The following is a 110,000-nucleotide window of genomic DNA, read 5'->3' as shown; positions in this document are numbered from 1 at the left end:
CCCAAGTCATCACTAAGTGGGAAAGCATGTGGGATTTCCAAAACAACCAGGAGGTTGGCTTAGAAGCAGCCATCCTTTAAAGAAAGCGTAACAGCTCACTGGTCTAAATAAGAGATCCTGCGGCGAAGATGTAACGGGGCTAAAGTGATGCACCGAAGCTTAGGGTTCAGTCTTATGACTGAGCGGTAGCGGAGCGTTCCGTAGGCCGTTGAAGCGGAAGGGTAACCGACCGTGGAGGTATCGGAAGTGCGAATGCAGACATGAGTAGCGATTAAGAGGGTGAGATGCCCTCTCGCCGAAATTCCAAGGGTTCCTGCTTAAAGCTAATCTGAGCAGGGTAAGCCGGCCCCTAAGACGAGCCCGAAGGGGGTAGTCGATGGGAACCACGTTAATATTCGTGGGCCTGGTGGTGTGTGACGGATGCCGTAAATTGTTCGGGCTTATTGGATTGCTCCGGGCAGTGAAGGGGTCCCAGGAAATAGCCCCACCGTATAGACCGTACCCTAAACCGACACAGGTGGAATGGTAGAGTATACCAAGGCGTTTGAGAGAAGTATCCTGAAGGAACTCGGCAAATTGCCTCCGTACCTTCGGAAGAAGGAGGCCCCATCTTAAGGCAACTTTTGATGGGGGGCACAGGCCAGGGGGTAGCGACTGTTTAGCAAAAACACAGGGCTCTGCTAAGTCGGCTTCAAGACGACGTATAGGGCCTGACGCCTGCCCGGTGCCTGAAGGTTAAGAGGAGGAGTGCAAGCTCTGAATTGAAGCCCAGGTAAACGGCGGCCGTAACTATAACGGTCCTAAGGTAGCGAAATTCCTTGTCGGGTAAGTTCCGACCTGCACGAATGGCGTAACGACTTCCCCACTGTCTCCAGGATATGCTCAGCGAAATTGAATTCTCCGTGAAGATGCGGAGTACCCGCGGTTAGACGGAAAGACCCCGTGCACCTTTACTGCAGCTTCAGAGTGGCATTAGGAAAGAACTGTGTAGCATAGGTGGGAGGCTTTGAAGCATTGACGCCAGTTGATGTGGAGCCATAGGTGAAATACCACCCTGTTGTTTTCTGATGTCTAACCTCGCACCGTTATCCGGTGCAGGGACCCTCTGTGGCGGGTAGTTTGACTGGGGCGGTCGCCTCCTAAAGAGTAACGGAGGCGCGCGATGGTGGGCTCAGGACGGTTGGAAACCGTCTGTTAGAGTGCAATGGCATAAGCCCGCCTGACTGCGAGACTGACAAGTCGAGCAGAGACGAAAGTCGGTCATAGTGATCCGGTGGTCCCTCGTGGAAGGGCCATCGCTCAACGGATAAAAGGTACGCCGGGGATAACAGGCTGATGATTCCCAAGAGCTCATATCGACGGAATCGTTTGGCACCTCGATGTCGGCTCATCACATCCTGGGGCTGGAGCAGGTCCCAAGGGTTTGGCTGTTCGCCAATTAAAGTGGTACGTGAGCTGGGTTCAGAACGTCGCGAGACAGTTTGGTCCCTATCTGCCGTGGGCGTCGAAATTTGAGAGGAGTTGACCCTAGTACGAGAGGACCGGGTTGAACATACCTCTGGTGTACCTGTCGTCACGCCAGTGGCGCAGCAGGGTAGCTATGTATGGACGGGATAACCGCTGAAAGCATCTAAGCGGGAAGCCTCCCTCAAGATAAGATTTCATCGAGCCGTCGTAGACCACGACGTTGATAGGCTGGATGTGGAAGTGCGGTAACGCATGGAGCTAACCAGTCCTAATTGCTCTGTTCGCGCTTAAGAGTCCCACCATCAACGACAATGCTGGAAACAGCTAGGACGCTGATGGCGTGGTTTTAAGCCAGCCCAGATATACGAACATACAAACACACAAAATTGTGCACGGTATCGATTAAAAACCCGCAGTTATGCGCCTGCTTCATTGCTTGGTGACCATAGCGTCTGTGACCCACCCGATCCCATCCCGAACTCGGCCGTGAAACCAGTCTGCGCCGATGGTACTATTGCTCAAGCACTGGAAGAGTAGGGCGTCGCCAGGCATTGAAGCACGCGCATAGCAACGGATCAAAAACCCATCACAATGTTACAAAACAGGGCGGCCCGCAAAGCCGCCCTTTTTGCATGTCAGGGCCACAAAAGCCCAGTGTCGCGGGATGGAGCAGCCCGGTAGCTCGTCAGGCTCATAACCTGAAGGTCGTAGGTTCAAATCCTACTCCCGCAACCATATACCAAAAGACCAAACCGTCTCGGAGCATTCCGCGGCGGCTTTTTCGTGTCCGCGCCCTACCAAAACAGCGGAAGCGACTTCGGCCCAACCACTCCGCCAGGCCAGTAGCTGATCACCGCATCCGACCGAACCGCAAAGTCCGGCAACCGTCGCAGCCACTCCTGCAACGCCACCTTCACCTCCAGACGCGCCAAATGCGCGCCGATGCAGCTATGCACCCCGCCGGCAAAAGCCAGGATCGGCTTGCGTGGCCGGTTGAAATCCACGCGCGTCGGATCCGGGAAGACATCAGGGTCATAATTGCAGGCGGGCAGGATGCTGTTGAACTTGTCGCCCTTCTTCATCTGCACCCCGCGCATTTCCAGATCTTGGGTCAGGGTCCGGCCGGAAAAGGTGACGGAAAAGACCCGCAGCAGTTCCTCCACCTGGGCATTGATCTGGTCGGGATGGGCGATGATCTCGCGCCGCCGATCGGGATTTTGCGCCAGCCACAGCCAGATATTGTTGAGCGTCGCGAACACCGTGTCGAGCCCGGCGATGAACAGGAAGAAGGTGAAGCCGAAAATCTCCCGCTCGCTCAGCGGCTCGCCGCCGGGCCGCGCCTGGATGATCGTGCTGATGACGCCATCATCGGGCCTGGCCGTCTTCTCGACGATCACCTGCGCCAGATAGGCTTCGATCCCGCGCATGGCGAGGCCGGCGGTCATGCGATCCTGCGAATGGAGCAGGTCGACCGCCCAGCCAACGAAGGTGTCGCGCATCTCCTGCGGCAGGCCCATCAGGTCGAGGAAGATCGACACCGGCAGCGGTCGGCCGAAGGCGGTGGTGAATTCCACTTCGCCCGCATCGATGAAGCCATCGATCAGCTCGTTGGAAAGGCGGCGCATATAGGATTCGAGCCGCAGCACGCTTTGCGGCGAGAAGGTCGAATCGAGGATCGCGCGATATTTGCGATGATGCGGCGGATCGATCTCCAGCGGGATGAAATGGAAATAATTATTGGGATCGCGCGGGAAGGGCGTGGCCCCGGCGGTGGTGAAATATTCCGGATGGCGCAGCGCGAAGAAGGCATCCTCATGCTTGATCGTACACCAGCTGTTCCCGATCAACGGATTGACGCTGTAGAAGATCGGCGGATGCGTTTCGTGCAGTTTCGCCATGAAGGCGTGGGGCGCGGCGAGAAATTCGGGACCGGTGGTGAGGCCGATCTCGCGCACTAGTTCGGGCGGGACATGGGCGGGAATGTCCATCACCGGCGTCGCTTGGGTGGTTGCCATGATCGGGCTCCTCAATATTGCGCAGCGGGCAGGTGGACGACCAGCCCGTCGAGCGCATCGCTGGCGATGATCTGGCAGCCAAGGCGGCTGCTCGGGCGGCGTTCGCTGGCGGTGCATTCGAGCATGTCCAGCTCGGTCTGCGCAGGCGCGGGCAGACGGTCGGCCCAATCCTCCTCGACATAGCAATGGCAGGTCGCGCAGGCGAGGCCGCCGCCGCATTCGCCGACCATGCCGTCGAGCCCCTCGTTGAGCGCCGCGCGCATCAGATTCTCGCCCGTCGGCACATTGAACCGCCCCGGGTTTGCCGGAGGCTCCAACTCCTGAGAAGGTGGAGCCTGTATGAGCAAGACAACGAACAAGTTTGCGCCGGAAGTCCGCGAGCGCGCGGTGCGTATGGTGATCGATCACGAACGTGATTACCCCTCTCGCTGGGCAGCGGTGGTTTCGATTGCGGAGAAGATCGGCTGCGTTCCGCAGACGCTGCATGAGTGGGTGAAGAAGGCTGAGGTCGACAGCGGCAAGCGCGCGGGCGTCCCGACCGAGGTAGCCGACAAGATGAAGGCACTGGAGCGCGAGGTCCGCGAGCTGCGACAGGCCAATGAGATCCTGCGCAAGGCATCGGCATATTTTGCCCAGGCGGAGCTCGACCGCCCGTTCCGGCGATGATCGCCTTCATCGACGATCACCGCGATGCCTATGGGGTCGAGCCGATCTGCCGTGTCCTGCCGATCGCCCCATCCACTTACCACGAGCGCGTCGCAAAGCGGCAGGATCCGACACGCCTGTCGGCGCGGGCGCAGCGGGACGTCGCCCTGAAGCCCGAGGTCGCGCGCGTATTCGCCGAGAACTTCGCGGTCTACGGCGTGCGCAAGGTCTGGCGGCAGATGATGCGGGAAGGCTTTCCGGTCGCCCGCTGCACAGTCGCGCGGTTGATGCGGGAGATGGGCTTGGCAGGGGTGATCCGGGGCAAGCCGGTGCGCACAACTATCAGTGACAAGGCGGCGCCATGCCCTCTCGATCACGTCAACCGCAAGTTCTACGCGCCAGCGCCGAACATGCTGTGGGTGTCGGACTTCACCTACGTCGCGACCTGGGCGGGGTTCGTCTACGTTGCCTTCGTCATCGATACCTATGCTCGGCGGATTGTAGGTTGGCGGGCCAGCAGAACGGCCCATGCCAGCTTCGTGCTCGATGCTCTGGAACAGGCGCTTCACGATCGTCGGCCGGCCCATCGGGGCGGCCTCATCCATCATAGCGATCGCGGGTCGCAATACGTCTCCATCAAGTACACCGAGCGTCTCGCCGAAGCCGGGATAGAACCCTCAGTCGGCAGCGTCGGCGATAGCTATGACAACGCTTTGGCCGAGACGATCAATGGCCTTTACAAGGCTGAGGTGATCCACAGGCGTGGACCATGGCGCAGCTTCGAAGCAGTCGAATATGCCACGCTCGAATGGGTCGACTGGTTCAACCATCGTCGGCTGCTGGAGTCCATCGGCAACATCCCTCCTGCCGAAGCCGAAGAACAATATTATGCTGCCGCGGCCAACATCGATATGGCAGCGTGACTCACAACCCAATGCCTCCGGCAGACCCGGTGCGGTTCACATCGATCCGATGCTCCGCACCGCTGGCCTCGACAAAGAGGACCGTCGCCATCGCACTCTCCCATATATCTTCGTGATGAGAACATTGTTCTCAATGCTGGCACTATAGTCGCGGGCTGCTAGATGGAAAGCGATTATTGCAGAGAGGATCGCCGAACATGTACCGGGCGCAGCAGACCGACGACGCGATCACGGAACTGGACGATCGCAACCAGCAGATCGTCGCCGCCGCCTATGATCTGCTCGACGAGGAAGGGCTGGAGGGGCTGACGATCCGTGCCGTATTGCAGCGCACCGGGCTCGCCCGTCGGGCGCTGTACGATCGCTTTGCGGGCAAGGATGATCTGGTCCTGGCGGTGTTTGCCCATACGCTCCGCCGCGCAGCGGAACAGTTCGGCGAACAGGTGCGCGACCTGCCGGACCCGCTGGCGCGCTTGCATCATATCGTGACGGCCATCGTCATCGGTCGCGCAGCCATTGATGGCGATTGGCAAGGCGGCCAGCGCCGGAGCGCGGCGCTCAGCCGCGAGCATCTGCGCCTGGCGGAGGCGCGTCCGGTCGAACTGCAAAAGGCGGTAAGCCCGCTCATCGACCTGATTGCCACGATCCTGTCCGACGGCATGGCCGAGGGGCAGGTCCGCGCAGGACCGCCGTCGTGGATGGCGCTGCTTGTCTATAATCTGGTCTCGACCACCGTCCACAGCCAGTTGCTTGCCGAGGAGGCCGCCATTCCCGACCGCCAGCGCCGATCCGAACTGGCGGTCGAGATATGGGAATTTTGCCGCCGGGCGATCGCGGCCTAGCGCGCCAGCTTCAGCCGATCGCGGAAGAAGGCGGTCATGACGTCGAAGGCCTCGCGCGATTCCGGCAGGGCAGGATCGTAGAAAAAGGCGTGCCCCAGCCCATCCCACATATGCAGATCGGCATCGACCCCGGCCTTCACCAGTTCGCGATGGGTGTTGACGGTCGCGCTCATCTCGAAGGCGCGGGTGCCGGTGATCAGCAGCGTGGGCGGAAATAGTTTCAGCGTTGTGGGCGACAGAGCCGGCGACACCAGCGGATCGCTGCGGTCGATACCCTTGAAATAGGCGCGGACATCGTCGCGCGGCGGCAGCGCCTGGAAGGGCCGGGCGAAGCTCTGGCTGTCGCCGCCCCAGCGCGCGTCGCCCGAGGCGCAGAAGATGCCGATTGCGCCGGGCAGCGGCAGTTTCTCATGGATGAACCAGGCGATCGCCTCGGCCGTCAGCAGCCCGCCGGCCGAACAGCCGAAAATGCCGATATCCTGCGGTTGGTAGCTCTTGAGCAGTTCGCGATAGACTTTGGTCACATCCTCGGTCGCGGCCGGCCAGATGGTTTCGGGTGCCTGGCGATAGGTGATGGAGAGGATCTCCACCCCGGCCAGCCCCGCGAGCGGGATCGATTCCATCATGCCGGTGCCGCCGGCCACGCCCATGATGAAGCCGCCGCCCGGCAGGTTGAGCAATATCTTCATGCGGTTGCCCGCGGCCACACCGGCCGCCGGGGTCGCACGCACGGCCGCTATGCCGGCAATCTGTTCCTCGCGCGTCGTCACCTTGTACATTGCCTTGAGCACATCGATACGCGGCGCGACCAGTTGCGGCATGAGCTGGCGCAGCGCGCCGGCCTGCCCGGCGGCGACCGCGCGCATCATCGGCTCTTCCGGGTCGGTGGGCGTGCGCGGCAGCGCCTTCTTCGCCGCCTCGCTCAGATAGATGGAGGGGGGTAGGCGAAAGCCGGGGACATGGACCGTGCCATCCGGCTCGATCGCGCCGGAAGCCGCCTGGCTATCGGACTGTGGCGTCTGGGCCGCTGCCGTCCCGGCCAGGGCCAGCAGGACAAAGGGCAAGGCGAATCGCATCGTCATGAATATCGCTCCTCTCTATCTTATATTATGGTATATAACATATCGCCTTGAGCCGGCACGGCAAGGGGGCTAGATCGGCAGGGTGACGATCGATCCTGACAGCGCCTTCACCGACCCGCTCGACGCGATGCTGGGTTTCCATCTGCGCCGCACCGCGGCGGCGGTCACCGGCGCGCTGGGCGAGGCGCTGGCGCCGCTCGGCCTCAATCCGGGCGAAGCGACCTTGCTGCGGCTGATCGGTGCCAATCCAGGGTGCAGCCAGAGCGACATTGCCCGCGCACTGCGCGCCCAGCCGGCCAATCTGGTGCCGCTCATCAACAAGCTGGCGCTGTCTGGCCTGTTGGAGAAGGGCGCGGGCAAAGGGCGCGCGATCCCGCTGACGCTGACGGCGGAGGGGCAGGCGCTGCACGGCCAGGTCTGCGCGGCGTTCGACGCGCATGAGGCGCGGATCGGTCGCGCGATTCCGGTCGAACAGCGCCGCGACGTCATCGCCCTGCTGCGCCAGATCTGCCTCGACGCCTGTTGCGGCCCGGACTAGCCGGCCTCCGCCTCCACCCATAGCGGGTGCCGGACCATCGCGCGGGCGAACAGATCCGATTCCAGATGCCCGGTCAGCCAGCCGCGCAACGCGGCCCAGGGCTGCGCCGCAAACCAGTCCGGCTCGACCGCCGCAAATTGCCGCACGAAGGGAAAGATCGCCATGTCGGCCAATGTCCGCCGCGCGCCGCAAAGCTGGGCCTGATCGCGTAACCGCGCCTCCAATGCCTCCAGCAAACAGGCCGCCTCGGTCCGATGCGCGATCGGGTCGCTGCCATGGCGCTCGGCATATTTGTAGCGATCGAGATGCCGTTTGAACGGCCCGTCATTGGTCGCGATCAGCGCCGCGTCATCACCCGCCAGCCACGCCTCTGGGTCATGCTGCCCCAGCGCCCAGCGCATGATCTCCAGACTCTCGTCGATCACCCGTCCGTCGGGCAGGACCAGCACCGGCACCGTCCCCTTGGGCGAGGCGGCCAGCATCGCCGCCGGTTTGGCGCGCAGCAGGATTTCGCGATGCGCCACCGCCTGTCCGCTCATCAGCAGCGCCAGCCGCGCGCGCATCGCATAGGGACAGCGGCGGAAGGAATAGAGGATCGGAGCATCGGCCATGGCCCGCCCTAATCGAGCGGCCGGCCAAAGAGTAGCCTTACTCCGCCTCGACCCATGTCGTCGTCAGCGCGCGCGGCGAGAGATATTTGGTCGATGTCCAGCCGCCATCCACGACGATCGTCTGGCCGTTGATGAAGGCGGCGCCGGGCGAACAGAGGAAAGCGATGGTGCTTGCCACATCCTCCACCTCGCCCAGCCGCGGGAAGGGAGTGGTCTCCACATTCACCCGCTTGAACATCTCGTCCTCGAACCGGTGGCGCACCATGTCGGTCATGGTGACGCCGGGCGCGACGCAATTGGCGCGGATGCCCTGCGGGCCGTAATCGCAGGCGATATGCTTGGTCAGCGCGTCCAGCCCGCCCTTGGCCGCCGAATAGGCGCCGCCGCGCCGCCCGCCGATCACCGCATAGGTGGAGGTGACGTTCACGATGCCACAGCCCTCGCCCATATGGACGATCGCCTCGCGTGCCAGGCGGAAGGGCGCGCGCAGCATCAGGTCCAGGAACCCGTCCAGCGTGGCGTCGTCGGTTTCGTGCAGCGGCTTGGGGCTGCCTGCGCCGGCATTGTTGACCAGGAAATCGATGCGGCCGAAGCGATCGAGCGCCAGTTGCACGATCTGGGCCGGCGCATCATCCTGAGTCACGTCGATCGACAGGGTGGCGACCCGCGCCGGATCGCCGATTTCGCTCTCCAGCGTCGCCAGCTTGGCCGGATCGCGACCGACGCCGACGATCGCCATGCCGGCATCATGCAGCATCTTCGCCGTGCAGAGCCCGATGCCGCTGCCCGCCCCGGTGATGATCGCTACCTGCATCTATCCTGTCCTCTACTCTGTCCTGCCCCCGCTCTTATCCGCTTCGCCGGGCATCGGCGAACCGCCGTGGCGATGCCTCGCCGCCCCGGCTTGAACGCGCGCGCATGCCGGGTCACCCCTTCGCCATCATCTGCATAATCCAGCGAAAGGCCCGCTCATGTCCGAACTGCGCTACGACGATCGCGTCATCGTCATCACCGGTGCCGGGCGGGGGCTTGGCCGCGCCTATGCGGAGCTGCTGGGCGCACGCGGTGCCAGGGTCGTGGTCAATGATCCGGGCAGCGCCGTGCGCGGCGAGGGGATCGATGCCGGCCCGGCGGCCGAAGTGGTGGCCGCGATCCAGGCGCAGGGCGGCGACGCCATCGTCTCGACCGACAGCGTCGCCACGCCGGAGGGCGGCCGGGCCATCATAGAGGCGGCGCTCGACCATTATGGCCGGATCGACGGGCTGATCCACAATGCCGGCAATGTCCGCTACGGCTCGATGCAGGCGCTCAGCCAGGAAGATTTCGATGCCGTGCTGGACGTTCATCTGCGCGGCGCCTTCCATGTCGCGCGCGCTGCCTTCCCGCATATGTGCAAGGCGCGCTATGGCCGCATCATCCTCACCAGCTCGATCGGCGGCCTCTATGGCAATCGCGATTGCGTCAATTATGGCATGTCCAAATCGGGCATGATCGGCCTCAACAATGTGCTGGCGCTGGAGGGGGAGGCCGAAGGGGTCAAATCCAACATCATCGTGCCCGGTGCCGTCACCCGCATGGCCGAGGGGCTGGATATCTCCCAATATCCGCCGATGGGGCCGGAACTGGTCTCGCCGGTCGTCGCCTGGCTGGCGCATGAAAGCTGCTCGGTCACCGGCGAGATGCTGGTGTCGATCGCCGGCCGCGTCGCCCGCGCCTTCATCGCCGAAAGCAAGGGCGTCTATCAGCCCAGCTGGACGCCGGAGGATGTCGGCGCCCGGATCGACGCGATCATGGACAGCCAGGACCCGCTGGTCTTCGGGCTGGAGGGCCATGTCGACCATATCCGCTACAGCTTCGGCCGCGCCGTAGCGGGGGAATAAAGGCCGCGTTCCGGTTGTATCCGGCCGGTCGAACGCGGCCGATCGAATCCCGGCGGTCGATGCGCTATGGATCGGACATCCCCGTGCGGAGTCGGAACCCATGAAGGCGGAACGGATCGACGAGGCCAGCCTGCGCCAGCTGGTCGAAAGCTTCTATGCCCGCGTCCGCGCGGACGACCGGCTTGGTCCGATCTTCAACGACGCCGTGGACGACTGGCCGGCGCATATCGACCGGCTGGTCGATTTCTGGTCGTCGGTGATGCTGTCGTCGGGCCGTTACAAGGGACAGCCTGTCCCGGTGCATATGGCGCATATCGACCGGATCACGCCCGACCTGTTCGACCATTGGCTGGATCTCTGGTCACAGACGACCGATGCCGTCATGGGTCCGGCGGCGGCCGCCGCCTTGCAGGACAAGGCACAGCGGATCGCGGAAAGCCTGCAACTCGCGCTGTTCTTCCGGTTGGGGCCGCCGCCGGCCGCGGGGGCATGAAGGGCGCGCCGATACGCGCCCCTGTCCGCCTTATTCGATCGTCACGCCGACCACGCGCCAGGCCCCATTTTCGCGATCCAGCGTCACCGTCTCGATCGCCTGTGCCTGGTTGGCGTAGCTGGCGCGGAACTTCACCACTTCATAACCATGGGGCGGGGCGGGCAGTTCCTCCTGGCTCAGCAGGCTGCGCGACTGGAGGGCGCCGAACCGGCCGCGCATCGTCTGCGACACCTCCGTCCAGACCTGCACCGTGTTGAGTTTCTGGAAAGCGCTGCCGGTGCCACGATAGCTTTCGGCCCATTTGTCCTGGTCGATCAGCGCCAGCCATTGGCGCGCGGCGTCGACGACTTCGACATTGCGAGCTTGAGCGGCGGCCGGCGCCGATTGCGGTGTGGGGGCGGCATCGGGCAGGGCGGCGAGCGCCAGCAGGCCAAGGACAAAAGTCATGAGAAGCACTCCAGGAAGGATCGGGCGCCGGCGATCGGCCGGCCCCACGCCGACGACCGGCGCCTCGTCCTGATCCGCTTCGACCGGGGCTGCGTCTGCCCCCAATAGCCTGTCCCCCAGAAAATCGGGGGTCGATGCCTCGGGCGCGCCTTCGGCTTCCAGCAACAGCCGGGCGGCCTCGCGGCTGCTCGACACCGCCATCTTGCGCCGGGCATCGCGCAGCCGTTCGTTGATGGTATGAACCGACAGGTCCAGGCTGCGCGCGATCGATTTCGCGTCATGGCCCCGGACCATCAGGCGCAGCGTTTGCTTTTCCTTCTCGGTCAGCGCCCAAAGGCCATCTGTCATCCCGCTGGTCATGGCACCAGATGTACGAAGCCCCCGGTGCGCCAGCTACCCCAAAAAATTCGTATCTTCGGCGGGGCCGGTCAGTCCGACAGGCTACGCAGATAGGCGATCAGGTCGGCGCGCGCGAGCGGGTCGGGGATACCGCTGAACTGCATCTTGGTGCCGGGCACGAAGCGCTGCGGATTGGCGATCCAGGCGTCGAGCGCCTTGTCGTCCCAATCGCCGCCCTTGGCGCGCAACGCGGCGGTATAGCCGAACCGGGCGCTATGTTGGCCGATCGGCTGACCGTAAATGCCGTGCAGATTGGGTCCGCCCGTATCGGGGCCGCCGGCGCTGCTGGTGTGGCAGGCGGCGCAGGTGCCGAACAGGCGGGCGCCGGCCTTGGCATCGGCCACCGTCATCAGCTTTTCCAGCGTCGGATTGGGGCCGGCCGCCTTCAACCGCTCGGCGCGGCGATCGTCGGCACAGCCGATCAGGCTCAGGGTCAGCAACAGGGCGGCGGAGGCGGGACGCAACATGGCGCGCCCATGCCCGATCGGCGGGCGCGCGGCCAGCGGACCAATTGTCCTACGACGTTGCCGGTGCGGCCTCTTCCACCAGCCGGGCGCGGATCTGCTGCTTCAGCACCTTGCCGGCGTCATTCTTGGGCAGCGCGTCCCACAGCGCCACCGCCTCGGGATATTTGAAGCGGGCGATGCCATGGCCCGCCAGATGCGCGGCCAGCGCAGCGACGTCGGGCGTGGCGCCGGGCCGCGGCACGATCACCGCCACCGCCCGCTCGCCGGTGCGCGCGTCGGGGACGCCGACGATCGCGATCTCGGCAATGGCGTCATGGCCCACCAGCAGATCTTCGATCTCCTTGGGCGCGATATTCTCGCCATTGCGGATGATCAGATCCTTGATCCGGCCGGTCACCACCAGATGGTCGCCATCGATCCAGGCGCCCTGGTCGCCGCTGCGATAATAGCCGTCCGGATCGAAGCTCGCGGCCTCATCCGCCTTGTGGATATAGCCGACCATCATCTGCGGCCCGCGCGCGCGAATCTCGCCATCCGGCGCGATGCGGACGGTGGCGATGCCGGGCCGGCCGTCGGTCTCGGCGGCATGGGCGACATCGGCCCGGTCGATCACGCCGACGGTGGTCACCGGCAGTTCGGTCGATCCATAGACGCGGCTGACCACCGCTTGCTCGAAATAGCCGGCCGCTTCGCGGATCAGCGCCGGCGGCACCGCCGCCCCGCCGCAGATGAACAGTTTGAGGGCGGGCAGTCGCGTATCCGCCGCGCGCGCCGCCGCCAGCAGATGCTGCAGGAAGGGGGTGGCTCCGGCCATATGGGTGCAATCGGCATCGGCCATGATTCGCACCGCATCGTCCGGGTTCCACTGTTCCATCAGGATCGCCGTCGCGCCCAGCAGCAGCGGCGTCTCGAACGCATAGATCGACCCGCCAATATGGCTGATCGGCGACGGCACCAGGAAGCGGTCGCCCGGTTCGACCAGCCAGTGCCGGCCAATCTGGCGGATCAGCGCATTGATCGAATTATGGCTGTGCATCACCCCCTTGGGCCGGCCGGTGGTGCCGCTGGTGTACATCACCATGCGCACCTCGTCGGCATCCAGCGCGGGCAGCGGCCGGCCGGTGGTCGGGGCCGAAGTCAACAGGGCGTCATAGGCGCAAACTTTGCCTTCTTCCGCCCGGACGATGACGATCTCCGGCGGGTTTTCCATCTCCGCCGCCACCCGTTCCAGCATCGCGCCATAATCATGGCCGCGAAAGCGTTCCGGCACGAAGATCATCCGGCTGTCCACATCCGCCAGGATGAAGCGCAGGTCATGGTCGCGCAGCGACGGCAGGATCGGATTGGCGACCATGCCGGCCAGGGTCGCGCCCATATAGATGACCGCCGCCTCCTGCCAGTTGGGCAGCATGAAGGATATGACGCTGCCGACCGGGAAGCGCACCAGCAGCGCCTGCGCCAGCCGTTGCGCCTGATCGTGCAGGCCGGCGGCGGTCAGGCAATGATCGCCGTCGATCAGCAGGATGCGATCGGGCGTGTCGCGGGCGGCGTTCACCAGCGCATCGGCGGCGGTGTCCGATCGCCACCAGCCATCGGCATACGCCTGCGCTGCCTGATCGGCGTCCCAGCGTATGTCCCATCCTGCGGCGGTGATCCGCCGTCTTGCTCCTGTCCCGGCCATGCTCGCTCCGCTGTCGATGGACGAGCCATGCGAAAGAAGCGCCGACCGGGCAAGCGCGGCGCTGATCCACCGTCCCCGCGATCAAATCGGCTGGCCGGTTCCGACCCTTCCGATCCTCCTTTATGGCCGACCCGATCCGTTTCGAGAGGGCAGCATGCGCATAGTCGACAATTTCATCGGGGGGCAGCATCGCGCATCGGCGTCGACGCGCCTGGGCGACATCTTCAACCCCGCCACTGGCCAGGTGCAGGCGCAGGTCCGCCTGTCGGCGCCCAGCGAACTGGATGAAGCCGTCGCCAATGCCCAGGCCGCCCAACCCGCCTGGGCGGCGATGAACCCGCAGCGCCGCGCCCGCGTGATGTTCAATCTCAAGGCGCTGATCGAACAGCATATGGACGAGCTGGCCGAATTGCTGTCGGTCGAGCATGGCAAGGTCCATTCCGATGCCAAGGGCGATATCCAGCGCGGCCTGGACGTGGTCGAATTTGCTTGTGGCATCCCGCATCTGCTCAAGGGTGAATATACCGAAGGCGCGGGTCCGGGCATCGACGTCTATTCGCTGCGTCAGCCGATCGGCATCGCGGCCGGCATTACCCCGTTCAACTTCCCGGCGATGATCCCGATGTGGATGTTCGCGCCGGCGATCGCCTGCGGCAATGCCTTCATTCTGAAGCCCAGCGAGCGCAATCCCTCTGTCCCGGTCCGCCTTGCCGAACTGGCGATGGAGGCGGGCTTGCCGGCCGGCATCCTGAACGTCGTCCATGGTGACAAGCAGGTGGTGGACGCGATCCTCGATCATCCCGCGATCAAGGCGGTCAGCTTCGTCGGCTCGTCCGACATCGCCCAATATGTCTATGGCCGTGGCGCTTCGAACGGCAAGCGGATGCAGTGCATGGGCGGCGCCAAGAATCACGGCATCGTCATGCCCGACGCCGATCTGGATCAGGCGGTCGCCGACATTCTCGGCGCGGCCTATGGTTCGGCGGGTGAGCGCTGCATGGCGCTGCCGGTAGTGGTGCCGGTGGGCGAGCAGACCGCCGTGGCGCTGCGTGCCAAGCTGGAGGCGGGTATCGCCGGGCTGCGCGTCGGCGTGCCGAGCGATCCCGATGCCCATTATGGCCCGGTGGTGAGCGCCGCGCACAAGGCGCGGATCGAGAATTATATCCAGATGGCGGTCGATGAAGGTTCCGAGCTGGTGATCGACGGTCGCGGCTTCGCGCTGCAGGGCTATGAGGATGGCTTCTTCCTTGCCCCGACCCTGCTCGACCGCGTGACGCCGCAGATGAAGAGCTATCAGGAGGAGATTTTCGGTCCCGTCCTGCAGATGGTCCGCGCCGAGACGTTCGAGGAAGCGATCGGCTATCCGACCAGGCATCAATATGGCAACGGCGTCGCGCTCTTCACCCGCAATGGCGATTTCGCGCGCCGCTTCTGCGCCAATGTCGAGGTCGGCATGGTCGGGATCAACGTGCCGATCCCGGTGCCGGTCAGCTATCACAGTTTCGGCGGCTGGAAGCGCTCGGGCTTTGGCGACATGAACCAATATGGCATGGACGGCGTGCGTTTCTACACACGGATCAAAACCGTGACCCAGCGCTGGCCGAGCGGCGGCGCGGTGCTGGATCAGAGCTTCGTCATCCCGACCATGGGCTGACGCTTCTCCTGAGTAGGAGAAGGCAAGGGCGGGCCGGGCAACCGGACCCGCCCTTGGTCCTTTTGCCGCGTGGTGAAACGCGCGCCGGCCGCTATAGGTTAGGGATCGACCACAGGAGAGAGGCGATCCATGACCCCAAAGGGCGACCAGGCATTATATCAGCGGATACGGCGTTCGGCGCAGGAGGCGGCGGCGCTGATCCCGTCGGGTGCGAAGATCTGCATGGCTTTGGGTACCGGTCAGCCGCCCGCCCTGCTCGCCGCCCTTGCCGAACGCGCCCAGTCCGCTTCTGTCGCTGATCTGCGTATCTATTATATGCTCTGCACCGGGATCGCCGGGGCCAACGTATTCGACTTTGCGCTGCGCGACCGGATCACGCCGATGAGCCTGTTCCATGGCGGCGTCGAACGGATGCTGGATCGCCAGCATGGCGACGCGCATCTGCCGATGGTCGATTTCCTGCCCTGCCATTTCAGCCAGGTGCCGCGCGCCATGGTCGAGCATGTCGGCGTCGACACGCTGATTGCGACGGTCGCGCCGATGGATGCGGACGGCAATTTCAGCCTGGGAACCGATGTCGACTATGCACTGGCGGTGGCGCGCAAGCCGGGCACCCGGATCATCCTGGAGGTGAATGCGCATATGCCCTATGTGCGGGGCGATTGCATGATCCCCCTGACGGCGGTGACGGCGCTGGTCGAGCATGATGTCGCGCTGCCGACCCTGCCGGCCATCACCCGCACGGCGGTTGACGATGCGATCGGCGCGACCGTCGCTGGCCTGATCCGCGATGGCGATTGCCTGCAGATGGGGATTGGCGCGCTGCCGGAGGCGGTGTGCGCGGGTCTCGCCAACCATCGGCATCTGGGCATCCATACCGAGATGATGACCACGGGCCTCGCCGGGCTGATGCAGTCGGGTGTGGTCGACAATAGCCGCAAGCAGATCCATGCCGGCAAGGCGATCTACACCTTCGCGCTTGGCGACCAGGCGCTGTATGATTTCCTGCACGATAATCCGGCGGTCGAGGCACATCCGGTGGATTATGTGAACAACCCGTTCCTGATCGCGCGCAACGACAATATGGTGTCGGTGAACGCGACACTGCAGGTCGATTTCCACGGCGCGTGCAATTCCGAATTCGTCAACGGGCGACAGTTCAGCGGCACCGGCGGACAGGTGGATTTCGTGCGCGGCGCCTATGCTTCGCGTGGTGGACGATCGATCATTGCCTGCCATTCCACCGCCGCCAAGGGCACGATTTCCCGCATCACCCCGCGTCTGGACGGGCCGGTGACGACGCCGCGCATGGACACGCATCTGATCGTCACCGAATATGGCCTGGCCGACCTGAAGGGCAAGTCGGTGGGGCAGCGGGCCAAGGCCTTGATCGCCATCGCCCATCCCGATTTTCGCGAACAACTGGAGCGCGCCGCGTTCGAGGCAGGATTGTTCGCCAACTGATCAGCGCGGACGGATTGTCAGCCATTGCGAGACGGTGCCGATGGCGCCGTCCCGATCATGCAGGATGCTGTGGGTAAGGCCGATGCCGTCGGCGCCGAAGGAAACGGTGACATCGCAACCCAGCCATTCGCCGACCGGCGCGCGGAAGATATGGGCAGTGAGGTCAAGATTGGGAAAGGCGGCGTCGGCGGTCGATACCAGAGGCGCCAGGCCATTGGCGGTATCGACCAGCCCCATGACGCGGGCGAGCGGCGATACCGCCTCATCCTCGATCAGCGCATGGGGCGTGCGGATCCAGCCAACGGCGCGGCCCGGCGCGATAGGCTGGCGGCGGGCGTCGATGCTGGCGATGAAGCCGCCGGGCCATTCGCCGGTGCCATCCCATGGCGCCATGGTTTCCGGGCCGGGAATGGAATCAAAGCCGCCGCTGGCGATCGCGCTGGTATCATAGGCCTGGGCCAGCCAGGCGCGCAGCAGGATCGCCGGCCGGCCGCCATGGCTGAGCCGCGCTTCGACCAGTTCGATGGTGCGGCCGGGGCGGATGACGGCGACGTCGATCTCGACCGTATCGAGCGGGATGGTGCCCAGGATATCATAGGACAGGCGCCCCAGTTGCAGCGGATCGGGCCGGCGCGCCTTGGCGTCCACCTCGATCGCATGGGCCAGCAGGCCGATCGCGGGGGCGACATGCTGTTCCGTCACGTTCCAGGCGCCGCCGACCAGTTCCGTCGGGGTGAAATGGCGGGCATCAAGCCGCCGGAAATAGGCCATGGGATCCTCTTCATTGCCGTCTGGGCGGGCCGGAGTTCCCCTATCAGCAGGAACCGGCCGCCCGCAAGCTGACGGCGATGATGACAGTCCGGCGTCGGTCGGATGACGATCGCCGCCTTCAAAATTTAACCCCACTGCCGCGCGAACGACACGAGCATGACTCATGCGCCCGCTAGGGAGGAGGCAGGGGAATGAGGGATGGCGAAGCCTTTGCGTGCCATATTGGTCGCGAGCCTGGCGGTGTTGGCCGCCACGGGATCGCAGGGCGAAAGTCGGCGGAGCGATACTGCCGGGCTGGCGGCGACCGCGCCACAGCCGGATAGGCCGCTGTCGGTGATGACCTATAATGTGATGGGCCTGCCCTGGCCGATCGCCCTTGGCCGGGACGAGGCACTGGGCCGCATCGCCGATCGGCTGGCGGCGCTGCGCCGGGCCGGGCGCCAGCCGCATATCGTCCTGCTGCAGGAAGCCTTTTCGCCGCAGGCCGCACAACTGGCGCGCCGTGCGGGCTATGCCCATGCCGCGATCGGCCCGGACAGCGGGTTGCGTACGGCGATTGTGGCGGGACCGGATGACCGTGCCTATGTGCAGGCGGCGCGATGGGACCGGGGCGAGACAGCACCCAAGCAGTTGAACAGCGGTCTGCTGATCCTGTCCGATTATCCGATCACCGGCATCGACCGCATGGCCTTTCCCGATTTCGCCTGCGCCGGCTTCGATTGCCTGGCGAACAAGGGCGTGCTGATCGCTCATCTGGCGGTGCCGGGCTTCGACCGACCGGTCAGCATCGTCAACACCCATCTCAATGCGCGCAAGGCGGCGGGCGTGGCGATCGCCCGGTCGCAGCGGGCATTCGATCGGCAGTCCGGGCTGCTGGCGGATTTCGTGCGTGCCCATGTACCGGCCGGACACCCGATGATCCTGGGCGGTGACCTCAATATCGGCGGCGATCGCAACCGCATCCAGGCCTTCTTCGCCCATTGGGCGCGGGCCGGCATGGGTTTTGTCGCGGTGCATCTGGGCGGCGCACGTCGGGCTCTGGCGGACAGCCTGCCAGCCGATGCCGGCATGCACCGGGATCTCGAACAGGCAAGCGCGCGCGGAAAGGACTGGCTGTTCGCGCGCGACCATAGTGGCCGGCCGATGCGGGCCATCCACGCGGCTGTGCCCTTTGGTACGGAAGTGGAGGGCGCGCCGCTGTCCGACCATTTCGGCTATATGATCGCCTATGAACCGGAACGTCGCGCCGGGCCCGCTCTCCAATTGGCGCAGGTGGCGTCATGGCGATGATCCGCTGGATGGTGGTGCTGCTGGCAGCCCTGGTGTTCGCAATCCCGGCATCGGCGCAGACGATTACCCCCGATCATGGCGGCTTTGTGCTGAAACGGCCCTTACGCTTTTCCCTGCTGCCCGCGCCGCTGGACGGTACAGCGAAGCCGGCGCGCATCTATGCGATCGAACTGGCGCCATCGCCGGCCGAGCCGGCAGCGATCGGCATCGCCGTCCAGCGCAAGCGCAACCGGATGGTGGCGCTGCCGGCTCGTCGGATCGGCGCGGTGCCGCTGCCCGCCGACCTGTCCGGCGATGCCCAGCCGCGCAGCAGCTTGATGCTGGTCGACGCCCATGGCAGCCTGCCGCTGGCGGACGGCTTGCAGGCCGAACTGAGCTGGCAGGGTGCCAAGCTCAACAATCGCGGGGCCAATGTGACCGCGCTCTATGGCAGCGACGCAATCAAGAGCCGCGACCTGTTCTTGCCGACGGGGCGGCTGGCCTATGACGCCGCGCCCGGCGTCACCCTGCGCGCGGACTATCGCGAAACGATAGAGGCCTATGCCGGGGTCGGCCTGTCGGGTGCGCTGGGGCTGACGCGGGAGGCGTTCCGGACATTGCAGGGCGGTTTGCGGCCGGAACGCGACAGCCGCATGCGGCTGGGCAGCGACTGGATGGTGGCCCCGGACCTGACATTGGCGGTCGATGCCTTTGACGGCGAGGTCGAGGACCGGCTGGCCTTTGTCGAGGACAGCTATCTGCCGGTCAATCGCGGGTCGGCGCATGTGCGGGGGCTGGCGATGCGGGCGGAGCATCGGCTGACGCCCGCGCTCAGCCTGTCGGCGCGCTACCACATGGCGCAACTGCGCCAGGACCGGGGTGGCCGCGTGCTGGAGCAGCAGCTGATGCTGGAAGGACTGTGGGCACAGGGGCCATGGCGATGCCGGGTTGCTGCGGCGCAGAGCAGCGCGCCGGCGCTGATGCAGGATGATGGCGGCCTGCGGTTGGAGGCCGGAGTCGATTATGCGTTGGCCGGGCGTCGACCGATGCGGGTCGGCCTGCACCTCACCGACCCCGACCAACTGGCGAGCAGCCGGCTCCTCCGCGCCGATGCCTCCGGCGCGGCGCGGCCGGAGGATCAGGCGCAGGCACTGATGCTGACCGCCGCCCTCGCCTGGTAAGGCAAAGGGCGGCGGCAGAGTATCTCATTAAAGCATCTCAGTTCAGGGCATAGGCGATCAGTTCATCGCCCACCGGCGTCTGCATGAAATGATGACCGCCGGCCATGATGACCAGATATTGCTTGCCATTCTGGCTGTAGGTCATCGGCGTCGCCTGACCACCGGCGGGCAGCACGTCCTGCCACAAAGTCTTGCCGGTCTTGAGGTCGATCGCGCGGATCAGATTGTCGGTCGCCGCGGCGACGAAGATCAGGCCGCCGGCCGTCACCACCGACCCGCCATTATTGGGCGTGCCGATCGTCAACGGCAGCATCGAGGGGATGCCGAACGGCCCGTTGGTGCGCGCGGTGCCGAAGGGACGATCCCAGATGGTCTTGCCGGTGGCGATATCGATCGCGCGGATGCCGCCATAGGGGGGCTGCTTGCAGAGCAGGCCGGTGAAGGGCAGGCGCCAGCCGGCATTGACGTCGATCGCATAGGGAGTGTGCGCCTGCGGATCGCCCGCGCCCTCCGCCCCGCCAATCTCGCCACGCGCCTGGTCGCGCGGTGCCCAGCCCTTCTTGTTGGCTTCCTTGCGGGGCACCAGCCGGACATAGTTGGGCATATCGTTATAATTGGCGACGATCACCCCGCGCGCCGGATCGACGGCGATGCCACCCCAGTCGGTGCCGCCATTATAGCCGGGATATTCGATCGAGCGCTTGTCGGCTTCGGGCGGAGTGAAGAAGCCCTTGTAGCTCGCCCGGCGGAACTGGATGCGGCAGATCATCTGGTCGATCGGCGACATGCCCCACATGTCCTTTTCGGTGAGGTCGGGCTTGCGCAGCGTATGGTAGAGCGAGATGCGCTGGGTCGCGGCGCGCTGCTGCGGCTCCACGCCGATCTGTGGTGCCTTGATATCACCGATCGGGGTCAGCGGCCGGCCGGTGCGGCGGTCGAGCACATAGATGTCACCCTGCTTGCTGGGCAGCAGCATCGCCGGCACCGGACCCCGCGCCGTCGGGAAATCGATCAGGGTCGCCTGGGCGCCGAAATCATAGTCCCACACATCCTTGCGCACCGCCTGGAAATTCCAGCGCGGCTTGCCGGTCATCACGTCGATCGCGACCAGCGAGGTGGCGTAGCGATTTTCCTCCAGCCGGCGCAGGCTGCTGTAATAATCGGCGGCGCTGTTGCCCATCGGCAGATAGATGAGGCCAAGCTGCTCGTCGCCCGAGGCGATCGTCCACATGTTCGGCGTGCCGCGGGCATAGGTCTGGCCGGCGGGCGGCGGACCGCTGCGTTCCGGGTGCATCATGTCCCAGGCCCAGCGCATTTTGCCGGTGACCGCGTCATAGGCCTGGATCACGCCGGACGGCGCCCAGCGATCCTGCCCGTCCAGCACCTGATGGCCGGTGACGATGACGCCGCGCACGATGGTTGGCGGCGAGGTGATGGAGACATAGCCCGGAGGGACTTGGCCCATGCCGTCGGTGATGCGGACCTGGCCATTGCTGCCAAAGTCGCGGCACTGCTGGCCGGTGCGGGCGTCAAGCGCCATGATCCGTGCGTCGAGCGTGCCCAGGATGATGCGCTGGGCGCAGGGCGTGTCGGCCGCAGCGCCGGGCACGGCATAATAGCTGACCCCGCGGCAAGCGGCGGTATAGGGAATGGCCTCGTCCGACACCTTGGGATCGAAGCGCCATTTCTGCTTGCCGGTGGCAGGATCGAGCGCGATCACCATGCTCTTGGGCGTGCAGACATAGAGGGTGTCGCCGATCTTGAGCGGCGTGTTTTCCGCGCCATAGGTGTTGCGGATCTGGGCCGAGGCCGGCAGGTCGCCGGTGTGGATCAGCCAGGCGCGCTTGAGGTTACCCACATTGGCCGGGGTGATCTGGGCGAGCGGCGAGTAGCGCCGGGCGCTGTTGGTGCCACCATAGGCCGGCCAGTCGGCGCCGGTGGTGCCGATCGAGGGATCGGCCATGGCATAGCGGGCGTCGGGCAGACCCTGCAGCACCGGCGGGATGAAGTTGCTAGCGATGCTCCAGAAAAAGCCGATCGCGACAGCGAAAGTGACAGCCACCCCGACCCATGCACGGCGCCAGCGACCGGCGCTGCGGTCGAGCGTCGGCCAAACCAGTTGCAGCGCGATCAGGAGGACCAGCGGGGCGACGACGCGCGGCACCAGCGCCCAGGGATCAAGGCCCACTTCCCAATAGGCCCAGAGCAAAGTGACAGCGAAGATGACAATGTAGAGCCAGCCGCCTGCCTTGCGCCCGCGCGCCAGCAGCACGCCCGCGACGATCAGGGCGATGCCGGTGACCAGATAATAAGGCGAGCCGCCCGAGATCAGCAGCCAGGCGCCGCCGCCGGTCAGCACCAGCCCGATAAGGCCGAAGACGATGCCCAATATCAGGGCGGCGATCGATCGGCGGGGCGGTGCGTTTGTCATGATCGGATACTCCCTGGGCAGGAGGCACGGGCAGGTGCCGGTTTACAAAGGAGAAACCGACCAGCTTCGTTCCAGACATGAACAAAATTTCATCTTCGTGGCGTGATTGTAGCGCGCATGCAATGCTAATGCGTTTGACTCGCATTCTGGACATGCCTAACGCGCGGCGCAGATAGAGAGCCATCGGGGAAATCAAAATGCGTCTGTCCTTGCGCCACCTCCTGTTGAGCAGCAGCTTTGCCCTTGTCGTGATGCCGCATGCCGCCCACGCGGCAGAAGCGGACAATGCCGCAGAGGACGCGTCGCGGATCGTCGTGACCGCGGCCAACCAGCCGTCCAGTTCCGCCACCGCCCTGTCGCTGTCGGTGCGCGAGACGCCGCAGTCGGTGACGATCATCAATCGCGAACGGATCGAGGATTTCGCGATCACCAACGTCAACGACCTGCTCGACCAGACGATCGGCATCAATGTCGAGCGCGTCGAGACGGACCGCACCTATTTCAACTCGCGCGGTTTCGACGTGTCCAATTTCCAGGTCGATGGCGTCGGCCTGCCGCTCGCCTGGGGCATCCAGTTCGGCGATCTCGACACCGCGCTGTTCGAGAATGTCGAGGCGGTGCGCGGCGCCAATGCGATCATGACCGGCATCGGCAACCCGTCGGCGACGATCAACTATGTCCGCAAGCGGCCGCTCGACGAATTCCAGGCCAAGGGCACAGCCCAGGTCGGTTCGCGCGACCTGTGGCGGGTCGAGGGCGACGTCAATGTCCCGGTGACCGATACGGTATCGGCGCGCTTCATCTATGCCCATGAGGATCGCGACACGCATCTGGACTATAACCATATCAATCGCGACGTTTTTGGCGCGATTGTCGCCTGGCAGGTGACGCCCGATCTCAAGGCGACGGTCGGTTATACCCGCCAGGAAAATGACGCCGACGGCGTGTTGTGGGGGGCGATGCCGCTGGTCTTCACCGACGGCACGCGGATCGACTATGCCCGCTCTGCCACCACCTCGGCCGACTGGACCTATTGGAACACGAAGGACCAGAATAGCTTTGGCGAACTGGTCTATACGATGGGCCAATGGACGCTAAGCGGGATGTTCACCTACAAGCGCTTCCAGGAGAATGCGAAGCTGCTCTATGCCTATGGCTATCCCGACAAGGAAACCGGCGAGGGCGTCTATGGCATGGCGGGCATCTACCCGTCCGACTATAAGCAATATCTGGGCGATTTCAGCGCCACCGGCCCGTTCAGCCTGTTCGGCCGCGAGCACAAGCTGGTGCTGGGCCTCTCCTACGCCAAGTCGAACGCCAAGGAGTGGGAGAATTTCGCCGAGGACAGCGCGCTGGTCTATCCGTCGGTCTATGACTGGGGCAGCGCGCAGGTGACCGAGCCGGATTATCCGGGCGAATATCTGGCCGCCAAATATAGCGACGAGCTGACACGCCTCTATGGCGCGGCGCATCTCAACTTCACCGACCAGCTGAAGGGCGTGGTCGGCGCCAGCGCGATGTGGATCAAGTCGTCGGGCTATTCCTATGGCACCGACCAGGCGCGCGACGACCACAAGATCAGCCCCTATCTCGGCCTGCTCTATGACGTGACGCCCAATGTCACTCTCTATGCCAGCTATACCGACATCTATAATCCGCAGGCGGAGGTCGACGCCAATAATCGCAAGCTGGACCCGGCCAAGGGCACCAGCATCGAGGGCGGCATCAAGAGCAGCTGGTTTGGCGATCGCCTCTATGCCACCGCCACCGTGTTCCGCGCCAAGCAGAAGGGGCTGGCCGATTATGCCGGCACCTTTGGCGAGGATGGACCGGGCAAGGCCGGCGGCAGCTATTATGCCGGCGTCGATACCACCTCGACCGGCTTCGAGCTGGAAGTGGCGGGCAAGATCACCGACCAGTGGACGCTGAGCGGCGGCTATACCCAATATGATATCGAGGATGACGAGGGCAACGACACCCGCACCTGGCTGCCGACCAAGTCGTTGAAACTGGCCACCACCTATCAGGTGCCGCAGCTCAACGACCTGAAGCTGGGCGCGCAGATGCGCTGGCAGAACGCGATCAAGACGACGCTGACCGATGTCTATGATGGCGATGTTTACATGGGCGATGTGGTCGTTAAGCAGAAGAGCTATGCCGTGCTCGACCTGATGGCGGGTATCCGGGTGGTCGATCATCTGCGGGCGAGCGTGAACGTGAAGAATGTCACCAACACCAAATATCTGGGCAGCCTGATGTGGGGCCAGGCCTTCTACGCGGCGCCGCGCACGGCGGTGTTCACGCTGAGCGTCGACTATTGAGCAAGGCAGCCATTCTTCGCGCCCGTAGCGGCTGGCGTTATCGCGGCAATGTCGCGCTGCGCACGCTCGCGGGCACGGTGGGCGCCTATGCGGTTGCAGCGCTGGCGGCGATGCTGCTGGCCCGCACCCTGCCGATGGGCCGGCTGGAGGCGGTGACGGTGGCGACCATGTTATCCTATCTGTTCGCGCCAGCGGTCAGCGTCTGGGCCTTTCTGGCGCGCGGACCCTGGGTCGCTCTGGGCGGCGTGATAGTTCTTTCCGCACTGCTGGCCGGACTGGTCTGGACCAGCGGAGGCTTTGCATGAGTGGGGCATCGGCGATGGTGCGGGATGGCGTGCGGCAGGCGATGGCCTGGCTGCACGGCTGGACCGGGCTGCTGCTGGGCTATGTGCTGTTTGTCATGTGCCTGGCCGGGACGCTCAGCGTCTTCAAGCCGGAGATCGGCCGCTGGATGCGACCCGAGGTGACGGCGCAAGCGGACAGCAAGAGCGCGATCGTCGCGGCGACCGGCTGGCTGTCGAAACATGCGCCCGGTTCCACCGGCTGGTATCTGACCGCGCCTGACGGCCGGGCCAATACAGTCGAGGCATCCTATGACCAGGGCAGCGACTATCTGTATCGCGCGCTCGATCCGGTGACCGGTGCGCCGGTTGCGCGCGAGACGCTGGGCGGCGAATTCTTCTACCGCCTCCATTTCGAGCTGGAGATTCCCTATCCCTGGGGCCGGCTGCTCGCCTCGCTGGCGGCGATGGTCATGCTGGTGGCGCTGGTCACCGGCATCATCGCGCACAAGCGCATCTTCAAGGACTTCTTCACCTTCCGCCCGGCCAAGGGCCAGCGGTCCTGGCTCGACGGGCATAATGCGACCGGCGTGCTGGCCATGCCCTTCCACCTGATGATCACCTTCACCGGGCTGCTGACGCTGGCGTCGCTCAACATGCCCTGGCCGATCAGTGCCGGCTATGGTGACAAGGTGATGGAGATGTACGAGGCGCTGGCACCGGGTTCGGTGACCCGTCCGGCGGCCGGAAAGCCCGCGTCGCTGGCCCCGATCGCACCGATGCTGACGGCGGCCGAGCGCGCATTTGGCGGCGGCCATGTCGGCCGCGTCTATGTGTTCAATCCCGGTGATGCGGCATCGGTCGTCACCGTCTATCAGTCCGATGCCGACACGATCGGCTATATGCGGGGGCAGGCGAGTTTTGACGGGACCACGGGCCGGCTGCTCAAAAGCTGGGTCGAGCGGCGGCCGGCGATGCGGACCTATCAGGTCATCTATGGGCTACACATGGCGCGCTTCGCGCCGATGGCGACGCGCTGGCTCTATGTGCTGGGCGGGGCGATGCTGACACTGGCGATCTCGACCGGCATGGTGCTGTGGATCGCCAAGCGACGCGAGCGCCAGCCGCTCTCGATCGGCAATCGCATCCTCGAACGGCTGAATGTCGGCGTGATCATCGGCGTGCCGCTGGGCGCGGTGGCCTATTTCATCGCCAATCGCCTGTTGCCGATCGGCATGGCGGGGCGACCCGAAGCGGAAGTGTCCGTGGCCTTGTGGACGGCGGCGGCGGCCGTGCTGGCCGGGCTGACGCTGCGTCCGGCCATCGGCTGGCCGCTGATGATGGGCCTGCTCGCCTTTGCCTGCGTGCTGGCGGCGGTGCTTGGGCCGGTCTGGTCGACCGAACCGGTCCTTCTGGCCGGCAATCTTCTGTTCCTGGCCATGGCGGCCGCGCTGGCGCTGATCGTGCGTCGGCAGGTGCGGCGGCGCAATGCGCCGACTCCGGCGCGTCGACGGATGCGGGAGCAGCCGGCATGATCGTCGCGGGGCTGCTCTATATCGGTTTCTTCGCATTGGCGGCGGCGATGACGCGGCATGGACCGGCGCTGCTCGGCCCCTGGCAGCGCCATGGGCTGGCCCGGCATCTGCCGCTGCTCGGCTGGAGCGCGATTGCCCTGTCGCTGCTCGGCGCGATCCTGGCCGGTGCGGACGGGATCGGCGTCGTCACCTGGTGCGGGCTGCTGCCGCTGATGGCGGGGGCGGTGCTGCTGGCGCTGACCTATGGCCCCCGGCTGGCGCGTGGGGGACTGCTGGTGGCGCTGGCGCTGATGGTCGTCGGCGCGGTTTAGGCCGCCTTCATCTCGATACTGGCGATCAGCCCGCCATCGGGTGCATTGCGCAGCGCGACGATCGCGCCGAAACTGAGGCCCAGCGACCGCGCGATGGTGAGGCCGATGCCGGTGCCGTGCCGGCCGCCCGGCTGGCTGCTGGCGCCGCGGGTGAAGGGTTCGAACATCTGGTCCAGATCCTGCGGCGGGATGCCGGGACCATGGTCGCGTATCTCGATCGTTACATGGCCGGGCGTGCGCAGGCAGCTGATCTCGGCGCATCCGCCATATTTTACGGCATTGTCGACCAGATTGCTCATGCAGCGGGTCAGCGCATTGGGCTTGACCCGGACCGACGCGCCGCAGCCGGCGGCGAACTGGACGGGCGCGCCCAGTTCCTGCGCATCCTCGGCCATGCTGGCGAGCAGGGAGTCGAGATCGATCACCGACCATTCCTCATGCGTCTCGGTGCTGGCGGCAAGGTCCAGCCCTTCGCGCACCAGCCTCTGCATCGCCTCATGATCCTGCAGCAGGCGGGCGCGCAGTTCCTCATTCTCGACCAGTTCCAGCCGCAGCCGCAGCCGGGTGAGCGGGGTCTGGAGATCATGGCTGATCGCCGCCAGCAACTGGGTCCGTTCGGTGAAGCCGGCGCGGACGCGGCGCTGCATCAGGTTGAAGGTGGAGAGGGCGGCGCGCACCTCCTCCGGCCCGCGCTCGGGAATCTCCTCCGGGTCGCGGGAGACGGAAAAGGCCTCGGCGGCCTGGGACAGGCGGCGCAGCGGCTTGGCGGCGATCCGGCCGATCAGGATCGAGAGGCCGGCGGCCGAGAGCAGGATGACGACCAGATAGGCCGGGCTGAACAGCGAACTGGGCGGCCGGGCGAGGCGCGGGAAGGTAAGCGCCATGCCGCGGCGCTGGCCGGTCGCGTCGGTCATGCGCACGATCCAGCAATCGGGTCGGGGCGCATCGATCAGGCCGGCAGCCCGGCTGCGCCCGGCATCCTTGTCCGGGAAACAGAGGCCGAAGGGCACCTGTCCCGCCTCCGGCTGGGCGCGGGGGCCGAAACGCCGGGCGAGCGCGGCTTCGAGATCGGGATCGGGCTCGTTGATCGAGATGCCGTCAGGGGCGATGGAAGCGCCGACAATGCCGTGATTTTCCAGCATCTGCTGGACCCGCACCGGATCGCGGCGCAGCCGGTCGGCGACGTCGAAGGCGCTGGCCAGCACGCGCTGGCGGCGGACCCGTTCGAAATCATGGCGGCGGCCCTGTTCCGACACGGCGAGCGCCAGGATGGCCGAGAGCGAGATGCCGACGGTCAGCAGCACGAAGATATGCCCCGCCATCGAGCGGAAGAAATCCCGCACGCGCTGCACCGGCTGGCCGATCATTCGTAGCGCACCGGGCTGGCGAGGACATAGCCTTCGCCACGGACGGTCAGGATCAGGTCGGCGCCGCCGGTGGCGCCGGCCAGCTTCTGTCGCAGGCGGCTGACCTGCAGGTCGATGGTGCGGTCGAAGGCAGCGGTGGCGCGCCGTTCGGGCAGCAACGTCTCGCGCGCGAGCACGACATTGGGCTCCTCGATGAAGCGGGAGAGCAGGCGGAATTCGGCCGAGGACAGCATCACCAGCCGGTCGTCCGGGGCGATCAGCCGGCGTTGCAGCAGATCGAGCCGCCAGGGACCGAAGACGGCATAGCGGGACTGGTCGGCGGGTGCCGGCGCCTCGACGCGGGGGCGGCGCAGCAGGTTGCGGATACGCACCAGCAGTTCGCGCGGCTCGAACGGCTTGGTCAGATAATCGTCGGCGCCCAGTTCCAGCCCCAGCACCCGGTCGATCGCGCTGCCGCGCGCCGTCACCATGATGATCTGGATGCCCGATCCTTCGGCGCGCAGTTCGCGACACAGCGACAGGCCGTCGCCATCGGGCAGGTTGAGGTCGAGCACGATCAGGTCGACCGGCTGGTCGCGCAGTGCCTGGCGCAGTTCGGCGAGGTTGGATGCAGAGAGCAGGTCGTAATTTTCCTGCCGCAACTGATCGACGATCAGACCGCGGATATCGGCATCATCGTCGACGACGATGACGCTGTTGCGGCGGGGATCGGACAGGTCAGCCATGTTGCGCTTCTAGCGGCGGATATTGCAAAAGTCTGTGCCTCTACCGGGGATGATACAGGGCGATACAAAGCGATACGCGTCCGGATGTCACGCGACATGATGATGCGTCAGGATATCAACTTGGTCTAGCAGGATACCGCCCAAATCGCGATCAGGCGATCGTCGGCGCTGCCTGCCGGCGGTAACGATGTGAAGCCATGCCCATTTTCGCAGAGCTCCGGAGCCTCCGGGTCGCACCGATCGCACTATGCATCCTGATCACCGCTTGCGGACAGGAAAAGGCGCCAAAGAAAGGGCCTGTGGAAGTGGGCGTGGTGACGCTGGCGGCACAGAATGTGACCGTCTCGTCCGAATTGCCGGCGCGCACCGTGTCGACCATGCAGTCGGAAGTCCGGCCACAGATCACCGGCGTGATCCAGAAAAGGCTGTTCACCGAAGGATCGATGGTGACGGCCGGCCAGCCGCTCTACCAGATTGACGAACGGCTCTATCGCGCGTCGCGCGACGAGGCGCAGGCGGCGCTGGTGAGCGCGCAGGCGACGGCGGTGGCAGCGCAGGCCAAGGCGCAGCGCTATCGCGGCCTTGGCGATACCGAGGCGGTGAGCGCGCAGGACCGCGACGATGTGATCGCGACGGCGCGCCAGGCAGCGGCCGCCGTGGGCCAGGCGCGCGCCTCGCTCGACACCGCCAATGTGAACCTGACCTTCACCCAGGTGCGCGCACCGATCAGCGGCCGGATCGGCCGGACCCTCTTCACCCCCGGCGCGCTGGTGACCGCCAGCCAGACCGATCCGCTGACGACGATCCAGCAGCTTGACCCCATCTATGTCGACGTCACCCAGTCGAGCAGCCAGTTGCTGCAGCTGCGGCGATCGCTGGCGGCCGGCAAGACGCTGCCGGCCAGCGCGACGATCCGGCTGAAGCTGGACGATGGCAGCGAATATCCGCTGGAAGGGCGGATCGAATTTGCCGAGCCGATCGTCGATGTCGACAGCGGCACGGTGACGCTGCGCGCGCGCTTCCCCAATCCTGACGGCATGCTGCTGCCCGGCATGTTCGTGCGCGTCGTCGCGCCCCAGTCGGTCGTGCCCGGCGCGATCCTGGCGCCGCAGCAGGGCATTGCCCGCGATGCCAAGGGCAATGCGACCGCGCTGGTCGTGACCAAGGACAACAAGGTCGAGCGCCGCACCGTCACCGCCGCGCAGGCGATCGGCGACAAATGGCTGATCACCGCAGGCCTGAAGGCCGGCGACCGGCTGATCGTCGAGGGCACCGACAAGGTCCAGCCCGACGACAAGGTAAAGCCCGTCGCCGTCGCGGCGAAGAAGTAGGAGAGGCCCGGTGCTGAGCCGCTTTTTCATCGACCGGCCGATCTTTGCCTGGGTCATCGCCATCGGCATCATGCTGGCGGGCCTGGGCGGCATGCTGTCGCTGCCAGTCGCCCAGTATCCCGACATCGCGCCGCCAGGCGTCGGCATCAGCGCCACCTATCCGGGCGCGTCGGCCGAAACGGTCGAGACCAGTGTCACCCAGGTCATCGAACAGCAGCTGACCGGCATCGACGGCCTCATGTATTTCTCCTCCTCGTCGACATCGACGGGGCAGTCGCGCATCACCGTCACCTTCCAGAAGGGCACCGATCCCGACACCGCGCAGGTGCAGGTGCAGAACCGGGTGCAGCAGGCGCTGAGCCGCCTGCCCAGCGCCGTGCAGCAGCAGGGCCTGTCGGTCACCAAGCAGCAGACCGACTTCCTGATGCTGGTGGGTCTCTATGACGAGACCGACAATGCCACCCAGGCGGACATTGCCGACTATCTGGTCAATAATTTCCAGGATTCGATCGCCCGTATCGACGGCATCGGCGCGACCCAGATCTTCGGGTCGCAATATGCGATGCGCATCTGGCTGGACCCCTATAAGCTGGCCGCGGTCAAGCTGATGCCGTCGGACGTCGAAACCGCGATCAAGGCGCAGAATATCGAAGTGTCGGCCGGCCAGATCGGTGCCGATCCGGCACCGGCCAACCAGCAGATCAACGCCACCGTCACGGCGCGTGCGCGCCTGGAAACGCCGGACCAGTTCCGCAACATCGTGGTGAAGACGCAGAGCGACGGGTCGGTCGTCCACCTGTCCGACGTGGCCCGCGTCGAGCTGGGCAATGAAAGCTATACCACCAGTGCGCGCCTCAACGGCCATCCGGCATCGGGCATGGCGTTGCAGCTGGCGCCGGGCGCCGACGCGCTCAAGACCGCCGAACTGGTGAAGGCGCGCGTCGCCGAACTGGGCGGCAACCTGCCGCACGGCTACAAGATCGTCTATCCGCGCGACACCACGCCCTTCATCAAGCTGTCGGTCGAGGAAGTCGTGCAGACGCTGATCGAGGCGGTCGTGCTGGTCGTCATCGTGATGTTCGTCTTCCTGCAGAGCTGGCGCGCGACGCTGGTGCCCGCGATCGCGGTGCCGGTCGTGCTGCTCGGCACGTTCGGCGTCCTTGCCCTGTTCGGCTATTCGATCAACACGCTGACCCTGTTCGGCATGGTGCTGTCGATCGGCCTGCTGGTCGATGACGCGATCGTCGTGGTGGAAAATGTCGAGCGCATCATGGAGGAAGAGGGGCTGTCGCCCCGCGATGCCACGATCAAGTCGATGATGGAGATCGGCAGTGCGCTGGTCGGCATCGCGCTGGTGCTGTCGGCGGTGCTGCTGCCCATGGCCTTCTTCGGCGGATCGACCGGCGTCATCTATCGCCAATTCTCGATCACGATCGTGTCGTCGATGCTGTTGTCGGTCGTGGTCGCATTGATCCTGTCACCGGCCCTGTGCGCCACCATCCTGAAGCCGATCGACAAGGCGCATCGCGAGAAGGGCTGGTTCGGCAAGTTCAACCGCTGGTTCGAGCGGCTGACCAATGGCTATGTCCGCCGCACCCAGGGCGTGATCGGCAAGCGCGGCATCTTCTGGGGCCTTTATGTGGTGGTGCTGGGTATATTGGTCGTGCTGTTCATGCGCCTGCCCACCAGCTTCCTGCCGGTCGAGGATCAGGGCCAGGTGATGGTGCAGGTCACGCTGCCGTCCGGCGCCAAGTCGAGCCGCACCAATGCGGCGATCGACCAGGTGCAGAGCTATTTCCTGAATGACGAGAAGGATAATGTCGCCTTCGCCTTCATCATGACCGGCTTCAGTTTCCAGGGGCAGGGCGAGAATGTCGGCCAGGGCTTCATCAACCTGGCGCCATGGGACGATCGCAAGGGCAAGACGAACGAGGCCGGCACGATCGCCAACCGGGCGACCAAGCAGCTGGGCGCGATCCGCGATGCCAAGGTGCTGGCGATGACGCCTCCGGCGATCCGCGGCCTGGGCCAATCCAACGGCTTCACCTTCGAGCTGCTGAACAGCGGCGGCCTCAGCCGCGAGCGCTTCCTGGAGCTGCGCAACCAGCTGATCGCGTCTGCCCAGCAGGATCCGGTGCTGGCCGGGGTGCGTGCGGCCTCGCTGGAGGACACGCCGCAGCTCAAGATCGACATCGATACCGAGAAGCTGACCGTGCTGGGCCTGACCCAGGCCAATGTCGACGATGTGCTCAGCTCCGCCTGGGGCAGCACCTATGTCAACGACTTCGTCGATCGCGGCCGGGTGAAGCGCGTCTATATGCAGGCCGACGCCCCCTATCGCGCGTTGCCGAGCGATCTCGACAACTGGATGGTGCGGTCGAGCACGACCGGCGAGATGGTGCCCTTCTCCGCCTTTGCCACCAGCCATTGGGTGATGGGGCCGAGCAGCGTGCAGCGCTTCAACGGCCTGTCCTCCTTCGAGATCCAGGGCCAGTCGGCGCCGGGCGCCAGCTCGGGCGATGCGATGGACCGGATGGTGGCGCTGCAGAAGCAGCTGCCGGCCGGCACCAGCTATGCCTGGAGCGGCCTCAGCTATCAGGAGCAATTGTCCGGTGGGCAGGCGCCCCTGCTTTATGGTCTGTCGGTGCTGGTGGTCTTCCTCTGCCTCGCGGCCCTTTATGAAAGCTGGTCGATCCCGCTGTCGGTGCTGCTGGTCATTCCGCTCGGCCTGATCGGTGCGGTGCTGGCGGTGACGCTGCGCGGGCTCGAGAATAATATCTTCTTCCAGGTCGGCCTGCTGACCACCATGGGTCTGGCGGCGAAGAATGCGATCCTGATCGTCGAGTTTGCCGAACTGGCGCATCGCAATGGCCGCAATGCGCTGGAAGCGGCGCTGGAGGCGGCGCGGCTGCGCTTCCGTCCGATCCTGATGACCAGCCTGGCCTTCATCGCGGGCGTCATTCCGCTCGCCATCGCAACCGGCGCGGGCGCGCAGAGCCGCGTCGCGATCGGCACGGCGGTGGTCGGCGGCATGGTGACGGCGACGGTGCTGGCGATCTTCTACGTCCCGCTCTTCTTCGTCTCGATCGCCCGGCTGTTCGGCATGGACAAGAAGAAGCCGGGTGGCGAGCCGCCGGCCCAGGAACCGCCCGTGGACGGAGTGCCCGCATGACCCGCGCTGCATGGATGATGATGCCGCTGTCGGCGCTGGTGCTGGCCGGGTGCGACATGGCGCCCAAATATGTCCGGCCGCAAACGCCGGTGGCGCCGGCCTTCCCCACGGGTGAGGCCTATGCCCCGGTCAGTGCCGATCCTGCGGGCCTGCCCTGGACCGCGCTGATCGGTGACGCGCGGCTCAAGACCGTGATCGAGCGGGCGCTGGCCAATAATCGCGACCTGCGCGTGGCGCTGGCCAATGTCCAGTCGGCGCGGGCGCAGTACAAGGTCGAGCGGGCGGCGCAGGTGCCGACGATCACCGGCGATGCGGCAGCGAGATTCAGTCGCCAGAATGACAATCGGCAGAACAGCTATAGCGCCGATGTCGGCTTCAGCGCGTTCGAGATCGACCTGTTCGGCCGGGTCAAGAATCTGACCCGGTCGGCGCTGGAATCCTATCTGGCGACGCAGGAAGGCATGCGGTCGACCCGCATCACCCTGATTGCCGAGACGGCGAACGCCTATGCGACGATGGCGGCGGACCAGGAATTGCTGGCGCTGTCGCGCCAGACGCTGGCGAGCGCCGAGCGCAGCCTGAAACTGACGCAGACGCTCAACACATCGGGCCTCGCCGGCAAGCTGGACGTGCATCAGGCCGAAACCACGGTGGAGCAGGCGCGCTCCGACATCGAGGCGAATGTCACCCAGGTCGCGCAGGACCGCAACGCGCTGGAACTGCTGGTCGGCGCGCCAGTCGAGGATGCGTTGCTGCCGCAATCGCTCGACAGCCTGTTGCAGTCGACCGCGAAGGTGCCTGCCGGCCTCTTGTCCGACGTGCTGTTGCAGCGACCCGACGTACTGCAGGCGGAACATCAACTGAAAGCCGCCAATGCCGATATCGGCGCGGCGCGGGCGGCGATGTTCCCCAAGATCAGCCTGACCACGGCGATCGGCGTGGCCAGCTCGGCCCTATCCTCGCTGTTCAGCGATGGCGGCTTTGCCTGGTCGGCGGCACCATCGGCCAGCATGCCGATCTTCGGCGGGGCGGCGCGCGGCAATCTGGACTATAGCAAGGCGCAGCGCGACCTCTATGTCGCGCAATATGAGAAGGCGATCCAGACCGCCTTCCAGGAAGTGTCGGACGGGCTGGCGCGGGCCGGCACGATCGACCGGCAGCAGGCGGCGCAGCAGGCGCTGGTGACGGCGAACCAGCGCTATTATGCGCTGGCGGACCAGCGCTATCGGGCGGGCATCGACACCTTCCTCAATTCGCTGACCAGCCAGCGTTCGCTCTACAGCGCCCAGCAGTCGGCGATCGCGACTGAGCTGGCGGCGGTGCAGAATCGCATCCTGCTCTACCGGGTGATCGGCGCCGACCAATAGGCGCCGATCCGCCCTCTTCTCCCGCTTTTCCATGCCCGCGAATCCTGTTATTCTGCGCGCATAAAGAAGAAGGAGAGGGCCATGGCATTTCTGGCTCGGTGTCTGGACTGGCTGTGCGGTATCTGTGCATCCGCCGCGCAGGATGAGTGCGTCATCAACCAGCTGATCTCCAGCGTGACGCGATCCCGACATACGCCCTGATCTCTTCGCAGCCGCAACATAGTTCTTCACCTGCGCGCGCCGCCGTGTAGACTGGCGCTGCGGCATGATGCGCCGCAGGCTTGGGACATGGGGTGGCGCAAATGGCTCCCGACAGTCGTGATGCAGGCGATCGGCCCTGGTGGAAGGGCGCGGTCCTCTATCAAATCTATCCCCGCAGCTTTCAGGATTCGAACGGCGATGGCATTGGCGACCTGCCGGGCATCACCGCGCGGCTGGAGCATGTCGCCCGGCTGGGCGTGGACGCGATCTGGATTTCGCCCTTCTTCCCCTCGCCGATGCGCGATTTCGGCTATGACATCGCTGATTATTGCGGGGTGGACCCGATCTTCGGCACGCTCGCCGATTTCGACGCGCTGGTGGCGCGCGCGCATGAACTCGGGATCAAGGTCACGATCGACCAGGTCTATGCCCATAGTTCCGACCTCCATCCCTGGTTCGCGCAGAGCCGGCAGGACCGGGACAATGACAAGGCGGACTGGTTCGTCTGGGCCGACCCCAGGGCGGACGGCACCCCGCCCAACAACTGGCAGTCGGTGTTCGGCGGCCCGGCCTGGACCTGGGACGCGCGGCGGCGGCAATATTATATGCACCAGTTCCTGACCAGCCAGCCGCAGCTCAACGTCCATAATGTCGCGGTGCAGGATGCGCTGCTGGGCGCGATGCAATTCTGGCTGGACCGCGGCGTCGACGGCTTTCGCCTCGATGCGCTCAACCATGCGATGCACGACCCGGAATTGCGCGACAATCCACCCGCGCCCGAGGGGGAAGGGCCGCGCACCCGGCCGTTCGACTATCAGATTCGCCGCTACAGCCAGTCGCATCCCGGCGTGGTCGATTTCGTCGCGCGCATCCGCGACCTCACCGATCGCTATGGCGCGGTCTTCACCGTGGCGGAGGTAGGCGGCGACCTCGCCGAGCAGGAGATGAAGGCCTATACGGCGGGCGAGGATCACCTCAACAGCGCCTATGGTTTCAACTTCCTCTATGCTCCGGCGCTGACGCCGGGCCTGATCGCCGATACGCTGGCGCGCTGGCCGGATGAGCCGGGCATGGGCTGGCCCAGTTGGGCGTTCGAGAATCATGATGCGCCGCGCGCCTTGTCGCGCTGGTGTGCGCCGGAGGATCAGCCCGCCTTCGCCCGGCTCAAGATGCTGCTGCTGATGGCACTGCGCGGCAATGTCATCCTCTATCAGGGCGAGGAACTGGGCATCACCCAGGTCGATATCCCGTTCGAGAAATTGCAGGACCCCGAGGCGATCGCCAACTGGCCGCTGACCCTGTCGCGCGACGGCGCACGCACGCCGCTGCCCTGGTCGGTCGATGCGGCGGAGGCCGGCTTCACCGATGGCGAGCCCTGGCTGCCATTGGGCGCAGAGAATGTCGCGCGAGCGGTGGCGGCGCAGGATGGCGATTCGGCTTCGCTGCTGCACTTCACCCGCGCGATGATCGCGCTGCGCAAGGCCAATCCGGCGATGCGCCATGGGCGCCTGGATATCATGCGCGCCGACGACCAGTGCCTGGCCTTCCGCCGGGTGGCAGAGGATCAGGCGCTGACCTGCATCTTCAACCTGTCGCCGACCCTCGCGCCCTGGCCGCAGGAAGTGGAAGGGCGCGGCGCGATCATCGCGGCGATCGGCGATGCGGCGTCGGGGATGGCATTGCCGCCCTATGCGGCGCTGCTGCTGGCGCAGGATTAGGTCAGCCTACCGGCGCGAGTTTCGGCGTGACGAGGCCGGCGAGGCGGCGTTGGATAATCGCGGTGGCGTCCTCGACGATGCGGGTGATGAGATCCTGACAGGTCGGGATGTCGTGGATCAGGCCCTGAATTTGCCCGGCCCAGATCAGCCCCGCGTCGAGATCGCCGGTTTCGAGTGCGACCCGGCCCTTGGCGCCCGACACCAGCGGCTGGATGTCGGGGAAGACCGATCCTTCGCGCAGCGAGATTTCGACCACCTCGTCCGACACGCTGTTCTTGGCGACGCGACCCGTATTCTTGAATTTGCGGAAGATGAGGTTGGTGCCGCGCTCGTCATTGTCGACCAGGAACTGCTTCACATTCTGGTGGATCGGCGCTTCGACCGTGGCGCAGAAGCGGGTGCCCATGTTAATGCCTTCCGCGCCCAGCGCCAGCGCGGCGGCGAGGCCGCGGCCGTCGCCAAAGCCGCCGCTGGCGATCATCGGGATGCTGAGCTTGTCGGCCGCCGCCGGGATCAGGATGAGGCCGGGAATATCGTCCTCGCCGGGATGGCCGGCGCATTCGAAGCCGTCGATCGAGATGGCGTCGACGCCCATCCGCTCGGCCGAGAGGGCATGGCGGACGGCGGTGCATTTATGGACGACGATGATGCCATGCGCCTTGAAATCATCGACATGTTCCTGCGGCTTGTGGCCGGCGGTCTCGACGATCTTGACGCCGCTGTCGATGATTGCCTGGCGATATTCCGCATAGGGCGGCGGATTGACCGAGGGCAGGATGGTGAGGTTCACGCCGAAGGGCTTGTCGGTCATCGTGCGGCAGCGGTCGATCTCGCGACGCAGATCGTCGGGCGTCGGCTGGGTGAGGGCGGTGAGGATGCCCAGGCCCCCGGCATTGGAGACGGCGGCGGCCAGTTCGGCGCGGCCGACCCACATCATGCCGCCCTGCACGATCGGATGCTCGATGCCGCACAATTCGGTGAAACGCGTCTTCAAAGCCATCACAGTGCCTCCACGATCGTCACATTGGCGATGCCGCCGCCTTCGCACATGGTCTGCAGGCCATAGCGCTTGCCCCGTGCCTTGAGCGCATGGACGAGCGTGCTCATCAGCTTGGTGCCCGATGCGCCGAGCGGATGGCCGAGCGCGATCGCGCCACCATGGACGTTGAGTTTGGCCGGATCGGCACCGATCGCCTTGAGCCAGGCCATGGGGATGGAGGCGAAGGCCTCGTTCACCTCGAACAGGTCGATATCGTCGAGTTTGAGGCCCGAGCGTTCGAACGCCTTGCGGGTCGCGGGGATCGGCTCCTCCAGCATGATGACCGGATCGCCCGCCGTGACGGTCAGGTTGACGATGCGGGCGAGCGGGGTGAGGCCGAAGCGCTTGATCGCCGCTTCGCTCGCCACCAGCACGCCCGATGCGCCGTCGGTCATCTGGCTGGCATTGGCGGCGGTGATGGTGCCGCCTTCCTCCAGCGTCTTGACGCTGGCCATCGCCTCCATCGTGCCGCCGCGGCGCACGCCGTCGTCGGTGTCGAAAATCCCGTCGGGCGTCAGGACGGGAACGATCTCCGCCTTGAAGGCGCCGCTGTCGATCGCGGCCGCCGCCTTGGCATGGCTGGCCAGCGCATAGGCGTCCATATCCTCGCGGGTGAAGCCATATTTGTTGGCGATCGCCTGTGCGCCATGGAACTGGCTGAATTCGGCGACGCCATAGCGTTTCTGGATGCTTTTGGGCCAGGGGCCATCGCCCAGGCCGGCGGCGGCATGGAGCTGGAAGTTGGAGCCCATCGGCACGCGGGTCATGCTTTCGGCGCCCGCCGCAATTACCAGATCCTGGGTGCCGGACATGATCGCCTGCGCCGCGAAATGCAGCGCCTGCTGCGAGGAGCCGCATTGCCGGTCGATCGTCACGGCCGGCACGCTGTCGGGCAGCTTGGAGGCGAGGACGAGGTTTCGGCCGAAGGCGAAGCTTTGTTCGCCCGCCTGGCTGACGCAGCCGACGATCACATCCTCGATGGCGGCGGGATCGATGCCGGTGCGGTCGACCAGCGCGTTGAGAATGGTGGCGCCCAGATCGGCGGGATGAACGTCGATCAGCCCGCCCTTGCGGGCGCGGCCGCCGGCGGTGCGGACGGCATCGACAATATAGGCCTCGGCCATGGGTCAGGCTCCTCTGAAATTGGGGGGACGCTTGGCGAGCAGGGCGGCAAGCCCTTCCTGCGCCTCACCGGCGCCGGCGATCGCCATCGATCGGAGTTCGCGGTCGAGCTGGGTCTCGAAGCCGGTGTCGAAACTGTCGTGCAGCAGGGGGCGGGCGGCGCCATAGGCCGCCGTCGGCGCATCGGCGAGGCGGGTGGCGAGCGCCAGCCCCTCGGCCTCCAGCGCGTCGTCGTCGACCAGTCGGGTGACGAGGCCGATCGCTTCGGCCTCCTCGCTTTTGATGCGGCGGTTGGTGAGGATGATCTCCTGCGCGCGGCGCAGGCCAACGAGGCGCGGCAGTAGCCAGCTGAGCCCGCCATCGGCGGTCAGGCCGATCGCGCCATAGGCGGCGGTATAATGGGCCGAGCGGGCGGACAGCACGACATCGCCCAATATGGCGAGACTGAAGCCGGCGCCCGCCGCCGGACCGTTGACCAAAGTCACCAGCGGCTTGGCCATGCGGGCGAGGCGGGTGACGGCGGCGTGGAAGGTGGCGATGAGTTCGGTGAGGACGGTGGGCAGTTGCGCGCCCGCGCCGCCCATCAACGCGACATCGCCGCCGGCGCAGAACAGCTTGCCACTGCCGGTGAGGAGGACGCAGCGGACCGCCGCATCGCCCTCGCACCGGATCGCGGCGTCGAGCAGCGCACGGGCGAGCGGCAGGTCGATCGCATTGCCGACCGCCGGGCGATCCAGCGTGATCCGGGCGATGCCGTCGGCGATCGCCAGCGTCACGCCGCTGCCCGACCCGCTCATCAGCGCGGCGCCATGCGGATGGCGCCGTCGAGGCGGATCACCTCGCCATTCAGCATCGGGTTGCGGACGATCGATTCGACCAGCTGGGCATATTCGGCCGGCTTGCCGAGGCGGCTGGGATGGGGCACCTGCGCGCCCAGCGCATCCTGCACATGCTGGGGGAAGGCCTCCAGCATCGGCGTCAGGAAGATGCCCGGTGCAATCGTCATGACGCGGATCTTGTGCTGGGCGAGATCACGGGCGATCGGCAGGGTCATGCCGACCACGCCGCCCTTCGACGCGGAATAGGCGGCCTGGCCGATCTGGCCGTCATAGGCCGCGACAGAGGCGGTGTTGACGATGACGCCCCGCTCGCCATCAATCTCCTCGGCCGCTGCCGCGCGGGCCGCGAATTTGGAGATCATGTTGAAGGTGCCGATCAGGTTGACGGTCACCGTCTTGGCGAAGCTGTCGAGCGGGTGGGGCAGATTTTCCTTGCCCACCGTCTTCACGGCCGGGGCGATGCCGGCGCAATTGACCAGGATGCGGGCCGTGCCATGGGCGGCTTCGGCCGCGTCGAGCCCGGCGGTGACGCTGGCATCGTCGGCGACATTGACGCCAACATAAAGCCCGCCGATTTCGGCCGCGACTGCCTTGCCGGCTTCCTCATTGAGGTCGAAGATTGCGACCTTGGCACCCTGCGCCGCGAGCATGGTGGCGGTGGCGCGGCCGAGGCCGGAGGCGCCACCGGTGACGATGGCGGCCAGTCCCTTGATATCCATTATCTGTCCTCTCCCGGCAGAATTATACGAGTTCGACGGCCATGGCGGTGGCTTCGCCGCCGCCGATGCAGAGGCTGGCGACGCCGCGCTTGAGGCCGCGGGTTTCCAGCGCGCCGAGCAGGGTGGCGACGATGCGCGCGCCCGATGCGCCGATCGGATGGCCGAGCGCGGTGGCGCCGCCATTGACGTTGAGCTTGTCGGCCGGAATGCCCAGTTCCTTGGCGGCGATCATCGCGACCACGGCAAAGGCTTCGTTTACCTCGAACAGGTCGACATCCTCGACCGACCAGCCGGCCTTGGCCAGCAGCTTGCGCATCGCAGGCACCGGCGCGGTGGTGAACTTGGCGGGCTCATGGGCATGGGCGGCGGTGGCGACGACCTTCGCCACGATCTTCAGGCCCTGCTTTTCCGCGACGCTCTGGCGGGTCATCACCAGCGCGGCGGCGCCATCCGAAATGGATGAGGCATTGGCGGCGGTGATGGTGCCATCCTTGACGAAGGCAGGCTTGAGGCCGGGAATCTTTTCCGGCCGGGCCTTGCCGGGCTGTTCGTCGGTGTCGATGACGGTGTCGCCGCCCCGGCCCGATACGGTGACCGGCGTGATCTCGCGGACGAAGGCGCCGCTGCCGATCGCCGCATTGGCGCGGTCGAGCGAGCGGATGGCATAATCATCCTGATCGGTGCGGGTGAACTGATAGTCGCGCACGGCCTCTTCGGCGAAGACGCCCATCGCCTTGCCGGGTTCATAGGCATCCTCCAGCCCGTCCATCATCATCGTGTCGATGATGCGGTCATGGCCGATGCGGGCGCCGCCGCGATGCTTGGGCAGGGCATAGGGGGCGTTGGTCATGCTCTCCATGCCACCGGCGATGACGATGTCGGCCGCGCCCGATGCCAGCGCCTCATGCGCCATGATCGCCGCCTGCATGCCCGATCCGCACATCTTGTTGACGGTCGTCGCCTCGGTATTGAGGCCAAGGCCCGCGCCCAGCGCCGCCTGGCGCGCGGGCGCCTGGCCCAGGCCGGCGGGCAGCACGCAGCCCATATAGATGCGATCGATGGCGTCCGTAGCGACGCCGGCGCGCTCGACCGCGGCCTTGACCGCCGTCGCGCCAAGGTCCGTGGCCTTGACGGCCGAGAGCGCGCCCTGGAACCCGCCCATGGGGGTGCGGGCATAGCTCGCAATGACTACCGGATCGTCCTGCATCGAAATACTCCTTCAAAGGCTGCGCGCAATGACCATGCGCTGGATGTCCGACGTGCCCTCGTAAATCTGGCACACGCGGACATCGCGGTAGATTTTCGCGATTCCGAATTCTTCAAGATAGCCATAGCCACCCAGCGTCTGCATCGCGCCGGATACCACCGCCTCGGCGGCTTCCGACGCGAACAGCTTGGCCATCGACGCCTGGGTCAGGGCCGGCTGGCCGCTGTCCTTCATCGCGGCGGCGGACAGGACGAGCTGGCGCGCGGCCTCCAGCCGGGTGGCGAGGTCGGCGAGGCGGAAGCCGACCGCCTGATGCTCGATGATCGCCTTGCCAAAACTCTTGCGGTCCTTGGCATAGGCGACGGCAATCTCCAGCGCGGCCTGCGCCATGCCGACGCACTGGGCGGCGATGCCGATGCGGCCGGTCTCCAGATTGGCCAAAGCGATGCGATAGCCCTGGCCCGGCTGGCCGATCAGCAGGTCATCTTCGACGAACATATCCTCGAACCGCAGCGCGCAGGTGTCCGACGCGCCCTGGCCCATCTTGTGTTCGACCTTGTCGACCGCATAGCCGGGGCGGTCGGTTGGCACGATGAAGGCGGACAGGCCCTTCTTGCCGGCGTCGGGATCGGTGACGGCGATGATCATCACCAGCCCGCCAATCTTGCCGGAGGTGATGAACTGCTTGGCACCGGTGATGCGCCAGCCGCCATCGACCTTGACCGCGCGGGTGCGCACGGCCGATGCGTCGGAGCCGGCGTCGCTTTCGGTGAGGGCGAAGGCGCCGATGGTGCGGCCGCCGATCAGATCGGGCAGGAAGCGGGCCTTCTGCGCCTCGCTGCCATCCTTGAGCAGGCCGGAGACGAGGATCGAATTCTGGATCGAGACGATGGTGGAGAGCGCGCCGTCGGCGGCGGCCAGTTCCATCAGTGCGAGGGCATAGGAAACCGAATCCGCCTCCGCGCCGCCATAGGCTTCGGGCGCGGTCATGCCCCAGAGGCCAAGGCCCGCCATCTCCTCGAACAGCGAACGGGGATAGCCGCCCTCCGCCTCGAACCGGGCCGAATGCGGGCGGATCGTCGCCTGGGCGAAATCCCGGACGGTGTCGCGAATCGCGCTCTGGATTTCGGTCAGCATAAACCCTTGCGTCTCTCCTATACTCATGAGTAGGTTGCGCCTGTTGCGATTTCTTGTCAACAGGCGGCATGGAGGAACAGCGAGTGTCGGCGAAAAGCGCAGTGGCGATCCCGTCTCCCTTCCGCACGCGGGAGGAGAAGGCGCGCGAGCGGGAGGAAAAGCGCGAGGCGGTGCTGCGCGCGGCGGTGCGCATGTTCAACGCGCGCGGTTTCCATGCGACCTCGCTGGACGATGTCGCCGCTAGCCTGGGGATCAGCAAGCCGACCATCTATCATTATCTGGGCAACAAGGAGCAGGTGCTGATCGAATGCGTCACCCGCGGCCTGGAAATGCTGCGCGCGGCAGCCGATGAGGCGCGCGCGGGGGAAGGCAATGGCCTGGCCCGGCTCGGCTATTTCCTGCGCCGCTATGGTGCGGTGATCATGGATGATTTTGGCGCCTGCGTGGTGCGGACGGGCGACGAATGCCTGTCGGCCGAGGGCGCGATCCTGTTCCGGTCGCGCAAGCGCGACATCGACCTGGCCATGCGCGGGCTGATCGCCGACGCGGTGGCGGACGGGTCGATCGCTCCGGTCGACGTGAAGCTGGCGGCCTTCACCCTGGCCGGCGCGCTTAACTGGTCGGCGCGCTGGCGCGACCCCGCTGGCGCGATGAGCGCCGAGGCGATCGCGGCGGCGCAGGTCGACCTGCTGATCGCGGGGCTCGCCCCGCGCGGCTGAGGCTGCCCGCTTCTCTCCTGTCCGAATTGGTCAAGCGACGCGCCATGGCGCACGCCTATGACCGGCCCATGGACAGACAGCCCGCCATGACGGGCGGGAAGGAGAGGGCCGGATGGAGAATGGTGCCACGCCATTGCAGGCGATGCTGGACCGGGAGGCGATCCGCGATTGCCTCGCGCGGCTGGCGCGGGGTGAGGACCGGCGCGACGCCGACCTGATCCGGGCCTGTTGCTGGCCCGACGGCAGCACCGACTATGGCGTGTTCGCCGGCGATTTCGATGCCTATCTTGCCTGGGTGGTGCCCGGCGCCGACGCGATCCTCTGCACCCAGCATCTGCTGGGACAGGGCGTCATCGACCTGGCGGGCGACACGGCGCGGGTCGAGACGCAGGTCCAATCCTATCATCGCATCGACATGGGCGAGGCGCAGCGCGACGTCATGATCGGCGGCCGCTATCTCGACCTTTTCGAACGGCGCGAGGGCCAGTGGCGGATCGCGCGGCGGACCATGCTCTATGATTGGGTGCAGGATATCGGCGTCTCAGCCGACTGGAGCCAGGGCGTCATGGGCATGGCGTTCAGCGCGCCGCATTTCACCGGCCGCGCGAACGGCGATCACAGCGTGCGCTTCTTTGCGCGCGAAACCGACTGAGGGAGAGGATCATGAAACCGCTGGACGGCAAGGTCGCGATCGTCACCGGCGCGAGCCGGGGCATCGGCAAGGGCATGGCGCTGGCGCTCGCCGAGCAGGGGGCGACCGTCTATGTCACCGGGCGCACGGTCAATGCGGGCGACCATGAACTGCCGGGCACGGTCGGCGAGACGGCGGCGCAGTGCGATGCGCGCGGCGGCCGGGGCATTGCGGTGCAGGTCGACCATGGCGACGACGCGCAGGTGGCGGCCCTGTTCGACCAGGTCCGGCGCGAGCAGGGGCGGCTCGACCTGCTGGTCAACAACGCCTTTGCGATCCCCGAGGATCTGACCGTACCGGGCAGCTTCTGGGAAAAGCCGCTGTCCAACTGGGACATGGTCGATGTCGGCGTCCGTTCCAACTTCGTCGCTGCGCGCCATGCCGCGCAGATGATGGTGCCGCAGGGATCGGGGCTGATCGTGGCGATATCGGGCTATGTCGGCGTGACCTATACCTATGGCGTGGTGTTCGGCACTGCCAAGTCGGCGGTCGACCGCATGGCGCGCGACATGGCGATCGAGTTGCAGCCCCATGGCGTCGCCTCGCTCTCGCTATGGCAGGGGCTGACCATGACCGAGCGGGCACAGCGCAACATTGCCGCCAATCCGGCGATGAAGGCGCTGACCGTCACCAATCCGCTGGTCGGCTGCTCGCCCGAATTTCCCGGCCGGGTGATCGCCGCGTTGTTGGCCGATCCGGCGATCATGGCGCGATCGGGTGGCACCTTCATCACCGCGGAGCTGGCGCAGGCTTATGGCATCACCGATGTCGACGGGAAGACCATCCCGTCGCTGCGGGCCGAGCGCGGCGCACCGATCTGGCAACCGATCGCCCCGCGGACGGAGGCATAGGATGGCCGCGGATCGCCAGGCGCGGATCGATGCGCTGCTCGACCGGCAGGATATTGTCGACTGCCTGACCCGGTTCAGCCGGGGCATGGACCGGTTCGACCGCAACCTGTTCCTGTCGGCCTTTCATGATGATGCCACGGTCGCGGCGGGCAGCTTCGTCGGCGCGCCCGATGCGCTTTATGCCTGGGCCAGTGCCCTGCACGAGGGCGGGCAGGTGGCGACCCATCATAATCTGCTCAACATGACGATCGATATCGACGGCGACAGCGCCCATGCCGAAACCTATTATCTGTTCGTCGGCCGCAACCGGGACGAGAGCAACTGGATCGCCGGGGGCCGCTATCTCGACCGGCTGGAACGGCGCGATGGCCAGTGGAAGATTGTGCTGCGCACCAACATGATCGAATGGTCCGGGCTGGTGCCGACGCTGCCGCTCCCCTTTGGCGACATAGCGGACCTGCATGCCAATGGCGCGCCGGCACGGGACGCGAGCGATCCTTCCTATCAGCGGCCGCTGGCCAACCGGCGGGCGCTGCATATTCCCCAATAGCGCGCATCGCGGGGTCGATCCTTGGGCGGGGACATTCTGTCCACGTTGACGCCGCCTGCCGCGCATCCCACCTTCGCATCGAAATGGGGCCATGCTGCGTTGGACGCAGCGACGGGCGCGCCCCGTGCCCGCTGCCCTACCTCCTGCCGAAGAAGGTGATCCGATGACCATAGCCCTTGCCGACCCCAGCCTGCTGCGCGAACAATGCTATGTCGACGGCCAGTGGATCGGCACCGCCAGCATCGACGTGACCGATCCCGCGACGGACGAGCGGCTGGCCGGCATTCCCGCGATCGACGAGGCGGGGACGCGCGCGGCGATCGAGGCGGCCGAGGCGGCACTGCCAGAGTGGAAGGCGAAGACGGCGGGCGAGCGGTCGCGCATATTGCGCCGCTGGTTCGAGCTGCTGATCGAACATCAGGATGACCTGGCCATGATCCTGACCCGCGAGCAGGGCAAGGCGCTGACCGAGGCCAAGGGCGAGATCGCCTATGCCGCCAGCTTCATCGAATGGTTCGGCGAAGAGGCCAAGCGCATCTATGGCGAGATCATTCCCAGCCATCGCGCCGACAGCCGCATCGTCGTCATCAAACAGCCGGTCGGTGTGGTTGCGGCAATCACGCCGTGGAATTTCCCCGCCGCGATGATCACGCGCAAGGCGGCGCCGGCGCTGGCGGCAGGCTGCACCATGGTCTTGAAGCCCGCGACCCAGACGCCGCTGACCGCGCTGGCGCTGGCCGTGCTGGCCGAGCGCGCGGGCGTGCCCAAGGGCGTGTTCAACGTCGTCACCGGATCGTCGCGGGTGATCGGCGCGGAACTCACCGGCAACCCGCTGGTGCGCAAGCTGAGCTTCACCGGATCGACCGAGGTCGGCAAGACGCTGATGGCGCAATGCGCGCCGACGATGAAGAAGCTGTCGATGGAACTGGGCGGCAATGCGCCCTTCATCGTCTTTGCCGACGCCGATCTGGATGCTGCGGTCGAAGGCGCGATCGCGTCCAAATATCGGAACAGCGGCCAGACCTGCGTCTGCGTCAACCGCATCCTGGTGCAGCGTGACGTCGCGCCGGCCTTTGCCGAGAAGCTGAAGGCGGCCGTCGCGAAGCTCAAGGTCGGGCCGGGCACGCAAGCCGGCGTGACCCAGGGGCCGCTGATCGACGAGAAGGCGGTCGAGAAGGTCGAGGAACATGTCGCCGACGCGCTGGCCAAGGGCGGCACGCTGGTGAGTGGCGGGCATCGCCACAAGCTGGGCCACAGTTTCTTCGAGCCGACCATCATCAGCGGCTGCACGCCGGAGATGAAGCTGGCCGACGAGGAAACGTTCGGGCCGCTCGCCGCGCTGTTCCTGTTCGACACGGAAGAGGAAGCGGTCGCGCTGGCCAACGCCACCGAGGTCGGCCTGTCGGGCTATTTCTACACCCGTGACCTGTCGCGCGCCTGGCGCGTGGGCGAGGCGCTGGAGGTCGGCATGGTCGGCATCAATACCGGCCTGATTTCGACCGAGGTCGCGCCGTTTGGCGGCATCAAGGAATCGGGCATGGGCCGCGAAGGATCGCGCCATGGCATCGAGGACTATGTCGAGATCAAATATCTGTGCATGTCCGGGATCTGACGCAGACTATCGAAAGGGGATGATGATGGCGGGAGTGGTGGCGGTAACCGGTGCGGCCGGTGCGCTGGGCCGGGCGGCGGTGCAGGTGCTGCGCGCGGCCGGCTGGACGGTGGCGGGTATCGACCTGGGCGATGTGCCGGCCGATGGCGTCGACCTGGCGCTGGGCGGCATTGACCTGTCCGACGAGCAGGCGGTGGCCGGCGCGGCGGCGAAGATCGGCGAAGCGCTGGGCGGCCTCGACGGGCTGGTCAATATCGCCGGCGGCTTCAGCTGGGAGACGGTGGAGGATGGCTCGGTCGCCACCTGGGACCGGCTCTATGGCATGAATGTCCGCACCACGCTGATCGCGACTCGCGCCTTGTTGCCGCTGTTGCGCGATGGCGGCGGGGCGATCGTCAATATCGGCGCTGCGGCGTCGGGGAAGGCGGCGGCCGGCATGGGCGCCTATGCCGCGTCCAAGGCGGGCGTCGCGCGCCTGACCGAGGCGCTGGCCGAAGAACTGAAGGATGCGGGCGTGCGGGTGAATGCGGTGTTGCCCAGCATCATCGACACGCCGGCCAACCGCGCCGACATGCCCGACGCGGATGCCAGCCGCTGGGTCTCGCCCGAGGCGCTGGGCGGGGTGATCGCCTTCCTGCTGTCGCCCGCCGCCGCGCCGATCACCGGCGCGCTGATTCCGGTCACCGGCCGGGTCTGATCGCGATCGACCGGTTGCCGTTGCAAGGCGCGCAACCGGTCGATGGCGTTTCGTGCAACTGGCCTTGGCGCCTTTGCATTTGCGAAAAAAGCCGGGGAGGACCAGATGAACCTCGATGCTGCGACGCAGCAATATTCTTGTCCGAGGTTCTTATGTTTTCGCTCATCTCGCTCTATTTCGCCTATCGCCGGGACGTCGTCACCGCCGAGCGTTATATCGCCGCGCTGACCCCCGCTACCGAGCCGGTTTCGGCCGACGTCGTGACCTTCCCGGTCGCCAAGGAAGAAAAGCTGGCCCGCGCCGCCTGATCGGCGCGCCAGCTGACGACTGACTACCTCTCCCGCTGACTGCCCATTTTCGGGGCAGCGCCGCGGCCAGAAGGCCGCCAAGGGATCGCCACAGCGCTAACAGCGCCGGCCCGCCGCTCCGCCATTGCAAGTCAACATATGTGTTGATTAACAAAATGGCGAGAACAGCGATCCCCAGGAGAGGTCATGACCTGCAAGCCGACGCAGACGCCTGCGGCTGACACATTCGATATCCCGACCCTGCGCGAGAAATATCGCGCCGAGCGCGACAAGCGGATGCGCGCCGACCGGGAAGGCCAATATCAGCCGACCACCGACGATACGACGCACAGCTATGACGTCGACCCGCATATGCCGGTCGTCGCCCGTGACCCGATCGTCGAGGAACTGGATGTCGTGGTGCTGGGCGCGGGCTTTGCTGGCCTGCTCGCCGGCTATCACCTGACCAAACAGGGCGTCACCAATTTCCGCAACATCGACCATGGCGGCGATTTCGGCGGCGTCTGGTACTGGAATCGCTATCCCGGCATCCAGTGCGATAATGACGCCTATTGCTATCTGCCGCTGCTGGAAGAAACCGGCTTCATGCCGTCGAAGAAATTCGCCGACGGCGCGGAGATCCAGGCCTATTGCCGCCAGATCGCCGAAAGCTTCGGTTTCGCTGACAAGGCGCTGTTCCACACCCTCATCACCTCGCTGAAATGGGACGAGACGATCCAGCGCTGGCGCGTCGGCACCAGCCGGGGCGACGAACTGCTGGCTCGCTTCGTGGTGATGGGCTGCGGCGTGCTCAACATGCCCAAGCTGCCCGGCATCGCCGGCATCAACAGCTTCAAGGGCAAGATCTTCCACACCGCCCGCTGGGACTATGATTATAGCGGCGGCAGCTACGCCAATCCGGTGCTCGACAAACTGGCCGACAAGCGCGTCGCCATCATCGGCACCGGCGCGACCGCGATCCAGGCGGTGCCCTATCTCGGCCGCTACGCCAAGCAGCTCTATGTCATCCAGCGCACGCCATCGACCGTGGACGAGCGGCCCAATCCGGCGACGGATGCCGACTGGGCGGCATCGCTCCAGCCCGGTTGGCAGGCCGATCGCCAGGCCAATTTCCACCGCGCCGCAATGGAGTCCTTTGCGCCGGGCGAGCCGGATCTGATCTGCGACATCTGGACCGAGATCGCCCGCAACCTGTCGGCCGAACTGGAAGCCGAGGGCTGGCCGGAAATGTCGATCGAGCAGTTCATGGCCAAGCGCGAGGTGGTCGATTATCGCGTGATGGAGCGGCTGCGCGCCCGCGTCGACGAGATGGTCGAGGACAAGGCGACGGCCGAGGCCTTGAAGCCCTGGTATCGCTTCCTGTGCAAGCGGCCGCTGTCGAGCAACGAGTTTTACCCGACCTTCAACCGGCCCAATGTCACGCTGATCGACGTTGCCGACAGCAAGGGGCTGGAGAAGATCACCGAGAAGGGCTTCGTGTCGGGCGGCGTCGAATATGAGGTCGACTGCATCATCTTCGCCAGCGGTTTCGAGGTGACGAGCGAGCTGAAGCGCCGCTGGGGCATCGATGCGGTGGAGGGGCGCGATGGCCTGTCCATCTACGATCATTGGGCCAATGGCCCGCGTACCCTGCACGGCACCATGACCCATGGTTTCCCCAACCAGTTCTTCATCGGCTATATCCAGGGCGGCCTCAACGCCAGCGTGACCGAACAGTTCGGCCGCCAGGCGGAGCATATCGCCCATATCATCCATGCGGTGATGGATAAGGGCGCCAAGGTGGTCGAGACCACCCTGCAGGGGCAGGAGGATTATGTCCGCCATTTCGAGGAAATGGAAATCGACATGACCGCCTTCCAGCAGGAATGCACCCCCAGCTATTTCACCAATGAGGGCCAGGTGAAGGCGCCCTGGGCGCTGTTCCGCAGCTATGGTCCGGGCTGGGGCGCATTCCAGAAACTGGTGCAGGACTGGCGCGCGAAGGGCGATCTCGACGGCATGGAATTGCGGTCCTGAGCCATGGGCCGGATCGCCCCGGGGATGGTTCGTAGCGGTCGCTGCTCTTCCCTTGGGGCGCTCCCGCCAGTTGCGATAGGCAGGTTGAAAATATTGTCCTTGCGGACCCGGCGAGCGGACTCGCGGGCCGTACCCATCGGGCAACGCGGACGTTGCAGGAGGATGCCATGAGCAAGATCGACAATATCGATGTGGAGGCGCTGGCCAAGCCGCTGACCTACCCGACCGAGGCATTCCTGTCGAAGGACTATGCCCTGGCGGAGAAGGAGAAGCTGTGGCCCCATGTCTGGCAGATGGCGGCGCGGGTCGAGGAACTGCCCGATGTCGGCGACTGGATGACCTACGACATTTGCGATGAGTCGATCATCATCGTGCGGACCGCGCCCGACACGTTGCGCGCCTTCTTCAATGTCTGCCCGCATCGCGGCCGCCAACTGGTCGACGTGCCCAAGGACGTGCATTCGGTGCGCGGCAAGAACCGGCGCAGCTTCGTCTGCGGCTTCCATGGCTGGACCTTCGATACCGAGGGCAACAACACCTATATTCTCGACCCGCAGGACTGGCAGGGCGCGCTCAATGCCGAATGCACCCGCCTGTCGGATGTTAAGATCGACATATGGGGCGGCTGGATCTGGATCCATATGGACCTCAATGCCGAGCCGCTGATCGATTTCCTGGGCGATGCCGGCCGCATCCTGTCCCACTTCGAAATGGACAAGATGCGCTACAAATGGCGCAAATGGGTGGTCTATCCGGCCAATTGGAAGACCGCGCTGGAGGCTTTCATGGAGCCTTATCATGTCGCGGGCACCCATACCCAATTGCTCGATTATGGCGATTATTACGCATATAGTGCGGCCTATGGCCTGCATGGGGTGAGCGGTTTCGACCAGCGCGACCCGGCCTTCCAGATGAGCCAGAGCAGCAGCGTCACCCGCGCGGGCAAGGGCGACGATCCGCGCCGCTCCACCTATGAGCTGATCCGCGAAAATTACGAGACGCTGAACTATGCGGCCTCGACCGAGACTTTGGTCAATGCGGCGAGCCGGCTGGTCGACGAACTGCCCGAGGGCACGGCGGCCGGCGACGTCATCGCCCATTGGCTGAAATCCGCCAAGGCGGACGATGCCGCGCGCGGCGTCATCTGGCCGGAAATCCCGCCCGAGGTGATGGCCGAGGCGGGGCTTGCCTGGCACGTCTTTCCCAACATGTCGGTGCTGCAGGGGATCACTTTCGCGCTCTGCTACCGCACCCGTCCCTATGGCGACGATCCCGACATGTGCATCTTTGAATCCTACGCGATCGAGCGCTTTCCCGAAGGCGAAGTGCCGGCGACCGAGTGGGAAGAGACGGAGGCCACGGCCGAGGGCTGGGGCGCCGTCCTCGCCCAGGATTTCTCGAACATGGAATGGGTGCAGAAGGGCATGAAGTCGCGTGGCTTCCGCGGGCCGCTGCCCAACCCCCACCAGGAACGCAAGATCACCAATTTCCACCGCAACCTAGCCACGTACATGGGTACGGGCGCACCGAGGTTACTCAAATGAGCTATGACGATCCCAAGCCCGCCGTCAACGTGAACGCCACCGACAAGAAGGGCACGCCGGTCTACAAGCGGATGCTGGACCTGTTCGAGGCCGAAGGCATCAACACGCTGTTCGGCATTCCCGATCCCAATTTCGTCCACATGTTCCTGGAGGCCGAACGGCGCGGCTGGACCGTGGTTGCGCCCCATCATGAGGCCGCTGCCGGCTTCATGGCCGAGGCCGCGTCGCGCATCACCGGCAAGCCCGCCGTCGCCATCGGCACGCTGGGGCCGGGCATCGCCAATATGGCGCCCGCCATCCAGTGTGCGCTGGTCGAAAATTCGCCGGTCATCTTCCTGTCGGGCCAGCGCGCCCGCGTCACCGAACAGCGCGTCCGTCGCGGCCGCATCCAGTTCGTGAAGCAGATGCCGCTGTTCGAGAATAGCGTCAAATATGCCGCCTCGATCGAATATGCCGACCAGACCGACGAAGTCGTGCGCGAGGGCATTCGCAAGGCGATGGGCGGCACCCCCGGCCCGGTCTATATCGAATATCCCAGCCACATCATCCTGGAGGAGCTGGACCTGCCCGCGCCGCTGGCGCCGGACCGCTATCGCCTGGTCAATCAGGGCGCCGACATCGACCGGGTCAAGGAAGCGGCCGACCTGATCCGCGCGGCCAAGAACCCGATCCTGCTGGTCGGCCATGCCGTCCACACCTCGCGCTCGGGCGCGGCGGTGAAGCAGCTGGCGGACCTGATGAACTGCCCGGTGATCCAGACCTCGGGCGGCACCAGCTATATCAAGGGGCTGGAAGACCGCACTTTCCAGTACGTCTTCTCCAAGGCGTCGATCGAGGCGGTCACGGAATCGGATCTGGTGCTGGCGCTGGGCACTGAACTGGGCGAGCCGGTTCATTTCGGTAAGTGGCGCTACTGGATGAAGAATGAAGCGATCCGCAAATGGATCTATGTCGAGCAGGATCCCGCCGCGATCGGCGTCAACCGCCCGATCGACGTGCCGCTGGTCGGCGACCTGCGCGGCGTCGTGCCGCAACTGGTCGAGGCGCTGAAGGACACGCCGCGCCCGCCTGCGCCGATGCTGGAAGCCTTCATGCGCGACGGCCAGGCCGAACTGGACGAGCTGGCGGCGGAATCGCGCACCAAGAGCGATGGCACCGGCGACCTGCCGATCCATCCCGCCCGTCTGGCGGTGGAGGCGACCGAGGCCTTCCCCAAGGACGGCATCCTGATCCGCGACGGCGGCGCTGGCGTGATCTTCCAGTGGACCTATTCGCAGTGCAAGCCGAACGACGTCATCTGGAACCAGAATTTCGGCCATATCGGCACCGGCATTCCCTATGCCACCGGCGCGATGCTGGCGGACAAGGCGGCCACCGGCGTCAGCCGTCCGGGCCTGTTGCTGACCTCCGACAGCAGCTTCATGTTCCATATCGCCGAACTGGAAGTGGCGGTGCGCACCAAGCTGCCGCTGGTCTGCGTCGTCGGCGTGGATAATCAGTGGGGCCTGGAAGTGGGCGTCTACAAGCGCACCTTCGGCCAAGGCACGGAAGAAACCGGCACCCATTGGAGCAAGGAAGTCCGCTTCGACAAGATCGGTGAGGGCTTTGGCTGCCACGGCGAATATGTGACCCGCGCGGAGGACATCAAGCCGGCGATCGCGCGCGCCTATGCCAGCGGCAAGCCGGGCGTCGTCCATGTCGTGATCGATCCCAAGGCCAATTCGGAAGAAATGCCGAAATATGCCGAATTCCGCACCTGGTACGCCGAAGGCACCCAGTAAAACGCCCTTCCTCCCCGGATAAGGGGAGGGGGACCGCCGCAGGCGGTGGAGGGGTGTCATCCCGGCGGACACCCCCCTCCGTCTGGCCTTTGGTCAGCCACCTCCCCTTCAAGGGGAGGATTTTGGAGAGGATGGGACATCGACATGCGCGACTATCGGAACTTCTATATCGACGGCCAGTGGGTCGCCCCGGTCGAACCGAAGACCGCGGATGTCATCAACCCCGCGACCGAGGCGGTGGCCGGCACCATTTCGCTCGGGGGTGTAGCCGACGTGAACAAGGCGGTCGCCGCCGCGCGCAAGGCCTTTGCCGGTTGGTCGCAGACCACGCGCGAACAGCGGCTCGACCTGCTGCTCGCCATTCAGGCCGAATATGCGCGGCGCCAGGCCGAGCTGGGCGATGCGATTATCGAGGAAATGGGGGCGCCGTCCTCGCTCGCCCATGGCTTCCATGTCGGGCTGGGCGCGGGGCATCTGCAGACCGCGATCGAGGTGCTGCGCGAGTTCAAGTTCGACGAGCCGCATGGCGCGACCATGATCGCGCGCGAGCCGATCGGCGTCTGCGCGCTCATCACGCCGTGGAATTGGCCGATGAACCAGACCTGCGTCAAGATTTTCCCGGCACTGGCGACCGGCTGCACCATGATTCTCAAGCCGCCACAACTCGCCCCCTTCTCGGCTCAGATCCTGGCCGAAATTCTCGACACGGCGGGCGTGCCGGCGGGCGTGTTCAACATGGTTCAGGGCAGCGGCAGTGTGATCGGCACGGCGCTCTCCACCCATGAGGATGTCGACATGGTGTCCTTCACCGGGTCGGAACCGGTCGGCGTGCAGATTCAGAAGGATGCTGCGACCACGATCAAGCGGGTCGGGCTGGAACTGGGCGGCAAGAGCGCCTTCATCGTCTTGGATGATGACGCGCTGGCCGCCAATGTCGCGGGCGCGACCGGCGGCATGATGGGCAATTCGGGCCAGACCTGCAGCGCGGGATCGCGCCTGCTGGTGCCGGCATCGCGCATGGATGAGGTGATCGCGGCGGCCAAGGGCGCAGCGGACGCGGTGACGGTCGGTGATCCGACCGGCAATGTCGCCATGGGCCCGGTCGTGTCGAAGAGCCAGTACAACATCATTCAGGACTATATTCAGAAAGGCCTGGAGGAGGGCGCGACCCTGATCGCCGGTGGCGCGGGGCGCCCGGACTGGATCGACAAGGGCTGGTTCGTGAAACCGACGGTGTTCGTCGGCACCAACGACATGGTGATCGCGCGCGAGGAGATATTCGGCCCGGTGCTGGTGATCATCGGCTATGACGATATCGACCATGCGGTCGAGATCGCCAATGACAGCAATTTCGGCCTTGCCGGCTATGTCAGCGGCACGGATGTGGACCAGTGCCGTGCCGTCGCCCGGCGGATGCGCACCGGCTGGATCAGCATCAATGGCGGCTTCGATTTCCACGCCCCCTTTGGCGGCTACAAGCGCAGCGGCAATGGCCGCGAATGGGGCGAGCATGGCTTCCTCGAATATCTCGAAGTGAAATCGCTGCTGGGCTACGCCTGAGATGGCGGTCCAGTCCGGGCGCTATGGCGCTGCCAGTGCTGCAGTCGCTGCCGAGGGCTGGTCCCTTGCGCGGCTGACTCCGCCCAGCCGGCTGCATGGCGCCAATGGTCTGGCCACCGGGCCGGACGGGCGCCTCTATGTCGCGCAGGTCGGTGGCAGCCAGGTCAGCGCGATCGATGTCGACAGCGGCGCGATCGAGACGATCAGCGCGATGGGCGGCGCCATCGTCGCGCCTGACGATCTGGTGTTCGACGATGCCGGCAACCTCTATCTGACCGAGATTACCGAGGGCCGTGTCGCGATGCGCACGCCATCGGGCGATGTTCGCGTGATCCGCGGCGATATTCCGGTCGCCAACCCGATCACCTGGCATCAGGGCCGGCTGATCGCGGGCGAATGCCGCATCGGCGCGCGGATCATGGAACTGTACCTGGATGGCGGCGAACCGCGCGTCATCCTCGACAATATACCGATGGCCAACGCCTTTCAGGTCGGCCCGGACGGCAAGCTCTATTTCCCGGTGATGGGCGCCAACGAGATATGGCGGGTGGACCTGAATGGCGGCGCACCCGAGGTGGTGGCCGGCGATCTGGGCGTGCCGGATTCGGTGAAGTTCGACAGCAAGGGGCGGATCGTCACGACCCAGGTGGCCAGCGGGCAGGTGTTGCGGCTCGATCTGGTGAGCGGCACGCGCGAAGTGCTGGCCGACCTTGGCCCCGGCCTCGACAATGTCAGCTTCATCGGTGACCGCATCTTCGTGTCGAGCATTCCGGGCGAGATCACCGAATTGCTGGGCGACGGCAAGGTCCGCTCCGTCGTGCCCCGCGCACTGCAATGGCCGCTGGGCCTGGCCATGGGTGCGGACGGCGCGCTGTTCGTCGCCGATGGCACCTTCGGTTACACGCTGCAACCCGGCGAGGCCCTGACCCTGGCCGGCATGATCTTCTACCCCGGCTGCCCCGGATATATGCGCGGCGTTGCCGCCGGCGCGCAGGTGGGCGAGTGGATCATCAGCACCGGGCTTGGCGCGGTGGCGCGCTATCGGCCGGGGCAAGGGGAAAGCGATTTCCTCGCCACCGGCCTCGACCAGTTGATGGGGGTGGCGGTCGCGCCGGGCGGGGCGGTGGTCGTCGCCGAATATGGCACCGGCCGGCTGCTCTCGATCGAAGGGGGCGCGGTCAGCGAACTCGCCACCGGCCTCGACAAGCCGATGGGCGTCGCGCTGGCGCCGGACGGGACAGCCTATGTCGCCGAGGCTGGGGCTGGGCGCGTGCTGCGCATCGCGGGCGGTCGCAGCGAGGCGATCGTCGATGGCCTCGGTCGGCCGGAAGGGCTGGCGATCCATGACGGGGAGCTGTTCGTCGTCGATACGCGGGCCAAGACATTGGTCGCCACCGACCTGTCGGGCGGCGCGCGCGCGACGATTGCCAGCGCCCTGCCGGTCGGCGCACCGGCGGGCGTGACGCCCAAATTCCTGGGGCCGATCGGCGACATGGCCGGGCCGATGATCAATTTCGCCGATGTGACGGCGGGACCGGACGGCACGCTCTATGTCTCGGGCGACGCTGAAGGCAGCGTGCTGGCGCTACGCCGCCGGTAGGGGACGGTCGCCGCTGAGCTGCTCGCTGAGCGCGGCGGCCGCCTCGACCAGCGCCTGCTGCAATGCGCCCAGCCCCTCGCGTTGCAGTGCGGCGCCAATGCCGATCGCCACCAGCGCATGGACCGGGCGGCCTGCGCCTTTCCATACGGGCGCGGAGACGACGGTGACGCCGGCAATATATTGGCCCTCGTCCACCGCGAAGCCCTGCGCGCGGGTCTGGCGCAGTTGCTCCATCCAGTCGGCGAAGGGCGGCGGATCGTCCCAGCGCAGCGTGTCGAACCGCGCCTTCAGCTCCTTCTCGCCATAATCGCCAAAGGCGGCGATGCAGCGGCCGGTGGCGCTGATGAGGGCAGGGAAACGGCTGCCGACCTGGGCGCTCAGCTGAAAGCCGCTGCCCGACTGCGCCATGGCGACGACGATCATATGATCGAGGCCCACCGCCTGCACCCCCAGCATGGTGAGGCCGAACCGCTGCGCCAGCCGATCCAGCACCGGCTGGGCAAGGTCGTTGAAGGCGTCGCGGCGCAGCCAGTTGCGCGCCAGCGTCAGCACGCCGGCCTGCAGCGCATAGCGTTTGGTGTCGGGATCGAAGGCGACCAGTTCCTCCTCCACCAGCGCGCGCAGCACATAGAGGCAGGTGCTGGGCACCAGCCCCAGTTCCTTGGCGATCGCCTGCACGCCGAGCGGTCGGTCGCTCTTGCCCAGCAGGCGCAGGATCGCGGCGGCGCGGGCGATGGCCGGCGCCTTGCTATCCTGCACGGCCTTGGCGACCTTGCGGACGGTGGAGGGCGGGCGGGTCGTGGTGCGGCTGTCAGGCATGGGGCCATTCTATCGTGCCGCCGATGGGATGTCATTCAAAATATAGAACATCATTCACTATTTACAACAAATGAGTCGCTGTGACATCGCTTGTTGCAAGCAGCGACGGGGTTTCGACCCGTTCGCCCGGTTGAATGCCGGACCGATGGGATGGGATGATGGCGAAGCTAACCGACTATCGCAGCTATGCCGATGCACAGGCACATGCGACCTCAGCGGCGCTGTGGGATCTGTTCGACGGCGACCGCGAAGACCTGAACATCGCCCATGAATGCATCACCCGCCATGCCGACGGGTCGGGCCGCGCCGCCGTGCGCATCGCTCATGCCGCCAATGGTGATGATGGTGGCCGGGACGAGATACTGAGCTTCGACGCGATTGCGGCGGGCGCCGCGCGCTTCGCCCATTGGCTCGATGCCGAGGGTATTCGGCCAGGCGAACGCATAGCCTTCATGCTGGAGCCTTCGCTGCCCTTCTATGTCTGTCTGTTCGGGGCGATGCAGACCGGCGCGATCTCGGTGCCGCTCTTCACCCTGTTCGGCCCGGATGCGCTGCGGCTGCGGGTCGATGACTGCAAGCCGACCATCCTCATCACCAATGCGGAAAAGGCGGAGCTGGCGCGCAGCATGGACGGCCCGCGCGTGATCGTCGCCGACGACGCATTGCTGGCCGATCTCGCCCGCTTCCCGGCGACTTATAGCCCGAAGACCAAGGCCAATGACCTGGCCGTCTTCCAATATACGTCGGGCACCACCCGCGAACTGCCCGAGGCGGTGAAGCACAGCCATCGCGCGCTGGTGACCCTGATGTTCGCCGCCCTCTACGGCACCGGCATCCGGCCGGGCGACGAGTTTTTCTGCCCCTCCTCGCCGGCCTGGGGCCATGGCCTGTGGCATGGCACGCTGGCGCCGCTGGGGCTGGGCGTGACGACCGGCACCTTTGCCGGCCGGTTCGATCCGGTGCGGCTGATGCAGGCGCTGGATGCCTATGGCATCACCAACATGTCGGCCGCTGCGACCCATTATCGGATGATGAAGAATAGCGGCCGGGCCGCCGACTTCGCCTTCCATTTCGACAAGCTGTCCTACACCGGCGAGCCGATCGACCCGGCGACGCTGGAGTTCATCGACGCCCATTTCAAGGTGCCCGCCTGTTCCATGTACGGCACGACCGAGATCGGCGTGGTGCTGGTCAACTATCCCGGCGCGCAGGATTTCATGGTGAAGCCGGGTTCGCTGGGCAAGGCGGTGCCGGGCCAGAGGCTGGAAGTGCAGCGCCCCGACGGTAGCGCCTGCGACCCCGGCGAGATTGGCGAGCTGATGCTGTGGCGCCGCGACCGGTGGGAAACCACCAAGGACCGGGCGAAGATCGACGGTGACGGCTATTTCTATCATTGCGGCCGCGCCGACGACGTCATCATCTCGGCCGGCTGGACGATGAGCGCGGTCGAGATCGAGAATACGCTGCTCAAGCATGAGGCGGTGCTGGAATGCGCGGTGATCGGCGTGCCCGACGACAAGCGTGGCCAGGTGGTGAAGGCCTTCATCATCCTCAATCGCGACGGCAGCGACGCGCTGGTCCGCGAACTGCAGGACTTCACCCGCGAGAAGCTCGCCCAGCATGAATTCCCCCGCATCGTCGAATTCGTGACCGACCTGCCCAAGACGCCGGCCGGCAAGGTCCACCGCAAGATTTTGAGAGATCGTGAGGCCGCCAAGGCGGTCGAACTCGCCAACTGAAGTCAGGAGAAGAGAGATGGCAACATTGGCCGACGCGCCCGTGAACAAATTCCCCAAGATCACCGAGGAGGGGCTGGACGACCTGCGCAAGCGCATCGGCGTCAAGATCGAGAATACCGTCGAACCGTGGAACTACGAAGCCACGCGCGACGCGATCCGCCATTATGCCCATGGTATCGGCGACGATAATCCGCTGTGGTGCGATCCGGCCTATGCCGAAAAGACCAAGCATGGTTCGCTGGTCGCGCTGCCGAGCTTCCTGTTCACCACCAGCCGCATCATCTCGGGCTATTGCGGTGGCCTGTCGGGCGTCCATGCCATGTGGGCGGGCGCCGACTGGACCTGGCACAAGCCGGTGCTGCGCAACGACACGATCCGCACCGAAGCCTATTTGAAGGATCTGGTCGAGCATCAGACCAAGTTCGCCGGTCGCAGCTTCCAGCAGATCTACCATGTCGATTTCTTCAACCAGTCGGGCGACAAGGTCGCCGAAGGCGACAGCTGGGTGTTCCGCACCGACCGCGACGAAGCGCGCGAGCGTGGCACGAAGTACACCGAAGCCCGTGGTCGTGTGGAACCCTTCACCGACGAACAGCTGGCCGAGATGTACAAGCTGTACGAGAAGGAAGAAATTCGCGGCGCCACGCCCCGTTACTGGGAAGATGTGCAGGTCGGCGATGAACTGCCGCGCATGATGAAGGGGCCGATGACCGTCACCGGCTTCATCTGCTACGCGCAGGGCTGGGGCGGTCTCTATATCCGCGCCAACAAGCTCGCCTGGAAGATGCAGCAGAAGCATCCCGGCACCGGCATCAAGAACCGCTTCAACGTGCCCGACTGCCCGGAACGCGTCCATTGGGACGAGGCGTTCGCGCTCGAAGTCGGCGCGCCGGGCGCCTATGACTATGGTCCGGAACGCTGCAGCTGGCTGACCCATCAGGTCACCAACTGGATCGGCGACGACGGCTTCCTGCACAAGAGCAAGTGCCAGATCCGCCGCCACAATCCCGATGGCGACGTGATCTTCATCGACGGCAGCGTGATCCGCAAGTTCGAGGAGAACGGCAAGAAATATGTCGAGATCCAGCAGCGCGCGGAAACCCATCGCGGCGAAGTCTCGGCCTTCGGCACCTCGATTGCCGAACTGCCCAGCCGCCCGGCCTGATCCGGGCGCGGCGGGCCGTTCCTTCCCCCTGGGGAGGATTTGGGATGGGACGGCCCACCGAAAGATGCATGATGGACAGCCACGACAAGAGTATATGGGCAGGGCCGCTGGCCGGGGTGCGGGTGCTGGATTTCACCCGCGTCCTGGCTGGCCCCTCGGCTGCATTGGCGCTCGCCGATCTGGGCGCGGAAGTCATCAAGGTGGAGCCGCCCGGCAGCGGCGACGACACCCGCAGCTTCCCGCCGCTGCGCGAAGGCGAAAGCCATTATTTCCTCAGCGTCAATCGCGGCAAGAAGAGCATCGTGCTCGACCTGAAAGCCGCCGAGGGCCTGGCGATCGCCCGCGATCTGGCGGCCAAGTCCGACATCGTCATCGAAAATTACCGGCCCGGCGTGATGGACCGGCTGGGCCTTGGCTATGAGGCGCTGTCGGCGATCAACCCCGGCCTCATCTATTGCGCCATTTCCGGCTTCGGCATGACCGGGCCGCTCAGGGACCGGCCGTCCTTCGACATCGTGCTGCAGGCCATGTCCGGCGCGCTCAGCGTCAACGGCGAACCGGGCGGGCTGCCGACCAAGCTCGGCATTCCGCTGGGCGATCTGGTCGGCGGCATCAACGGGCCGATCGCCATCCTCGCCGCCCTGCACGAACGCCATGCCACCGGGCGCGGCCGGCTGATCGACATCAGCCTGATGGACGGGATGATCGGCCTGCTCGGCTATCTGGCGCAATTGAGCTTCTTCACCGGGCAGGATCCGGTGCCGCAGGGATCGCAGCACCCCAATCTCGTCCCTTATGGCGTCTTCCCGGCCAGCGACGGGTCGATCGTGATCGCCTGTCTCACCAATCATTTCTGGGGCAAGATCTGCGCCGCGCTGGGGCTGGACGCGCTGGCCGACGATCCGCGCTATGACAGGCTCGACAAGCGGCGCGAGCGGCGGGCGGAGGTGAATGCCCTGCTGTCGGCGGTGACGCAGACCCGCACCGTGGCCGACCTCGCCGACCTGTTCGCCGCGCATCAGGTGCCCCATGCGCCGATCCTGACCATCAGCGAGGCGCTGGCCCAGCCGCAGACGCTGGCCCGCAACATGGTGGTGGAGACCGAGCACAGGACGCTGGGCACCATTCCGATCGTCAACCGTCCCTTCCGCTTCCCCGGCGCAGAGCAGCCGGTGCCGAGCGCCCCGCCGGTGCTGGGCGAGCATAGCGACGCGATATTGTCTGACCTGCTGGGCATGGATGCGCAGACCATCGCCCGGTTGCGCGGCGCGGGCGTCGTCGCCTGAGCGATCATTTCCCCTCCTGCTTGGGGAGAGGACGCACGCACCGCTAAGCTCCCCGCCAATCATCATCCGGGAGAGAGACTATCATGCTGCGATTTGACGACCGCGTCGCCCTGATCACCGGCGCCGGGCGTGGCCTTGGTCGGGCCTATGCGCTGTTGCTGGCGGCGCGCGGCGCGAAGGTGGTGGTCAATGATCCCGGCGTCAGCATGCAGGGCGAGGGCACAGATGCCGGCCCGGCCCAGTCGGTGGTGGACGAAATCCGCGCTGCCGGCGGCCAGGCGGTCGCCTCGACCGACAGCGTCGCCACCCCCGAAGGCGGGCAGGCGATGATTGACCTCGCCCGCGACCATTTCGGCAGCATCGACATTCTTATCCACAATGCCGGCATCGTCCGGCGCGGCGGCCTGGCGGAGCTAAGCTATGCCGATTTCGAGACCGTGCTCGACGTCCATCTGCGCGGCGCCTTTCATGTGGTGCGCGCCGCCTTCCCGCATATGTGCGCAGCAAACTATGGTCGCATCGTCCTCACCGGATCGATCAACGGCCTCTACGGCAATGCCGGGGTGGTCAATTACAGTGTCGCCAAGGCGGGGATGATCGGCCTGTCCAACGTCGCCGCGATCGAGGGGGCGGCCCATGGCGTGAAGAGCAATATCATCCTGCCCGGCGCCGTCACCCGCATGGCCGAGGGCCTCGATACCAGCGCCTATCCGCCGATGGACCCGGAGCTGGTGGCGCCCGCCGTCGGCTATCTCGCGCATCAGGATTGCGCGGTCAGTGGCGAGATGCTGATCGCCATGGCCGGGCGCGTCGCGCGGGCCTACACGATGGAAACCGTCGGCCTGTTCCAGCCCGACTGGACGATCGAGCAGATCGCCGATCGGCTGGAGGGGATACGCGACACGCAGGACGCGTTGCTGTTTCCGCCGGTGCCGACCGGCCATCTCGACCATCTGCGCTACAGCTTCACCATGGCCAGCCAGGGCATGAAACAGGGCTGATCGCTCAGCCCTGTTTTGCCGCCATCATTGCCTGGATCAGCGGCTTGATCTGGGCTTCCACCGGCGCCGGGTTGAAATGCTCGGCGACCGACGCGATCCGGCCGTCGCGGATGCGCAGCAGGAAGACATAGCGATTGGCGAAGGGCTCGCCATTCACCAGCGTGCCGGCCGACCGCACCTCGGCCGCGACCCGGTCCTCTTGCGCCGTCAATGAATCGACGGTGAAGCTCAGCCCGCCCTGGAACAGCGACCCCAGCATCGCCACGCCGCGCTGATAGGCAGCGCGCGGCGCATCGACGCCCGACGTCGTCGTCCAGGCGGTCATGTCCTCGGTCAGCAATTCGTCCGGCAGTGCCGCCGCCGACAGGGCGGCGAAGAAGCGGCGGGCCAGGTCATGATGGGCCTGCGTCATCGGATCAGGCCTTGGTCGGGATCGAGAAGCGGTCGGTATAATCCTTGAAATGGGCGTGGATCTGCGCCCGATCCAGCCCATAATCGGCCAGGTCATAGCTGTGCTTGCCATGCTTGCCCTGTGGATTGGCGGCCAGCATCGCGGTCATGCCGGCTTCCGCTTCCGCCGTGAACGGTTCGTCGAAGCGAGCATAGAGCTTGCGCATCTCGCCGATCGGGTCACGCAGCTGGTCGTCATACTGGATGTCGTGGATCGCATCCTGGCCATGCTTTGCGCGATAGGCCAGCATCCGCTCGATCATCAGGTCGAAGGTGCGCAGTTGCGAGCGGCCGACCTCGACCGGGTCGACATCGGCGCTGAACATCTTGCGCACCTGATAGACGAGGGAGCAGGCCGAACCGACGACATCGGCCGGATCGCGATGGGTCATCACCAGCTGGGCATCGGGATAGACGGTGGTGAGGTCGTCCAGGAACAGCGGATGCCAGGGATTCTTCAGCGTCCAGCGGCCGCCATTTTCCGCCTGCAGCAATTGCAGCAGCCGCTTGTGATAGCGGAAGGCGGGCAGGTAGCTCGTGGCGAACAGCCATTTCTGATAGCTCGGGATGTGCAGGACCGAGTCATAATATTGGGCGCAGAAGGACGGCGCCATGGCGAACTGGCACTCGGTCGGGCTGTCGGCATCCTCATGATGGATCGCCGAAATATGCGGCGCATATTTGAGCGACATGTCGAGCCGCGCCTGCTCCGCGACATAGCGCGGATCGCTGCTGAGCGTGCCGGCCGCAGCGGGCGGCGCCGAATTGAACGCTTCCCAGCGCAGGAAGGAGCGGCGAGCCGGATCGGCGTTCAAGAGGTTGATCGTCAGGGTCGTGCCGGTGCGCGGCAGGCCGAAGACGAACATCGGCTTCTCGATCGGCGCCTCGAGCAGGTCTGGATGGCGGGCGAGCCAGTCCTCGACCTGCAGGCGGTTGGCGAGCGTCGCGGTCAGTTGCTGCGCCCAGCGGCCCTGCGCCGCCTCGGTCAGATGGGCCTCGCGATTGATCGCGTCGACCAGCACGTCCAGCCCTTCCAAAATGGCGTCGTCGCCCAGGTCGGTGAGGCCGGTCTGTTCGCGCGCGGCGGCGACCAGGGCGTCGGCGTCGAGGCCGATGGTGTCGGTGGTCATGATCCTCTTCCCTTCTGTTTTTCAGGCGGCCTGCGCCGCGATCTCGGCCAAGGCCCCCAGCACCATGTCGGCATGTTCATGCCTGCATATGAGGAGGTCGGGCATGTAGGTGTCTTCTTGGTTGTAGATGAGCGGCGATCCGTCGATGCGGGATGCGTGGAGGCCGTGGGCGAGTGCGACGGCGGCGGGGGCGCAGCTGTCCCATTCATATTGGCCACCGGCATGGAGATAGATGTCGGCCTGGCCCAGGATCACGGCCATGGCCTTGGCGCCGGCGGAGCCCATGGGCACCAGTTCGGCGCCCAGCGCTTCGGCGACCGCGACCGCCTGGGGTGCGGGGCGGGTGCGGGAGACGACCATGCGTAGTTTCTCGGGCGCGGGCGGCACGACACGCGGTTGGTCGGTGCGCAGGACGATGCCGTCGTCATGGCCGGGCAGCGCAACCGCGCCGATGGTGGCGACGCCGTCGATGGCAAGGCCGACATGGACGGCCCAGTCGGCGCGTGCCTCGCCATATTCGCGAGTGCCGTCGACCGGATCGACGATCCACACGCGGCTGTGGGTAAGTCTGGCCCCATCACAGGCCATCTCCTCGGAGAGCAACCCGTCGTCAGCCCGCTGTTCCCGCAGGGCATGGACGAGGAACTGGTTGGCGGTCTGGTCGCCGGCCTTGCCGAGCGCCTTGGGACTGAACAGGCCCGAGGCGCGGACCTCCAGCAACAGGCGGCCGGCGGTTTCGGCGAGATGGGCGGCGAGGTCCGCGTCCGTCATGGTCTCTGGGGTCATGACGTTGCTCATTTGAGCGGCATGATCTTGCGGATGATATGCTCGGCGGCCTCTTCCGGCGTCATCTCGACGGTGTTGACCCGTATCTCGGGGCTGGTGGGTGCCTCATAGGGACTGTCGATGCCGGTGAAGTTCTTGAGGGCACCCGATCGGGCCTTCTTGTAGAGACCCTTGACGTCGCGCGCCTCGGCAACCTCGAGCGGGGTATCGACGAAGATCTCGATGAACTCGCCGTCCGGCAGCATCTCGCGCACCATCTCGCGCTCGGCGCGGAAGGGGGAGATGAAGGCGGTCAGCACGATCAGCCCCGCATCCGCCATCAGCTTGGCGACCTCGCCGACCCGGCGGATATTCTCGATCCGGTCCGCCTCGGTAAAGCCCAGATCCTTGTTGAGGCCATGGCGGATATTGTCGCCATCGAGCAGGAAGGTGTGGCGGTTCATCAGCGCGAGCCGCTTTTCCACCTCATTGGCGATGGTCGACTTGCCCGAGCCGGACAGGCCGGTGAACCAGAGGATGCGGGGCAGCTGGTTCTTGAGCGCGGCATGGGCCTCGCGGCCGATGTCGGTCGCCTGCCAATGGACATTCTGCGCCCGGCGCAGCGAGAAGTGGAGCATGCCCGCCGCCACGGTGCGGTTGCTGATCTTGTCGATCAGGATGAAGCCACCCAGGGTCCGGTTGTCGGCATAGGGCTCGAAGCTGATCGGCTTGTCGGTCGCCAGTTCGGCAACGCCAATGGCATTCAAGTCCAGCGTCTTGGCCGCCAGATGCTCCATCGTGTTGACGTTGACGACATATTTGGGCGCCTGGACGGTGGCCGATACGCTCTGCGTGCCGATCTTGAGCCAATAGGGCCGACCCGGCAGCATCGCCTCGTCATCCATCCACACGATGGTCGCCTCGAACTGGCTGGAGACCTCTGGCGGATTGTCGGCGACCGCGATGACGTCGCCGCGCGAACAGTCGATCTCGTCGGCGAAGCAGAGCGTGACCGACTGGCCGGCAATGGCTTCGTCGAGGTCGCCGTCACCACCGGTCCCGCTTGCCGGGCCGGTTCCACCCGGCATCGTCACGATACGCGAGATGGTCGATGTCTTGCCCGAGGGCAGCACCCGCACGGCGTCGCCCGGCTTGACCGATCCGCTGGCGATCAGCCCGGCAAAGCCGCGAAAGTCGAGGTTCGGGCGATTGACCCACTGGACCGGCATGCGGAAGGGCTTGGCCGCCGCGGTGGTGGCATCGACCTCGACGCTTTCGAGATGGGCCATCAGGGTCGGCCCCTGATACCAGGGGCTATTGTCGGACCGGGCGGTGATATTGTCGCCCTTGAAGCCGGAGATGGGGATCGGGGTGAAGGCACTGATGCCGATCGATTGCGCGAACGCGGCATAATCGGCGACGATCTTGTCGAACACCGCCTGGTCATAGCCGACCAGGTCCATCTTGTTGACGGCCAGCACGATGTTGCGGATGCCGATCAGGTGGGCGAGGTAGCTGTGGCGCCGCGTCTGGGTGAGGATGCCCTTGCGCGCGTCGATCAGGATGACGGCCAGGTCGGCGGTGGAGGCGCCGGTGACCATGTTGCGGGTATATTGTTCATGGCCGGGCGTATCGGCGACGATGAACTTGCGCTTCTCGGTGGCGAAGAAGCGATAGGCGACGTCGATGGTGATGCCCTGTTCGCGCTCGGCGGCGAGGCCATCGACCAGCAGGGCGAAGTCGATCTCGCCCCCTTGCGTGCCGACGCGCTTGGAGTCGGCCTGCAATGCCTCGAGCTGATCCTCGAAGATCATCTTCGAATCATAGAGGAGCCGCCCGATCAGGGTGGACTTGCCGTCATCGACCGAGCCGCAGGTGATGAAGCGCAGCATGGTCTTGTGCTGATGGACGTCGAGATAGGCGTCGATGTCCTGCGCGATCAGCGCATCGGTCTGGTAGATCGGGGCCTGGCTGTCGGGCTGGGTGAGCGTATCGGTCATTGGCTTTGTCCCGTCATCCCAGCGTAAGCTGGGATCTGGTTGATCTTGGAGAGGGTCAGCCCGGAGGCCTGAGGCCCCGGCCTTCGCCGGGGTTGACGCTTCGGAACGCTACGCATTCCGTGGCGCGTCAAAAATACCCCTCCTGCTTCTTCTTCTCCATGCCGGCGCCGCCGGCATCCTTGTCGATGGCGCGGCCCTGGCGCTCGGATGTGGTGGTGAGCAGCATCTCCTGGATCACCTCCGACAGGGTGCTGGCCTCGCTCTCGACCGCGCCGGTCAGCGGATAGCAGCCCAGCGTGCGGAAGCGGATCGAGCGCTCGACCGGCACTTCGCCGGGCGCCAGCGGGAAGCGGTCATCATCGACCATCAGCAGCATGCCGTCGCGCTCGACGGTGGGGCGGGGGGCTGCGAAATAGAGCGGCACGATCTCGATGCCTTCCAGCTGGATATATTGCCAGATGTCGAGCTCGGTCCAGTTGGAGATGGGAAAGACGCGGATGCTCTCGCCCTTGGCCTTGCGGGCATTGTAGAGGTTCCACAGTTCGGGCCGCTGGTTCTTGGGATCCCAGCCGTGCGAGGCGGTGCGGAAGGAGAAGATGCGCTCCTTGGCGCGGCTCTTCTCCTCGTCGCGGCGTGCGCCGCCGAATGCCGCGTCGAAGCCGAACTTGTCGAGCGCCTGCTTCAGCCCTTCCGTCTTCCACATGTCGGTGTGGAGCGCGCCATGGTCGAACGGGTTGATGCCGCGGGCCTGCGCCTCGGGATTATGATGGACCAGCAGTTCCATGCCCGCGTCGCGCGCGGCCTTGTCGCGCAGGTCGTACATCGCCCGGAACTTCCAGGTGGTGTCGACATGCAGCAGCGGGAAGGGCGGCGGCGAGGGATAGAAGGCCTTCTTGGCCAGATGCAGCATCACCGCCGAATCCTTGCCCACCGAATAGAGCATCACAGGCCGATCCGCCTCCGACACAACCTCCCGCAATATATGTATGCTCTCCGCCTCTAGGCGCTCAAGATGGGTAAGACTGCGTGCCATGATTATGCTTCCTGGAATGGGTGTCAGGCGGCCGGGAGCCGCTTGTCGGCGTCGGCGATTTCCGCCTTCAGCCACATGGTTTCGGATAGGTTTGTGCCGCCGCTGCGGGCGAGCAATTGTTCGAGCGCGGCCTTCTTGACGGTCAGCGCCGCCTCATGGTCGGGCGCGACGCCCAGCGCGATGTCGAGCAGGTGCAGCGCCTCGAGCGGGCGCCCCGCGGCGGCATGGACATGGGCGCGGGCGGCGAGCGCCCCGGCGCCGCCGGCCAGTTCGACCAGATCGGGATAGACGGTCGGGCGCGGCACGCCATAAAGGGCAGTGGTGCCATCCTCATAATGGAACCAGCCGGCATTCTCCTCCCAGATGGCGCGCACCACCCAGCTGGTCTTGCCGTGGAATTCGCCGATGCGGATATCCTCGGGCAGCGTGATTTCGCGCATCAGATCCTGGACATGCCGGCCGGCATTCATGCCGGCGATCGTCTCGCGCTCGATATAGGTGACGGCAGCGTGCATCCGGTCGAGATCGGCGCGGATCGTGTCTGCGCCGCGGATCGGATCGCCATGGCCGGTGATCACCAGTTCGGGCGCCAGCGACCGGACATGCTCCAGCGACTGGAGATAGGCGCGCACCAGCCGGGGGCGGTCGCCGCGCATCGTCACCAGATTGGGCATGGAGCGCCACACCGGGCCGAACAGATTGCCGGTGAAGATGATCTTTTCCTCGGGCATCCAGACGAACACCGAGCAGAGCGTTTCGCCGCCGGGCGTCTTCACCACCTCGAACTTGCGGCCACCCTGCTCGAAGGCATGGACGGTCTCGACCATCCGGTCGGGGACGATGCGGGGCGGCTTTGGCGGCGGACCATCGCGCCGGGTCATCGATGCCCACAGCTTGCCCGATCGGATGCCGAGGAACGGGCCGAGCCGGTCGAAATAATCCTCCGTGTCGACGAAGTTGACACCCGTGATCACCTCCGTGCCGCCCTCCGCCTGATCGGGCAGGGCGCCATAATGGTCGGGATGGGCCTGGGTGACGATGATGCGTTTGAGCGCGCCGGTGCGGTGCGGCGCGAACAGCCCCTTGTTGCGCGCGCCATTGCCCAGGAAGCCGGTATTGACCAGCAGGTCGCCGTCGCCCGTCGTCACCAGATAGGCGTTGGAAATATCCTTCACCATGAAGATGGTCTCGGTGATCGCTTCCGCCTCGGTCTGGCCTTGCCCGGCCATGACCAGGGCGCCGAGCGGAGTTTGGGGCGGCGTCTGCGGTTTCTCGGCTGATGGCGTGCTCATGCGTCGGCTCCCTCGAACTCGATCATGACCTTGGCGGATTGCGGGCGGGCGGCGATCTCCAGCCCCTCCATCACCTGCGCGAAGGGCAGCTTGTGGCTGATCAGCGCCGCGATCTTGTCCTTCAGGCGCGGCATGGCGGCGATCACATCGGGCATTTCGGTCGGATAGCCGACCGCCGTGGTGATCATCATTTCGGTCGTCAGCATCGGGCCGGCGGGCAGTTCGATCGGCTTCATATAGGCGGCGGTGATGACATGGCGGGCATGGGTCTTGGCCATGGCGATCACGTCGGACAGGATGGAGGGCGCGCCGGCCGCGTCGATATAGGCGTCGGTCTGCGACTTTTCGCGGCCGAACACGGTGGTGGTGCCATGGATCGCCTTGATCCGGGCGATCACATCTTCCTTCGCCGGATTGATGGTGTGGGCGCCGAGCGCGCGGGCCCGCTCCAGCCGTTCCTCGGCCAGGTCGAGCGCGATCACATCCTGGCAACCCCGGTCGATCGCCCAGAGCACCATGCCAAGACCGATCGGGCCACAGCCGAAGATGACGACCTTGTCGCCCGCCTTGGCCTGCGCCCGGTTGACGCCGTGCATCGCCACCGACAGCGGTTCGCACATGGCGGCGACATCATAGGATATGCCGTCCGGGATCGGTAGCAGGCTGTCGCCCAGTCGCGCGTCGCGGACCAGCAATTCCTCGGTAAAGGCGCCCTCCGGTCCGCCGCTGCCGATGAAGCTGGGCGTCATCATCGGGTTGATGATGACGCTCTGGCCGACGCTGACGCCCGCGACCTCGTCACCCACGATCATGATCTCGCCCGCGCCCTCATGGCCGAGCGCGGTCAGCTTGCCGGGGCCGGGAATGCCGCCATTCTTGATATAGCTGAGGTCGCTGCCGCAAATGCCGCAGGCCTTCATCTTCACGACGACGTCCTTCGGACCCGGTTCGGGCCGCTGATAGGCGTCGAGCCGGACATCGTTCACATCATGGATGTTGAGCAGGTGCATCGGGGCGCTCCTTCGATCGGCTCATAAGGCGTAGGGCGGATAGACGAGGCTGCCGCCGTCGATGACGATCGTGTCGCCGCTATGATAGCGCGATGCGTCGGAGGCGAGATAGGCGCCGATGCCCTCGAAATCCTCGATCGCGCCGGGGCGATGGATCGGCGTCTTGGCCGAGAAATGGGCGTCGACGGCGGCCATGCGGGCTTTCATCTCCTCGCTCATCTCGCCATCGCCGCCGATGCCGGTCTTGATATAGCCCGGCGCAATGCTGTTGGCGCGGATCTCGTACTTGCCCAGTTCCGCCGCCATGCCGCGCACGGCCGCGCCCATGCCGCCCTTGGACGCGGCATAATTGTTGATCCCGGCAATGCCATGGAACATCGACAGGCTGCCGCAATAGACCAGGCTGCCGCCCGGCTCGCCGGCTTCGGCGCGGGCGACCATCGCCTTGGCCCCTTCGCGCAGGGTGAAGAAGGCGCCGTGCAGGTTGACCGCCAGCAGGTCATGCCATTCCGCCGAATCCAGCGTCAGCACCGAGCGCGAGCGCGAGGCGCGGCCCGAATTGGCGAAAACGCAGTCGATGCGGCCGAAATCGGCGAGCAATTTGGCATAGCCGTCGACGATCGCCTCTTCCGACGCGACATCGACCTGATAGGTTTCGACCCGGCCGGCGCCGGCTTCGCGCAGGGCGGTGGCGGCGGCTGCGTTCTTGTCCGCGTTGCGGGCCCAGATGGCGATGTCGCCGCCCATCTTGGCGACGCCCATGGCGAAGCCCAGACCAATGCCGCCATTGCCGCCGGTGACCAGCGTGACCTTGCCCGTGCAGTCGAAAAGACCCTTAGCCATTCATCTCTCTCCATAGGGTGCCGCATCGTTGGCGGCTTGCCTGATGGCCCAAGGATGGGGGCGACTCCGGCGTCGACGCAATTGACCAGACTATCGAGAATGAGCCATAGTGCAGCGATAGGGCCAAACATGGCGAGAGAGCGGGGGAGCGATGGCGGAATCCTATGCCAGGTCGGTTTTCGAGGCCGAGATTGCGGTGCCGCAGGCGCAGGCGCGGATCATGCGGCTCGACCTGGCGGGGCCGACCGACCGCATTTTCCGGCGCGAGCGCCATTATTGGCTCGACATGTGCCTGACCCCCCGGCCCGAGCGGGTGCGTGGCTGCTATGCCGACCATTGGGGGCCGCATCGCTATGAGCGGCTGGGCGAGATTTTCCTGGTGCCGCCGGGGCAGGCCTTGCGGTTGCGGACCGAAGGAGAGGGCAGCCAATCCTCGGTCGTGTGCGAGATCAAGGCGGAGGCGATCGACCGCTGGCTCGACGGCCCGATCGAATGGACCGACAGTCGGCTGGCGGCCTGTCTCGACATCGCCCATCCGCATATGCGCGCCTGCCTGTTCCGCCTGGCGGAGGAGGTGAACCGGCCGGGGCCGGGCAGCATCGTGCTGACCGAACTGATCGCCGGGCAACTGGCGATCGAGGTGGCGCGCTATTGCCAGGCGATCGCCGAGGGACCGGCGACCGGCGGGCTTGCCACCTGGCGGCTGCGGCGGATCGACGAGCGGCTGCAACTGGGCGGCGCCGCCCCTTCGCTGGAGGAGCTGGCGACCCTGTGCAACCTGTCGGTGCGGCAATTGACGCGCGGCTTTCGCGCCAGCCGGGGCTGTTCGATCGGCGACTATATCGTCCAGTGCCGGATCGATGTCGCCAAACGCTATCTGGGATCGAGCGAGAGCATCAAGGAGATTGCCTTTGCGCTCGGATTCGCCTCGCCCTCCAGCTTCGCCTTCGCCTTTCGCCGCGCCACCGGGGCGACGCCGCGCCAGTTTCGCCAGCATCTGACATCGCGCCCGCGATAGGGGCTGGCCGCGCGCTTCTGATATGGCCCGATATCGATAGTCCGTCCCGCTGGCTCGATCGGGCAGCATTGGCGCGCATCGCCCTGCTGCCCATGATGGCGGCAAAAGACATCAGGAGAGACATGCCATGGGCGCTGCTTTGGTTGCCGACGCGCTGATCGACCGCGCGATCAAGGCCACCGGCCTCGATCGCTTCGATTCCGACAGTTATCGCGAAGGGCTGGACATATTGCTGGCCGATGCGAACCAGGCCGGCCTGTCGGACAGCGGCCATGCGCGGATGGAGGCCAATGTCGTCGACCTCCTGTCCAATCGCCTCAGGACCACCGACTATCTGGCGCAGCGGCCCGAACTGCTGGAACGGCCGGTCGAACGGCCGGTCTTCGTCTTCGGCATTCCGCGCACCGGCACGACGCTGCTCAGCAATCTGCTCGCCTGCGACCCGGCCCGGCGCTCGCCTCTGACCTGGGAGATTGACGAGCCGGTGCCGCCGGCGACCAGCGCCACGCTCAAGAGCGACCCGCGTGCCATCGCCCGGCTGGAACAGGAAAAGGCGATGCTCGCCGCCCGGCCGGAAATGGGCAAATATTATCGCAATTCGGCCGTCTATCCCAATGAATGCATCTTCTTCATGGCGCATGATTTCAAGGCGCTGGCGCTGGAATCGCGGGGGAAGCTGCCCAATTATCGCGACTGGCTGTTCTCGACCGACATGACGTCGGCCTATGACTATCACAAGCGCTTCCTGCAATTGCTGCAGGCCGATGCGCCGGGCGTGTGGAACCTCAAAATGCCGAGCCACAGCCTGTGGATCGAGACGATCCGCAAAATCTATCCCGACGCCCGCTTCATCTGGACTCATCGCGATCCCTATACCGCCATGGGCAGCTTCTGCTCGATCATCAGCCTGGGGCAGATGGCCTTTACCGGCCGGGTCGACGGCGAGTGGCTGGCGGAAAACTGCACCTATCAGGCGCGGCTCCATGCCGACCGCATCATGGATGCGCGCGAGCGGCTGGGCGAGGACAGCATGGTCGACGTCCATTATGCCGACCTCACCAGCGATCCCATCGGCACGATGCGGCGGCTCTACGCGGCGCTGGGCGATGAGTTCACGCCAGAGGCAGAAGCAGCAATGCAGTCCTGGCTGGACGACAATCCGCAGGGCAAGTTCGGCCGCCACGACTATAAGCTCGCCCAATATGGCCTGTCGGTCGAGCAATTGGCGCCGCATTTCGAGCGTTATCTGGCGCGCTATGACGTCGCGCGGGAGGGCTGAGCCATGCTGACCGGCCATCATTTCCAGAACGCCTATGTCACCCGCAATGTCGACAAGGCCGTCGCCCAGTTTCGCGATCAGGCCGATGTCCGCACCCTCTCCGAAATCGAGGTGCCGGTGCAGCTCTGGACCCCGCAGGGCGAGGGGCAGGGCGTGCAGAAGCTCGCCTTCGTCTGGGTCGACGACATGCAGTTCGAACTGATCCAGCCGATATCGGGTGACGTGCTGGCGCTCTATCGCGATGCGCTGCCCGCCGATGATCGGCTGGTCTTCCACCATATCTGCAACCGGGTCGATGACTGGGCCGCCTTCATGGCGCGGGTCGAGGACCAGCCCTATCCGGTGGTGCTGAAGGGCGGGACGCCGGGCATGCTGGAATTCGTCTATCTCGATACGCGCGAATGGCTCGGCCATTATGTCGAATATGTGTGGATGGGTCCGGACCGCTGGCGCGGCATGGGCGGCCTCTAGAGCGCGCAGCGCGCTCCAGGTCTTTGTTGTCGCATCGCTGTTGCGCAAAACCGGTTCCCACTTTTGCGCGCGATGCTTTGAAAGGGAGAGCGAATATGATCAGCATGGCCCGCTTCGGCACCCGCGACCTCGACGGCGCGAAGCGTTTCTATGACGGCATTGCCGGACTGCTGGGTGCGGTGCGCGCCTATGACCGGCCCGATCTGGTCGCCTACAAGACGGCCGAGGGCGGCATGCTGCTGATCGGCATTCCGTTCGAGGGGGATGCAACGCCGGGCAATGGCAATCAGGTCGGCATCCAGGCGGACAGCCGGGCACAGGTTGATGCGGTCCATGCCCGCGCGCTCGAATTGGGCGGCAAGTGCGAGGGCAAGCCCGGCATTCGCGGCGATGATCCCAACGGTTTCTACGGCGCCTATTTCCGTGATCTCGACGGCAACAAGATGACGATCTTCCGCTTCGGCCCGCCCGACGCCTGATTTACAGCAGGCTGCCGCCGTCGACGGGATAGACTTGGCCGGTGATGAAGCCGGCCTGGTCCGACGCCAGATAGACGGCGAGCGAGGCGACTTCCTCGGCAAAGGCGACCGGGCGGCCCAGCACCGTCTGGCGCGATCGCTTCTCCATGTCCTTCGGGCTGGTGCTGGCAAAGGCCCGGCCGAAGAAGTTGCGATCGGGATGGAATCGGCTGCCGCTGGAGAAGGCGGCGGGATCGCGCGAGACCGTGCCATAGGGGGCAACGCAATTGACGCGGACGCCGTGCGGTCCGACTTCCTTCGCCAGCACTTTGGTAAAGCCGTGGACCGCCGCCTTGGCCGCAGAATAGACGGGCAGCATATAGTCGCCCACGATACCCGCGGTGGAGCCGATATTGACGATCGCGCCCGCCTTGCGCGCGATCATGCCGGGCAGCACTGCATGGGTCATGCGCAGCAGCGTGCCGAGGTTGAGGTCGATGTCGCCGGCCCAGCTTGCCGGATCGGAATCGACGAAGAATCCCGCGCCGATATTGCCGCCGACATTGTTGACCAGGATCGCGACCTCGCCCAGCGCGGAGGCCGCCGCCAGTATCTGCCCCGGCGCGGCCGGATCGCTGAGGTCGGCGGCCACGAAGCGGGCATCCTGCGCGCCGGCGGCGATGGCCTGCTCCACCAGCCGGGCGCCGGCCGCCTGATCGCGCCCCACCGCGACCAGCTTCACCGCTTCGGCCGCCAGCCCCAGGCTGATGGCCCGGCCGATATTGGCGGTCGCGCCGGTCACGATCGCGACCCTGCCCGTCATTTGCATGTCCATTGCGCTCTCCCCTCTCATGCGCCATCGGCTGGCGATCATGCAGGGGGAATGGGCGGGCGCAAATCGCCTGGGGGATCAGTGACGATCTGGTGGAATCGCGATGGCGATATGTCGCCATCTGCAAGGCGGCCGGGCTTCTCGGGCCGCCAATATCAGGCATAACGAGAATCAACCAAAGCAAAAAAGATCACTGCATCAATGGTGACTCAATAGTCAACATGATGTTTATTTGGGGAGGCTTCACTTATGAATCGCATGTCGGCCTATTATTTGATCGGCGCGAGTGTCGCGGCACTCACCATCGCGACGCCGGCTCTTGCCCAGGCGCCCGAGGAACAGGCTGCAACCAGCAACACCGGTTTCGACGCCCAGATCATCATCGTCGAGGCGCGTCGTCGCGGCGAAGACATTCAGGACGTGCCTGCGGTGGTCAACGCGGTCACCGAACAGGCGATCGGCAACCTCAACATCCGCACCTTCAACGAGGTCCAGGCGCTGGCGCCGGGCCTTGAACTGACCAACAATGCCAATGGCATCGGCGGCAATGCGCGCCTGCGCGGCGTGAATTTCGACGCCAATGCCAGCGGCAACAGCGGCACCATCCAATTCTACTTCAACGACGCGCCGCTCTCGCCGGGCGCCGTGCTGCAGCAGATGTACGACATCGGCCAGATCGAAGTGCAGCGCGGGCCGCAGGGCACGCTGCGCGGCCGCGCCTCACCGTCGGGTTCCATCACCATCACCACGCGCAAGCCCGACCTCAACCAGTTTGGCGGCTTCATCGACTGGACCGGCAACGATATCGGCACACTCAACTTCAAGGGCGGCCTCAACCTGCCGATCATCGAAGGGATCGCCGGCATCCGCGTGTCGGGCGTCTGGAACGAGGATGATGCCGATCGCGTGCGGCCGCTCAGCGGCGGGCCGAGCCCCTGGTCGCGCACCAAGAGCACGCGTATCGTCGGCACGATCGAGCCGACCGACTGGCTGAAGCTGGAGGGCACCTATCAATATATGGACCGCGATGCGCGGACCTATGACCAGGCGATTTCCTTCAGCGAAGCCAATCCCGACGCCACGCCCAGCCCGGTGCTGATCACGGCCAAGGATCGCCTGTCGATCCAGGAACAGCCGCGCATCATCAACCAGCGCTTCGACATCTTCAACTGGCGGTCGGAACTGGCTTTTGCCGGCCAGCGCCTGATCTATCAGGGCATGTATACCAAGCAGAAATTCCATTCGACCGACAATGTCGACGATGGCAATTTCTTCATTGGCCGCGACGTCAATCAGGTCACCGACACGGTGGCCAAGGAAACCTCGCATGAAATCCGGTTGCAGAATGAAGAACGCGTCTTCGACATGTTCGACTATGTCATCGGCTTCTTCGACGACCGGCTTAACCCGCCGACCCACCTGACCTCGCCGACCATCGTGCGCCTGCCTGCTGCCCTTGGCGGTCGCATCGCCTCGGTCGTGCAGACCGAGATCGACCGCACCGGCAAGTCGCACGAACAGTCCTTCTTCGGCAACCTGACCGCCCATTTCGGCGAGGCGACGGAGCTGGCGGGCGGCCTGCGCCAGATCAAGTACAAGTCGAACAACTATCTGGCGGTCAATGGCAACACCATCGCCGCGGACTCGCAGGATACCGACAAGCTGATCTACAGCGCGTCGATCAAGCATAATTTCACGCCGGACTTCCTGGTCTATGCCGCCACCGGCAGCTCCTTCCGTCCGGGCATCAACGTGGTCGGCGACTTCAACATCGCGCCGTCGGCGCTGGAGCGGTCTTTCCTCGACCTGCCGCCCGAAACCTCCAAATCCTATGAGCTGGGCTTCAAGAGCACGCTGATGGGCGGGCGGATGCGCTTCAACGTCACCGCCTATCACCAGAAGTACAAGAATTTCCCCTATCGCGTGCCCAACAACGGCGTTTATTATGTGAACACCGTCGCCGTCCGCAATGCGGCCGGCCAGGTGACCGGCACCGCGCAGCAGGTCGGCTCGTTCAACTTCGTGGGCGCTGTCCCGGTCGAGGTGAACGGCGTGGAGAGCGAACTGGGCTTCGACATCACCCGCAGCTGGAACGTCAACCTGACCGGCAGCTATTCGCTCGGCAAGATCAAGAACGGCACCATCCCGTGCAACGACCTGAACGGCGACGGCATCCCCGATCCGGTCGGCAATGCGCCCAGCCTGGCGGAACTGCAGGGTGCGGTCGGTGCCGACAATCTCTCGGCTTGTCAGGTGAACCAGCGCGCGGCCTTCCTGCCGCCGATCACCGCCACGCTGCAGAGCGAGTTCCACACGACCATTTCGGGCAAGACCGACGGCTTCATCCGTGGCCTCGTCAATTATAACGGCAAGTCGAAGGGCGATCCGGGCAATAATTATGACGACGTCAGCGCCTATGCGCTGGTCAATCTCTATGCCGGTATCCGCGATCCCGATGGCGGCTGGGAAATCTCGCTGTTCGCCAAGAATCTGTTCGACACGACCAAGGTGCTGACGCGGACCACCCCGCTCTTCACCGGCTATCAGCAGATCACCGGCTTCACCGCGACCGGCGCGACCACGGCGGCGGCGACCTATACCAGCACCTATACCGGTGCCACGGTCACCCCGCCGCGCGAATTTGGCGTCAATCTGCGCTTCGCCTTCGGTTCGCGCTGATCCATCCGCGCCAAGGGCCAGACGATCGGCCGGGCAGCCCCAGGGGGTTGTCCGGCCGATCGGCGTTTGGGGCCATGGCCTTCGCGGGAGCGATGAGGGCGCGACCGCCGGGCCGCAGCGATTGACTCTGGCCCCGGAGCGGGCAGGGATGGAGCCGATCAACAGGGCTGATCATTATAGGCTCTGAACGATCAACCTAGGTGAGGCAGCATGACGGACATTCGGAAAAGGCGCGCCCGCGATCCCGTGGCGACCCGTGAGGCCATATTGGAAGCAGCCCGTGCGCTGCTGGCCAAGGATGGGCCGGATGGCGTCAGCCTGTCGGAAGTGGCCCATCTCGCCGGCGTCAATCGCGGCACCGCCTACCAGCATTTCGAAACCCGCGAGAAGCTGATCGAGGCGACTGCGGACTGGGTGTCGGAACGCATGTTCCGTTCGGTCTTCGGCGATCCCGAGACGATCGGCGAGCGCCGGGTCGAGGAAGTCGACATTGCCGACACCACCGACCGGCTGGCTTTGTTCGCGATGGACAATCCCGAGCTGTGCCGCATCTGGCTGCTCCAGCTTCTGGCCTCGCCCGATCCGATGGCCGATCCCTTCTGGCGCGAATATGAAGGTTCGCTCCAGCGCTTCGCCAACAGCGATCTCGCCGAAGACGGCGTCGATGCCGAAGTCCTGTCGGTGCTGATGCTGGCCGGTGCCTTTCTCTGGCCGATCTGGGCGCGCAGCCATGCGCGCGAAGAGGGGGAACGGCGGGCCCTTGGCCGTCGCCTCGCCCAGGAATGCCTGCGCCTGTGCATGTTCGGATCGATGCGCAGCGACAAATTCCCCGACATTGCCGAGCGGCTCGGCCGTCCGCTCGCGCCGCTCCCCAGGGTGGCCCAGGGATAGGCTGCCCGATTTCCCTTTCTCTCTTCAAGAAGGACCGACCGCATGTTTTCCGCCATCCTGATCGAAAAGACCGATGACAAGCAGAGCGTGTCGCTCGCGCAGGTCGATGAGGCGCAGCTACCCGAGGGCGATGTGACCATCGACGTCGATTATTCGACCCTGAACTACAAGGATGGCCTGGCGATCACCGGTGCCTCGCCGGTGGTGCGCAAATTCCCGATGGTGCCCGGCATCGATCTGGTCGGCACCGTCCGCAGTTCCGATCATGGTGACTGGAAGGCCGGCGACAAGGTGGTGCTGAACGGCTGGGGCGTGGGTGAGGGCCATTGGGGCGGCCTCTCCCAGGTCGCCCGGCTGAAGGGCGACTGGCTGGTGCCGCTGCCCAGCGCTTTCACGCCGAAGCAGGCGATGGCGATCGGCACGGCCGGCTATACCGCCGCGCTCTGCGTCGAGGCGCTGATGAAGGCGGGCGTGACCCCCGACCAGGGCGAAATCCTCGTCACCGGCGCGACCGGCGGCGTCGGCAGCGTTGCGGTCGCTTTGCTCAAGAAGGCGGGCTTCACCGTGATCGGCTCCACCGGCAAGTCGGCCGAGGGCGACTATCTCAAGACGCTGGGCGCCGACGGCGTGATCGACCGTGCCGAACTGTCGGAAAAGGGCAAGCCGCTGCAGAAGGAGCGCTGGGCCGGCGTGGTCGACTCGGTCGGCAGCTTCACCCTCGCCAATGCCTGCGCCCAGACCCGCTATGGCGGTGCGGTCGCGGCCTGCGGCCTCGCCCAAGGCGCCGATTTCCCGGCGACCGTCATGCCCTTCATCCTGCGCGGCGTGCGCCTGCTCGGTGTCGACAGCGTGATGGCGCCCAAGCCCGTGCGCCTCGCCGCCTGGGCGCGGCTGGCGCGGGATCTCGATCCGGCACTGCTGGAGGTGATCGCGCAGGAAATCTCGCTCGGCGATGCGATCGGCGTCGCCGCCGACCTGCTCGCCGGCAAGGTGCGCGGCCGCGTCATCGTCGACGTCAACCGCTAAGCCGATGGCTGCGCTCTCGATCGTCGCCGGCCCGCCTCTGTCGGAAGAGGAGGGCCTGGGCACGCTGACGCTCGGCGGCTGGCTGCGTGAGGTCACGCAGGCCCATGCCGGGCGGGAGGCGCTGGTCTTCCACGGACCCGATGGCGTGGTCCGCTGGAGCCATGACGATCTGTGGGCGCAGGCCAATGCGGTCGCCCGGTCGCTGGTCGCCTGTGGCGTGGGCAAGGGCACGCGCGTCGGCGTGCTGATGACCAACCGGCCGGAATTTCTCTCGGCCGTGTTCGGCGTGGCGCTCGCCGGCGGCGTCGCCGCCACGCTCAGCACTTTCTCGACCCCGGCCGAACTCGACCATCTGGTCCAGTCCTCGGCCTGTTCCGTGCTGCTGCTGGAGCGTAATGTCCTCAAGAAGGATTTCGGCGCGATCCTCGCCGATCTGGAACCGGCGATCGGCGTCGCCGGCGACGGCCGGCTCGTCTCCACCCGCTTCCCCTTTCTGCGCCATCTCGCCGCCGTCGACGGAGCGATGGACCGGATCGAGGGCTGGAACGACTTCCTCGCGCGCGGTGACGCGGTCGATCAGGCGCTGGTCGATGCCGCTGCCGCCACCGTCATGCCGGCCGATCCGGGCGTGCTCTTCTTCTCCTCCGGCTCCACCGCCAAGCCCAAGGGCATCATCAGCGCCCATCGCGGCCCGACCCTGCAGCTCTGGCGCTGGAAACGCTTCCTGCAAGCGAAGCCCGACGCCCGCGCCTGGTCGGCGAACGGCTTTTTCTGGTCGGGCAATTTCTGCATGGCGATCGGCGGCGCGCTGACCGGCGGCGGCAGCCTGATCCTGCAACAGACCTTCCAGCCGGCGGAAGCGCTGAGCCTGATGGAAGCGGAAAAGGCGACCATGGCCTTTGCCTGGCCGCATCAATGGGCGCAGCTGGAAGCCGCACCCAATTGGGGCGATGTCGATCTGTCCTCGCTATATTATGTCAATCCGGCCAATCCGCTCGGCCGCCATCCGACCGTCAGCACAAACTGGCAGGAGCCGATGGCCGCCTATGGCAATACCGAAACCTTTACGATCAGCTCGATCTTCCCGTCGGGCACGCCCGAGGAGCGGATCGCCGGCAGCCATGGCGCGCCGCTGCCCGGCAACATCTTCAAGATTGTTGATCCGCTCACCGGCGCGGTCGTGCCGCTCGGTGAACGGGGCGAGATCGCGGTCAAGGGACCGACCTTGATGCTGGGCTATGTCGGCATCCCGCTCGATGACTCGGTCGATGGTGAGGGCTTCTTCCGCACCGGCGATGGCGGCTGGTTCGACACGGAAGGACGGCTGCACTGGGAAGGGCGGCTCAACGACATCATCAAGACTGGCGGCGCCAATGTCTCGCCGATCGAGATCGACAGCGTCATCAAGACCTGTCCGGGCGTCAAGGTGACCCAGACCGTCGGCGTCCCGCATGAGACGCTGGGCGAGCTGGTGGTCACCTGCATCGTCCCGCATGCGGATGCCACGCTGGACGAGGACGGCATTCGCGGCTTCGCCAGGGAGCAACTGGCCAGCTTCAAGGTGCCCCGTCGCGTCCTCTTCTTTGCCGAGAGCGATCTGGAACTGACCGGCAGTGCCAAGATCAAGACCGCCGACCTCAAGACATTGGTGGTGAAGCGGCTGGAGGTCGAGGCGGCGTGACCGATCCGGCCGGGCACTTGCCGGCGCCGCAATGCCTTGGTCGCCGGTCGCTGCTGCTGGGCGGTGGCGCGGCCTTGTTGCTGCCGGGCCAGACGGCGGCGAGGCGCGGCGCATCGACGCTGGGCCTGGCCGACACGACCGTGCGCAAGGAACTGGCGCGCGACTATGCCGGTACGCTGCGTGCGGTGGCGGCAATGGGCTATGGCCGGTTCGGCTTCCGCCTCGCTTCCTATGTCGCCAACGACCCGTCCGAACCCACGCCGCAGGACAAGGCCCGCATGGTGCGCGACGCGGGCATGACGGTGGGCGTGGTCCGGCTCGGCGTGCGCGGCGCAGACTATGACCGGCAGTTCGATCAGGCGGCGGCGATCGGCGCGAACATCGTCGCGCTGACCACCGCGCCGATCTTCATCGCCAGCCGCACGCTGGGCCAGACGACCCGCGCCGCGCTCGACGCCTATATCCCGCAGCTTGCGGCGCTGGGGGGAAAGGCGAAGGCGGCCGGCCTGACGCTTGCCTATCATAATCACTGGTATGATCTGATGCCGATCGACGGCGACCGGCCGCTCGACCTGATGGCCAGCCGGATCGCGCCGGATCTGCTCTCGTTCGAGGTCGACCTGGCCTGGGCCTGGTATGCCGGCGTGGCGCCGCTCGAACTGCTGGCCGCGCTGGGACCGCGCGTGGTGTCGATGCATCTCAAGGACATCGACCGGAACCATGGCACGGCGATCACCGACCATGCGGTCACCCCCGGCCGTGGCGAGATGGACTATGCCGCGCTGATGCCGCGCCTCGCCCGGCTGACCCGCGCGACCGGCTATGTCGAGGTGGACAATCCCCAGGATGGGCTGGCGGCGGCACGCGCCGCCATGGCCTATCTGCGCGGGCGATAGGGTTTCAAACAGAATAGGAGGCAGAGGATGGCGGGACGTTTCGCGGGCAAGACCGTGCTGGTGACGGGCGGCGCGGCGGGGCTGGGGCGCGCCTATGCGCTCGCCTTCGGCGGCGAGGGCGCGCATCTGATCCTGGCCGACATCAACGAAGCGGGGCTGGCCGAGAGCAAGGCGCTGGTCGAACAGCTTGGCGCCACCGCCGCCGTGCATCGCGTCGACATGAGCGACGAGGCCGATATCCAGGCCTTCGCTGCTGATGTGCTGGCCGTCCATGACCGCCTCGACGTGCTGATCAACAATGCGGGCCTCCATGCTGGCGAGATTGCGCGCGGTTTCTTCGGTCTGGGTCAGGCCAAATGGCAGCATTATTTCGCGGTCAACACCATCGGCCCGCTGCTGCTGGCCGAAGCGTTGCGACCGGCGCTGGCGAAGGCGAAGGGCGTCATCATCAACAAATCGTCGATGGCCAGCTACAACCCGGCCACCGCCTATGGCATCACCAAGGCCTCGCTCAACATCTTCACCCATGCGATGGCGATGCAGTTCGGCCAGGACGAGATACGCTGCGTCGGCATTGCGCCGGGCCTGATGGCGACCGAGGCGGCGCAGGACGGTGTTGCCGCCGACAATTGGGAACGGCTGAAGGGCATGCAGTCGGTCAAGCGCCAGGGCACGGCCGAGGATATCGCCAATCTCGGCCTGTTCCTCGCCTCCGACGAGGGCAGCTTCATCAATAATCAGGTGATATTGTGCGATGGCGGCAACCAGATGCGCGGTTTCCGTTTCTGATGGCCGCGCCCGATTTCGCCGACTGGCTGGCCATCGCCAATGTGAAGGCGCGCTATTGTCGCCTGCTCGATACCAAGGATTGGGACGGCTTTGCCGCGCTGTTCACGCCCGATTTCCGGCTCGACGCGACCGGATCGGGCGGCCCGCTGCTGGAGGGGCGCGACGGTGCGATCGCCAGCGTCCGCGCCTCGATCGACGCCGCGCGCACGGTCCATCATGTCCATTCGCCCGAAATCGTCATAGACGGCGATGCAGCGACCGCCATCTGGGCGATGCAGGACCATCTGGTCTGGCCCGATGGCCGCAGCCTGATCGGCCATGGCCATTATCATGAACAATATCGCCGCGAAGACGGCCAATGGCGCATCGCCCGATCCCGCCTCACCCGGCTGGCGATCGACATGAAGGCGCGACCGGCCTGAACGGGAAGGCGGGCACCATGTCGTCATGCGTGGGGGATGTTGCCTTGTCCGCGCCACATATCTCCTCGATAAGGGATCATGACAGATCAAAGACATGATGCGGCCACGACGCTGGACCGCATCCAGCAAAATTTCCTGGCACGCTCCGAACGCCAGCTTCTCACCTGGCTGTGCGCGCATATGCCGCGACAGGTCACGCCGGACCTTTTGACCCTGCTGGGGCTGATCGGCGCGCTGATGACCTTCATCGGTTATACCGCCAGCAATGTCGGTGCATCCTGGCTGCTGCTCGCGATCCTGGGTTATGTCGTCCAGTGGTTCGGCGATTCCATGGATGGCAGCCTGGCGCGCTACCGCCGGATCGAACGCCCCTCCTATGGCTATTTCATCGACCATAGCTGCGATGGACTGGTGACCTTGCTGATCCTCGCCGGCATCGGCCTCAGCCCCTATGTCACCATGGATGTCGCCCTGGTGGCGCTCGCCGGCTATCTGCTGCTGTCGATCCACGCCTATCTCTCCGCCCGCGTGCTGGGGGAGTTCAAGCTCTCCTATCTGTCGGCTGGCCCGACCGAATTGCGGCTGATGCTGATCGCGCTGACGGTGATGATGATGGTGCTGGGCGACAAGCCCGGCCTGTTCGGGCGCTGGTCCGGCTTCGACATCTTCGTCGGCACGGTCGGGGTGATCCTGATCATCCTGTTCGTCGGCCAGACGCTGGTGACCGGGCGCCGCCTGGCCGCGCATGAGGCGGCAAACGGCCGGGGCTGATCGCCCCTATCCGCCGCCGGGCTCGGGTCCGAAGGACAGGCCCGACGGCGGCGTCTCGCCTGTCCAATGCGCGCGCTGCGCCGCGACCTGCGCCACCGCCCGGTCCCAATAGGCGCGGTTGTTGGCGAGCATCCTGATGTCGAAGCTGTCGGCGCCGCGAAATTCCAGCACCTCGACGCCCTGATCGCCGGGCACATAGGTGTAGGGGACGTTGGCGCCGACGAAGAAGCCGTCGCCCGCGCCCAGTTCCTCCGTGCCGATGCGCAATGATCCGGCGAGGATGAAATAGAGGCAGTCGACATCATGGCTGTGGCGCGGCAGCGGAAAGCCGCTGCGGAACCAGGCATGGGTGAGGCTGAGGCCCGGCATGGAAAAGAGCAGCCTCACCCGCGTGCCTTCCAGCATGCCCGCCTCGACCGCGGCGATGGATCCTGCCATCTCGATCGGCGTCGGCGGCACCGTCGCCATCAGGCCGCTTTCCTCGAAATCGGTCGCATCCTTCGCGCGGAACAGGGCGAAGCGGGGCGCGGCTACAGGGTCGGTCATCACGCGTCCTTCCGGCATGATTGCCGCGCCAGGATGGGGAGCGCTGCCGACAGGGTCAATTCGCGCCCGCTTCTCAATGCCCCGGCGATCATTGGCCGGCGGCTCTGGCATGTGCGGGGCATCCATGCTGGATTGCCGCCGCACACAGGGTCGGGACCAGCCGGCCGGGCAGCCGGGGACGAGGAATGAGCCTGTATACCACCATCCATTTGCACAATGTCGCGGCCGGCCGGGCGGAGGATTATGCCCGCTGGTTCGACGGCGCGCATCAGGCGGATCTGGCCCGGCTGCGCGGCTTTCGGTCGGCCGATCGCTATGAGGTGACGCCGCAGCAGATCATGCCCGACATTCCCCAACCCTGGCGCTTCCTGTCGGTCTATGAGTTCGACTATGCCGCGCCGGAGATCGACCTGCCGGCGCTAGCGCCCTTGCTGGCCGATGCGCGCGACGCGGGGCTGATCGACGACAGCGACGAAAGCGAGCGCATCCACAGCTACGCCATGTATTCGGACTGGGTCGCCAGCCCCAATCACCAGGCCGACCAGCCCTTTTCCGGGGTGTCGATCATCCTCGCCAATTTCGTCGCCGGGCGGGAGGCGGAATATCATCACTGGTATGACACGGTTCATGGCCCCGAAGTGACCCGCGTGCCGGGCAAGGTGGCGATGAAGCGTGGCCGGCTGTCGCCTTTGCAGGTCGAGCCGCGCCGCTATTGTCCCGGCAGCGACCTGGTCTTCTGTGCCCAGCAGACCGACGACCTGCTGTTCACGGTCAAGGATTTCAGCGCCCGCGCGCGCGGCGTCAGCCCCAGCGGCGTCGCCTTCCAGCCGCGCTCCTCGGCCGGCTCCTTCGCCCGCACGGTCCATTATTTCGCCAGGGTCAGCGGCACCCGCTTCTGGCCCGGCGGCATCGCCTATGATGGCGACCTGTCCGTCTACCCGGCCGATTTTGCCCGGCCGGCGGGCTGAATTTCCCAACTATCGCGCGCGCGATGCGGCGCCATCTTGCCGCGCCGCGGACGACATGCGCAAGTAAATGCCAACAGCACAAGAACAGGTGGAGCGAGAGGTGAGCAAGGTCATCGTCATTACCGGTGCGGGCGACGGGCTGGGACGCGCATTGGCACGGCGGTTCGCGCGCGATGGCGAAACCGTCATTCTGCTGGGCCGCACCCTGTCGAAGGTCGAGGCGGTCGCGCAGGAACTGGGCGAACCCCATTTCGCGGTGGCATGCGATATCGGCAATCCCGATTCCGTCCGCGCCGCCTTTGCCACGATCGCGCAGCGTCATTCTAGGATCGACGTGCTGATCAACAATGCCGCGATCTACGAACCCTTCACCCTGGCCGAAGTGCGCGACGAGCAGATCGCAGCATCGCTCGCCACCAATGTCGCCGGCCCGATCCATTGCGCGCGGGAGGCGCTGCCGCTGCTGCGCGGGGGCGGCCATATCATCAATGTCACCAGCGAATCCGTGCCGCTGAAAATGCCGATGCTGTGGCTTTATGCCGGCGGCAAGGCGGGGTTGGAACTGATGTCGGACATGTGGGCGCGCGAACTGGAGCCCGAGGGCGTGCGCGTCACCGTGGTCCAGGCCGGCATGATGATGGACGAGACCAAGACCGGCAGCAGCTGGCCGATGGATGTCGCGATCCGCTTCGCCCAGGAAAATGCCAAGGTCGGCCTCAACCTGCGCGAGCGCGGCATCAGCCATTATAATTCGGTCACCGACGTCTTCCGCGCCGTGCTCGACATGCCGGCGGACCTGCACATCGGATCGGTCGCCCTGAGCGCGCGCAAGCGCTGACCGGGCGACTTATCCACAACATCCACAGAAGTTATCCACAGGAAGGCAATCATGGCCACTCTTCCCGAAGCCAAGCTCTATATCGACGGCGTGCTGCGCGGTGCCGAAGGCGGCAAGACCTTTGAGGTGATCGGCCCCTGGACTGGCGAGCCGGTCGGCACCGCCGCCGATGCCTCACCCGCCGATGTCGAGGCCGCGATCGTTGCTGCCCGCCGCGCCTTCGACGCCACCGACTGGTCGACCAATGTCGACCTGCGCGTCGCGCTGGTGACGAAGCTGCGCGACCTGTTCCAGGCGAACAAGGAACGGCTGTCGGATCTGGCCCGGCATGAGGCCGGCGCCGCCATGGGCGCGGTCGGCCGTGCCCATGTCGACATGGCGCTCGACGGCTGGGACGATTATCTCGCCGTCTTTCCCAAGCTGGAATGGGAAAAGGATTATGGCGGCCGCACCGGCTATGGCTTCGAAAGCCTGCGCAAGGCGGTCTATGAACCGGTCGGCGTGGTCGCGGCGATCACGCCGTGGAACGTGCCGCTCTATGTGAATGTCGGCAAGGTGGTGGCCGCGCTGCTGGCCGGCTGCACCGTGATCCTGAAGCCCGCGCCCAACACGCCGGGCATGGGCGCGATCTTCGGCGAACTGGCGGCGGAGGCGGGCTTCCCCGCGGGCGTCATCAACGTCGTGTTCGGCAGCGATCCGGCGCTGGCCGGCGAGATGCTGGTCACCGATCCGCGTGTCGATCTTGTCTCCTTCACCGGATCGACGGGCGTGGGCAAGCGCATCATGGAACAGGGCGCCGCCACGCTGAAGCGCGTCTTCCTGGAACTGGGCGGCAAGTCGGCGAAGATCGTGCTCGACGATTCCGCCAATTTCGCGATGGATGTCGCCCAGACCATGCTGGTCTTCCATGCCGGCCAGGGCTGTGCCGTCCATTCGCGCCTGCTGGTGCCGCGCAGCCGCTATGAGGAGGCGAAGGCGATCCTCAAACATGCCTATGCCAGCTTCGGCGACAATTGGGGCGATTTCGACAATCCCCAGCACATCATGGGGCCGGTCATTTCCAAGCGGCAGATGGAGCGGGTGCTGTCCTATGTCGATATCGGCCAGGCCGAGGGCGCGACCCTGCTGGCCGGCGGCAAGGCGCGGCCGGACAAGGGCGGCGGCTATTTCATCGAGCCGACCTGCTTCGTCGACGTCACCAACGACATGCGTATCGCCCAGGAAGAGATTTTCGGGCCGGTGCTGGTGGTCATCCCGTTCGAGGATGATGCCGATGCCGTGCGCATCGCCAATGAAAGCAGCTATGGCCTGTCGGGCGGCGTCAGTTCGGGCAATCTTGACCGGGCGATCAATGTCGCCAAGCAGATCCGCAGCGGATCGATCAGCGTCAATGGCGGCATGTGCATCGCCGGCGACTTGCCTTTCGGTGGCTACAAGGCCAGTGGTGTAGGCCGCGAATGGGGCCTCGAAGGGATCGAGGAGTTCCTGGAAACCAAGCTGATCGCCTGGCGCGCCGCCTGAGGCGCGCGACGGGGCATGGATAGGACGGGTTTTGACGGCAAAGGCATCGATTGCGGCGGACGGGCCGTCGGAACCCAAGGGCCGGGGACGGGCCACCAAGGCGCTGAGCCATAATCTCAATGGCCAGCGCCTGGGTCGCAAGGGGCGCGACACGCGCGAACGCATCCTGGCGGCGACCAACGAACTGCTGGCGGGGCCGGTGGATGTCGAAATCTCGCTGAGCGCGGTCGCGCGCCAGGCCTCGCTCGGCATGACGTCGCTCTATAATTATTTCTCCGATCTCACCGAATTGCTGCTCGCCGTGCTGGAGCCGGTGATGGCCACGGCCGAGGCCGACTATGTCGGCCTGCTGCGGACCCGATGGAGCGAGGAGGAACTGGGCGAGAAGGCGCTGGCCTTCGTCACCGCCTATCATGGCTTCTGGGTCAAGCACTCCCGCCTGCTCCACCTGCGCAACAATATGGCCGATCGCCAGAATGAGCGGATGATGCTGCATCGCGTCCATGCCGCCCAGCCGGTGATGCGGCTGCTGGTCGACCAGATGGATGGCGGCAGCGAAGAGGCCGGATCGCCGGTGTTCAGCATGGGCACCGCGCTGATGACCGGGCTGGAGCGTGTCGTCACCGTCACCACCGACATGGCGCTGCAGAATATCCTCCATTCCCCCCATCCGCTGGCGCGCACCCATTTGCTGCGGGCCGAGGCGCGGCTGATGGAACTGGGCATCCGCGACTATCGCGCGATGCTGCGCGACGCGCGCGTCTGAGAGCAGCGCGCGTTCGACTTATCCACAGGCTTATCGACAGAAGTTATCCACAGCTTTTCCCACGCCTATCTGTGGGAAAAGCTGTGGATAAGTTTGTGGACAGATGAAGGCGCTTGGCATGTGTTTGAAAATCCGGCCGTAGCCGGATTGCCGCACCAGCCCACACCCCCACCCGACCGCCCAGACATGGTATCCTGATGGGAGGCCGGTTGGGGGTGTGGGCTGGTGCCGATGCGCCGGAGGCGCATTTCTCCAAACGAACTCCTATTCCTTCTTGCCGCCAATGCCCTTCAGATAGCGTTCCATCCCCTCCAGATAGGCGGGGTTGAGCATCAGCGCGCTGTTGGCCATGCGTTCGACATGGCGCCCCATGGACGGGCCGACTTCGGCCGCCAGCTCGATCGCGATCTTGGCGGCACCCATCTGCTCGCCATTCTGCTTGGTGAGGTGACGGCAGAAGGCGAGCGCCGCGTCCTCGAAACCCTCGTCGGGCATCACGTCATGCACCAGACCCATGATCAGCGCGCGATCGGCATCGGCCTTCTGGTTGCCCATGATCAGCCAGCGCGCCCAGTGCGGGCCGCAGATGCGGGTCAGGCGACTGACCCCGTTGGAGGCCGGCAGCACGCCGAACAGTCCTTCGGGGAAGGAGAAGGCGGCCGATTTGGCCGCCAGGCGGAAATCGCAGGACAAAGCCATTTCCAGCCCGCCGCCGACACAGGTGGCGTGGATGGCGCAGACGATCGGCTTTTCCACATGCTCCATCTCGTCATAGATGCGCTGCATCCCGTTGAGCTGGAGCCGGTGATTTTCGCGGATGCCGCTGGGCGTGCGGGGATATTCCCTGGGCGACCCGCCGCTCTTCATGTCCGCGCCGGAACAGAAATAGCGACCGGTCGATCGGACCAGCATCACCTTCAGGTCCGGCGTGTCGCGGAAACGGATCAGCGCCGCCTCGAACAGCGCCATCGTCTCGGCCGACAAGGCATTGAGCTTGTCCGGCCGGTTCAGCGTGGCGATGAGGATGCCATCCTGTTCCTGCGTCAGCAGATGGGGGGCTTCGTCCGTCATGCGATCTTCCTCAGGCGCGGGTGCGCGGCAGGCCCAGGCCCTTTTCCGCGATCATGCTGCGATGAACCTCGCTGGTGCCGCCATAGATGGTCGATCCCTGGGCGTGGCGATAGAACATGTTGATCTCCTCCGCCGGCCCCTTGCGCTTGGACAGCGAGGCCGGGGCGGTAAGATCGAGCAGGTCGCGCGCGTCGGTCAGGAACTTCTCCGAACTGAACATCTTGGCCATCGGGCCATAGGCGTGGTTCGGCTTCTTTTCCGACATCACCCATTGGGCGCGATAGGTGATGAGTTCCGACGCCCACAGATTGGCGGCGGTGCGGGCCAGCCGCGCCTGCGCGCCACCATCCTCGATCAGCGGCTTGCCCCTGTGGATATGTTCGCGACAAAGCGCTTCGCCGGCCTGCAGCATCTTGCGCTGATATTTGGCGAAGCCGCCGCCATGTTCCAGCTCCAGGCTGGCGCTCATGGTGCGCACGCCACCGTCAATCTCGCCCAGCCGCCAGCTGTCGGGGATGCGCACGCCATCATAGAAGGTGATGTTGGTACGCTCGTCCTGGAAGGTGTGGACCGGCTGCACCGTCACGCCATCGGCCTTCAGCGGCACGATGAACATGGTGAGGCCCTTGTGCTTGGCCACATCCGGATTGGTGCGGCAGAGCATCAGCACATAGGTGGAGAGGTTAGCACCGGACGTGAACATCTTGGTGCCGTCGATCCGCCAGCTGCCGTCGGCCTCCTGCGTCGCGCGGCATTGCGCCGCGAACACGTCGGAGCCCGATCCGGGTTCGGAATAGCCGAGTGAGCAGATCACCTCGCCGCGCATGATTTCGGGCAGCACCGCCTGCTTCAACTCGTCGGTGCCGAAGCGGTGGATGATGAGCGACACCATCTGCGTCACATTGGCGGCGGGGTTATTATAGCCCTGCTCCTCGAACGCATCCATCGCCGCGGTCTTTTCATAGGCGGACAGGCCCCGGCCACCCACATCCTTGGGCAGGCCGAGATAGAGGAGATTCTGCGCCGCCAGCTTGCGGTTGAGGGTGGGGTTATAGCCCTCCCAGCTATAGTGGAAGGTCGCCCGCATCTCCGGCGTCACATTGGCGGCGAAGAAGGCGTTGATCTCGTCCTTGATCGTCTGCGCGGCTTCGCCCAGGTCGAAATCGACCGGCATCGGCCCGGCGTCGGGCAGGGCGGCGGCCCCATCGGCGTAGAGCCGGCGGCCGGCCTCGTCGAGCCAGCGCTGCGGATCGCCGCCGATCAGCGGCCAGGCCTTGGCCCGCAGATTATAGAGGAAGATGTCATATTCGGTGGTGAGGCCATAGCCGCCGAAGGTGTGGAGCGATTGCGCCACCGCCTTGGCCGCGCTCTGGGCATTCCACCAGGCGGCGATCGATATCGCGCCCCCGGCTTCGGGCGCGCCATCGGCCAGGTCGCGGATCGCCTTCCACACCAGGAACTTGCCGCCGTCGATCTCACAGAGAATATCGGCCAGCGGATGGGAAATGGCCTGGAACTGGCCGATATATTGGTCGAACTGCTTGCGCTCGCAGGCATAGGCGGCGGCAAGCTTCAATGCCTCGCGACCGATGCCAGCCAGACCGGCGGCGATCAGCAGCTTCCATTCCTCGATCCCGGCGGCGAAGGTCGCCAGCGCCTCGGCCCCCGATGCCAGCACCGTGCGCGGATGCGCCGACAGGTCGATCTCCGCGATCGGCGTGGAGGCCAGATTATCCTCCGCCTTGCGCGCCTGTGCCGGCACGGTGACGAGGATGATGTCGTTGTCTGATCGGGCCAGCACCGCTTCGGCTACCAGGCCACCGCCGATCCACTGGACGGGTGTGTCCGCGACATCCTCGAAGGCGAAGCTGGCGACCGCATCGCCCGCCAGCACCCGGCCGAGCAGGTCGGCCGTCGCCTCGCCGCCCAGTTGCGCCAGCAAGCGCGCCGCCACCAGCGCTTCGGCCAGCGGCCCCGATGCCAATGTCCGTCCCGCTTCCTCCATCAGGATGGTCGCGTCGAACAGGCCCAGGCCCAGCCCGCCGGCCTCTTCGGGCACGCGGATCGACAGCGCGCCCAGTTCAGCCAGCCCCTGCCACAAAGCGGAGTCGAAGCCGGTCGGCGCGGCGGCGCGCACCCGCGCCATGCTGCTATGTTCGTCCAGGAAGCGCGCGAACATGTCGCGCATCATCTCCTGATCGTCGGTCAGGTCGAAATTCATGGGGTTCAGGCCTCGGCGGGCGCCGAACGCCGCATCATGACGCTCAGGTCCACCTGGCCAGTGGCGACGCCGCCCATGAAGCCGCCATCGACCGGGAAGACCACGCCATTGACGATGCCGGCCAGATCGCTGTTCAGCAGCACGATGCCGCCCGCCTGTTCGGCCGGGGTCGAGTAACGGCCCATCGGTTCGGCGGCGGCGGCGACCACATCCTTGCCGGATGCGGCCTCGAACGTTGCCATCATCGGCGTCTGGGTCGGCGAGGGCAGGGTGCAGTTGATGCGGATGCCCTTCTTGATGAGATGCGCGCCCATATACTGGGTCCAGACGATCACATTCTCCTTGGAGAAGCTGTAGCCTTCCTTGACCACATCATCGAGATGCGCCTCGCACCAGGCGACGGCGGCGTCATAACCCTTGGTGGTGACGAATTCCATGTTGGTCGGGATGCGGCGGCTCCAGCCCAGCCCGCCGGTGGAGGCGATGCTGGCGATCGCGCCGCCCGGTCCCATCAGCGGCAGCACCTGTTCGGTCAGGTGGCGCAGGCCGATGAAGTTCACCTTCATGACGTCGAGCGGCGGGAAGGACTGGGGCAGGCCGGCGCAGTTGAACAGCGCATCCACCTTGCCGCCGATGCCGGCCACCGCCGCCTCGATCGAGGCCGGGTCGCGCAGGTCGACATTGGTGAAGGAGGCGAGCGGCAGGCTGCTGTCCCTGAAGTCGAGGCCATGGACCTCGGCGCCCAGCTCCAGCAGCAGCTTGGCGGTCGCCTCCCCCATGCCGGAGAAGCAGCCGCTCACGATCACGCGCTTGCCCTTATAGCCCAAAATGTCGCTCATCTCGCTCTCCCGGATTCTCTGATTATGCCTTGGCCTTGGGCGGCCAGCTGATGCTGCCATCATCTTCCTCGACGACGATGATGCGTTCGGGGCAGGCGCGCGCGCCGCGCTTGGCGGTCTGCTGCTCGCCGTCTGCCACGTCGAAACCCTCGGTCGCGATATAGCCGTCCTCGTCCAGCGGATACATGTCCTCGGACACGGCGGCGCAGCGGGCATTGCCCACGCAGCCTGACTTTTCGATGCGGATTCTCATCTGCCCTCTCCGGCTATTCTGACCTTCCTTAGAAAGGAGATTACGGCCCCGATCAACGTGGCGCCCGGCACAATCGCCATCGCGATACGGAGCCGCGATGCGGATCGTCGGTGCGTTATCTGGCATCACCGCACCCAGCCCCTTTGCCTTTGCCGGGCCGCCGGGCAAAACGGGTCCGACAAGAAGGGACGCGTCCTGCACGCGCCCGCCCCAGCAGGGAAGACGGAGAGAATCATGGCCCACGCCACCTTGAGCCCCGCCGCGCCACAGCCGGCCCATGTGCCCGACGCGCTCGTCTATGATTTCGATGTCCATGCCGATCCGGGCCTGCTGGCCGATCCGCATGCGCGCATCCTCGACCTGCTGAAGACGGCGCCGCCGGTCTTCTGGACGCCGCGCAATGGCGGCGGCTGGGTCGCGCTGACCCATGCCGCCAATTATGAAGCGTCGCGCGACACCGAAACCTATTCCAGCGAGTTCGTGCCGGCCGACAAGATGAAGGCGCTGCTCGCCTCGCTGCCGCCGGGCGCGCCGCATATTCCGCAGCCGATCCCGATCACGCTCGATCCGCCCGAGCACACCAAATATCGCCAGCCGCTGCAAAAGGTCTTCTCGCCCAAGACGATCGCAGCCCTGAAGGACAGCATCCGCGAACTGGCCGGCGAGCTGATCGACGCGATCAAGGCCGATGGCCAGTGCGAATTCATGAGCACCGTGGCCGAGCCGCTGCCGGTGCAGGTCTTCCTCAAGATGCTGGGCTTGCCGCTCGAACGGCTGCCGGAATATCGCCAGATCGTGAAGGAGCATATGGAGGCGATCGATACCGATCGCGAAGGCTCCATGCGCCGCTTGCAGCGCATTGCCGCGGCGATGCGCGACACCGTGCTGGAGCGCAGGGATAATCCGAAGGACGATATCATCTCCATGCTGTGGAAGCTGGAGGTGGACGGCCAGCCGAGCACGCTTGCCGACATGGAAAATTACGGCGTGCTGCTGTTCATCGCCGGCCTCGACACGGTGATGAACGGCATGGGCCTTGCCATGCGCGGCCTGGCGCTCGACCTGCCATTGCAGGCGAAGTTGCGGGCCGAGCCCAAGCTGGTGGCCGAAGCGGCCGAGGAAATGCTGCGCCGCTATACCTTCACCGTGCCGATGCGGGTCATCAAGAAGCCCGCCGAACTGGCCGGGGCCAAGATGATGCCCGGCGACATGCTCAAGCTGTTCCTGCCCGCTGCCGATCTGGATGCGCAGGAATTCCCGCAGCCCGACAGCTATGATCTTGATCGCGAGAACAACGTTCACATCGCCTTCGGCGTCGGCCCGCATCGCTGCCTGGGTTCCCACCTCGCGCGCGTGGAGTTGCAGGTTCTCTATGAGGAGATGCTGGCGCGCCTGCCCGAATTCCGGCTCGATCCGGCCAAGCCCACGGTCTTCCATGGCGGCCATGTGATCGGCATCGAAAGCCTGAACCTGGTCTGGGACGTCTGATGGTCTGGCAACGTTCGCGCCCGCGCCTCGATCGGGAAAATCGCGCCTTCTGGACCGGCGGGGCGGAGGGGAAGCTCAACATCACCCGCTGTGATGATTGCGGCCAGTTCACCCATCCGCCGCGCGAGATCTGCCGCCATTGCCAGTCGGAAAATGTCGGCCCCCATGCGGTCGCCGGCACCGGCGCGGTCGATACCTATACGATCAACTATCAGGCCTGGGCCAAGGATATGGAGGTGCCCTTCGTCATCGCCCGCGTCCGGCTCGACGATGTGCCCGGCGTCTATCTGACCACCAATATCGTCAACTGCCCGGTCGATGCCGTCGACATGGATGACCGCGTCCGCGTCACCTTCGAGGAGCAGGACGGCATCTGGTTCCCCCTGTTCGAGAAGGTCGCATGAGCATGGCGCGCGAAGCCTATATCACCGGCATCGGCATGTCGGAGGTCGGCGTGCGGCTGACCCGGTCGCCGCTCGGCCTGACGCTGGACGCCGTGCGCGAGGCGATTGCCGACGCCGGCCTGACGCTCGACCAGATCGATGGCGTCGCCACCTATCCCGGCAAGATGTCGACCTTCCTCGGCTTCTCGCCGGTCAGCTCCGACGATGTGATCGAGATATTGGGCCTCAACACACGCTGGCATATCGGCGCGGCCGAGGCGACGGCGCAGCTGGGCGCGATCGCCGAGGCGGCAATGGCGGTGAAGGCCGGCCTTGCCCGCCATGTCCTGTGCTTCCGCACCGTCTATGAAGCGGCGGCGCTGGCCCGCCCCGAAGAATTTCCGCCGATGGAACGGCGCAAGGATGTGTCGGGCAATTCGCAATGGGTCTCGCCCTTCGGCGCCTTTTCGGCCGCCAACTGGACCGCGCAATTCGCGATGCGCCACATGAAGCGCTATGGCCTGACCCGCGAACAACTCGCCCAGGTGGCGCTGAACGATCATGCCAATGCCGCGCGCAACCCCCGCGCGATCGTCAAGAAGCCGCTGACCATGGACGAGTATATGGCGGCGCGGATGATCAGTTCGCCCTTCTGCCTCTATGATTGCGACCGCTTCACCGATGCCTCGACCGTGCTGATCGTGTCGGCGGGCGATGCGCTGGGCGAAGTGAAGACGACACCGATCCGCATCGCCGCCAGCGCCGGATCGGTCGAGCGCTACAGCTGGGACCAGGCCGAATGGGCGAGCGCCTATCCGACCGGGCGCGACCTGTGGAAGAATACCGACTACAGCGCCAAGGATGTCGATACCGTCCAATTTTATGACGGCTTCGCCTTCCAGCCGATCACCTGGCTCGAAGGACTGGGCTTCTGCGATGTCGGCGAGGGCGGCCAGTTCCTCGAAGGCGGCAAGCGCATCGCGCTCGACGGCGAACTGCCGATGAACACCGGCGGCGGCCAGCTTGGCTGGGGGCGTCTGCACGGCTTCGGCTTTGCCTATGAATCGGTGGTGCAGTTGCGCGGCGAGGGCGGCGAAAGGCAGATCGCCGGCGACCCGAAGGTGGCCGTGGCGACATCGGGTGGCGGCCCCATGGCGGCGGCGCTGCTGCTGGCGAAGGACTGATCGCGATGGACAGCGGCATGCTGGACATGCTGCCCGGCTTTCGCCGTCGCTTCCTGGTGACGCCGCTGCCGGGCCGGGTGACGGCGGCGGTCGAGGATGATTATCACAGCATGGCCGTCATCCTGCATCATGACGGCGCGCGCATCAGTGGCGTCGACGCGATCATGGAGCGGGTGCCCTGGACCACCTGTCCGGGTGCGCCGGTGGTGCTGCAGGCGACCTTCACCGGTGTCGCGCTGGCTGAGGCGGCGGCGCGCGGCGAGAAGAAGGCGAACTGCACCCATTTGCACGACCTGGCCGTGCTGGCTGCGGCGCACGCTGGCGATGACACGCCGACCCGCTATGAGATATTGGCCTGCGATCCGATCGAAGACGAGGCGGTGGCGGAAATCCGGCGCGACGGCACGCCGCTGCTGCAATGGGCGCATCGCAGCCATGTCATGACCGCGCCGGCCGACATTGCCGGCCAATCGCTGATGAAGCTGCGGCCGTGGATCGATGCGCTGGAAGAACCCCGGCGCGAGGCGGCCCGGCTGCTGCAATGGGGCACGATCCTCGCCAATGGCCGGCTGATCCCGATGGAGCGGCAATCGACCGCGACCCGCGTGCCGCCCAACTGCTTCACCTTCCAGCCGGAAAATGCGGTCAAGGCGCAGCGCGTCGGCCGGGTGATCGACTTCACCGCCGAACCTTTGGTGCCGCTCGACCATTTTGATGGTGCCGCCTATGACCGGCCGCGCGACGCACAATAGAGGAAACGGGACGATGGACGAGGCGCGGCAACTGGTAGCCCCCGAATTGCGCGCGGCGCTCGACCTCTTCCCGCCGCTCGATCTCAGCGACCAGAGTATCGCCGCCTTCCGCCAGCCCTTTGCTAACCGGCCCGCCGAACCGATGCCCGAAGCGCTGGCCGCCGTGCAGCGCGAAGAAATCTTCCTGCCCGGCGCGCCCGGATCGCCCGATGTGCGCTGCCTGCTCTATCGTCCGGCCGAGGCGGCTGGGGATGCCCTGCGTCCGGCCTATCTCCATATCCATGGCGGTGGCTTCGTGCTCGGCATGGCCGATATGAGCGACCTGTCCAACCGGGCCTGGGTGGCGCAGCTGGATTGTGTCGTCCTGTCGGTCGATTACCGGCTGGCGCCCGAAACGCCGTTTCCCGGCGCGCGCGACGATTGCTACGCGGCGCTCGGCTGGCTGCATGAACAGGCCGACGCGCTGGGCATCGATCCGACCCGCATCGCCATCGGCGGCGAGAGCGCGGGCGGCGGCCATGCCGTGGCGCTGGCGATCCATGCCCGCGACCTGGGCGCCTATCCGATCCGTTTCATGCTGCTCGACGCGCCGATGCTCGACGATCGCACCGGCAGCAGCGCGCCGCTCCACCCCATCACCGGCCGGTTCGTCTGGACCCCGGTGCAGAATCGCTATGGCTGGGGGGCACTGCTCGGGCAGGAAGCGGGGACCGACCATGTCCCGACCGACGCCGTGCCGGCCCGCTGTCCCGACCTGTCCGACCTGCCGCCTGCATTCATCAGCGTCGGCGCGCTCGACCTGTTCCTGGAGGAGGATATCGACTTCGCCCGCCGGCTGCTGGCGCTGGGCATCGCCATAGAACTCCATGTCACGCCCGGCGCCTATCATGGCTTCGGCCTGGCCGGCCCCGATACGCCGCAGATGCAGGCACTCCAGGCGATGCGCCTCGCCGCCCTCCGCCGCGCCTTGCAGGGGAACTGACGCCGCCCATTAGAGTGCGGGCATGACCTTGTCGGCGAACAGTTGGGCATAGGGCTGGAATTTTGCCGGGGGCAGGCCGGGCGGGAGCATCATCATGATATGTTCGACATTGATGCGCTGCTGCATCGCGCGGAAATGATCAATCGCCGCGTCGGGGGTGAGGATCTGCAGGATGCCGCTGCGCTTGAAGGCGTCGAGCGACATGGGTTTCAGCGCCACCTTGTCGATGCCCGATGCCTGATCCTCGGCCAGCCAGGCGCCGTAGGTCTCGTTCACATGGTGGAAATAGGGGGCCATCTCCGCCATCGCCGCCTCGGGGTCTTCGGCGACCAGGGTGAACAGGCTCTGGATGCGGATGCGCGCGGCGGCCGGGTCTTTCCCCTCGGCGCGCAGCTTGTCCGCATAGAGGCCGCATACCTCCTCATTGCCGAAATAGCCGTCGGCATATTTCGCCACCCGCGCCAGCGCCTTTTCGGCAAAGCCGCCAATATAGAGGGGGATGCGGCCGCGCGGCGCAGCCGGGCGTAGGGACGCGCTGGCGATGCTGTAATGCTGCCCGGTAAAATCGACCGTCTCGCCGGCCCAGAGTTGCTGGACGATCGCGAGGAACTCATCGAAGCGCGCGCCGCGCTTGCCGAAATCGACGCCATAGGCCTGAGTCTCGCGGCGGCGGTAGCCGATCGCCAGTGCCATCTCCAGCCGGCCGTCGGACAGGATATCCAGCACCGCGCATTCCTCGGCAAAGCGGACCGGATGATAGAGCGGGGCGAGCGCGATCGCCGACCCCAGCTTGATCTTGCTGGTACGCGCAGCGATCGCCGCCAGCGCGACATTGGGCGCGGGCATATAGCCATCCTGCGCGCCATGATGTTCGGGCACCCAAGCACCGGCAAAGCCCGCCGTCTCGCTCCAGGCGACGAAATCCAATATCTCGGCATAGAGATCGGCCGGGCGCCGTTCCCATTGGGGCGGGTTCCGGAAATCATAGAGATAGCCGAAGGTCAGCGGGGTGGTCATGATGATGCTCCGAGGGCAGGGCAAAACGCCCGCCAACCCGGTTGGGCGGCGGGCGTGGAAAGGCCGTAGAGGCCGATCCTTATTCGAAGGGTTCTTCGCCCTGCAGCTTGGTGCGGTGCATCATGCGGTTGCAGTCGGGATCATATTTCTCGGCCCGGTGCATGGTGCCGGTATTGTCCCAGATCACCAGGTCGCCGACGCTCCATTCATGGCTGTAGCTGAATTCCTCGCGGGTCGCCCATTCGCGCAGCCCGACCAGGATTTCGGCGCTGTCATAGGGATCGAGATCCTTGACCCGCTGAGCGGTGCAGCCCAGCACCAGCGACTTGCGGCCCGACTTGTGGTTCCACACCAGGGGCAGCTCATTCTCGCCGACCTGGCGCATGCCCTTCAGCTTGGCGAGGCTGGGCTCGGGCTCATAATAGAAGACCGTCGCCCAGACCGAGTGGATCACGCGCAGCGTCTCATATTCGGCCTTCTGCTCGTCGGTCAGCGCCTCATAGGCGGCATAGGTGTTGCAGAAACCGGTATTGCCGCCCCAGGTCGCGGGCACCTTGCACGACAGCAAGGAGGCGAGGATCGGCACATCGTTCATCGTGCCGTCGATATGCCAGTAGAGCGAGCCCTTAAGATATTCGGCGCTCTGCGGATTTTCCTTCACGTCGAGGGTGATCTTGTGGATTTCCTCGCCACCGCGATGCTCGGGGGCAAAGGCGCCCAGCGTCTTGGTGAAGGCGATCTGTTCCTCGTCGGTGAAGTCGATCTTCGGGAAGACCAGCACGCCGCGCTGTTCCAGCAACTCGCGAATCTGCGGCGCCAGTTCGCCGGCCAGCAGCTCCTCCTTGCTGTTGAGGATGCGGCTGCCGATGCTCGGCTTGATATCTTCATGCACGAAACGGGTAATGGTGGTGGCGGACATGCCTTGCTCTCCTATGCATCCCTGCGCGTTTGAACACATGTTCAACATGCCTGCACAGAAAAGTCAATGCCTCTCATTTTTCGGGCGGCAGCAATTCGTCCAATAGCGCCTCGACCGAAGCGCGGGCATCACTATGCCCGCTCGCGACCCCCATGTCGGCCTCCATCACCAGGGTGCGCCCGACCGCCGCGAGCAACAGGCTGAGGCCTGCCGCCGTCACCTTGTGATCGGCGAGTCGATCTCCCAGCAACTGCTCCATCAGTTGCGCCTGGCGATCACGCATCGCTTCGCTGTGGCGGGCGATCTCGGCACGGATCGCCTTGCGATGATTGGCCATGGCGACGAACTCCATCGCCAGCGCGTTGCGGCTGGGGTCGGAAAAGAAGCGCCACAGCGCCCGCACCGGATCGGCGCTGGTCAGCGCCGCCTCGATCATTGCGTCGCTCTGCTCCGCGCCGCGGCGGAACACTGCCAGCAGCAGGTCGTCGGTGGTCGGGAAATAATAATGGACCAGCGAGGGCGGCAGCTCGGCGCGCAGCGCCACCCGGCGCGAACTGGCGGCGGCATAGCCTTCGTCGCGGATCACCTGTTCGGTGGCCTCCACGATCCGGGCGCGGGTTTCGGAGCTTTCGGCGCCGACGCGACGTTTCTGGACCATGGCCGGAGCATAAATGGCCGGGCCGCCCATGCAAGCGTCTGCGCTTTCGTCTGGCGCCTTTGGCGCGTCTGCGCCAGCCTTCAAACGAGGCACGTGACTCGTTTGAACCCCACCCGACCGCCCATCAGGATATCATGGCTGGGTGGTCGGGTGGGGGTGTGGGCCGGTGCGGCCTCTTGAAAATGCGTTTTTCCGCGCATTTTCCAGTAAACTCTTAATGCGACCCCATATAGCGGCCGCCATTGGTGCTGATCGTCTGCCCGGTGATGTAGCTGGCCTCTTCCGACGCCAGATAGGCGCAGGCCGCGGCGATATCTTCGGGCTTGCCGATCCGCTTCATCGGCAGCGTCTGGGCAAAGGCGTCGGCGTCGATCGGCGCGGCGCGCAGCATCGGCGTGTCGATGAAGCCGGGCGGCACCATGTTGAAGGTCACGCCGCTCGGCGCGAATTCCAGCGCCAGCGCCTTGGTCATGCCCATCAGGCCACCCTTGGACGAGACATAATGGCCCTGGGCGAAGGAGCCCGACTGGACCGAGGAGGAGGTGATGTTGATCACCCGGCCCCAGCCGGCCGCCAGCATGTCGGGCAGCACTTCCTTGGTCAGCAGATAGGGGCCGCGCAGGTTGATGTGAATGACCTTGTCGAACAGGTCGTCGTCGATATCCATGAACGGGGTGAAGGGGGCGATGCCGGCATTGTTCACCAGGATCGCGATCGGCCCCAGCTTGGCGCGCGTCTCTTCCGCCGCCGCATGGATCGCCGCCTTGTCCGAACAGTCGGCGGTGATGGCGATGGCGGTGCCGCCGGCATCTTCGATCAGCTTGACGGTCTCGGCCGCGCCGTCGCCATTGATGTCCCACACCGCGATCTTGGCCGTATCCTCGGCCAGGCGCAGCGCGATCGCGCGGCCAATGCCTGAACCCGCACCCGTGACCACGGCCGTGCGGCCGTTGAGAGACCTCGTCATCGCAATTCCTTCCTATATGTCAATTTCGGTGTCGCTTTTCAGGCGCCGACCAGTTGCTCGATCGCCTCGATCGTCGTGCGGTGCATCATGCGATTTTCTTCCAGCGGATAGGGATCGACCCGGTGCATCGTGCCGCTATTGTCCCAGATGAGCAGGTCGCCCTCGGTCCAGTCATGGCGATAGACGAATTGCGGCTGGATCGCCCATTCGCGCAGCCGGGACAGCAGCACGCGGCCCTGCGCCGGGTCCATTCCCTCGACATGGTCGGCGGTCGATCCCAGCACCAGCGACTTGCGGCCGGTCTCATGGGTCCAGACCAAGGGATGGACCTTGGGCGTGCGCATCTGCCAGAAATTCAGTTCCGCCACGGTCGGCTCGGGGTTCACATAGCGCTGCGATGTCTCGAAGCTGTGGACCACGCGCAGCCCGTCATAGGCAGTCTTCTCTTCTTCGGGCAGATCGTCCCAGGCGGCATAGGTATTGGCGAAATAGGTGCTGCCGCCGGTCCTGGACAGCGACTTGGCGTTCAGTGTGGCGGCGAAATTGGGCACATCGTCGCTTGCCCCGTCGATATGCCAGAAGAAGGCGCCCTTGATATATTCGGCGCCCGGATTTTCCTTGGGATCGATCGTCACCTTGAAGATGCCGCCTTCGCCCTGCGGCTGGACCCGGCCCAGCGTGTGGGAAAAGGCCAGCTGATCTTCGCGACTCATGTGCAGCCCGCGCACGATCAGCACGCCGCGCCGCTGCAACAGCGCCAGGATCGTGTCGGCATGCTTGCCCGACACCAGGGTTGCCGCGTCGGTCCGGATCTCGGTGCCAATGCGCGGCGTCAGGTCGATCGTCGAAAAGGCCATCATCCGCTCCAGCGGGCGCCTGTCGCGCCGCTCTTCTTGGCTGTCATCAACAGGATTGTTGATTTGACTGTCAAGGAAGCGGCGGCGACATCGCTGCGGCGAAGCGGCTAGCGGCCCGCCCCACGCGCAAAAAGCGGCGTCAGCAGCGCATAGCTGGGATCATTCACCGGCACCGGTTTGTCGCCATGGTCGGCGGCGGGTTGCAGCAGCTTCATGTCGAAGCTCACCACCCGCTTGGCAAAGCGCCACTGGCCATCGACGCGGCGATAGCTGTCGATATAGCGCACCCCCTGGATATCGTGCAGCAGCCCGCCCTTGCCGTCGGGGATCAGGTGCCAGGCAATGGCATAGACCTCGCCTTCGCCGGTATCGCCGTCGACCTCGACCAGATGGTTGCAGACGAAATGATTGCCGATATGCATGTGCGGCAGCGACGCTTCGAGAAAGGCGACATAGCCATCGACCGGCCCGTCATAATAGGCGCCATGGCTGTCGGTCGCGTCGTCGGTATAGAGCGACCGGATCAGCGCGAAATCCTGCCGGTCGACCCCGCGTGAATAGAGCTGGGCCAGTTCCCTGATCTCTTCCCTGGCGATCAGCGTCTCGATCCGGTTGTCCATGGCGTGCTTCCTCTCCTGTCGGGCCGGACCCTAGTCGGGCAGGGGCGCCGGGCAATGGGGCGGGGGCGGATCATCGGCCCGGCGATCCTCCCCTCTGTTCAGGCGGGTGCGAAGGCCCTAAGCCATGGCCCCGATGGATAATCTGCCGACCGACGCGCGCCAGCTGCGCTCCCGCCGCCAGCTGCTCGACGCGATGCTCCACCTGCTGGAAACCCGCCCCTATGATCAGGTGACGATCCGTGAGGTCGCGCGCGAGGCGGAGGTCGGCTACGCCACCTTCTTCCGCCATTATCCGTCCAAGGATGCGCTGCTGCATGATCTGGCGGCCGGACAGATCGCCGACCTTTTGCAACGCGCGCTGCCGATCCTGTTTGCCGATGATGCGCGCCAGTCCTGCATGACCCTGTTCGCTTATGTCGCCGAACGGCGCGCGCTCTGGTCGGCCTTCCTGACCGGCGGCGCGGCGACCATGCTCAAGCAGGAATTTTCCGACCAGGCACGCCAGCTGGCGCAGCAGAGGCCGCATGATGCCGGCTGGCTGCCCGACGAACTGCGCATCGTCTTCGCGGTCAGCGCCACGGTCGAGATTCTCGCCTGGTGGCTGCAGCAGGAACCCGATTATCCGCTCGATCGCATGGCGGAAATTCTCGACCGGCTGGTCGTCACCCCGTCGATGCAGCCCTGATCGGGCAGGGGCATCGCCCCGCCGCTATCTGCGCCCCGTGCGTTGGCGCCTCATCCGGCGCCGCCTAGCATCTTCGCCGCAAGACGGGAGGGGCGGCATGGACGGATTGACGGTGACGACGACGGCCGGCCCGGTGCGCGGCGCCCAGGCGAACGGCGTGCGATGCTGGCGCGGCATCCCCTATGCGCGGGCCGGTCGCTTTGCCGCCCCGGAGGCGCCGGCGCCCTGGAATGATGTGCGTGACGCATCACGCCCCGGTCCGCAATGTCCGCAAATGTATGGCAATCAGGCCAAACGGGCGCGGCTGTCGATGCCCGACTTTGCTGAGGATTGCCTGTCGCTCAACATCCATGTGCCCGACGGCGCGACCGGCTCGCTGCCGGTCTATGTCTGGATCCATGGCGGCGCCTTCGTCGCGGGTGGCGGCCATAGCTATGACGGCAGCGATCTTGCCCGCGACGGTGACATCATCGTCGTCACCATCAATTATCGGCTGGGCGTGCTCGGCTTCGTCAATTTCGGCGCGGTCGTGCCGGGCATCCCCTCCAACCTCGGCCTGCGTGACCAGATCGCGGCGCTGGTCTGGGTGCGCGACAATATCGCGGCCTTCGGCGGCGATCCGGCGCGGGTGACGGTCGGCGGCCAGTCGGCCGGCTCCATGTCGGTCTCGCTATTGCTCCATGCACCTGCCGCGCGCGGCCTATTTGCCGGCGCGATCATGCAGAGTGGCGCCGTCAGCCTGATCCATGGCCGCGACCGTAGCGAACAGGTGGCGCGCGATTATATGGCGGCGCTCGGCAACCCGGATCTCGCCGCGCTGCGCGGCATGGACCTCATCCGCCTGTTCGAGGCGCAGGGCACAGCCGGCGCCGCCAATCCCGGCACTATTCCCGCCGCCCCCTGGTTCGACGGCGACCTGCTGCCCGCCTCGCTGGCGGATGCGGTGGCTGAGCCGGCGGCGCGAGTGCCGTTGCTCGCCGGCGCCACGCGCGAGGAAATCCGTCTGTTCGAACTGATGCCCGGCGATATCCTGCCGACCGACTGGCCGGCACTCGAAGCCTTGCTCCATGCCCAATTGCCGGCGGATCATGCGGCCCGCATCCTGGCCGCCTATCCGCGCGACAAGGCGGGGCGCCGCGCGCTCGCCACCGATCTCACCTTCCTGATGCCGACGCGCCATTTCGCCGATCGCCAGTCGGGGCAGGCGCCGACCTGGTTCTATCGCTTCGACTATCGCCATCCGATCGCCGGTGCCGCCCATGGGCTGGACCTGACCCTGACCTGGCCGATGCGGGGCCTGCGCGCCGCCTTTGCGCGGGGCGGGCCGATGCGCGGGCGCCGCGCGGCGCTGGGCCGGCGGATGACCGATCATATCGCCCATTTCGTCCGTCATGGCGCGCCCGAGCCGGACTGGCCTGCCTATACGGTGGACCGGCCGGCGGTGAAGATTTTCGATCTGACGGACCGGGTGGACATCGATCCCGACGGCGATCGCTGGCGCGCCTGGGCGGGCGCTGATGTCGGCGCCGGACTGACGACCCGCGCCTAGCCCTTCAGTGCTTCCAGCACCATGTCGGCATGTTCATGCCTGCATATGAGGAGGTCGGGCATGTAGGTGTCTTCTTGGTTGTAGATGAGCGGCGAGCCGTCGATGCGGGATGCGTGGAGGCCGTGTGCGAGTGCGACGGCGGCGGGGGCGCAACTGTCCCATTCATATTGGCCGCCGGCGTGGAGATAGATGTCGGCCTGGCCCAGGATGACCGCCATCGCTTTGGCGCCGGCGGAGCCCATGGGCACCAGTTCGGCACCCAGCGCTTCGGCGACCGCGACCGCCTGGGGTGCGGGGCGGGTGCGGGATACGACCATGCGCAGTTTCTCGGGCGCGGGCGGCACGACACGCGGCTGGTCGGTGCGCAGGACGATGCCGTCGTCATGGCCCGGCAGCGCAACCGCACCGATGGTCGGCACGCCGTCGATGGCGAGGCCGACATGGACGGCCCAGTCGGCGCGCGCCTCGCCATATTCGCGGGTGCCGTCGACCGGGTCGACGATCCACACCCGGCTGTGCTGGAGCCGCGCCCCATCGCAGGCCATTTCCTCGGAGAGGAGACCATCCTGTGCCCGCTGTTCCCGCAGCGCATGGACGAGAAACTGGTTGGCGGTCTGGTCGCCGGCCTTGCCGAGCGCCCTGGCGCTGAACAGGCCCGAGGCGCGGACCTCCAGCAACAGGCGGCCGGCGGTTTCGGCGAGATGGGCGGCGAGGTCCGCGTCCGTCATGGTCTCTGGGGTCATGACGTTGCTCATTTGAGCGGCATGATCTTGCGGATGATATGCTCGGCGGCCTCTTCCGGCGTCATCTCGACGGTGTTGACCCGTATCTCGGGGCTGGTGGGTGCCTCATAGGGACTGTCGATGCCGGTGAAGTTCTTGAGGGCACCCGATCGGGCCTTCTTGTAGAGACCCTTGACGTCGCGCGCCTCGGCAACCTCGAGCGGGGTATCGACGAAGATCTCGATGAACTCGCCGTCCGGCAGCATCTCGCGCACCATCTCGCGCTCGGCGCGGAAGGGGGAGATGAAGGCGGTCAGCACGATCAGCCCCGCATCCGCCATCAGCTTGGCGACCTCGCCGACCCGGCGGATATTCTCGATCCGGTCCGCCTCGGTAAAGCCCAGATCCTTGTTGAGGCCATGGCGGATATTGTCGCCATCGAGCAGGAAGGTGTGGCGGTTCATCAGCGCGAGCCGCTTTTCCACCTCATTGGCGATGGTCGACTTGCCCGAGCCGGACAGGCCGGTGAACCAGAGGATGCGGGGCAGCTGGTTCTTGAGCGCGGCATGGGCCTCGCGGCCGATGTCGGTCGCCTGCCAATGGACATTCTGCGCCCGGCGCAGCGAGAAGTGGAGCATGCCCGCCGCCACGGTGCGGTTGCTGATCTTGTCGATCAGGATGAAGCCACCCAGGGTCCGGTTGTCGGCATAGGGCTCGAAGCTGATCGGCTTGTCGGTCGCCAGTTCGGCAACGCCAATGGCATTCAAGTCCAGCGTCTTGGCCGCCAGATGCTCCATCGTGTTGACGTTGACGACATATTTGGGCGCCTGGACGGTGGCCGATACGCTCTGCGTGCCGATCTTGAGCCAATAGGGCCGACCCGGCAGCATCGCCTCGTCATCCATCCACACGATGGTCGCCTCGAACTGGCTGGAGACCTCTGGCGGATTGTCGGCGACCGCGATGACGTCGCCGCGCGAACAGTCGATCTCGTCGGCGAAGCAGAGCGTGACCGACTGGCCGGCAATGGCTTCGTCGAGGTCGCCGTCACCACCGGTCCCGCTTGCCGGGCCGGTTCCACCCGGCATCGTCACGATACGCGAGATGGTCGATGTCTTGCCCGAGGGCAGCACCCGCACGGCGTCGCCCGGCTTGACCGATCCGCTGGCGATCAGCCCGGCAAAGCCGCGAAAGTCGAGGTTCGGGCGATTGACCCACTGGACCGGCATGCGGAAGGGCTTGGCCGCCGCGGTGGTGGCATCGACCTCGACGCTTTCGAGATGGGCCATCAGGGTCGGCCCCTGATACCAGGGGCTATTGTCGGACCGGGCGGTGATATTGTCGCCCTTGAAGCCGGAGATGGGGATCGGGGTGAAGGCACTGATGCCGATCGATTGCGCGAACGCGGCATAATCGGCGACGATCTTGTCGAACACCGCCTGGTCATAGCCGACCAGGTCCATCTTGTTGACGGCCAGCACGATGTTGCGGATGCCGATCAGGTGGGCGAGGTAGCTGTGGCGCCGCGTCTGGGTGAGGATGCCCTTGCGCGCGTCGATCAGGATGACGGCCAGGTCGGCGGTGGAGGCGCCGGTGACCATGTTGCGGGTATATTGTTCATGGCCGGGCGTATCGGCGACGATGAACTTGCGCTTCTCGGTGGCGAAGAAGCGATAGGCGACGTCGATGGTGATGCCCTGTTCGCGCTCGGCGGCGAGGCCATCGACCAGCAGGGCGAAGTCGATCTCGCCCCCTTGCGTGCCGACGCGCTTGGAGTCGGCCTGCAATGCCTCGAGCTGATCCTCGAAGATCATCTTCGAATCATAGAGGAGCCGCCCGATCAGGGTGGACTTGCCGTCATCGACCGAGCCGCAGGTGATGAAGCGCAGCATGGTCTTGTGCTGATGGACGTCGAGATAGGCGTCGATGTCCTGCGCGATCAGCGCATCGGTCTGGTAGATCGGGGCCTGGCTGTCGGGCTGGGTGAGCGTATCGGTCATTGGCTTTGTCCCGTCATCCCAGCGTAAGCTGGGATCTGGTTGATCTTGGAGAGGGTCAGCCCGGAGGCCTGAGGCCCCGGCCTTCGCCGGGGTTGACGCTTCGGAACGCTACGCATTCCGTGGCGCGTCAAAAATACCCCTCCTGCTTCTTCTTCTCCATGCCGGCGCCGCCGGCATCCTTGTCGATGGCGCGGCCCTGGCGCTCGGATGTGGTGGTGAGCAGCATCTCCTGGATCACCTCCGACAGGGTGCTGGCCTCGCTCTCGACCGCGCCGGTCAGCGGATAGCAGCCCAGCGTGCGGAAGCGGATCGAGCGCTCGACCGGCACTTCGCCGGGCGCCAGCGGGAAGCGGTCATCATCGACCATCAGCAGCATGCCGTCGCGCTCGACGGTGGGGCGGGGGGCTGCGAAATAGAGCGGCACGATCTCGATGCCTTCCAGCTGGATATATTGCCAGATGTCGAGCTCGGTCCAGTTGGAGATGGGAAAGACGCGGATGCTCTCGCCCTTGGCCTTGCGGGCATTGTAGAGGTTCCACAGTTCGGGCCGCTGGTTCTTGGGATCCCAGCCGTGCGAGGCGGTGCGGAAGGAGAAGATGCGCTCCTTGGCGCGGCTCTTCTCCTCGTCGCGGCGTGCGCCGCCGAATGCCGCGTCGAAGCCGAACTTGTCGAGCGCCTGCTTCAGCCCTTCCGTCTTCCACATGTCGGTGTGGAGCGCGCCATGGTCGAACGGGTTGATGCCGCGGGCCTGCGCCTCGGGATTATGATGGACCAGCAGTTCCATGCCCGCGTCGCGCGCGGCCTTGTCGCGCAGGTCGTACATCGCCCGGAACTTCCAGGTGGTGTCGACATGCAGCAGCGGGAAGGGCGGCGGCGAGGGATAAAAGGCCTTCTTCGCCAGATGCAGCATCACCGCCGAATCCTTGCCCACCGAGTACAGCATCACAGGCCGCTCCGCCTCCGACACCACCTCCCGCAATATATGTATGCTCTCCGCCTCTAGGCGCTCCAAATGGGTCAGGTTCCGGGTCATGGGCTCGCTCGCGCCGCAGGGCGGCATAAGGGTCTATAATGTGCCGTCGAAATGACCCCGCTGCGCCCGCCGGGCAAGATTGGCTTTGTTAAGCCGGGTAAACCCCATCTTCTTTCGTCCTGCCGGGTGAGGGCATGACCAAGGGCATGACAGAGCGGAGAGGCGGACCTATCTCATGCGTCACGCACGGCCCCAACCGACAGGATGTTTCTCACCCCATGACGACCGCTCTTCCCACCCGCCGCCTGGGCGCACTCACCGTTTCCGCCATCGGCCTTGGCTGCATGAACCTCTCCCACGCCTATCTGCCGCGCCCGTCTGCGGACGAGGCCGAACGGCTGCTGCGCCATGCGCTCGATGTCGGCGTGACCTTCTTCGACACCGCCGCCCTCTATGGCTTCGGCGCCAATGAGGAATTGCTCGGCCGCACCATCATGGACCGCCGCGCCGATTTCATCCTCGCCAGCAAATGCGTGCTGGCGGAGATTGACGGCAAGCGCGGCCTTGACGGCTCGCCCCAGGCGATCACCCGCGTGCTGGAGGATTCGCTGCGTCGGCTCAGGACCGACCATATCGATCTCTATTATCTCCATCGCCTCGACCCGAAGGTACCGATCGAGGAATCGGTCGGCGCGCTGGTGCGCGGCGTGGAGGATGGCAAGATCGGCGCGATCGGCCTGTCCGAAATGTCGGCGGCGACGATTCGCCGCGCCCATGCTGTGCATCCGGTGACGGCGGTACAGACCGAATATTCACCCTGGAGTCGCAACCCGGAGGTTGCCGTGCTCGACGCCTGCGCGGAACTCGACATCGGCTTCGTCGCCTTTTCGCCGG

At 65.7% G+C, this 110,000-nt stretch carries 99 protein-coding genes, 1 tRNA gene, 2 rRNA genes and 1 other annotated feature (2 of these 103 cut by a window edge); of the genes, 60 read left to right on the top strand and 42 right to left on the bottom strand.

Features of this window, described 5'->3' with window-relative positions; all coding sequences use genetic code 11:
* From ACI6S0_RS18435 to ACI6S0_RS18425, 3 genes are all read left to right on the top strand, one after another.
* Positions 1 to 1,758: ribosomal RNA gene (locus ACI6S0_RS18435) — 23S ribosomal RNA — on the top strand; it begins 1,035 nt to the left of the window's first position.
* A gap of 144 nt (positions 1,759 to 1,902) precedes the next feature.
* Positions 1,903 to 2,017, top strand: a 5S ribosomal RNA gene (gene rrf, locus ACI6S0_RS18430).
* 108 nt (positions 2,018 to 2,125) lie between these two features.
* Positions 2,126 to 2,202, top strand: a tRNA-Met gene (locus ACI6S0_RS18425).
* 59 nt (positions 2,203 to 2,261) lie between these two features.
* Here the strand turns inward: ACI6S0_RS18425 and ACI6S0_RS18420 are convergent.
* Together ACI6S0_RS18420 and ACI6S0_RS18415 are read right to left on the bottom strand one after the other, a co-directional pair.
* Positions 2,262 to 3,482 (bottom strand): cytochrome P450, encoded by a 1,221-nt coding sequence (locus tag ACI6S0_RS18420; protein WP_434403885.1) that lies wholly within the window; start codon positions 3,480 to 3,482, stop codon positions 2,262 to 2,264.
* Between the two features lie 11 nt (positions 3,483 to 3,493).
* Positions 3,494 to 3,766, bottom strand: coding sequence for a 2Fe-2S iron-sulfur cluster-binding protein (locus ACI6S0_RS18415; RefSeq protein ID WP_434403884.1), 273 nt, complete (start codon positions 3,764 to 3,766; stop codon positions 3,494 to 3,496).
* A 55-nt stretch (positions 3,767 to 3,821) separates the two neighbouring features.
* On the opposite strand from ACI6S0_RS18415, the gene ACI6S0_RS18410 reads away from it, so the two are divergent.
* Together ACI6S0_RS18410 and ACI6S0_RS18405 are read left to right on the top strand one after the other, a co-directional pair.
* A protein-coding gene (locus ACI6S0_RS18410) for an IS3 family transposase (protein WP_120249343.1) occupies positions 3,822 to 5,050 on the top strand; the annotation gives its coding sequence in 2 pieces (ribosomal slippage) (positions 3,822 to 4,110 and positions 4,110 to 5,050; 1,230 coding nt in all).
* Positions 4,103 to 4,219, top strand: a sequence feature (AL1L pseudoknot). (Overlaps the previous gene by 117 nt.)
* A gap of 197 nt (positions 5,051 to 5,247) precedes the next feature.
* The gene (locus ACI6S0_RS18405; RefSeq protein ID WP_434403883.1) at positions 5,248 to 5,892 is read left to right on the top strand and encodes a TetR/AcrR family transcriptional regulator; all 645 of its coding nucleotides are present in this window, start codon (positions 5,248 to 5,250) and stop codon (positions 5,890 to 5,892) included.
* Here ACI6S0_RS18405 and ACI6S0_RS18400 read toward each other — a convergent pair.
* Positions 5,889 to 6,974: an alpha/beta hydrolase fold domain-containing protein gene (locus ACI6S0_RS18400; RefSeq protein ID WP_434403882.1), complete on the bottom strand. Its 1,086-nt coding sequence runs from the start codon at positions 6,972 to 6,974 to the stop codon at positions 5,889 to 5,891. The genes ACI6S0_RS18405 and ACI6S0_RS18400 overlap by 4 nt on opposite strands.
* Positions 6,975 to 7,056: 82 nt before the next feature.
* On the opposite strand from ACI6S0_RS18400, the gene ACI6S0_RS18395 reads away from it, so the two are divergent.
* Positions 7,057 to 7,512: a MarR family winged helix-turn-helix transcriptional regulator gene (locus tag ACI6S0_RS18395; protein WP_434403881.1), complete on the top strand. Its 456-nt coding sequence runs from the start codon at positions 7,057 to 7,059 to the stop codon at positions 7,510 to 7,512.
* Here ACI6S0_RS18395 and ACI6S0_RS18390 read toward each other — a convergent pair.
* Positions 7,509 to 8,123, bottom strand: a complete 615-nt coding sequence (locus ACI6S0_RS18390; RefSeq protein WP_434403880.1) for a glutathione S-transferase — start codon at positions 8,121 to 8,123, stop codon at positions 7,509 to 7,511. The genes ACI6S0_RS18395 and ACI6S0_RS18390 overlap by 4 nt on opposite strands.
* Positions 8,124 to 8,160: 37 nt before the next feature.
* A complete protein-coding gene (locus tag ACI6S0_RS18385; RefSeq protein WP_099234468.1) occupies positions 8,161 to 8,937 on the bottom strand; it encodes an SDR family NAD(P)-dependent oxidoreductase in 777 nt (258 codons plus the stop codon).
* Between the two features lie 157 nt (positions 8,938 to 9,094).
* On the opposite strand from ACI6S0_RS18385, the gene ACI6S0_RS18380 reads away from it, so the two are divergent.
* Both ACI6S0_RS18380 and ACI6S0_RS18375 read left to right on the top strand, forming a co-directional pair.
* Positions 9,095 to 10,003, top strand: coding sequence for an SDR family NAD(P)-dependent oxidoreductase (locus ACI6S0_RS18380; protein WP_434403879.1), 909 nt, complete (start codon positions 9,095 to 9,097; stop codon positions 10,001 to 10,003).
* 100 nt (positions 10,004 to 10,103) lie between these two features.
* Complete coding sequence (locus ACI6S0_RS18375) at positions 10,104 to 10,496, top strand: group III truncated hemoglobin (RefSeq protein WP_434403878.1); 393 nt, start codon at positions 10,104 to 10,106, stop codon at positions 10,494 to 10,496.
* 30 nt (positions 10,497 to 10,526) lie between these two features.
* Here ACI6S0_RS18375 and ACI6S0_RS18370 read toward each other — a convergent pair whose 3' ends face one another.
* The 3 genes from ACI6S0_RS18370 to ACI6S0_RS18360 form a co-directional block, all read right to left on the bottom strand.
* Positions 10,527 to 11,303 carry a helix-turn-helix domain-containing protein gene (locus tag ACI6S0_RS18370; protein WP_434403876.1) on the bottom strand — a complete coding sequence of 259 codons (777 nt, stop codon included), beginning with the start codon at positions 11,301 to 11,303 and terminating at the stop codon, positions 10,527 to 10,529.
* 68 nt (positions 11,304 to 11,371) lie between these two features.
* Complete coding sequence (locus tag ACI6S0_RS18365) at positions 11,372 to 11,809, bottom strand: c-type cytochrome (RefSeq protein ID WP_099231258.1); 438 nt, start codon at positions 11,807 to 11,809, stop codon at positions 11,372 to 11,374.
* A 49-nt stretch (positions 11,810 to 11,858) separates the two neighbouring features.
* Positions 11,859 to 13,490, bottom strand: a complete 1,632-nt coding sequence (locus tag ACI6S0_RS18360; protein WP_434403875.1) for an AMP-binding protein — start codon at positions 13,488 to 13,490, stop codon at positions 11,859 to 11,861.
* A 154-nt stretch (positions 13,491 to 13,644) separates the two neighbouring features.
* Here ACI6S0_RS18360 and ACI6S0_RS18355 point away from each other — a divergent pair, with 154 nt between their 5' ends.
* Positions 13,645 to 15,144 carry a CoA-acylating methylmalonate-semialdehyde dehydrogenase gene (locus ACI6S0_RS18355; protein WP_434403874.1) on the top strand — a complete coding sequence of 500 codons (1,500 nt, stop codon included), beginning with the start codon at positions 13,645 to 13,647 and terminating at the stop codon, positions 15,142 to 15,144.
* Positions 15,145 to 15,273: 129 nt separating this feature from the next.
* Positions 15,274 to 16,608 carry an acetyl-CoA hydrolase/transferase family protein gene (locus ACI6S0_RS18350; RefSeq protein ID WP_434403873.1) on the top strand — a complete coding sequence of 445 codons (1,335 nt, stop codon included), beginning with the start codon at positions 15,274 to 15,276 and terminating at the stop codon, positions 16,606 to 16,608.
* On the opposite strand, the gene ACI6S0_RS18345 is transcribed toward ACI6S0_RS18350, so the two are convergent.
* Entirely contained in the window at positions 16,609 to 17,379 is a 771-nt protein-coding gene (locus ACI6S0_RS18345) for a thioesterase family protein (RefSeq protein ID WP_434403872.1), read from the bottom strand. It lies immediately after the preceding gene.
* Between the two features lie 198 nt (positions 17,380 to 17,577).
* On the opposite strand from ACI6S0_RS18345, the gene ACI6S0_RS18340 reads away from it, so the two are divergent.
* Both ACI6S0_RS18340 and ACI6S0_RS18335 read left to right on the top strand, forming a co-directional pair.
* A complete protein-coding gene (locus ACI6S0_RS18340; protein WP_434403871.1) occupies positions 17,578 to 18,669 on the top strand; it encodes an endonuclease/exonuclease/phosphatase family protein in 1,092 nt (363 codons plus the stop codon).
* A complete protein-coding gene (locus ACI6S0_RS18335; protein WP_434403870.1) occupies positions 18,660 to 19,829 on the top strand; it encodes a TonB-dependent receptor domain-containing protein in 1,170 nt (389 codons plus the stop codon). Before ACI6S0_RS18340 ends, ACI6S0_RS18335 begins: the two co-directional genes overlap by 10 nt.
* Before the next feature lie 37 nt (positions 19,830 to 19,866).
* On the opposite strand, the gene ACI6S0_RS18330 is transcribed toward ACI6S0_RS18335, so the two are convergent.
* Positions 19,867 to 22,260, bottom strand: coding sequence for a membrane-bound PQQ-dependent dehydrogenase, glucose/quinate/shikimate family (locus ACI6S0_RS18330; RefSeq protein ID WP_434403869.1), 2,394 nt, complete (start codon positions 22,258 to 22,260; stop codon positions 19,867 to 19,869).
* Between the two features lie 197 nt (positions 22,261 to 22,457).
* On the opposite strand from ACI6S0_RS18330, the gene ACI6S0_RS18325 reads away from it, so the two are divergent.
* The 4 genes from ACI6S0_RS18325 to ACI6S0_RS18310 are packed head-to-tail and all read left to right on the top strand — an operon-like array spanning position 22,458 to position 26,708.
* Positions 22,458 to 24,581 (top strand): TonB-dependent siderophore receptor, encoded by a 2,124-nt coding sequence (locus ACI6S0_RS18325; protein WP_434403868.1) that lies wholly within the window; start codon positions 22,458 to 22,460, stop codon positions 24,579 to 24,581.
* On the top strand, positions 24,578 to 24,886 hold the full coding sequence (locus tag ACI6S0_RS18320; RefSeq protein WP_434403867.1) for a ketohydroxyglutarate aldolase: 309 nt from the start codon (positions 24,578 to 24,580) through the stop codon (positions 24,884 to 24,886). The genes ACI6S0_RS18325 and ACI6S0_RS18320 overlap by 4 nt, the downstream gene beginning before the upstream one ends.
* The gene (locus ACI6S0_RS18315; RefSeq protein WP_434403866.1) at positions 24,883 to 26,397 is read left to right on the top strand and encodes a PepSY-associated TM helix domain-containing protein; all 1,515 of its coding nucleotides are present in this window, start codon (positions 24,883 to 24,885) and stop codon (positions 26,395 to 26,397) included. Before ACI6S0_RS18320 ends, ACI6S0_RS18315 begins: the two co-directional genes overlap by 4 nt.
* Positions 26,394 to 26,708, top strand: coding sequence for a DUF3325 domain-containing protein (locus ACI6S0_RS18310; RefSeq protein ID WP_434403863.1), 315 nt, complete (start codon positions 26,394 to 26,396; stop codon positions 26,706 to 26,708). The genes ACI6S0_RS18315 and ACI6S0_RS18310 overlap by 4 nt, the downstream gene beginning before the upstream one ends.
* Here ACI6S0_RS18310 and ACI6S0_RS18305 read toward each other — a convergent pair.
* Together ACI6S0_RS18305 and ACI6S0_RS18300 are read right to left on the bottom strand one after the other, a co-directional pair.
* Positions 26,705 to 28,075, bottom strand: a complete 1,371-nt coding sequence (locus ACI6S0_RS18305) for an ATP-binding protein (protein ID WP_017500811.1) — start codon at positions 28,073 to 28,075, stop codon at positions 26,705 to 26,707. The genes ACI6S0_RS18310 and ACI6S0_RS18305 overlap by 4 nt on opposite strands.
* Complete coding sequence (locus ACI6S0_RS18300) at positions 28,072 to 28,800, bottom strand: response regulator (RefSeq protein WP_004209098.1); 729 nt, start codon at positions 28,798 to 28,800, stop codon at positions 28,072 to 28,074. Before ACI6S0_RS18300 ends, ACI6S0_RS18305 begins: the two co-directional genes overlap by 4 nt.
* 197 nt (positions 28,801 to 28,997) lie before the next feature.
* Between ACI6S0_RS18300 and ACI6S0_RS18295 the strand changes: the two genes are divergently transcribed.
* The 4 genes from ACI6S0_RS18295 to ACI6S0_RS18280 all read left to right on the top strand — a co-directional run bounded on the left by ACI6S0_RS18295 (position 28,998) and on the right by ACI6S0_RS18280 (position 36,589).
* Positions 28,998 to 30,131, top strand: a complete 1,134-nt coding sequence (locus ACI6S0_RS18295; protein ID WP_004209097.1) for an efflux RND transporter periplasmic adaptor subunit — start codon at positions 28,998 to 29,000, stop codon at positions 30,129 to 30,131.
* Between the two features lie 10 nt (positions 30,132 to 30,141).
* The gene (locus tag ACI6S0_RS18290; RefSeq protein ID WP_434403862.1) at positions 30,142 to 33,303 is read left to right on the top strand and encodes an efflux RND transporter permease subunit; all 3,162 of its coding nucleotides are present in this window, start codon (positions 30,142 to 30,144) and stop codon (positions 33,301 to 33,303) included.
* The gene (locus tag ACI6S0_RS18285; protein WP_434403861.1) at positions 33,300 to 34,670 is read left to right on the top strand and encodes an efflux transporter outer membrane subunit; all 1,371 of its coding nucleotides are present in this window, start codon (positions 33,300 to 33,302) and stop codon (positions 34,668 to 34,670) included. The genes ACI6S0_RS18290 and ACI6S0_RS18285 overlap by 4 nt, the downstream gene beginning before the upstream one ends.
* Positions 34,671 to 34,972: 302 nt before the next feature.
* Positions 34,973 to 36,589 carry an alpha-amylase family glycosyl hydrolase gene (locus ACI6S0_RS18280; protein WP_434403859.1) on the top strand — a complete coding sequence of 539 codons (1,617 nt, stop codon included), beginning with the start codon at positions 34,973 to 34,975 and terminating at the stop codon, positions 36,587 to 36,589.
* A 1-nt stretch (position 36,590) separates the two neighbouring features.
* Here the strand turns inward: ACI6S0_RS18280 and ACI6S0_RS18275 are convergent, their stop codons facing one another.
* The 6 genes from ACI6S0_RS18275 to ACI6S0_RS18250 are packed head-to-tail and all read right to left on the bottom strand — an operon-like array spanning position 36,591 to position 42,652.
* Positions 36,591 to 37,589: an NAD(P)H-dependent flavin oxidoreductase gene (locus tag ACI6S0_RS18275; protein WP_434403858.1), complete on the bottom strand. Its 999-nt coding sequence runs from the start codon at positions 37,587 to 37,589 to the stop codon at positions 36,591 to 36,593.
* Positions 37,589 to 38,752 (bottom strand): acetyl-CoA C-acetyltransferase, encoded by a 1,164-nt coding sequence (locus ACI6S0_RS18270; protein ID WP_434403857.1) that lies wholly within the window; start codon positions 38,750 to 38,752, stop codon positions 37,589 to 37,591. The genes ACI6S0_RS18275 and ACI6S0_RS18270 overlap by 1 nt, the downstream gene beginning before the upstream one ends.
* A 3-nt stretch (positions 38,753 to 38,755) precedes the next feature.
* Complete coding sequence (locus tag ACI6S0_RS18265; protein ID WP_434403856.1) at positions 38,756 to 39,547, bottom strand: enoyl-CoA hydratase/isomerase family protein; 792 nt, start codon at positions 39,545 to 39,547, stop codon at positions 38,756 to 38,758.
* A complete protein-coding gene (locus ACI6S0_RS18260) occupies positions 39,547 to 40,308 on the bottom strand; it encodes a 3-hydroxyacyl-CoA dehydrogenase (RefSeq protein WP_434403855.1) in 762 nt (253 codons plus the stop codon). The genes ACI6S0_RS18265 and ACI6S0_RS18260 overlap by 1 nt, the downstream gene beginning before the upstream one ends.
* A gap of 22 nt (positions 40,309 to 40,330) precedes the next feature.
* Positions 40,331 to 41,515: an acetyl-CoA C-acyltransferase gene (locus tag ACI6S0_RS18255; protein ID WP_423301430.1), complete on the bottom strand. Its 1,185-nt coding sequence runs from the start codon at positions 41,513 to 41,515 to the stop codon at positions 40,331 to 40,333.
* 12 nt (positions 41,516 to 41,527) lie between these two features.
* The gene (locus ACI6S0_RS18250) at positions 41,528 to 42,652 is read right to left on the bottom strand and encodes an acyl-CoA dehydrogenase family protein (RefSeq protein ID WP_434403854.1); all 1,125 of its coding nucleotides are present in this window, start codon (positions 42,650 to 42,652) and stop codon (positions 41,528 to 41,530) included.
* A gap of 83 nt (positions 42,653 to 42,735) precedes the next feature.
* Between ACI6S0_RS18250 and ACI6S0_RS18245 the strand changes: the two genes are divergently transcribed.
* The 12 genes from ACI6S0_RS18245 to ACI6S0_RS18190 all read left to right on the top strand — a co-directional run bounded on the left by ACI6S0_RS18245 (position 42,736) and on the right by ACI6S0_RS18190 (position 56,581).
* Complete coding sequence (locus ACI6S0_RS18245; RefSeq protein ID WP_004209084.1) at positions 42,736 to 43,371, top strand: TetR/AcrR family transcriptional regulator; 636 nt, start codon at positions 42,736 to 42,738, stop codon at positions 43,369 to 43,371.
* Between the two features lie 112 nt (positions 43,372 to 43,483).
* Entirely contained in the window at positions 43,484 to 44,023 is a 540-nt protein-coding gene (locus ACI6S0_RS18240; protein ID WP_434403852.1) for a nuclear transport factor 2 family protein, read from the top strand.
* Positions 44,024 to 44,034: 11 nt separating this feature from the next.
* Positions 44,035 to 44,913 carry an SDR family NAD(P)-dependent oxidoreductase gene (locus ACI6S0_RS18235; RefSeq protein WP_434403851.1) on the top strand — a complete coding sequence of 293 codons (879 nt, stop codon included), beginning with the start codon at positions 44,035 to 44,037 and terminating at the stop codon, positions 44,911 to 44,913.
* A 1-nt stretch (position 44,914) separates the two neighbouring features.
* Complete coding sequence (locus tag ACI6S0_RS18230; protein WP_434403850.1) at positions 44,915 to 45,463, top strand: nuclear transport factor 2 family protein; 549 nt, start codon at positions 44,915 to 44,917, stop codon at positions 45,461 to 45,463.
* Between the two features lie 163 nt (positions 45,464 to 45,626).
* On the top strand, positions 45,627 to 47,075 hold the full coding sequence (locus ACI6S0_RS18225) for an NAD-dependent succinate-semialdehyde dehydrogenase (RefSeq protein WP_434403849.1): 1,449 nt from the start codon (positions 45,627 to 45,629) through the stop codon (positions 47,073 to 47,075).
* Positions 47,076 to 47,094: 19 nt separating this feature from the next.
* The gene (locus ACI6S0_RS18220; RefSeq protein WP_434403848.1) at positions 47,095 to 47,772 is read left to right on the top strand and encodes an SDR family oxidoreductase; all 678 of its coding nucleotides are present in this window, start codon (positions 47,095 to 47,097) and stop codon (positions 47,770 to 47,772) included.
* 137 nt (positions 47,773 to 47,909) lie between these two features.
* Entirely contained in the window at positions 47,910 to 48,080 is a 171-nt protein-coding gene (locus tag ACI6S0_RS18215) for a hypothetical protein (protein WP_434403847.1), read from the top strand.
* A gap of 186 nt (positions 48,081 to 48,266) precedes the next feature.
* Positions 48,267 to 50,096 (top strand): flavin-containing monooxygenase, encoded by a 1,830-nt coding sequence (locus ACI6S0_RS18210; protein ID WP_374553622.1) that lies wholly within the window; start codon positions 48,267 to 48,269, stop codon positions 50,094 to 50,096.
* Between the two features lie 167 nt (positions 50,097 to 50,263).
* Complete coding sequence (locus ACI6S0_RS18205; RefSeq protein ID WP_434403846.1) at positions 50,264 to 51,640, top strand: aromatic ring-hydroxylating oxygenase subunit alpha; 1,377 nt, start codon at positions 50,264 to 50,266, stop codon at positions 51,638 to 51,640.
* Positions 51,637 to 53,421 (top strand): thiamine pyrophosphate-binding protein, encoded by a 1,785-nt coding sequence (locus tag ACI6S0_RS18200; protein ID WP_375178276.1) that lies wholly within the window; start codon positions 51,637 to 51,639, stop codon positions 53,419 to 53,421. The genes ACI6S0_RS18205 and ACI6S0_RS18200 overlap by 4 nt, the downstream gene beginning before the upstream one ends.
* 144 nt (positions 53,422 to 53,565) lie before the next feature.
* Positions 53,566 to 54,981 (top strand): aldehyde dehydrogenase family protein, encoded by a 1,416-nt coding sequence (locus tag ACI6S0_RS18195; RefSeq protein WP_434403845.1) that lies wholly within the window; start codon positions 53,566 to 53,568, stop codon positions 54,979 to 54,981.
* Between the two features lies 1 nt (position 54,982).
* Positions 54,983 to 56,581 carry an SMP-30/gluconolactonase/LRE family protein gene (locus ACI6S0_RS18190; RefSeq protein WP_434403843.1) on the top strand — a complete coding sequence of 533 codons (1,599 nt, stop codon included), beginning with the start codon at positions 54,983 to 54,985 and terminating at the stop codon, positions 56,579 to 56,581.
* Here ACI6S0_RS18190 and ACI6S0_RS18185 read toward each other — a convergent pair.
* Complete coding sequence (locus tag ACI6S0_RS18185) at positions 56,567 to 57,400, bottom strand: IclR family transcriptional regulator (protein WP_434403842.1); 834 nt, start codon at positions 57,398 to 57,400, stop codon at positions 56,567 to 56,569. The two genes, ACI6S0_RS18190 and ACI6S0_RS18185, sit on opposite strands and share 15 nt — an antisense overlap.
* Before the next feature lie 155 nt (positions 57,401 to 57,555).
* Between ACI6S0_RS18185 and ACI6S0_RS18180 the strand changes: the two genes are divergently transcribed.
* From ACI6S0_RS18180 to ACI6S0_RS18165, 4 genes are all read left to right on the top strand, one after another.
* Positions 57,556 to 59,139, top strand: a complete 1,584-nt coding sequence (locus tag ACI6S0_RS18180) for an acyl-CoA synthetase (protein ID WP_434403840.1) — start codon at positions 57,556 to 57,558, stop codon at positions 59,137 to 59,139.
* A gap of 16 nt (positions 59,140 to 59,155) precedes the next feature.
* A complete protein-coding gene (locus tag ACI6S0_RS18175; protein ID WP_004209068.1) occupies positions 59,156 to 60,304 on the top strand; it encodes an FAS1-like dehydratase domain-containing protein in 1,149 nt (382 codons plus the stop codon).
* Positions 60,305 to 60,372: 68 nt separating this feature from the next.
* Positions 60,373 to 61,590 (top strand): CaiB/BaiF CoA transferase family protein, encoded by a 1,218-nt coding sequence (locus ACI6S0_RS18170; protein ID WP_434403839.1) that lies wholly within the window; start codon positions 60,373 to 60,375, stop codon positions 61,588 to 61,590.
* 83 nt (positions 61,591 to 61,673) lie between these two features.
* Entirely contained in the window at positions 61,674 to 62,591 is a 918-nt protein-coding gene (locus ACI6S0_RS18165) for an SDR family NAD(P)-dependent oxidoreductase (RefSeq protein WP_434403838.1), read from the top strand.
* A 4-nt stretch (positions 62,592 to 62,595) separates the two neighbouring features.
* Here ACI6S0_RS18165 and ACI6S0_RS18160 read toward each other — a convergent pair whose 3' ends face one another.
* The 8 genes from ACI6S0_RS18160 to ACI6S0_RS18125 all read right to left on the bottom strand — a co-directional run bounded on the left by ACI6S0_RS18160 (position 62,596) and on the right by ACI6S0_RS18125 (position 71,114).
* Complete coding sequence (locus ACI6S0_RS18160; protein WP_434403837.1) at positions 62,596 to 63,003, bottom strand: nuclear transport factor 2 family protein; 408 nt, start codon at positions 63,001 to 63,003, stop codon at positions 62,596 to 62,598.
* Between the two features lie 4 nt (positions 63,004 to 63,007).
* A complete protein-coding gene (locus tag ACI6S0_RS18155; protein WP_434403836.1) occupies positions 63,008 to 64,171 on the bottom strand; it encodes a sulfotransferase family protein in 1,164 nt (387 codons plus the stop codon).
* A gap of 21 nt (positions 64,172 to 64,192) precedes the next feature.
* Positions 64,193 to 64,942, bottom strand: coding sequence for a 3'(2'),5'-bisphosphate nucleotidase CysQ (locus tag ACI6S0_RS18150; RefSeq protein WP_434405963.1), 750 nt, complete (start codon positions 64,940 to 64,942; stop codon positions 64,193 to 64,195).
* Positions 64,943 to 64,965: 23 nt separating this feature from the next.
* Positions 64,966 to 66,936 (bottom strand): sulfate adenylyltransferase subunit CysN, encoded by a 1,971-nt coding sequence (cysN, locus tag ACI6S0_RS18145; RefSeq protein WP_434403805.1) that lies wholly within the window; start codon positions 66,934 to 66,936, stop codon positions 64,966 to 64,968.
* A 127-nt stretch (positions 66,937 to 67,063) separates the two neighbouring features.
* On the bottom strand, positions 67,064 to 67,969 hold the full coding sequence (gene cysD / locus ACI6S0_RS18140; RefSeq protein ID WP_434403835.1) for a sulfate adenylyltransferase subunit CysD: 906 nt from the start codon (positions 67,967 to 67,969) through the stop codon (positions 67,064 to 67,066).
* Positions 67,970 to 67,992: 23 nt separating this feature from the next.
* Complete coding sequence (locus ACI6S0_RS18135; protein WP_434403834.1) at positions 67,993 to 69,261, bottom strand: alkyl sulfatase dimerization domain-containing protein; 1,269 nt, start codon at positions 69,259 to 69,261, stop codon at positions 67,993 to 67,995.
* Positions 69,258 to 70,271, bottom strand: coding sequence for a zinc-dependent alcohol dehydrogenase (locus ACI6S0_RS18130; RefSeq protein WP_434403833.1), 1,014 nt, complete (start codon positions 70,269 to 70,271; stop codon positions 69,258 to 69,260). Before ACI6S0_RS18130 ends, ACI6S0_RS18135 begins: the two co-directional genes overlap by 4 nt.
* A 21-nt stretch (positions 70,272 to 70,292) precedes the next feature.
* Positions 70,293 to 71,114, bottom strand: a complete 822-nt coding sequence (locus ACI6S0_RS18125) for an SDR family NAD(P)-dependent oxidoreductase (protein ID WP_434403832.1) — start codon at positions 71,112 to 71,114, stop codon at positions 70,293 to 70,295.
* A 151-nt stretch (positions 71,115 to 71,265) separates the two neighbouring features.
* Between ACI6S0_RS18125 and ACI6S0_RS18120 the strand changes: the two genes are divergently transcribed.
* From ACI6S0_RS18120 to ACI6S0_RS18105, 4 genes are all read left to right on the top strand, one after another.
* Positions 71,266 to 72,132: a helix-turn-helix domain-containing protein gene (locus tag ACI6S0_RS18120; RefSeq protein ID WP_375188605.1), complete on the top strand. Its 867-nt coding sequence runs from the start codon at positions 71,266 to 71,268 to the stop codon at positions 72,130 to 72,132.
* Positions 72,133 to 72,259: 127 nt separating this feature from the next.
* Complete coding sequence (locus tag ACI6S0_RS18115; protein ID WP_434403831.1) at positions 72,260 to 73,411, top strand: sulfotransferase family protein; 1,152 nt, start codon at positions 72,260 to 72,262, stop codon at positions 73,409 to 73,411.
* Positions 73,412 to 73,414: 3 nt separating this feature from the next.
* A complete protein-coding gene (locus tag ACI6S0_RS18110) occupies positions 73,415 to 73,882 on the top strand; it encodes a VOC family protein (RefSeq protein ID WP_099231315.1) in 468 nt (155 codons plus the stop codon).
* A gap of 95 nt (positions 73,883 to 73,977) precedes the next feature.
* Positions 73,978 to 74,361 (top strand): VOC family protein, encoded by a 384-nt coding sequence (locus ACI6S0_RS18105; protein WP_010336478.1) that lies wholly within the window; start codon positions 73,978 to 73,980, stop codon positions 74,359 to 74,361.
* Between the two features lies 1 nt (position 74,362).
* Here the strand turns inward: ACI6S0_RS18105 and ACI6S0_RS18100 are convergent, their stop codons facing one another.
* Entirely contained in the window at positions 74,363 to 75,163 is an 801-nt protein-coding gene (locus tag ACI6S0_RS18100; protein ID WP_434403830.1) for an SDR family NAD(P)-dependent oxidoreductase, read from the bottom strand.
* Positions 75,164 to 75,421: 258 nt separating this feature from the next.
* Here ACI6S0_RS18100 and ACI6S0_RS18095 point away from each other — a divergent pair, with 258 nt between their 5' ends.
* From ACI6S0_RS18095 to ACI6S0_RS18060, 8 genes are all read left to right on the top strand, one after another.
* Positions 75,422 to 77,851 carry a TonB-dependent receptor gene (locus ACI6S0_RS18095; RefSeq protein WP_434403829.1) on the top strand — a complete coding sequence of 810 codons (2,430 nt, stop codon included), beginning with the start codon at positions 75,422 to 75,424 and terminating at the stop codon, positions 77,849 to 77,851.
* Positions 77,852 to 78,061: 210 nt separating this feature from the next.
* Complete coding sequence (locus ACI6S0_RS18090) at positions 78,062 to 78,742, top strand: TetR/AcrR family transcriptional regulator (RefSeq protein ID WP_010336475.1); 681 nt, start codon at positions 78,062 to 78,064, stop codon at positions 78,740 to 78,742.
* A 42-nt stretch (positions 78,743 to 78,784) separates the two neighbouring features.
* Positions 78,785 to 79,768, top strand: coding sequence for an acrylyl-CoA reductase (NADPH) (gene acuI, locus ACI6S0_RS18085; protein WP_434403828.1), 984 nt, complete (start codon positions 78,785 to 78,787; stop codon positions 79,766 to 79,768).
* A gap of 4 nt (positions 79,769 to 79,772) precedes the next feature.
* A complete protein-coding gene (locus tag ACI6S0_RS18080; protein WP_434403827.1) occupies positions 79,773 to 81,449 on the top strand; it encodes a class I adenylate-forming enzyme family protein in 1,677 nt (558 codons plus the stop codon).
* Entirely contained in the window at positions 81,446 to 82,345 is a 900-nt protein-coding gene (locus ACI6S0_RS18075; protein WP_434403826.1) for a sugar phosphate isomerase/epimerase family protein, read from the top strand. Before ACI6S0_RS18080 ends, ACI6S0_RS18075 begins: the two co-directional genes overlap by 4 nt.
* 27 nt (positions 82,346 to 82,372) lie before the next feature.
* Positions 82,373 to 83,134, top strand: coding sequence for an SDR family NAD(P)-dependent oxidoreductase (locus tag ACI6S0_RS18070; RefSeq protein WP_004209045.1), 762 nt, complete (start codon positions 82,373 to 82,375; stop codon positions 83,132 to 83,134).
* A complete protein-coding gene (locus ACI6S0_RS18065) occupies positions 83,134 to 83,556 on the top strand; it encodes a nuclear transport factor 2 family protein (protein WP_434403824.1) in 423 nt (140 codons plus the stop codon). The genes ACI6S0_RS18070 and ACI6S0_RS18065 overlap by 1 nt, the downstream gene beginning before the upstream one ends.
* A gap of 78 nt (positions 83,557 to 83,634) precedes the next feature.
* The gene (locus ACI6S0_RS18060) at positions 83,635 to 84,327 is read left to right on the top strand and encodes a CDP-alcohol phosphatidyltransferase family protein (RefSeq protein WP_434403823.1); all 693 of its coding nucleotides are present in this window, start codon (positions 83,635 to 83,637) and stop codon (positions 84,325 to 84,327) included.
* A gap of 6 nt (positions 84,328 to 84,333) precedes the next feature.
* On the opposite strand, the gene ACI6S0_RS18055 is transcribed toward ACI6S0_RS18060, so the two are convergent.
* On the bottom strand, positions 84,334 to 84,873 hold the full coding sequence (locus ACI6S0_RS18055) for a cupin domain-containing protein (protein ID WP_434403822.1): 540 nt from the start codon (positions 84,871 to 84,873) through the stop codon (positions 84,334 to 84,336).
* Positions 84,874 to 85,058: 185 nt separating this feature from the next.
* Here ACI6S0_RS18055 and ACI6S0_RS18050 point away from each other — a divergent pair, with 185 nt between their 5' ends.
* From ACI6S0_RS18050 to ACI6S0_RS18035, 4 genes are all read left to right on the top strand, one after another.
* Complete coding sequence (locus ACI6S0_RS18050; protein ID WP_434403821.1) at positions 85,059 to 85,841, top strand: hypothetical protein; 783 nt, start codon at positions 85,059 to 85,061, stop codon at positions 85,839 to 85,841.
* A 100-nt stretch (positions 85,842 to 85,941) separates the two neighbouring features.
* Entirely contained in the window at positions 85,942 to 86,679 is a 738-nt protein-coding gene (locus ACI6S0_RS18045) for an SDR family oxidoreductase (RefSeq protein ID WP_434403819.1), read from the top strand.
* Positions 86,680 to 86,730: 51 nt separating this feature from the next.
* Positions 86,731 to 88,200, top strand: a complete 1,470-nt coding sequence (locus ACI6S0_RS18040; RefSeq protein ID WP_017501853.1) for an aldehyde dehydrogenase family protein — start codon at positions 86,731 to 86,733, stop codon at positions 88,198 to 88,200.
* A 31-nt stretch (positions 88,201 to 88,231) separates the two neighbouring features.
* A complete protein-coding gene (locus tag ACI6S0_RS18035) occupies positions 88,232 to 88,966 on the top strand; it encodes a TetR/AcrR family transcriptional regulator (protein ID WP_434403818.1) in 735 nt (244 codons plus the stop codon).
* A 264-nt stretch (positions 88,967 to 89,230) separates the two neighbouring features.
* Here ACI6S0_RS18035 and ACI6S0_RS18030 read toward each other — a convergent pair whose 3' ends face one another.
* From ACI6S0_RS18030 to ACI6S0_RS18015, 4 genes are read right to left on the bottom strand one after another with little or no spacing between them, the layout of a single operon-like run.
* Entirely contained in the window at positions 89,231 to 90,037 is an 807-nt protein-coding gene (locus tag ACI6S0_RS18030) for an enoyl-CoA hydratase/isomerase family protein (protein ID WP_434403817.1), read from the bottom strand.
* A 10-nt stretch (positions 90,038 to 90,047) separates the two neighbouring features.
* On the bottom strand, positions 90,048 to 92,258 hold the full coding sequence (locus tag ACI6S0_RS18025; RefSeq protein ID WP_434403816.1) for an acyl-CoA dehydrogenase: 2,211 nt from the start codon (positions 92,256 to 92,258) through the stop codon (positions 90,048 to 90,050).
* Positions 92,259 to 92,263: 5 nt separating this feature from the next.
* Positions 92,264 to 93,097, bottom strand: coding sequence for a coniferyl-alcohol dehydrogenase (locus tag ACI6S0_RS18020; protein WP_010336461.1), 834 nt, complete (start codon positions 93,095 to 93,097; stop codon positions 92,264 to 92,266).
* 22 nt (positions 93,098 to 93,119) lie between these two features.
* Entirely contained in the window at positions 93,120 to 93,350 is a 231-nt protein-coding gene (locus tag ACI6S0_RS18015) for a ferredoxin (protein WP_004209034.1), read from the bottom strand.
* Positions 93,351 to 93,584: 234 nt separating this feature from the next.
* Between ACI6S0_RS18015 and ACI6S0_RS18010 the strand changes: the two genes are divergently transcribed.
* The 5 genes from ACI6S0_RS18010 to ACI6S0_RS17990 are packed head-to-tail and all read left to right on the top strand — an operon-like array spanning position 93,585 to position 98,139.
* Entirely contained in the window at positions 93,585 to 94,838 is a 1,254-nt protein-coding gene (locus tag ACI6S0_RS18010; RefSeq protein ID WP_434403815.1) for a cytochrome P450, read from the top strand.
* The gene (locus tag ACI6S0_RS18005; RefSeq protein WP_004209032.1) at positions 94,838 to 95,242 is read left to right on the top strand and encodes a Zn-ribbon domain-containing OB-fold protein; all 405 of its coding nucleotides are present in this window, start codon (positions 94,838 to 94,840) and stop codon (positions 95,240 to 95,242) included. Before ACI6S0_RS18010 ends, ACI6S0_RS18005 begins: the two co-directional genes overlap by 1 nt.
* Positions 95,239 to 96,405: a thiolase family protein gene (locus ACI6S0_RS18000; RefSeq protein WP_434403814.1), complete on the top strand. Its 1,167-nt coding sequence runs from the start codon at positions 95,239 to 95,241 to the stop codon at positions 96,403 to 96,405. Before ACI6S0_RS18005 ends, ACI6S0_RS18000 begins: the two co-directional genes overlap by 4 nt.
* A gap of 5 nt (positions 96,406 to 96,410) precedes the next feature.
* Positions 96,411 to 97,157, top strand: a complete 747-nt coding sequence (locus tag ACI6S0_RS17995; RefSeq protein ID WP_434403812.1) for a DUF2889 domain-containing protein — start codon at positions 96,411 to 96,413, stop codon at positions 97,155 to 97,157.
* 13 nt (positions 97,158 to 97,170) lie between these two features.
* Positions 97,171 to 98,139: an alpha/beta hydrolase gene (locus ACI6S0_RS17990; protein ID WP_434403811.1), complete on the top strand. Its 969-nt coding sequence runs from the start codon at positions 97,171 to 97,173 to the stop codon at positions 98,137 to 98,139.
* Between the two features lie 9 nt (positions 98,140 to 98,148).
* Here the strand turns inward: ACI6S0_RS17990 and ACI6S0_RS17985 are convergent, their stop codons facing one another.
* The 6 genes from ACI6S0_RS17985 to ACI6S0_RS17960 form a co-directional block, all read right to left on the bottom strand.
* A complete protein-coding gene (locus tag ACI6S0_RS17985; RefSeq protein ID WP_434403810.1) occupies positions 98,149 to 99,156 on the bottom strand; it encodes an LLM class flavin-dependent oxidoreductase in 1,008 nt (335 codons plus the stop codon).
* A gap of 79 nt (positions 99,157 to 99,235) precedes the next feature.
* Entirely contained in the window at positions 99,236 to 100,075 is an 840-nt protein-coding gene (locus ACI6S0_RS17980; protein WP_037512962.1) for a TauD/TfdA dioxygenase family protein, read from the bottom strand.
* A 73-nt stretch (positions 100,076 to 100,148) separates the two neighbouring features.
* Complete coding sequence (locus ACI6S0_RS17975) at positions 100,149 to 100,733, bottom strand: TetR/AcrR family transcriptional regulator (protein ID WP_234893019.1); 585 nt, start codon at positions 100,731 to 100,733, stop codon at positions 100,149 to 100,151.
* Positions 100,734 to 100,947: 214 nt separating this feature from the next.
* Positions 100,948 to 101,700: an SDR family NAD(P)-dependent oxidoreductase gene (locus ACI6S0_RS17970; protein ID WP_037512966.1), complete on the bottom strand. Its 753-nt coding sequence runs from the start codon at positions 101,698 to 101,700 to the stop codon at positions 100,948 to 100,950.
* A gap of 38 nt (positions 101,701 to 101,738) precedes the next feature.
* Positions 101,739 to 102,560, bottom strand: coding sequence for a TauD/TfdA dioxygenase family protein (locus ACI6S0_RS17965; RefSeq protein ID WP_434403808.1), 822 nt, complete (start codon positions 102,558 to 102,560; stop codon positions 101,739 to 101,741).
* 104 nt (positions 102,561 to 102,664) lie between these two features.
* Positions 102,665 to 103,177 carry a nuclear transport factor 2 family protein gene (locus ACI6S0_RS17960; RefSeq protein WP_434403807.1) on the bottom strand — a complete coding sequence of 171 codons (513 nt, stop codon included), beginning with the start codon at positions 103,175 to 103,177 and terminating at the stop codon, positions 102,665 to 102,667.
* 124 nt (positions 103,178 to 103,301) lie between these two features.
* Between ACI6S0_RS17960 and ACI6S0_RS17955 the strand changes: the two genes are divergently transcribed.
* Together ACI6S0_RS17955 and ACI6S0_RS17950 are read left to right on the top strand one after the other, a co-directional pair.
* Positions 103,302 to 103,862, top strand: a complete 561-nt coding sequence (locus tag ACI6S0_RS17955; RefSeq protein ID WP_136185820.1) for a TetR/AcrR family transcriptional regulator — start codon at positions 103,302 to 103,304, stop codon at positions 103,860 to 103,862.
* Positions 103,863 to 103,959: 97 nt separating this feature from the next.
* Positions 103,960 to 105,411: a carboxylesterase/lipase family protein gene (locus ACI6S0_RS17950; protein ID WP_434403806.1), complete on the top strand. Its 1,452-nt coding sequence runs from the start codon at positions 103,960 to 103,962 to the stop codon at positions 105,409 to 105,411.
* Here ACI6S0_RS17950 and ACI6S0_RS17945 read toward each other — a convergent pair.
* From ACI6S0_RS17945 to cysD (ACI6S0_RS17935), 3 genes are all read right to left on the bottom strand, one after another.
* Entirely contained in the window at positions 105,408 to 106,139 is a 732-nt protein-coding gene (locus tag ACI6S0_RS17945; RefSeq protein ID WP_434405962.1) for a 3'(2'),5'-bisphosphate nucleotidase CysQ, read from the bottom strand. The genes ACI6S0_RS17950 and ACI6S0_RS17945 overlap by 4 nt on opposite strands.
* 23 nt (positions 106,140 to 106,162) lie before the next feature.
* A complete protein-coding gene (gene cysN / locus ACI6S0_RS17940; RefSeq protein WP_434403805.1) occupies positions 106,163 to 108,133 on the bottom strand; it encodes a sulfate adenylyltransferase subunit CysN in 1,971 nt (656 codons plus the stop codon).
* 127 nt (positions 108,134 to 108,260) lie between these two features.
* Positions 108,261 to 109,193: a sulfate adenylyltransferase subunit CysD gene (gene cysD, locus ACI6S0_RS17935; protein WP_434403804.1), complete on the bottom strand. Its 933-nt coding sequence runs from the start codon at positions 109,191 to 109,193 to the stop codon at positions 108,261 to 108,263.
* A gap of 191 nt (positions 109,194 to 109,384) precedes the next feature.
* Between cysD (ACI6S0_RS17935) and ACI6S0_RS17930 the strand changes: the two genes are divergently transcribed.
* A protein-coding gene (locus ACI6S0_RS17930; protein WP_434403803.1) for an aldo/keto reductase crosses the window boundary here: on the top strand, positions 109,385 to 110,000 show its 5' portion. The gene runs 398 nt beyond the window's last position; only the first 616 of its 1,014 coding nucleotides appear in the window; the start codon lies at positions 109,385 to 109,387; its stop codon lies off the right edge, out of view.

Origin of the sequence: Sphingobium sp. DN12 (assembly GCF_051058005.1) — a bacterium.
Lineage (GTDB): Bacteria > Pseudomonadota > Alphaproteobacteria > Sphingomonadales > Sphingomonadaceae > Sphingobium > Sphingobium yanoikuyae.
The sequence above is the reverse complement of the archived record's forward strand: the minus strand, read 5'-3'. Positions and strand labels throughout refer to the sequence as shown.

Bases quoted from the DNA above. Each gene is read 5' to 3' on its own strand.
- ACI6S0_RS18420 (WP_434403885.1), bottom strand. From the start codon at position 3,482: ATGGCAACCACCCAAGCGACGCCGGTGATGGACATTCCCGCCCATGTC.
- ACI6S0_RS18405 (WP_434403883.1), top strand. From the start codon at position 5,248: ATGTACCGGGCGCAGCAGACCGACGACGCGATCACGGAACTGGACGAT.
- ACI6S0_RS18400 (WP_434403882.1), bottom strand. From the start codon at position 6,974: ATGACGATGCGATTCGCCTTGCCCTTTGTCCTGCTGGCCCTGGCCGGG.
- ACI6S0_RS18390 (WP_434403880.1), bottom strand. From the start codon at position 8,123: ATGGCCGATGCTCCGATCCTCTATTCCTTCCGCCGCTGTCCCTATGCG.
- ACI6S0_RS18385 (WP_099234468.1), bottom strand. From the start codon at position 8,937: ATGCAGGTAGCGATCATCACCGGGGCGGGCAGCGGCATCGGGCTCTGC.
- ACI6S0_RS18380 (WP_434403879.1), top strand. From the start codon at position 9,095: ATGTCCGAACTGCGCTACGACGATCGCGTCATCGTCATCACCGGTGCC.
- ACI6S0_RS18375 (WP_434403878.1), top strand. From the start codon at position 10,104: ATGAAGGCGGAACGGATCGACGAGGCCAGCCTGCGCCAGCTGGTCGAA.
- ACI6S0_RS18370 (WP_434403876.1), bottom strand. From the start codon at position 11,303: ATGACCAGCGGGATGACAGATGGCCTTTGGGCGCTGACCGAGAAGGAA.
- ACI6S0_RS18365 (WP_099231258.1), bottom strand. From the start codon at position 11,809: ATGTTGCGTCCCGCCTCCGCCGCCCTGTTGCTGACCCTGAGCCTGATC.
- ACI6S0_RS18360 (WP_434403875.1), bottom strand. From the start codon at position 13,490: ATGGCCGGGACAGGAGCAAGACGGCGGATCACCGCCGCAGGATGGGAC.
- ACI6S0_RS18355 (WP_434403874.1), top strand. From the start codon at position 13,645: ATGCGCATAGTCGACAATTTCATCGGGGGGCAGCATCGCGCATCGGCG.
- ACI6S0_RS18350 (WP_434403873.1), top strand. From the start codon at position 15,274: ATGACCCCAAAGGGCGACCAGGCATTATATCAGCGGATACGGCGTTCG.
- ACI6S0_RS18345 (WP_434403872.1), bottom strand. From the start codon at position 17,379: ATGGCCTATTTCCGGCGGCTTGATGCCCGCCATTTCACCCCGACGGAA.
- ACI6S0_RS18340 (WP_434403871.1), top strand. From the start codon at position 17,578: ATGGCGAAGCCTTTGCGTGCCATATTGGTCGCGAGCCTGGCGGTGTTG.
- ACI6S0_RS18335 (WP_434403870.1), top strand. From the start codon at position 18,660: ATGGCGATGATCCGCTGGATGGTGGTGCTGCTGGCAGCCCTGGTGTTC.
- ACI6S0_RS18330 (WP_434403869.1), bottom strand. From the start codon at position 22,260: ATGACAAACGCACCGCCCCGCCGATCGATCGCCGCCCTGATATTGGGC.
- ACI6S0_RS18325 (WP_434403868.1), top strand. From the start codon at position 22,458: ATGCGTCTGTCCTTGCGCCACCTCCTGTTGAGCAGCAGCTTTGCCCTT.
- ACI6S0_RS18315 (WP_434403866.1), top strand. From the start codon at position 24,883: ATGAGTGGGGCATCGGCGATGGTGCGGGATGGCGTGCGGCAGGCGATG.
- ACI6S0_RS18310 (WP_434403863.1), top strand. From the start codon at position 26,394: ATGATCGTCGCGGGGCTGCTCTATATCGGTTTCTTCGCATTGGCGGCG.
- ACI6S0_RS18305 (WP_017500811.1), bottom strand. From the start codon at position 28,075: ATGATCGGCCAGCCGGTGCAGCGCGTGCGGGATTTCTTCCGCTCGATG.
- ACI6S0_RS18300 (WP_004209098.1), bottom strand. From the start codon at position 28,800: ATGGCTGACCTGTCCGATCCCCGCCGCAACAGCGTCATCGTCGTCGAC.
- ACI6S0_RS18295 (WP_004209097.1), top strand. From the start codon at position 28,998: ATGCCCATTTTCGCAGAGCTCCGGAGCCTCCGGGTCGCACCGATCGCA.
- ACI6S0_RS18285 (WP_434403861.1), top strand. From the start codon at position 33,300: ATGACCCGCGCTGCATGGATGATGATGCCGCTGTCGGCGCTGGTGCTG.
- ACI6S0_RS18280 (WP_434403859.1), top strand. From the start codon at position 34,973: ATGGCTCCCGACAGTCGTGATGCAGGCGATCGGCCCTGGTGGAAGGGC.
- ACI6S0_RS18275 (WP_434403858.1), bottom strand. From the start codon at position 37,589: ATGGCTTTGAAGACGCGTTTCACCGAATTGTGCGGCATCGAGCATCCG.
- ACI6S0_RS18270 (WP_434403857.1), bottom strand. From the start codon at position 38,752: ATGGCCGAGGCCTATATTGTCGATGCCGTCCGCACCGCCGGCGGCCGC.
- ACI6S0_RS18265 (WP_434403856.1), bottom strand. From the start codon at position 39,547: ATGAGCGGGTCGGGCAGCGGCGTGACGCTGGCGATCGCCGACGGCATC.
- ACI6S0_RS18260 (WP_434403855.1), bottom strand. From the start codon at position 40,308: ATGGATATCAAGGGACTGGCCGCCATCGTCACCGGTGGCGCCTCCGGC.
- ACI6S0_RS18255 (WP_423301430.1), bottom strand. From the start codon at position 41,515: ATGCAGGACGATCCGGTAGTCATTGCGAGCTATGCCCGCACCCCCATG.
- ACI6S0_RS18250 (WP_434403854.1), bottom strand. From the start codon at position 42,652: ATGCTGACCGAAATCCAGAGCGCGATTCGCGACACCGTCCGGGATTTC.
- ACI6S0_RS18240 (WP_434403852.1), top strand. From the start codon at position 43,484: ATGGAGAATGGTGCCACGCCATTGCAGGCGATGCTGGACCGGGAGGCG.
- ACI6S0_RS18235 (WP_434403851.1), top strand. From the start codon at position 44,035: ATGAAACCGCTGGACGGCAAGGTCGCGATCGTCACCGGCGCGAGCCGG.
- ACI6S0_RS18230 (WP_434403850.1), top strand. From the start codon at position 44,915: ATGGCCGCGGATCGCCAGGCGCGGATCGATGCGCTGCTCGACCGGCAG.
- ACI6S0_RS18225 (WP_434403849.1), top strand. From the start codon at position 45,627: ATGACCATAGCCCTTGCCGACCCCAGCCTGCTGCGCGAACAATGCTAT.
- ACI6S0_RS18220 (WP_434403848.1), top strand. From the start codon at position 47,095: ATGATGATGGCGGGAGTGGTGGCGGTAACCGGTGCGGCCGGTGCGCTG.
- ACI6S0_RS18210 (WP_374553622.1), top strand. From the start codon at position 48,267: ATGACCTGCAAGCCGACGCAGACGCCTGCGGCTGACACATTCGATATC.
- ACI6S0_RS18205 (WP_434403846.1), top strand. From the start codon at position 50,264: ATGAGCAAGATCGACAATATCGATGTGGAGGCGCTGGCCAAGCCGCTG.
- ACI6S0_RS18200 (WP_375178276.1), top strand. From the start codon at position 51,637: ATGAGCTATGACGATCCCAAGCCCGCCGTCAACGTGAACGCCACCGAC.
- ACI6S0_RS18195 (WP_434403845.1), top strand. From the start codon at position 53,566: ATGCGCGACTATCGGAACTTCTATATCGACGGCCAGTGGGTCGCCCCG.
- ACI6S0_RS18190 (WP_434403843.1), top strand. From the start codon at position 54,983: ATGGCGGTCCAGTCCGGGCGCTATGGCGCTGCCAGTGCTGCAGTCGCT.
- ACI6S0_RS18185 (WP_434403842.1), bottom strand. From the start codon at position 57,400: ATGCCTGACAGCCGCACCACGACCCGCCCGCCCTCCACCGTCCGCAAG.
- ACI6S0_RS18180 (WP_434403840.1), top strand. From the start codon at position 57,556: ATGATGGCGAAGCTAACCGACTATCGCAGCTATGCCGATGCACAGGCA.
- ACI6S0_RS18175 (WP_004209068.1), top strand. From the start codon at position 59,156: ATGGCAACATTGGCCGACGCGCCCGTGAACAAATTCCCCAAGATCACC.
- ACI6S0_RS18170 (WP_434403839.1), top strand. From the start codon at position 60,373: ATGATGGACAGCCACGACAAGAGTATATGGGCAGGGCCGCTGGCCGGG.
- ACI6S0_RS18165 (WP_434403838.1), top strand. From the start codon at position 61,674: ATGCTGCGATTTGACGACCGCGTCGCCCTGATCACCGGCGCCGGGCGT.
- ACI6S0_RS18160 (WP_434403837.1), bottom strand. From the start codon at position 63,003: ATGACGCAGGCCCATCATGACCTGGCCCGCCGCTTCTTCGCCGCCCTG.
- ACI6S0_RS18155 (WP_434403836.1), bottom strand. From the start codon at position 64,171: ATGACCACCGACACCATCGGCCTCGACGCCGACGCCCTGGTCGCCGCC.
- ACI6S0_RS18150 (WP_434405963.1), bottom strand. From the start codon at position 64,942: ATGACGGACGCGGACCTCGCCGCCCATCTCGCCGAAACCGCCGGCCGC.
- cysN (WP_434403805.1), bottom strand. From the start codon at position 66,936: ATGACCGATACGCTCACCCAGCCCGACAGCCAGGCCCCGATCTACCAG.
- cysD (WP_434403835.1), bottom strand. From the start codon at position 67,969: ATGGCACGCAGTCTTACCCATCTTGAGCGCCTAGAGGCGGAGAGCATA.
- ACI6S0_RS18135 (WP_434403834.1), bottom strand. From the start codon at position 69,261: ATGAGCACGCCATCAGCCGAGAAACCGCAGACGCCGCCCCAAACTCCG.
- ACI6S0_RS18130 (WP_434403833.1), bottom strand. From the start codon at position 70,271: ATGCACCTGCTCAACATCCATGATGTGAACGATGTCCGGCTCGACGCC.
- ACI6S0_RS18125 (WP_434403832.1), bottom strand. From the start codon at position 71,114: ATGGCTAAGGGTCTTTTCGACTGCACGGGCAAGGTCACGCTGGTCACC.
- ACI6S0_RS18120 (WP_375188605.1), top strand. From the start codon at position 71,266: ATGGCGGAATCCTATGCCAGGTCGGTTTTCGAGGCCGAGATTGCGGTG.
- ACI6S0_RS18115 (WP_434403831.1), top strand. From the start codon at position 72,260: ATGGGCGCTGCTTTGGTTGCCGACGCGCTGATCGACCGCGCGATCAAG.
- ACI6S0_RS18110 (WP_099231315.1), top strand. From the start codon at position 73,415: ATGCTGACCGGCCATCATTTCCAGAACGCCTATGTCACCCGCAATGTC.
- ACI6S0_RS18105 (WP_010336478.1), top strand. From the start codon at position 73,978: ATGATCAGCATGGCCCGCTTCGGCACCCGCGACCTCGACGGCGCGAAG.
- ACI6S0_RS18100 (WP_434403830.1), bottom strand. From the start codon at position 75,163: ATGACGGGCAGGGTCGCGATCGTGACCGGCGCGACCGCCAATATCGGC.
- ACI6S0_RS18095 (WP_434403829.1), top strand. From the start codon at position 75,422: ATGAATCGCATGTCGGCCTATTATTTGATCGGCGCGAGTGTCGCGGCA.
- ACI6S0_RS18090 (WP_010336475.1), top strand. From the start codon at position 78,062: ATGACGGACATTCGGAAAAGGCGCGCCCGCGATCCCGTGGCGACCCGT.
- acuI (WP_434403828.1), top strand. From the start codon at position 78,785: ATGTTTTCCGCCATCCTGATCGAAAAGACCGATGACAAGCAGAGCGTG.
- ACI6S0_RS18080 (WP_434403827.1), top strand. From the start codon at position 79,773: ATGGCTGCGCTCTCGATCGTCGCCGGCCCGCCTCTGTCGGAAGAGGAG.
- ACI6S0_RS18070 (WP_004209045.1), top strand. From the start codon at position 82,373: ATGGCGGGACGTTTCGCGGGCAAGACCGTGCTGGTGACGGGCGGCGCG.
- ACI6S0_RS18065 (WP_434403824.1), top strand. From the start codon at position 83,134: ATGGCCGCGCCCGATTTCGCCGACTGGCTGGCCATCGCCAATGTGAAG.
- ACI6S0_RS18060 (WP_434403823.1), top strand. From the start codon at position 83,635: ATGACAGATCAAAGACATGATGCGGCCACGACGCTGGACCGCATCCAG.
- ACI6S0_RS18055 (WP_434403822.1), bottom strand. From the start codon at position 84,873: ATGACCGACCCTGTAGCCGCGCCCCGCTTCGCCCTGTTCCGCGCGAAG.
- ACI6S0_RS18050 (WP_434403821.1), top strand. From the start codon at position 85,059: ATGAGCCTGTATACCACCATCCATTTGCACAATGTCGCGGCCGGCCGG.
- ACI6S0_RS18040 (WP_017501853.1), top strand. From the start codon at position 86,731: ATGGCCACTCTTCCCGAAGCCAAGCTCTATATCGACGGCGTGCTGCGC.
- ACI6S0_RS18030 (WP_434403817.1), bottom strand. From the start codon at position 90,037: ATGACGGACGAAGCCCCCCATCTGCTGACGCAGGAACAGGATGGCATC.
- ACI6S0_RS18025 (WP_434403816.1), bottom strand. From the start codon at position 92,258: ATGAATTTCGACCTGACCGACGATCAGGAGATGATGCGCGACATGTTC.
- ACI6S0_RS18020 (WP_010336461.1), bottom strand. From the start codon at position 93,097: ATGAGCGACATTTTGGGCTATAAGGGCAAGCGCGTGATCGTGAGCGGC.
- ACI6S0_RS18015 (WP_004209034.1), bottom strand. From the start codon at position 93,350: ATGAGAATCCGCATCGAAAAGTCAGGCTGCGTGGGCAATGCCCGCTGC.
- ACI6S0_RS18010 (WP_434403815.1), top strand. From the start codon at position 93,585: ATGGCCCACGCCACCTTGAGCCCCGCCGCGCCACAGCCGGCCCATGTG.
- ACI6S0_RS18005 (WP_004209032.1), top strand. From the start codon at position 94,838: ATGGTCTGGCAACGTTCGCGCCCGCGCCTCGATCGGGAAAATCGCGCC.
- ACI6S0_RS18000 (WP_434403814.1), top strand. From the start codon at position 95,239: ATGAGCATGGCGCGCGAAGCCTATATCACCGGCATCGGCATGTCGGAG.
- ACI6S0_RS17995 (WP_434403812.1), top strand. From the start codon at position 96,411: ATGGACAGCGGCATGCTGGACATGCTGCCCGGCTTTCGCCGTCGCTTC.
- ACI6S0_RS17990 (WP_434403811.1), top strand. From the start codon at position 97,171: ATGGACGAGGCGCGGCAACTGGTAGCCCCCGAATTGCGCGCGGCGCTC.
- ACI6S0_RS17985 (WP_434403810.1), bottom strand. From the start codon at position 99,156: ATGACCACCCCGCTGACCTTCGGCTATCTCTATGATTTCCGGAACCCG.
- ACI6S0_RS17980 (WP_037512962.1), bottom strand. From the start codon at position 100,075: ATGTCCGCCACCACCATTACCCGTTTCGTGCATGAAGATATCAAGCCG.
- ACI6S0_RS17975 (WP_234893019.1), bottom strand. From the start codon at position 100,733: ATGGTCCAGAAACGTCGCGTCGGCGCCGAAAGCTCCGAAACCCGCGCC.
- ACI6S0_RS17970 (WP_037512966.1), bottom strand. From the start codon at position 101,700: ATGACGAGGTCTCTCAACGGCCGCACGGCCGTGGTCACGGGTGCGGGT.
- ACI6S0_RS17965 (WP_434403808.1), bottom strand. From the start codon at position 102,560: ATGATGGCCTTTTCGACGATCGACCTGACGCCGCGCATTGGCACCGAG.
- ACI6S0_RS17960 (WP_434403807.1), bottom strand. From the start codon at position 103,177: ATGGACAACCGGATCGAGACGCTGATCGCCAGGGAAGAGATCAGGGAA.
- ACI6S0_RS17955 (WP_136185820.1), top strand. From the start codon at position 103,302: ATGGCCCCGATGGATAATCTGCCGACCGACGCGCGCCAGCTGCGCTCC.
- ACI6S0_RS17950 (WP_434403806.1), top strand. From the start codon at position 103,960: ATGGACGGATTGACGGTGACGACGACGGCCGGCCCGGTGCGCGGCGCC.
- ACI6S0_RS17945 (WP_434405962.1), bottom strand. From the start codon at position 106,139: ATGACGGACGCGGACCTCGCCGCCCATCTCGCCGAAACCGCCGGCCGC.
- cysN (WP_434403805.1), bottom strand. From the start codon at position 108,133: ATGACCGATACGCTCACCCAGCCCGACAGCCAGGCCCCGATCTACCAG.
- cysD (WP_434403804.1), bottom strand. From the start codon at position 109,193: ATGCCGCCCTGCGGCGCGAGCGAGCCCATGACCCGGAACCTGACCCAT.